The following is an 88,043-nucleotide window of genomic DNA, read 5'->3' as shown; positions in this document are numbered from 1 at the left end:
GGCCGTGACGGCCGTCGACATCACCGTGGTCGACGTACTGCAGCCATGGCCACCCCACAGCCCAGAACCACCCACAGCCGGTGACACGTCATGACCACCACCGAAACGGCCTCACTCCTCAGCGTCGCGGCCGAGGCGGCCCTCGCGGTTCCAGGTGTGGCCGGCCTGCAACCCCGTCTCGTCCACCGCCTCGCGGCAGCGGCCGCGCCCGCCCACCCGGTCACCACACCCCACCCCACGCCGCCCGAGGCGGGCATCCGCGCCGACCGGGCTCCGGACGGTTCGGGATGGCACATCGAGGTGCGCTGCGTCCTGGCCGAGAGCCATCGCGCCCTGGACACCGCCAGGCATGTCCACGACCGGGTACGCACCGCCGTCACCTCCCACCTCGCCACCCACGGCGTCGCGGAGCCGGTCACCACCACGGTCACGGTGACTCGTATCTTCGGCCGGCACGGCACCGCAAAAACGCTCTGAGCACACCGACGATGCCGCCGCCCACCTGGCGGCCGACCGCGTGGTCGACGCATGCGTCCGGGACGAGGTGCCGCAGGTGGGTTCGAGCACGCAGGAGCCACTTCCCCAGCGCCAGGTCCGGCCCGTCCTTCAGGTAGTCGGTTGTCGCCCAAAGTGACGTCGCGGGGGTGTCCAGGTTGTCGTCCCGCATGACCTCGCCCTGGCGTGCAGACCACAGACGGCTCCGATGAGCACCTACGGCGTCACTCAGAGGTCGCCCATTCCTCGCGGAGCATCCCGAAAAGAACACGGTCGTAGCGCTTTCCGTCCACCAGCACGGCCGACCGGCGGCGGCCCTCCTCGCGGAAGCCCAGCCTGGTGAAGGCGCGCACGGCGCGCTCGTTGCCGCTCCAGGTGTCCAGTTCCAGCCGGCTCAGGCAATACGCGCCGAACAGATGGTCCACGAGCAGCCGCAGTGCCTCACTGCCGTGCCCGCGGCCCCAGAACTCCCGCTCGCCGATGGTGATTCCCAGCGTGGCCACTCCGGCGTACGGATCCAGGTCCCGGTAGTCGGCCATGCCGATGACCCTTCCGCCTGCCAGTTCCTCGACCGTGAACACGGCCGACTCCCTCGGGCTCAGGCGCAGCATGGTGTCGAAGCCGCGACCGATCGCCTCTGCCGTGACCGGACCGAAGCACGGATCACCGGCCGCGGCCCAGCGCACCACCTTCGGGTCGTTGCGCCACCGCAAGTGATGCTCCACGTCTTCTGAGCGCAGCGCACGCAGCCTTACTGACTTTCCTTCGAACATCACGCAACTCTATTGGATCGTAGGTAGAACCGTTCAAGGCTGGAGGTTCACCCACTGGCGCCCTCAAGGCGTCTGCGTCAACCGGTAGGCGATAGTTGGGGTGGCTGGCATCAACCGTTGTGCCGGGGTGGTTCCGGATTCGCCGGTGATCTCCTTGTAGGTGGCGCCGGGGAAGTCGACGAGTTCGTCGATGGTGTAACCGCCCCGGCGGGCGGTGGCCTGCGGTGGGGACGATAGTGGGCTGGGTCAGCGCCGACACCGGTGTCGAAGAGGAGCAGTCCCTCGTCGCGCTGCACGAGATGAGCGAGGACGGGTCAACTCGCGCCTGCGGGCCACCGGTTTCCGATGCCGGCCGGACGAAGTAGTCCAGGTCAAGTCGACGTACTGGCGTCTGCTTGCTCATCGCGTCACGCTGGCAGGCCGCCGTGTTCTTCTTGGGGCTTTTGCCGACAGCGGACTGAGCTCAACCTGCCAGCGAGTTATCAGCTTCCCGGATCAGTGATCGTAGGCGGTCAGCGAGCGCAGGACCGACCGGCTGGTGTGCCCGTTGTGCCAGATCGCGGCGGTCAGCGCGAGGATGCCGTCTTCAGGACGCGGACGACCACACCGCTGGGGGTGCGCCCGCGGTGGTGTTCGAGGTCGAGCTGATTCTTGAAGCTCTCGTTGACCGACTCGATGACCCGCCGCAACAGCTTGAACAGCCGGGCCTCGAAGCCCCTGCCGGGTAGTGCTTGGCGCCGATCAGCGTCTGCCCGGGCCGGCTGGCGAGGAGGCTCGGTTCGGCCGCGAACAGCTCCAGCAGGGTCTCCCCTCGTCGGCCTTCGATCTGGTCAGGGCGAAGGAGACAGGCAGGCCCTGAAGGGTGCACACCAAGTGCAGCCGAAGGTCCCAGACGAAGCGGCTGCGGATGGCGCAGTACCCATAATCAACCCATCCGGCCAGGGAGCACGGGCGTGACGGAGCCGCCGAGCTCGGATTGGAATCGATCATCTAGAGCGTGTCTCTTGGAAGTGCGGTGCGCATGCTGCTGCATGCCGGATCGAAATCCTGTGGCAGCAGCGCTCGCCCCGCAGCGGCTGATCGAGCGGGGTCGTGGGCCTCGACGAGGCGGCAGCACTGCCGTCTGGCTCCGACCGGGCCTCCCCCGGCCGGGATGACGATGATCGATCCGCTCCACGGCCCAATCCACGGCGGACGCGGCCAGGGCGAGGGCGTGGCGTGGCGTCGGGATTTGTGCGGGTTGTCGGGTGATGATGGCGCAGTGCGACTTGATCACGTGTCCTATGCGGTGGCCCGCGACAGCTTCGTCTCGACTGTGCAGTGGATCGGATCGGCCCTCGGCGCCGGGTTCATCGACGGGGGCGTTCACCCGAGATTCGGCACCCGCAATTTCATTCTCCCGCTGAGCGGCGGCACCTACGTCGAGGTCGTCACCACACTCGACCATCCCGCCGCCGACCGCGCACCTTTCGGCCAGGCGGTCGCGCGCCGCGCCGCCGAGGGCGGCGGCTGGCTCGGCTGGGTGGTCTCCGTCGACGACATCGCCCCGGTCGAGGCCCGCCTCGGCCGCACCTCGGCCGCGGGCCACCGTGTCCGCCCCGACGGATTCGACCTGAGGTGGAAGCAGATCGGTCTGCTGGAACTGCTGGAGGACCCGCAACTGCCTTACTTCCTGCAGTGGTTGGTCCCCATCGAGGAGCGCCCGAGCGCCGACCCGCGCACCTCCACCACCATCCACGGGGTCTCCATCGCCGGCGACGCCTCCTCCATCGCCGAATTCCTCGGCGAACCGGCCGACCACCCCCTCGACCAGATCGACGTCACCTGGGTCGATGATGAGGAACCGGGCCTGGTCTCGGTCGAGTTCGCCACCGCCCACGGCCCGGTCACGATCTGACCAGAGCCCGGCTGCCACGCGGGCGCGGCCCGGCTGGGGTCTCCTGGCTAGCGCGTGTCTCTTTGACGGGTCGGTCAGTTGATCGGACGTGTCGGCCCGATTAGTGATCACTGATGCGATGTGGGGCCGGAACGAGCCGCTGATGCCGGCAGATCCTGGTCCGTGGACGGCGGTGGGCTGATCACCGCCGAACGCTCGAATCCATCGCTCGCGCTGGCGGGAGCTACCCGAGGAGCTCGACCCGTTCCAGGCAACCCACAGAGATACGCGGGACTGCCCAACCCGATGTTCCACAGCCTTGACCGCGTTGTCAGGGACCGCCTGCTTGCTGCGCGGCCCGGACGCGGTCGGCTTCCCTGCGACAAGAAGCACATCGTCCGAACTGCGGTCCTGCCCTATTCACCCGTGGTTGCGGATCTCGCTCGAAACCAGGAGGTTGCGCAGTCAACGACAGCGTCGCCGCTGGCCACCGGGGCTTTGCTCAGCGGCAGCACGATCTGGGAGGCGGCCGAATTCGGCAGGCGTCAGCCACCCCTCCTGCCCAGCTGCCCGCACCCCGCTGCACACGCCCTGCACACTGACCACGCGATGCACCTAGGCTTGAAGGGCACGACGCAGGACCACGGGGGAACACATCGCGCTCCGTACAGCGCGGAAGGAGGCAGAAGGAGAGAGCTTCTTCCCTCCTCCAGAAGGCAGGCCACATCATGGCTAAGCAAGAGAAACCGTCCCAGCCCCGACATGGCGAAGGCCCGAGCCCGCACAAGGGCACCAAACAGCATGGCTGGTCTCCCGACGTCGACGAGACCCGCCAGCAGGACAATCCCAGCGCCCACCGCTCCTTCCACCCCGACCAGTACGCCCCCGCCAAGGGCGCCGGCCGCGAGGTTTCCAAAGAAGAAGCCGGAAATCCGCATGGCAGACCCACGAAAAGCATGAGCCGCCGTGGGGAGGACCAAAGCAAGGCCGGCAGCGACCAGGACGGCATGCACGACACAGGCCCCAGGGGCCACTCCAAACGCCCCAGCGGAACCAGGGACGCATCCGCCGTTACTGGCATCGACCCGCAGGATCCGCCTGCAACCCGCAAGGCCAGGTGATCGTCCAGGCTTTCGCATAGCCCCTCGGCCCGCCCCTGCCGACGCCGCTTGAACGGCTTCTCGACCGCAGCACGATCCCGTCCACAGGTGCCTCCTAGGCTGCGCCGTGCTGGGCGCCGCGGCCGGCCGCCCCGACGGCGCACACCCGGTGCACGGGCGTCCCGCTCGTACGGGACCGGCGGTTGTCCCGTATCGGTGAGGCGTCTACGCCGTCCGCCCGCGCGGCGGCGGAGCCGCCAGGGGGCGCGGCAAGACCACCAGGGACGGGCCCCGGGCCCGGGGGCTGAGAAGCAGGGCGGCCGTCCAACGGACGGCCGCTCCGGGCGAGGTACGGCGCCCCGTCGATAGAGTTGTTCGTACGAGCTCTGCCGGGAGGGCAGGCTTCCGCGTGAGGGGCAGACGTTGAACCGGTTCGCGCGCCTGGCCACCCGTCTGCTGGGCACGCCCAGGGCGCTGGTGTGGGTGGCCGCCGAGGGTTCCGCCGTGGTCGAGAGCTGGCCGGTGGGCTCCGTCGACGCCGAGGCCTCGGCGCTGTGCCGTCGCGTGGCGGAGCTCGGCGCGCCCTTGGCCCTGGCGGGGGACGCCGGCGGTGTGCTCGCCTTCGCGGGTGTCCCCCTGGTCGGCCCCTCAGGAGAGCTCCTCGGCGTACTGGCCGCCACCGACACCGGGCCGCGCGCGTGGAGCGAGGAGGACCTACGGGATCTCGGCGACCTCGGCGCGGCGTGCAGCGCCCAGATGCGGCTACGCCTGCGCTCGGACGAGGTGCAGCGCGCCGGAGAGGCGGCGGGCGAGGCAGCCTCGCTCGCGGAGGCCGAGGCGGACCGGATGGAGACCCTGCTCAGCCGTGCGCAGTTGCTGCTGCGGGCCGCGGAGGATCTCGGTGACACCAGTGGGCTGAAGGAGGTCTGGGCCCGGGTGAGCGGGCTGGCGGGAGGGGAACTGAAGCCTTCCCATGTAGGCCTGGACCTGATGGGTGAGGACGGCTTGCTGCGACAGGTGGCCGGCGCCGAGGCGGGACAGGCGCCCTGGACCGGGCCGGGAGAGGGGTACGGGGCCGATTCGGGCTGGCCCGGCGCCCGCGCGGTACGCGAGGGGCGGACGGTGGTCGTCACCGACCGGCAGAAGCTGACGCGCGGGTACACGTCCGAGGCCGTGGCGGGCTTCGACGCGCTGGGGCTGCACACCCTGGCGTGCGTGCCGTTGTCCGGCGCCGAGGGCGTGTTTGGCGTGCTGGCGCTCGGCTGGGACGTTCCGCACGTGGTGGATTCGGCCGAGCGCGCGGTGCTCGTCGTCTTGGCCGACTACACCGCCCGCGCCGTGGAGCGTGCCGCCTACCTGGACGAGCGCGTCTCCGTCGCCCTGCGGCTGCAGCAGGCCATGCTCACCGATCTCGTGCCGGTACCGGGACTGGAGACCGCCGCCTTGTACCGGCCGGCCGCACGGCAGGACATGGTCGGCGGCGACTGGTACGACCTCCACCCACTGCTCGGACCGCACGGTGCGTGGGCCGTGACGGTCGGGGACATCACCGGGCACGACCTGGGCGCCGCGACCCTGATGGGGCAGGTCCGCAGCATGCTCCGGCAGGCCGACATCGATCATCCGGACAGGCCCCCGCACCAGGCTGTCGAGGCACTCGTCCGGGCATGTCAGACGCTGGGCCTCCCGGCCGGCGGCACCCTGGTCCACGCCCACCTCACCCCCCGGCCCGCCGGCCACTGGCAGTTCGCGTGGACGAACGCGGGCCACCCTCCCCCACTGCTCACCCACCCCGGCGTACCGGGCGAGCCCGCCGAAGAGCTCGGGGCCCACGACATCCTCATACATCCCGGCCTGCCGCCCGGACCTCGAACGACCCATACCCGCCTCCTGGCCCCGGGCAGCACGCTGTTGCTCTACACCGACGGACTCGTCGAACACCGCGAGCAGGACCTCGACGCCGCCACGGGTGAGGCTGCACGCCGCCTGGCCGCGGCGAGCACCGACACCCCCTTGGGTGATGTCCTGGAGCACCTTGCCGGTACCGTCGCCCCCGCCCACCCGGAGGACGACATGGTGCTCCTCGCCATCCGCATCGCACCTCACAACCCGTCGGCCTGTTGACGGCTGGGGGCGCCGTAGTCACGTCGACCCCGTCTCCCGGCGTCCTCGGGCGGATGGCTGGTATCGGTCGACTCGACCGCCGTCCGGGCCCATCGGCCTGCGGCCGGGCCCGGAAAAGGAGCTCCGGAGTCAGGATTCCCCGGCTCATGGTGCGGGTTCTGTTTCCGTCATCCGCTTCATGGCGGGGCCCCGAGGTCAGTGACCTCGGAGGTAGTGGATTTGACTACGAACTGCCGCCACGCCCATCCCGCAAGGTTCGCGAGATCGCCTGACTGGCGGCACATCTCCATGTGCGGGGGTTGAATTTAATTGGGTAAGTGTGCGGTATTGCCTCTTGCGAGTTAATCGAGCTCTACCCATTCGGAGGAATGTCGGGATGATCGACAATGCGAGTTCGATACCTTAATCGTAAATTCGACCACGGAATGTGTTTGTATTAATCCCCCTCCGCGCCTTATTCATGATTGCCGCGTGAAAATTCCTGCGTAATATGCGGCGGCGACACACCAAGGCTTTCCGGGCGAACGGCAGGACCCGGGAGGCCACCGCATCCACAGGAAATGGCCTCTTGATGAAGCTGAAGTTCCAAGCGGCTCAGCGTCGCACCCTCTCCGGCTGGCTGGCCACGGCCGTCGCCGGAACGGTTGTCGCTGTGATGGTCGCCGGATTGCCCACCCCGGCACTGGCCATCGCGACACCCGTGCCGCTGGCCACAGCCGCCAGCTATTCCGTTCTGGCAGGTCAGGGGGTGACCAACACCGGACCCTCCGTGATCGGTCACGACCTCGGGACGCACCCGAACCCGGCCATCTCCGGATTCCCGCCCGGCTTGGTGCTCGGCGCCGTGCACGCCGCGGACGCCGTGGCGCTTCAGGCCAAGTCCGACCTGGTCCAGGCGTACAACAACGCTGCTGGCCAGGCCACGGACTTCGCGCTTCCGGCGGGAATCGGCGCCGGCCAGACACTGCTTCCGGGCGTCCACACCGCTGTCGCCGGTGTCGGACTCACCGGCGACCTGATCCTGGACGCCGGAGGAGACCCCAACGCCGTCTGGGTGTTCCAGATCCCTGAAGCCCTGACGACGGCGTCCAACAGCCGGGTGCTCCTCACGAACGGCGCTTCGGCGTGCAACGTGTACTGGCAGATCGGGAGTTCGGCCACCCTCGGCACCACCTCCACCTTCGTGGGCACCATCATGGCTCTGACCTCGATCAGCGTCACCACGGGGACGAACATCGAGGGTCGGGCGTTGGCCCGCAACGGTGCAGTGTCGCTCGACACCAACAGGATCTTCCTCGGCGGGTGCGCCACCGGCGGAACGACGGCCGGCACGACCACCGGCACGACCACGGGCACCACCACGGGCACGACGACCGGCACGACCACGGGCACCACCGGAACTCCGACCGCCGGCACGACGACCGGCACGACGACCGGCACGACCGTGGGTCTGATCGGTGGTGGCCTCCTGGGCGGACCGGTCGTTGGCCTCGTGTCCGGCGGCACCTCGGGCAACATCGCCGGAAACACCTCCGGTAACACCTCGGGCAACACGGCCGGGAACAGCACCGGTGGCAACACGACCGGTGGTAACACGACCGGCGGGACCATCACCGGGGGCAACGTCACCGGCGGTCACGGTGGTTACCCCGGCGGCCCGGACAATGGCGGCCCGGACCACGGAGGCCAGGAGCACCACGGGCTGGAGCACGGCGGGCCGGACCACGGGCACGACGAGGGACCCGGTAAGCCGGACCACGACCACGGCCACGACGGGAAGCCCGGCGACCACTTCGGCTACGGCAACAAGCCCGCGGGCCACGAGGGTCACGAAAGCCACGAAGATCACGAAGGCCACGAGGGCTAGGCAGCAGGCGGCACGAAGCCCGTTCATCGGATGACGGCGCGCGGCGGAATCCTCATCGGATCCGCCGCGCGCCGCGGGTGCGGGTCGCGGAGACCCCAGGCGAACAGCAGACATGAGAAAGACCGGGTGGGAAGTGTCGAGCGGAATTGAATCTGCGGACGTGAAGGAATTTCAGGCGTCCGATTCCGGTCCGGCCCCCCGGGAGTGCCCCGATGACGTGGTCAGACCGGGTAAGCCGCCCATGGGTGTCCGTACGCTGAAGGCAGGGCTGTACATCGCTGTAGCCCTCTGTCTGGTGACGGCCCTGGTCCACGTCGTCCTGGTGTTCCTTCATGTGGCCCCCGCCAATCCTGTGTCGAAGCGGTACAGCTCACAGGTCAACGGATGGGTGTACCCGCTCTTCGAACAGAACTGGCGGCTCTTCGCCCCGGACCCCGACTCCTTCAACCGGAACATCCTGGCCAGAACCGCACACACCGACCCCAAGGGATCGGTGCAGGTGACCCCCTGGTTCGACCTGGCTGCCGTGGACCATTCCGCGGTCGACCACAATGTATTCCCGAGCCATACGTCCCAGAACCTCCTGCGCCGTGCCTGGACCTCCTACGTCGAGACACACGGAGGAAGCGACACGGCACGATCGGAACGGGCCGTGATGTTGCAGACGTACCTGCGGAACATCGCCGCGGACCGCATCGCCGCTCACAACAAGGGCCGCGCTTTCGAGTTCATTCAGCTCCGGGTCATCACGCTGCCCGTCGCTGCGCCCGGCACAGCGGCCGGGACCCGCCAGCCGGCACCCACCGAGGACCGGCTCCTGCCCTGGTGGAAGGTGACCTCCCATGGCAAATGAGCAGCTCCCCCAGCCCCCGTCCACGGCAGCCACGCCTCACCGACCCGTGGTCCAGGAGGCTTCGATCGCCGACATGGCCCACCGGTGGCTCCACGACCTGATCGGCACCCTTTGGTCGCTTCTGACCGACCGCCCGGTCTCCCTGTACGCCGCGTCGGTTCTGCGCATCGGCTACGGGCTGCTCTATCTGGTCTTTCTCGTGCGCGAGTTCCCGCACCGTGACGAGATCTGGGGCCCCGGCTCCCCCTGGACCCCGGCGCTGGCGCAGCAGCTCTTCGACCAGACGGGCTGGAACAGCATCCTGCTCCTGTCCGACAGCCGCGCCTACTTCGAACTCTGCTACGTGATGGCCCTCCTCACGTCCGCGCTGTTCATGCTGGGCTGGCGGACCCGCGCCATGTCGGTCCTCTTCGCCGTCGTGGTGACCTCGTTCCATGCCAGATCGATCTTCATGACGGACGGGGGCGACAACCTGATCCTGCTGATGACCCTCTACCTCGTCCTCACCGCGTGCGGTCGGCGCTGGTCCCTGGACGCACGCCGAGAGCGGCTCAGAACGGCTCGCGCGGACAACGCGCCGGTTCCGGTGCGGAGCTTCTACGCACAGCAACTCCAGGACGCCCGCATCACCTTGACCACGGTGGTGCACAACTGCGGCATCCTCGTCATCGCGGCACAGGTCTGCTTCCTCTACGGATCGGCCGGCCTGTACAAGATCCAGGGCCCGACCTGGGGCGGCGGCACCGCTCTCCACTACGCGCTGAACCTCGAACTGTTCCAGCCCTGGCCCGCGCTCTCCCACCTCGTGGACGAGTACCCGATGGTGATCGCGATCGCCGGCTACCTGACGGTGCTCTTGCAGGTCGCCTTCCCCTTCGTACTCTTCGGCAGGCTCAAGTACCCCGTACTGACCGTGCTGCTGGGCATGCACATCGGCATCGCGGTACTTCTGGGACTGCCACTCTTCTCCGGCGCAATGATCGTCGCGGACGCCGTGTTCCTTCCCGACCGCTTCTACGCCTTCCTGCCTCACCTGTGGCGACGCGCAACCCGGCGCACGGGAATGCGGCGCCCGGCACCTGCCCGAGCAGTGGGCTCCGCATCCGTACCTCCGCAGGGCAGGCCCGTCGAACCTGGCTCGAAGCATCGAGCCCCGGCAGGGCAGCAGGGCACTGCGCCGGGCTGACCAGCAAGCCCGGCACGACCAGTGGCGGGCATCAGAAGGCGTACCGGATACGCAGCCACGGTGCGTGGCGGGCCACGAGCGTGCGCATCGTCTCGACGGCCCCGGACTTCACCCCGCTCCGGTAACGGACGTTCCAGCTGCCGTTCTCGGAGCGCTTGGGCTCCTGGAGGGCGGGGCGCCAGAGGGCTTCCTCCGCGCGCGGATGCCAGCCGAGGTTGAGTTCGTGCAGGTCCTCGTTGTGCGTCAGCATGATCACCTCCGCGGCAGCCTGGTCCTTCACCGCAGTCGGCAGGACATCGTCCATCTGCCGCAGGAGGAGGGCCCAGTCCGATTCCCAGCCCGGGCGCAGTACGACGGGCGAGAGGTTGAAGTGGACCTCGTAGCCCGCTTCCAGGAAGTCCCCGGCGGCGGCGATCCGGCTCTCCACGGGGCTGGTGCGGATGTCGAGCAGCTTGGAGTCCTCCTGCGGCATCACGGAGAAGCGCACACGGGTCCGTCCGCGCGGGTCCAGTAGGAGGAGGTCCGGGTTGACGAACTTGGTGGCGAACGAGGCCTTGGCGGAAGGCCACCGGGCGAAGGCCCGGACGATGTCGGCGACGTTGTCGCTGATCAGCGCATCGACGGAGCAGTCGCTGTTCTCTCCGACGTCGTACACCCACGCGGTCGGGTCGCACTGGTTGGCCACGGTCTTGGAGCCGAGGCGAGCGACGTGCCGTGAGATGTGGGCGATGATGCGCTCGATGTTGGTGAAGACGGTGATCGGGTTGGCGTACCCCTTGCGGCGCGGTACATAGCAGTAGGCGCAAGCCATCGCGCAGCCGTTCGCGGGGCCGGGCGCGATCCAGTCCGCGGAGCGCCCGTTGGGACGGGTGGTGAGCGTCTTCTTCTCGCCCAGGACCAGGACCTCGCTCTTGATGCGCACCCATCGGTCGACGTTCCCCGCGTTGCCGTGCAGGTCCGGGATCCCCCAGTGCGAGTCCACGGGGACGATCTCGGCGTCCGGGAAGCGGGCAAGGACCTGCCTGCCGCGCGGGGAGGCCGCAGCGGCGGGCTCGGCACGGATCTCCCGTACGGAAAGCAGCCGACGGGCGGCCGGGGAGTCGCGGAACAGCGGGCCGGCGTCCGCCGGGACGTGCGCTCCTTGCCCCGTGTCGATGTCCTCGAAGCCGAAGAGGGCGTCCGCGTGTGCGTCGTCCGGTCGGCCTCGGCGGGGCTGGGCGCCCATGTGCGGCTCCTGCGATATCTCGGCCCCTGAAGGGCTGTGCCGTGAGGGGGAAAGCCCGGGCGCAGCGCTTCCCGACCTTAACTCTAGGCGGCGGCTCGTCTGTGCGCCGGTGCGGCACCACCCGCTCGGTGCGGCCCGCCCTGCTGCCGAGCAGGGCTCTGAGAGGTGCGGGGCCGTCGCCGTGACCTGCCGTGCCGGGCGAACCCCGGTGACCGTGCGGCGCGGGACGAGCGCCCCCGAGCGGCCGGCCTTCCTGGCCCGCCGCCTCAAGGCCCGACCGTCATCTCCGCGCACCTGGTGACGATGGCCGCCAGGGTCTGCCCCTCGGCGTGCAAGCCGCGCTGGATGCGCGCGCCGTTGCCTCGCTCGTGCAGGTGGGCGATGGCCTCCCGGACCCGCTCGTCGTCGCCGTGGTCGTTCAGCGCCTCACGCACGTGCTGGTACAGGGCTTCGACCGCCTGCTCGGCGGATGTCTCCCGCATGGTCCCGGGGTGCAGCAGAGGTCCGTCCAGGCCCGAGCGGCCCGCGCGCCAGGAGGCCAGTCGCAGCAGACTCGTGCCGATCCTGGCCGGGGGCTGCCCGTCCTGCCAGGCGCGTGCCGCGGTCTCGACCAGGCCGCGGCTGAGAGCGGCGAGCAGGACGGGCGTGGCGGCGTCGAGGCAGACGTCGGCCACCCGGACCTCCACCGTGGGATAGGTGGCCGACAGCCGGGCGTCGAAGTAGATCATCCCCTCGTCGCGCAGCACCCCGGTGTCGATCATGGTGCGGACCTGCTCGTGGTAGCGGTCGGCGGAGCCGAAGACCTCGACCGGACCGGCGGAGGGCCACCGGTTCCACACCCGGCTCCGGTAGCTTCCGTACCCACTGTCCTCGCCCTGCCAAAAGGGCGAGTTCGCGCTCAGCGCCATCAGCACGGCCAGCCAGGGCCTGATGCGGTCAAGAACCGCGACGCCCTCCTCGTCGGAGGCGACCGACACGTGAACGTGACAGCCGCACGTCAGCTGCTCCTGCGCCGTCAGCCCGAACTGCTCCCCCATCCAGCGGTAGCGCGGGCTCACGTTCAGCGACGGCTGCACCGGCAGCGGCGACGTCGCCACCGCGGCCACCACGGCGCCCGCGCTCGCCGCGTGACGGGCCGCCCCGCCGCGGATGCGGACGATCTCCTGCTGGAGCTCACCCATCTCCGTGACCGGTTTGGTGGCGAACTCCAACTGCTCCTTCTGGAGTTCCTTCTCGAACTCGTGGTCCGGCAGGCCGATCGCACCCGGGCGCTGCCAGGCCGAACGGTCCGCAGCCGCCAGGACCGCCCCCGAGACGGCCAGCGGGGCACCGCTTCGCGCGTCCACGAGCAGCAGCTCTTCCTCCACGCCTACGCTTCGCATGTCGCCGCCTGTGGATCGAACCATCAGATGCCCCGCATCTGCCCCGCCCGCCCCCGACCATGTCGCAGCAGGCCCCGCACGTTTGTACTCGCCGTACGGGGCAGGGGGACCCGGGAAGGTAATGCGTCGTTCCGAGGCGGCCCAGCGCACCGGGGGGAACACCGGGACGAGCGACGTCGGCGGCCGTGCGGGCCGTCGCGTACGCGTACGCGTGGCGCGGCGTGCGGCCCCGGGCGGCTCGCGCGCCAGGGCGCGCTCTGCGGACTCGCCGCACGCCTCCTGGCCGATCGCCGCGCGGGCCGACAGGATCTCAGCGACGACATGGCTCCACCCGGCTCTTCGCCGCCTGCGAGCACTCCTACGATGACGGGATCGCGTGATGTCACGAGACTCTCCGCCGGAACACACCTCGGACGGACACTACGTCGTCATCGACGGCAGGCGCTGGCGGGCCACCGACCCGGACCTTCCCGCCGATGCCGCCGCGCGCCTGCGCACGCACCTGATGGCGGCCCGGCGCGCCGTCGGTGCTGCCTTGCGGGCGCACGACGAGGAGGGAGAACGCGAAGCCCGGCGCCGTGTGCACACGGCGAAGGTCGCCCTCGGCGAACGCGGCGCCCCGTGGTGGGACCAGACCGATGCGGAACGCCGGGCACGCTGGCTGGACGGACTCGCGACGCTGGACGGGGAACTCTGACGCGGAGCGGCGGCTACGTCGATGCCGTGGATCGGTGCCTCCGCCGCGGCGGGCGGCGCGGTCGAACAGGTCCCGGACGAACGGCTCGGCCGGAAGAGATCAAAGTCGGGCATCAGCGCACTCCTCATGACACGAAGCCGCCATCCCGAGAGCCACCGAAACGTATCTCCTGAAGGCACTCCCGGGAAATGCAAAGCAAACCCCTTGCCACCTGGAATGACTAGAGCGCGATAAACGTAGACAGGCGGGCAATAGAGGCGCCACGTCACGCATATCCTGTGTGCCGCGAGGCCCTGAGCAGGGCAGTCGGGCGCCGGCGGGCTGCTCCGGCTATCCGCGCGCATGGAATGTCGTACAGGCAGACAAATTCTCGCAACCGCGCTGATCCCCTGAGGGTACGCGCGTCTGCCGAATCCGTTGCCGTCTGGTGGCGATTCAGGACCTGAACGCCAGTTCGGCAAGATTGTTCAGAATAGGACATGAAATGATTACCGAACACTCCGATACGCCTCTGGCGGCACTGCCGGCCAACGACGACTACCGGTTGGGTACCGGCGCCTACAGCGACGAGCAGCGGATCGCGGTCCTCGCCAAGCTGGAGGGGTACCTCGGCGAGCGGAGCGGGCGCCTGCTCGGGTACCAGGTCAACCTGTCGCTCGACGGTCACGCCGCCCTCGGGCGTTTCCTCGGCTACCACATCAACAACATCGGGGACCCGTTCGTCGACAGCAACTACAGCCTGCACTCGCGGTGGCTGGAGCGCGCCGTCCTGGAGCACTACGCCCGCCTGTGGCACGCCCCCCTGCCCCACGACCCGGCTGACCCCGCGAACGAGGACGGGTGGGGGTACGTGCTGTCCATGGGCAGCACCGAGGGCAACCTGTACGCGATGTGGAACGCGCGTGACTACCTCGACGGCAATGCCCTGGTGCGTGACGAGGTCTCCGGCGAGGCCAGCTGCCGGACCAGCTACCTGCGGGCCAAGCACCCCGACGACAACCCCAACGCCTACTCCCCGGTGGCGTTCTTCTCGCAGGAGACGCACTACTCGCACATCAAGGCGATGCGGGTGCTGGACATCCCGACCTTCTACGACCTGGGCGGAAGCCTCTACCCGGGCGAGTGCCCCATCGACGTGGCCGGTACCGGCACGCAGACCTACAACGGCTGGCCGCTCGGCGGAGTTCCGACCAACGGCGGCGACGAGGGGCCCGGCACGGTCGACGTCAACGCCCTGGTCGCCCTGGTGGACTTCTTCGCCGCCAAGGGCCACCCGGTCCTGGTGAACTTCAACGTCGGCAGCGTCTTCAAGGGCGCCTACGACGACGTCCAGACCGCCTGCGAGCGACTGCGACCGGTCTTCGAGAAGCACGGCCTCGTCGACCGCGCCGTGCGCTTCGACCCCGACGACCCGGAGCGGGTCAGCGTCCGCAACGGCTACTGGATCCACGTCGACGGAGCCCTCGGCGGCGCCTACGCCCCGTACCTGGAGAAGGCCCGCGACAACGGGCTCATCGACAGCGCGCCCCCGGTGTTCGACTTCCGGATCCCCGAGGTGTCCTCGATCGTCACCAGCGGCCACAAGTACCCCGGTGCGCCCGTCCCCACCGGGATCTACATGTCCCGTGCGGGATCCAAGCTGCGGCCGCCGTCCGACCCCGCGGTGGTCTCCTCCCCGGACAGCACGTTCGCCGGCTCCCGCAGCGGATTCGCCTCCCTGGCCATGTGGAACCATCTCGCGCAGTTCAGTGAGGAGCAGCAGGTACGGCAGGCCGCCGAGGTCCTGCGGATCGCCGAGTACACGGCGGAACGCCTCAGGAACCTCAGCGTGCGGTTGCGGGAACGCGGCGAGCCCTGGGCCGAGGACGGCATCGAGGTCGGCCACGGCGAGCACGCGCTCAGCGTCTGGTTCCAGCAGCCCCGTGCCGAGATCGCGCGGAAGTACTCGCTCGCCTGCGTACCGCTCAACCTCGGTGGCCGCCGGCACGACTACAGCCACGTCTACGTGATGCCGCACGTCACGCAGGAGCTCATCGACGAGCTCCTTGACGACCTCTCCCGCCCCGGAGCATTCGACCGCTCCGCCGAACAGGACGCCGAACGACCCCCGCTCCCCCGCCAGCGCTGACCCGAGGGCGGGCAGCCGGACCGCGACCGGCCGCCCGCCTCCTGGCTCTTTTGCCCCGCGCACCCCCGCACACGGGTCGCCCGTCCGCCGTCAGGCGACCAGCTCGTAGATGCTCCGCGCCATCAGCCACAGGCCGACGAGGAGCGACAAGGTGATGATCAGCTGCTCCTGATGCTGCCCGAGCCAGGTCCGCAGGGCGTTCAATTTGGCGCCTGCGGCCGCCGGTGCCCAAACGCCGTACATCTCCATGACGATGAGGCTGAGCGTGGCCAGTAGGCAGTAGCCGGCCAGCGAGAGCCAGTCGGCGAGTGAGGAGAGGTTCGCGGCGACGACCGTCGCGGCGCCGGCACCGACGAGCGCCCAAGGCTGTAGCAGCCAAGCGAGCCCGGCGGCCGTGACCAAGGAGGCGTCGTCCACGCGGGCGGCCCAGCGCGGGGGGCCGTGCGGGCGCGGCGGCCGCCGACGCCGGTGCGCACCGTAGAGCACCAGCCCCGCGCCAAGGGCGAGCTTCACACACGCCACGCCGGTCGACGGCGCCGTGTGGCGGGCCGGGGACTCGCCGCCGGTCAGCAGGAGTACGCAAGCGATCACCGCGACCAGGTTGGCGAGCCACGACAGGAGGAAGGCCAGTCCCTTGCGTACGCCGCGTGGCGCGGAGAGAAGCAGGATGAAGGCACTGTTGTGCAGGGGCCCCAGGGTGATGGCCGTACCGATCACGACCAGGTCGAGGAGCATCAGCGCAGTCACTCCTGGAGGTCGAGGCCGTCTGTCGTCTGGGTGGGTGAACAGGTGCGGCGGCGCTGTTACGGCGCCGCGTCCCGACTCTGCGGGCGACGGCCTGACCGGTCAAGGAAGCCACGCGCACCCACCCGAAAGCAGCACGCCATCGTGGGGAATCCACCGCCAATGTGGTGCCCCACACCTCCCCAGTCAGTCAGCAAAAGCCGGGGCTGGCCCGCGGCGTGCCACGCGGATCCCACCGCGCGTGGTATCGCGTGGCGGCGTCGATGTTGGGGTTGGTGTCGACATCGAACCGTCGGCGAGCCCCTCAGCGACTCGGCCACCTCACCACGCGCAGAGGAAACGGTCCAAGTCCCGCGCCGTGTATGAAGATTTCATGAATGAAACAACCACGTCCGCAGTCTGATCATCCTCTCGGCTGAGTCCGTCACCACCCCCGAAGTGACGGCTCTCGATCGAGGAGGTCCGCATCCTCTATGAGGCTGCCCCGCAAACGCCGTGCGGACCGCACCGGCAATACGGACGACACCTGTGGCCCGGAGCAACGGGAAGGAGGCGAGCGCAGACGGCGCGCTACAGGCCGAGCAATGAGCCGCAAGAGAGCCGGCAGGAGAGTCGACAGGAAGGCGCGTCGCCGCCTCATCGACTTTCCCCGGCGCGGCCGGCGGGGCTGGCGGCGCTGGACGCCCTCCTGGAAGCTGATCTCCGGCCTGTTCCTGCTCTTCGCCGGCTCCCTCGCCGGCCTCTTCACCGCCGTCTACATGCGGGTTGAGATCCCGAATCCGCACGACTCCGCGAGCCGGCAGGCGACCGTCTACTACTGGGCGGACGGCAGCCGGATGGTGAGCGTCGGCGATGTGAACCGGCAGGACGTGGCGCTCTCCCAGGTGCCCGACTCCGTCCAGCGAGCGGTCGTCGCGGCGGAGAACGCCGACTTCTACAGCGACTCGGGCGTCTCGGTGACGGGCATCGGCCGCGCCGCCGTGAACATCGTCAAGGGCAAGGAGACCCAGGGCGGCTCGACGATCACTCAGCAGTACGTGAAGAACACCTACCTGAGCCAGGACCAGACCGTCGAGCGCAAGATCAAGGAACTCTTCCTCTCCCTGAAGGTCAGCAGGCAGCAGCCCAAGACGGAGATTCTTGAGGGCTACCTCAACACCTCGTGGTTCGGCCGTGACGCGTACGGCGTCCAGGCGGCCTCGTACGCGTACTACGGCATCCCCGCCAAGGAGCTGAACCCCAGTCAGGGCGCCCTGCTGGCGGCCGTGCTCAAAGGCGCGGAGAGCTTCGACCCGTCCCTCAGCGCCGACAACCACCAACGCGCGGAGGACCGCTGGAGCTGGATTCTCGACCGCCAGGTCGACACGGGCTCGATGAGCGCCGAGGAACGCGCGAAGTACACGAAGTTCCCCGAGCCGAAGCCTCCCGTCAAGCCGACCAGCCAGGCCGGGCAGACCGGCTACCTCGTCGACATCGCCAACAAGTACCTCAAGAGCCGCAGCGGGATCACGGACAAGGATCTGGCCGGTGGGGGCTACAGCGTCCACACCACCTTCGAGAAGGACAAGGTGCTCGCGCTGTCCAAGGCCGTCGAGAAGGTACGCGCGGAGCGGCTCGACCCGGAAAAGCGCACGGAGGACCAATACGTTGAAGTCGGCGCTGCCTCGATACGCCCCAAGGACGGAGCGATCGTCGCGGTCTACGGCGGCTCAGACGCGATCGAGCACTTCGCCAACAACGCGGACACCTCCGGCGTGCCTGCGGCCTCGGCGTTCAAACCCTTCGTCTACGCCGCCGCTCTGGAGGAGGAGCTCGAAGGCAAGGAACGCTTCGCCGAGGACTCTGACCCCGACCCCCGGAAGCCCAAGGCGACAAAGCCCCCGATGGCGCCCATGGACCTCCAGTCGGCTCTGGTGAATTCCGACCACACGCCCTTCGTGGAAACCGGCAAGAAGATCGGGCTGAAGAAGGTCAAGGATCTCGCGGTCGCGTCGGGACTGCGCGAGGAGAGCATGGCCAAGCTGGAGCCGACGTTCTCCATCGGCACCTCCACCCCCAGCGCCGTCCGGCTGGCCAGCGCCTATACGGCCTTCGTCAACGAGGGCCGGGCCACCGAACCGTACTCGGTGGCCAAGCTCGAACGGAACGGCGTCGCGGTAAGTGGCTTCGGCCCGGCCAAACCGCGGCGGGCAATGAGCGCGGAGGCGGCATCGACCGTCGGCGCGGCGCTGAGCCAGGTGAGCTGGGGCGCCGTTGGACCACCGAAGGGCCAGACGACCTACTCTCCGTACCGGGCAGGCAAGACCGGGCCGAACGACCGTATGAACTCGGCCTGGTACATCGGCGTGACGCAGGAACTGAGCACCTCGGTCGCGATGTTCCGTACGAAGCCCGACGTCCCGCCACTGCTGCCCATGCAGGGTGTGGGCGGCCCCGATTCCGAGCGGGGCAGCGCCTTCCCGCCGCTGATCTGGAAGGCCTACAACGAGGTGGCGACCCGCCCGTAACGGTCTTGAGGCGCGGCGCGTTTCCCGCGCGCCGGCCCGGGGCGCGATCGCGATCGCGCCCCGGGCCCCGGGCCGGACGGGACACCGGACATCTGCTAGAAATCGGCCGGGTGGAGCGGCTGGTCAATCCTGAAGCATGCGGACTGAAGCTCGTCGGGGGTCACCACCGGCTCGGCGAAGAGTTCGAAGTTCCTGTGCCGGATGAGTCGATCCGGAAACTTCACGGAGCGGAACGAGGCCTGGTTCGGGTCGATTTCCGCCTGTTCTAGGACGTAGGTCGACTCTTCGATCACCTGGGCCTTGACCTGGGGATCCGTGATGCCGGTGAAGAATTTGCTGTGTATCCGGAAGTTGTCGAACGTCGCGATGAGCAGACAGAACCCCGGCGGGGCAACTGCCCGTACCAGCATTCCCCTTTCGCCAAAGTTCAGGCTGGGGCCGGTCCACTGGAACGTGGCGTTACGACGGTCCTCTTCGGTTTCGATCTTGGCGATGTCGGCAAGCCCGCCGTGATCGATGATGAAGAAGTCAGGAAGATTGTTCGAAAAGAGTGAAAGCTTGAGCACGGCCACAGCGTCCCTCCTTCCGTGTTGTGCCCACTTGTTGAGCGGTGGAGTAGTGGACTACTCGCTTCGGCATCAACCACGCCGACTGTTGGGGACGGGCGCGAGAGCCGCGAAGGCTGTCGCTCTCCAGCGTCCATGCGGGTGGGAGCACTACTTCCAGCATGCGCCGCCCTGGGCCTGAACGCCAGCGTTGCACACCGTGCCAGAGGCGTGGCTGATCCCCTTGTCCCGAACCGGCGTCGCGTTCCCGTGGCGGCCAAACCCAGCCGTCGTCGCCTGGGGTACGAGCAGGCGCGTCACCCCTCGCCAGAGCCGGGCGCGGCGTCGACACCAGCTCGCAGCCGCACCTCCGTCCCGGCCGGCATGCTGCCTGCCGGCACGGCGCCGCCCGGATCAAGCATCCGGTAGCCGGGGTCGCCCGGTATCCGGTACTCCCAAGCCACCTCGCGCGTCACCACACCCGTGACCGCATGGTCTCGGTAGAACCGCACCCAATCCGCCCACAGCCAGGTCCGCGCCTCGCCGGCCAGCGCGCCCAGCCGCCGTCGCTCCTCCGCGACGGCCTTGCCGATGTCCTGTGCGTAGCGCCGGACCAGGTCCACGCTGTCGGCCCGCATCGGCGTCTTGTACCCGGTCGGGGAACGGAACGGGGCCACCGTGCGGGTGAGGTGTTTCCCGTCGGACCAGTCGACGGTGACCTGCCCGGTGGCGTGCAGGGTGATAACCGCGTCCACCGAGGCGTTCCACCACAGCACCCCGCTCCCGATCCAGCCGACGGTCAGCGTCCCGTCCCGCTCCAGCCCGTGCCGCGGCACGGTGCGCTCGGCCTGTTCGTGCGCGGGGACATCACGCCGCGCCGCGGCCTTCTTCACGGCCTTCACCAGCGCCGTCCGCGAGTGCACGGCTCGGGTGACGTCGTAGTGCAGGGCCCACAGTTCCTCCATCACGTCCGGGCCGGGCAGATCACCGAGCGCGTTGAAGGCGGCGCCCGCGATGTTGTCGTCCACACGGTGGTACGTGGGCATGGCCTGAGCGTTCTTGCGGGCAACGGCTGCGAGGTCGGCGCTGAGCCCGTCCGCGTCCCGGCGGAGCCAGCCGGCGGCGAGGAGGAAGCCGATCGCGAGACTGCGTGCCCGGGACACAGGCCTCGTCCCGAGTTCACGGATCGCCCGCTCGGGGTCGTCGACGTCGTGGAACGAGCCGCCCCGAGCCAGCTCCCGCACCGCGTACCGCACCAGCTCGTCGGCGCCGCCCGCCTCGAGCAGCGCCTGCGCCCGGCGCTTCCAGGCGGTGTCGACCTTGTACCGCCAGGTCCAGAACCCGTCGGACGCCCCCAGGTGCGCGACCAGCTCGCCCAACTCGGGCGTCAGCGCGGTGAACCGCTCGCGCGTACGAGTACTCCAGCCGTTGCCGGGATCGAACAGGTCTGCCGCCACAAGATCACTCATACCGTGATCCTGCCAAACGCCACTGACACCAGCCGCCGGCCGCTGTACCGCTTCTGGGTCAGCTCGCTCGTACGGAGGCCCAGAGGCTGACGCTCCACACGTCCCCGTGCCCCACCTGGTAGTCCCTTTCCTCCTCTTCGTCCACGACGATTACGGAGACGCAGGACTTCTCCGCCCGGTACTCCAGGAAGCCGCCCTGGTCGCTGACGGTGAACTCCGGGACCTGAGGGGTCTTGGAGAGAGCCTCCCGTACCTCGACCCACGCGGTGTACGGGTCGAACTCGACGCCCGTGCCCGCGGCCCACCGGGCCGCCAGTTCGGGGGCGTTCGCGAGACGGTGCAGCTCGATCGAGCCGCCGGACATCACCCACTCCTCCCCCGGGTTGAAGTAGAACTCGACGAACCCGTAGTCGCGGCGCAGCGAGACGCCGCCCCCGCCGACGACATCCACGCAGCGGTGCGGCAGGGCCCGGTCGACCTCGGCGAGGGTGGAGCCGATGCCGATGCCGTGCAGGCGCCCGGTCGTGATGAAGGAGGTGAGGAATTCGACGCCGGTCACGGCCAGTTCTCCAGTCTGTCGATCAGGACCCGCATCTCCGCGGCCTGCTGGACTCTTTTGTCCCCATAGCAACAGCCAGCCCCCTGTGGGGACCCGATCGGGTCCCCACAGGGGGCTCACTGCCGTAGGCCGGTCGGCCGGGTCAGGCCGTGGTGGGCTCTGCCGCCTCGGAGGTCTCGGCGAGGGCCGGGGCCCCGGTTCCGGCGTCAGGGTGGGGAATGCGGTGCAGTCCCCTGCGGTCGTAGACGCGGGTGACGGCGAAGCCGAAGACCAGCGCGGCGACGAAGGCGACGCCCATCGAGGCCCATGCCCGGGCCAGGCCCGCGTCGGCCTGGGCGCCGTAGTAGAGCAGGGAGCGCAGCCCCTCGGTGAGCTGGCGCAGCGGCTCGAACTCGGCGAGGGCGCGGAAGAACCCGGGCAGTGCCTGCACGGGAACGGTGGCTCCGGAGGAGGGGACGGCCATGGCGACGAAGACGATCGTGGCCAGCAGCATGCCGGGGGTGCCGAAGGCGGCGAAGAGGGCCAGGCTGCCGATGCCGACGACGGCGATGGTGGCGACCGAGTAGAGCCACAGCAGGCCGAGGTGGGAGGCGTCCATGTCGAGGATGCCGACCGTGGCGACCTCGACCAGGGTGCCCATGACCAGGGACAGGCCGAGCATGAGCGCCATGCCGATGGCCAGGGTGCGGACGCGGCTGGTGTGCTGGACGGGCTCGCGCTTGCGGATGGGGCCGTAGTCGGTGTGCAGGTAGCCGAGCGCGGTGTCGACCTGGGAGTTGACCACGTTGGCGCCGAGCATGCCGCAGACGACCAGGACCAGCGCGTAGTAGAAGGCGCTCAGGCCCATGGCACTGCGGGAGCCGAGGGGGTGACCGTCGGCGACGTTCACGGTGACCGGGTCGGCCAGCTTGAGCTGGGCGGCCGTCGGCAGCGGGGTCTTCTGGGCGCCGGCCTGCTTGAGGAGTTCCTGCCCGAGCTGGGCGGAGGCGGCGTGGGCGGCCTTCTGGGCGGCCTGGGAGGACATGGAAGAGCCGATGCTGCCGGCTGCCTGGTTGGTCAGCACGGTCAGGGTCGGCGGGGTGGCCTTGCCCTGCGCCGCGGGCTGCGGGGCGGTGAGCCCGGTCACCGTGGCGGAGAAGTCCTTGGGTATGACGAGGGCACCGAAGACCTTGCCGCGGCCGAGGCGCTTGTCGGCCTCCTCGCGGCTGACGAGCTGCCAGTCGATGCTCTTGTCGCCCTTGGCCGCCTTCTGGATGCCCGAAACGATCTGCTCGCCCAGGTTGACGTGGCGGCCGCCCGCGTCGGCGCCGCTGTCGGCGTTGACCAGGGCCACGGGCAGGTCGCGCAGGTTGCCCTTGGGGTTGACGTTGCCCCCGACATAGAGCAGGGCGAACAGGATCGACACCACTGCGGCGATGAGGCCCGTTGCGATCCACAACCGGGGTCGGCGGAGCACGGAGGGGGGCGTGGGTTGAGGCATCGATTCTCCGGGGCGGCTGGGTTGTCCAGTACTGGATACTTGAGGTATCCAGTACTGGATAGTGGCAGTATCTTGTTGAGGTGTCCAATCGCCGATGCCTGATGCGAGTCGGACGCGAGACCAGCAGGGAAGCCGTATGAAGATCTCGGAGCTCAGCCGGCGGACCGGCGTGCCGGTCGCCAGCATCAAGTACTTCCTGCGGCAGGAGCTGCTCCCCGCAGGACGGGCGACCGCCGCGACCCTTGCCGAGTACGGGGACGAGCACGTGCAGCGGCTGCGGCTGATCAAGGCGCTGACCGCGCTCGGCGGGCTGTCCATCGCCGCCACCCGCAACGTGCTGGCGGCCATCGACCAGGCCGACAGCTCGGAGGGCGCCCTGGGAGCGGTCAGCTACGCCCTCCCGGTGCCGATGGCGGCCCAGAGCGCCGCGGGCGACGAGGAGGAAGCCGAGGCCGACGCGACCGCCGGGGCCGAGGTGGCGGAGCTGCTCGCGGCCCTGAACTGGCAGGCGCCGGGCACGTCACCGCACGTGCAGGGGCTGACGTCGGCGCTGAAGGAACTGCGGAGGCTGGACGCGCGCTACGCCCCGGGCGAGCTCGCCGCGTACGCGAGGCTGGCCGAGTCGGTGGCCCGGCTGGACCTGGAGCGTGCCGCCGGCGTCGACGACCCGGTGGCGCTGGCCGAGCGGGCGGTCATCGTCTTCGCGATCTGCGCGCCGGTGTTCGAGCTGCTGCGGCGTCTCGCCCAGGAGGACCAGGTCCGGCGCCGGGCAGCGGGCGACGGCGCCGAGGCCGCGTCGCCCCGGTAGCGCCCGCGGGGAGGACAGCGGGGACCGGGGCCGGGCACCGCACGGCCCGCCTGCCCGGCGGTAGGGGCCGGCTTCCGCGGTCCTTCCCGCAGGGTGTTCCTCCAGGCGGCAACGCGCGGTCCGTCCCAGTCGCTCGACACGAGGGTGGGAGACGGCGGCGTGCAGGTGTGCGGGGCGTCCACAGGACCGCGGCGGCATTGCGTACCAGGCTGAGCGCGCCGAGCCGGCCCCCGCCCAGGGACCCGACCGAACCGGGCACCGGATGTCGGGTACGGCACCCTGGACCCTCCGTAGCGTGGCGCTCGTAAGGGAAGGAGATCGGGGATGCTGGAGGGTCTGAACCAGGCCATGGAGCACATCGAGGCGCACCTCGATCAGCCGCTGGACGTGGCCGACCTCGCGCGCATCGCGATGACGTCCGAGTACCACCTGCGTCGGCTGTTCTCGGCGCTGGCGGGGCTGCCGCTGTCGGAGTACGTCCGGCGCAGGCGGCTGACCGTCGCGGGCGCCGAAGTCCTGGCCGGTGAGCGGACCCTGCTGGACATCGCGACCCGCTATGGCTACGGATCGGGCGAGGCCTTCGCCCGCGCGTTCCGCGTCGTGCACGGCGTCGGGCCGGGTGAGGCGCGGCGGAGCGGCGCCGTGCTCAGCTCCCAGCCCCGGATGTCCTTCCGACTCGTCGTCGAAGGGAGCAGCAGCATGCGGTACCGCATCACGGACAAAGAGGAGTTCCGGGTGGCCGGGAAAAAGGCCCGTGTCCCCCTCGTGCATGAGGGGCCCAACCCGGCCATCGCGGCTTTCATCCGGAGCATCGGCCCGGAGACGCTGCGGCGCGTACAGGCACTGTCCGACCAGGAGCCCGCAGGGATCGTCGCGGTGAGCGACCAGCTCGACCCGAGCCGGGCGGAGGGTACCGAACTCGACTACTACCACGCTGCGGTGACGGGGGCCGAGGTCCCGCCGGACCTGGATGTCCTCACCGTCCCGGCGGGGAGCTGGGCCGTCTTCGAGAGCTCGGGGCCGTTCCCGCAGACGCTCCAGTTCCTGTGGCGGGACGTGTTCACGCAGTGGTTCCCGTCGAACCCGTACCTGAGCAGGCCCGGACCGGAGATCCTGCGGGTAGGCCTGTCACCGGACGGCGCGTCGGCGGACGCCGAGCTGTGGATCCCGGTGGAGCGCGCTGCCGGGTGAGGGTGGCACCAAGCCGAATCTCACATGCCGCTGATTGCCCTGCCTGCCGGCCGGTAGCGTGTCGGTCCCAGCAGCACCGCATCGACGGGGGCAGGCATGGAGTACACGCAGATCTTCGCCGACGGCGAGGTGAGGGAGGAGTTCCTCGACCGCTTCGAGGAGATCAGGAACGCGGTCGCGGCGTCGGGGGGTCTGGAGAGCGTCGGGGCCCTGGAAGGCCTGCTGGACGTCGACCGGGCCGCCGACGGCGTCAAGGCGATGGCCGAGGGGACCTGGCAGGGCGATGAGAGCGGCTTGGAGGCCATCGTCAGGCAGTTCGGCAGGCCCGTCTACCTGGTGCGGCGCAACACCTTCGCCACCGCGGCCGACGCCCCCGACAACGACGCCGAGAGCCTCGTGGTCGCCGCCAGGGTGAAGGCCGCTCGTCGACTCCTTGAGGGCGTCATTCCCAGCGTGGGACGGGTCGATCTGCGCAACCACGACCTGGAGTGGGTGGGAACCGCGTGGGTGGTGGCCGAAGGTCTCGCCGTCACCAACCGCCACGTGGCACAGAACTTCGCGACGAGGGGTCGCGGCGGCTTCAGGTTCCGCGCGAACCCCCTGGCCCAGGTGCACGCCTACATCGACTGGCGCCATGAGCACGGCAGGACGCAGGAATCACGGTTCAAGGTGACGGAGGTGGTATGGATCGAGCCAGACTCCTCTCCCTGTGATGCCGCGTTGCTCAGGCTCGCCCCGACCAGTGAGAGCGGTGAGTCCCTGCCGCCGCCGATCGAGCTGGCGAAGGGCAAGGAGGGTCTCACCGTGGGCCGTTGGGTGGGGGTGATCGGCTACCCCTACATCGGGCAGCACGACGACCCGGAGGACCGCAAGCGCATCTTCAACAACATCTTCGAGTGCAAGCGGCTCGCTCCGGGGCAGGTCATCTCCTTCGACGGCAACCAGTGGATCCATCACGACGCGACGACACTCGGCGGCAACTCCGGTTCCGTCGTCGTGGACCTGGACACCGGCCGGGCGCTCGGCCTCCATTTCCAGGGCCTGGCGGGGAAACGCAACTACGCCGTACCCGCCGCGGACGTAGCCCGTCTCGTCCGGCAGCGCGCCTCGTGACGACGCAGGCTCCGGATCCGGGTTCCGCGCTTCAGGCGGTCACCAGCGCCCGCGCCGGAATGCACTCGACCCAGGACGTCAGGGCGAGGGTCGCCGAGGCCGAGTCGCGGGTCGCCCGTCTGGAGCGCGGCGGCAGCCAGGTGGCCACCGGTTTCCTGGTCGGGCCGGCCCTGCTGCTCACCGCAGGTCACGCCGTCCGGTTGGCACTCGGCGCGTCCGGTGTCGGACCGGTGGCCGGGATGGTGGCCGTGTTCCCCTCCCACCACGACCCGGGGCATGCCGCCGCGCAGGACGCCGTACGGATTCCCCTCACCGAGCTCCTCGACTCCAGCCCACCCTCCCCGGACGACCCGGTGCCTCGCGGCATGCAGACCGCCGAGGACGGCCTGGACTTCGCCCTCGTCCGCCTCGCCGGCCACCCGCCCGCTCTGGTGGAGCCGAACGGCCTCCTGCGTCCCAGGGGTTACTACAAGCCGTTCGAGGAGGACTACGCCTTCGGCAGCGGGCCGCTGAGCCTCTTCCACTACCCCCTGCGGCTCCTGCTGGACTACAGCAAGACCGAGAAGGTCCTGCGCTCCGGCGAGAGCCGTGTCCGCTACCGGGGCGCGAACACCTTGGACGGCTCGTCGGGCGGCCCCCTCGTCACCGAGGACGGCTCTGTGGTGGCGATGCACCACGGCCATCGCGACGGCATGAACCAGGGCATCCCCACCTCTCTCATCGTCTCCCGAATCCTGGCGGGACCCCACACCGAGCTGATGCGCGACGCCCTTGCCCGCCCGCTCCCGCCCGCCCGGACTCGGGAGGGTTCGGGGGTGACGCGGCGGAGCGGGGACGCCGAGACGCCGGGCGACGGCGCACGGGCCATCGGAGCGGCCATGAGCGCCCTGCTCGGCTCCCGTCCCCCTGGTGCCACGGTGCTGGGCCCGGACGGTCAGCCCTTCAGGGTGACCAACGCCCGGCAGGTGGCCGAATGCTTCCGGACCGCCGACCCCCGAGCGGTCCCCGGCATCGACCCGGTCGTCGAGGCCGCCCGCGCGATGGACGCGGCATCCGGGGACGGAGCCCTGACCGCGGCGGTCCTCGCCGCAGCCCTGATCGGGGAGGCGGCCGACCAGCGCTCCGGGGGTAGCGGATCCCGAGAGCTGCTCCGGGAATCCGGCGAGGCGCTGGACCTCGCTCGCGCCGCCCTGGCCGATCTGGCGGCTCCGTGTTCCCGTCCGGACGCGGTCGCCCGCGGTGCGACGGCCGACCCGGAGGTGGCCGAAGCGGTCTCGGCCGCGGCACTGCTCGCGGGCCCGTACGGCGTCCTGATCTGCGAACGCGGCGCGACCCGGGCCATCGAGGGGCCGACCGTATGCCAAGGCCTTCGCGTGCCCGCCGGGCACGCCTTCCCGTACGCCGCCGACGCCCCCGGAACCGACGCCTGGACCCGCCGGATCCGGCTCGTGGAGCCTTACGTGCTGCTGCTCGACTCGGTGACGGGCGACGGCGAGGCCTTCCGCAGACTGCGCGGCCGTCTCGGCGCGGAGGGCAGCCCCCTCCTGGTCCTCACCACCGCGGACGACTGCGATCCACGGGGCGGCCTGCTGCGGGCCCTGTGCGATCCGGCGGACGGACCGGTGCCGACGGTGGTACGTGTCCCCGCCGGGTGGCAAGGGCACCAGCGGCTGCGGTCCTTGGCCCTGCTGACCGGCGCCACGGCGCTGACGGAGAGCTCCGGTGTGCTCCCGGGCACCGCCTGGTTCGACGTCCTGGGCCGCGTCGGCCTGGCGGTCGTCTCCGCGTCGGAGACGGTACTGGTGGGCGGCGATCACGATCCGCGCATGCTGGACCGGTGGATCGCCTCCGCCGGCGCGCTGTTGGAGCTGGCGGACTCTGACGACGAACGATCGGCGTTGGAGGAACAGGTCGCCTGGTTGACCTCCCGCGCCGTGTACCTGACCGTCGGCGCGGAAACGGAAGCGGCGATCGCCGCCCGCACCGAGTCAGCCGAACGGGCCGCGCACACGGCGCAGGCCGCGTTGCGGTCCGGCACCGTGCCCGGCGGCGGTCTCGCACTGCTCCGTGCCCGGGCCGCCCTCTCGGACGGCGCCGGGGGTCCCGGGACCCATGTGGTGCGCACGGCGCTGGCCGCGCCGTTCCGCGCGCTGGCGTCGACGGCGGGACTGACTCCGGACGACGTCGAGCGGTGGTGTGCCGCCGGCGATCCGGACGCGCTCGACCGTGGGCCGTCGACCAACCTGTTCGCGGAACTGCCCGAGGATGCCGCCGAGATCGTGCTGCTCGCGCTCGACACGGCGAAGGCCGCGCTGACCGGCTTCCTCACAGGCTCCTGACGCCCAGACGGCTAAAACCGCGTACTCGTGTCGGCGGGTGACCCGCTCAGGTACTCCTGCACGTCTTTGTGGCGGAACTGGTAGACGCCGCCCACCTGCCGCAACGCCGACACCTTGTGGGCGTGTTCCAGGAACCCCATGAGGTCGTGCGGAAGATCGCCGCGGAGCCACAGCCAGGATCGCGCCACGACGTACCGCGGCCAGGGCCGGACGGCGATGGGCCCCCACAGGGCCAGGACGATGAGGAGCACGCTGGCCTCGGCGACCTGCCCGCGGCCGGTCGAGGAGTTCGCCATGATCCAGGCCATGGCGAGCCCGGCCAGCCCGGCAATCATCAGGGTCCACCCGGCGACCAGCCTCCGGTCGCCGCGCAGCAGGACCCGCGGGGACGTGGAGTCGTCCGCCGGCGCGGGTGTCTGAAGCCAGCGCAGGAAACCTGACAGCATCCCCAGGACCATGCCGACAAGGGCGAACAGGAGGGCGGCGGCCAGCGCGTAGCTGGGCCGGTCCATCTGCTCGGCGTCGGCCCAGGGAACGCTGCGCTGGGCCCACCAGATGAGAAGCCCCAGGGCCGCCCCGGCGGCGAACCCCACGCCCGCTCCGCCTGCGACGCGACGCAGGAAGCCGGTGCCGCGGCGGAACCAGCGCGGTCCCCGTACCGGGCCGCCCGCACCGAGGAGACCGGCGGGAATGCCGAACAGCAGGCCGCCCAAGATCCCGATGAGCAGCCCGACGGCGGGGCCGTTCGGGAGCGCACCGAGAAATCCCATGATTCCCCCCATGGGCAGCCCGACAGCGAGAGCGGTCGACGTCCGGCCGAGGCGCGGGTCCCCCGCGCGGCTGCCCGACGGTGCCTCCGTCTCCGGGTTCTCCCGGAGCGGTCGACGCGCCGCGGACCTCCGGAGCAGGAACTCGTCCAGCCACGAGGCCACTCGGTCCGGCCCCCACCACGACACGAGCATCCCGGTGCCCAGTGCCGCCGAACCCAGCTGCAACGCCGCCAACGCGCCTTGCCCCCCGTCGACCGCGGATGCCGTGGTGATGCCGCCGGCCACGGCCGCGAGCAGTCCCAGCAGGCCGCCGTAGAGGCCGTGGTGCAGCGCACCGCTCAGCTCCCACCAGGCGAGGTCGGTTCGGTCGATGCGCTCCAGGTGGCGGGCCAGGAAGGACAGGTGGCGCCGCGCGTCAGGCCAGTCGTCCGGGTTCAGACGGTGGTCGAAGAGGACGCGCACCGCGTTCTCCAGGATCGCGGCCCGGACCGCGTCGGGGGCGGCACGCGCCAGACGCTGGAACGGCGTCTGGTCGCTGGCGTCCGCGTAGCCGTACAGATCGGCGAAGAGGCTTGCCGTCAGGGGCGAAGTCAGTGCCGCGCCGAGGGCCGCGAGCAGTTGGGGGGTCACCTCGTGTGCCGGGCCGCCGCGGGCTGCCACCGCTTCCGCCTGAACCATCCACCGCTGGACCAGCCATGAGTCCTCGGACCGACCGCCGGCCGGTGCCAGCGAGGACCAACTCGGCGGGGACATCGGCGCACCACGCCTGCGTGCCGCGGCCACCTCGTCTTCCAGCGCTCCCCAGCCGTGTTCGAGGCGGCCGAACAGATCCGCCCATTCCTTGTGGCTGGGGCCGCCTTCTCCGAGACTGTCACGCAGGTACTGCATCACGTGCGGGAAGGCCAGCTCGCGTGCCTCGGTGACCGAGGCGCCGTGCAGCACCGGTCCCAGGGCCAGGGCCCGCTCGTACTCCTCCGTGCGGCATGCGAGGATCACCGGTCGTGCGGTGGCGAACTCCCTGCGGATGCGGTCCAGCACCCTGACAACGCGCTGCTTGGGGATTTCGTCGAGCCCGTCGAGACAAGGCAGTACGTCGCCCCGGTGGAGAAGGTCCCTCGCGGAAGCCGCCGACCCCACCTCGGGGTACTCGGCCGCCAGCCGCCCGGCCAGCCAGTCCAGCAGCCCGTGGCGCCTTGGATCGTAGGAACTGAGGGAGAACAGGACGGGCACGGGAGGCGGGGTGCCTGCGCCCTGTGCCCGAGGATCCCGTTCGGCCAGGTCGATCTCGCGTGTCCGGCACAGTTCGAGCAGGAACAGCAGGAGCAGGGTCGACTTGCCCGAACCGGCCGGGCCGATGATCACAAGCCGCTGTGGCACGAGCGCGGTGAAGGACTCGACGAGCCCGGACATGTCCGCGGTGGTGCCGGTGAGGCCGCGCGTGCGGCCGTCGGTCAGCCCCGGTGGCGCGGGCGCCCACTGCGTGTGGAGCAGCCTCGGTCGCAGGAGGTTCGGGGTGAGGCCGCGCTTGTCGGCCTCCTCGGACCAGCCGCGCCGCACGGACGCCTGGAGCCGGTCCAGGGCCTGCGCCCGCTGGGGCCCGGCGAGCAGATCGTCCTTACCCGGGCGCAGTCTGCGTAGAAGCAGCACGCAGCCGACGGCGACAACCGGCAGGACGATCCAAACTTCCATGTCTGCCGGCGCCTCCCGCTCCACCCCTGCGGCCTGGTCCGCACGAGCGCGTCCCGCACCCTACTGGCGCAATTGCGTTGCTGTCCGTCCCTCTGATCTCCGCAGGGCTACCCGGTACGGCAGTTGCATGACGCGTGGTACGACAACTCGGCCAGGGCCACCGGTCAGCTGTCCTCGGAGGGCGTTTCATCTTGCCGTCTCACCCCGGGTCGAAGGCCCGGTGGGAGCGGATGACGGCCCGGTGCTGGAGGAAGCTGAGGACCAAGAAGACCGGCAGGACGCTGCCGATGGCCTCCGCCCAGTCCCGGTGTTCCGCCCCGAGGAGCAGCGAGACGACCAGGCCGACCGGCAGCAGCACCGAAAGGGCCAGCCAGATCACGACGAGGCCGAACACGCCGAGCCGGGCGGCGACTTCGAACACGGCGTACTGGCCGACCGAGAAGCAGCCGAAGCCCGCCGTCGCGGCCAGCGCCAGCACCGCGCTCACCCCGGTGGCCACAGAGGCGAAGAGGGCGAGCGGTCCGCCCCACAGCTGCGCGGCGACCGTCGCCGCCACCAGCGCGGCGGTGAACGCCGCGTGGCCGCGGGCCGCCGCGTGCCACCGGACGTCGTCGTACGGGTCGTGCGGGCGGCGGTCCGGATCGGGGATGCCCAGCCAGGCCCGGCGGGCGCCGTACGCGGCCGCCGCGGCGGAGGCCGGGTCACCCGCCTTCCGGAAGGCGGCGCAGGCGCGCAGGTACGCCCGTCTGGCCGCGCGCCCGCGCCCCAGCTTCTCCAGGGTCTGCCCCAGGTTGCCCCGGGCGGTGCCCAGGTCGTGCAGGTGGCCGGATTCCTCGGCGGCGGCGATGTCCTGGCGGTGCACGGTGAGGGCTTCGTCGTACCGGCCCGCACCACGAAGGGCTTGGGCCAGCGGGCCCAGGGCGAGGCTTTCGGCCCTGGGCTTGCCGATCCGCCGGGCGGTGGCCACCGACTCGGTGAGGACGTCCACTGCCTCCGCGAAGCGGCGCGCGGCGACCAGCGCGGAGCCGAGGTTGGACATCCCGATGGCGAGGAAGTGCTCGTCCCCGACCCTCCGGAAGTGGGCGACGACCAGGTGCTGGGTCTCGATCGCCTCCTCCGCACGCCCGAGCGCCTGCAGCGTCACGCCGAGGTCGGTCAGGGCCAGGTGCTCGTCGTGATGCTCCCCGGCCAGGCGGAGCAGCTCGGCTGCCCGGGTGAGCACCTCGACGGCCTCCGCGAGTTCACGCGTCTGCTGGAGGGCGTTGCCGAGGTTGAGCAGCGTCGCGCCCTCCAGTCCGGCGTCGCTGCCGCCACGGCGGAGCTCCGCCGCGCGCCGGAGGGCCTCGGCGGCCCCGTCGAACCGCCGGGTGATGAAGAGCAACTCGCCCAGCTCGGCCAGGGCGGCGCTCTCCCCCGGCCCGTCCCCGGTAGCCCGACACAGCCCGGCGGATTCGCGGAACGCTGCCTCGGCCCGGTCCGACCGGCCCAGCGCGAGCTGCTCCCGGCCGGCCTGCAGCCGGTCGGCGCCTTCGGTGTCACTGCCGGTGCCCGCCCGCCTGTCCGCTGACTGGTCCTTCCCGGCCTCGCTGTCGTCCATCCCGGCCCCCCGGTGGCGTTGCCCGCTGGACTGACACCCTACTGAGCAGAATGAATAACTGACGGCGAATCAGGCGAAGTCGATGTGCGGCCGGACACCGGTCCGGGCGCCCAGGCAGACCGGGACTGGGCGAGGACCTGCGAGCCCCCTGCAGGGGCAGCCGTCCGTCTACATCCGGATCTCGGGCCGGTAGACGTCCAGCCAGATCGCGGTGTCCAGGGAGCGCTCCAGGCCGTTGCGGGCGGCCGGGGTCAGGCTCTCGGGGTCGGCGGTCACGGTCTCGGCCAGCCAGTCCTTGCTGACGATCTGGAAAACGGGGCCGTCTTCGCCCAGCAGGTCCTTGGCGCTCCGCTGGAGCGCCTCGGCGTAGCGCCAGTCCTGGATGACCGGGTAGGGGCTCTTGCGCCGTTCGATCACGGACTGCGGCAGTAGCTGCTTCGTGGCGCCGCGCAGCAGGCTCTTCTCATGGCCGTCGTACGTCTTCATCGCCCAGGGCGTGTTGTAGACGTACTCCACGAGGCGGTGGTCGCAGAAGGGCACGCGGACCTCCAGGCCGACGGCCATGCTCATACGGTCCTTGCGGTCGAGCATCATCCGCAGGAAGCGGGTCAGGTGCAGGTACGACATGACGCGCATCCGCCGCTCTTCCGGGCTCTCGGAGTCGACGCGGCCGACCTCGGCGACGGCGGTCGCGTAGTTCTCGGCGACGGCCTCCATCGGGTTGAGCGCGATCAGCGTGTCGAGGTCGTACATCTCCACGGGCTGGGTGTTGGGGGTTGCTCCGATCAGGCCCGCGGTGATCCAGGGGAAGGTGTCCCGCGCCTGGACGACGGGGTTGTGGAGCCAGCCGTAGCCCCCGAAGACCTCGTCGGCGGCCTCACCGGACAGGGCGACGGTGGACCGTTCCCGGATCGCCTTGAACAGCAGGTAGAGGGAGACGTCCATGTCGCCGAGGCCCGCCGGGCTGTCCCGGGCGATGACGACCTGACGGCGGATCTCGGGGTCTGCGACGGCGGCGGGGCCGAGCACGATGTCGGTGTGCTCGGTGCCGGCATGGCGAGCCATCGCGACGGCGAAGTCGCCGTCGCGGCTGTTGTGCACGCCGGTGGGTACGAAGTGGGTGGACTCGCCGGTGAAGTCCACGGCGAAGGTGTGCAGCGGCAGGCCCTCGGCGGCGCGGCGCCGGGCGGCGAGTCCGGTGATGGCGCTGGAGTCGAGGCCGCCGGAGAGCAGTACGCAGGTGGGGACGTCCGCGACGAGTTGGCGGCCGACGGTGTCGTCGAGGAGGTCGTGCACCCGCTCGACGGTGGTGTCGAGGTCATTGGTGTGCTCGTGGCTCTCCAGTCTCCAGTAGGTGTGGCTACGGATGCCGCCCCGGCCGACGGTGACGACGGTGCCGGGGACGACCTCGGCCACGCCGTCCCAAATGGTCTCGCCGGGCGGCCGGTTGAAGGCGACGAACTCGCGCAGACCACGGGCGCTGACCACCGGCTTGGCAAGCGGATGGGCGAAGAGCGCCTTGGGTTCGGAGGCGAAGAGCACGCCGTCTGCGGTGGGGTGGTAGAAGAGCGGCTTGACACCCATCCGGTCGCGGATCATGACCAGTTGGCGTATGCGGGCATCCCAGACGGCGAAGGCGTACATGCCGTTGAGCCGGGGCGCCATCGCCTCGCCCCACTCCAGGTAGGCGTTGAGTACGACCTCGGTGTCGCTGGAGGTGCGGAAGTGGTGCCCGCGTCCGCGCAACTCCTCACGCAGTTCGACGTAGTTGTACACCTCGCCGCTGTAGGTCAGCGCGACCCGGCCGTCCGGGGTGCTGGCCTGCATCGGCTGGACCCCGCCGGCCAGGTCGATCACGGCGAGCCTGCGGTGGCCGAGAGCGGCGGGCCCGTCGATCCACCGGCCTCCGGAGTCGGGCCCCCGCCCGGTCAGCGTCCGAACCATGCGGTCCAGGGTGGTGACCTCCTGCGTGAGGTCCCGGTCGTAGGCGATCCAGCCGGCGATGCCGCACATTCGATGCTCCTCTTGCTCGCGCGCTTCCTGGGGGCTTGATGCGTACGACCCGTACGGCTCCCCGCCCGCTCGGGCACGGCTTCCGACACCCGGCGGGGACTTCGACGCCCGGCGGGTGTGCTTGTCGGCTCCGACGCTAGTTCCGGCCATCGACGGCCACACCCCTTAGAACCCCCTATCGCAAAGAAGGGGTCAGGTGATGGCAAAGGAAAGGTAAGGTCAGGCGGGTCTTGATAATGAAAAGCTAAAGACAAGGCCGGTGATCCGCCAAGACGGTAGGGGAATCCAAAAGCAGAGGGGCGGCCGCTGAGGGTGCCTTGTCGGCCAGGGCGGACCAGCCAGCCGGCCACCCCCGGGGCCCGCGCGGCGAGATCGTGAGGACCAGGGGGCTGGGCTCCTGAGCCGAGGCGGGTCCGTGGCGGGGTGCCGGCGAGTACCCGGCTGCCGCTGACCGTCCTCGTCGCCGCGGATAGCAGCTAGGCCAACGTCGGCCTCATGCAAGTGCTTTGCAGCATCGCCACCGATCGCCTGGACGTGGCAGCCGATGAGTTGAAATGATCTCGGTCCTCACCTCTCCCATTTGCGTAAGGGCCAGAGCATGTTGACGTCACATCAAGCACCGTTGTCCCGGCGCGCCGGCTGGGTCGCCGCGCTCGCGGCAGCGGTCCTCGCCATACCCCTGCTCGATACCCCTGCGGGTGCGGCGACGCCTGGCGACCCGGCCACCGCGTCTTCCTTCAACCTCAAGTCCGGGCCGAGTCTGAGCAGTCAAGTGGCCGACCTTAAGGCCGCCCTGCCCACGCAGGGCGTCCAGGACCTGCTCGACCAGGGCAACCGATTCGCGAAGACCGGCACCTCCTGCGCCGCGGACCCGTTCGGCAGCGGCGACAACGGTGCCGTACTGGCTCCGGACAAGAAGCTCTGCTGGGACGCGGGCGACGCCGACACCGAGGAGTGGATCCCCCAGGGCATCACGGGCGTGTCGGATGCCCAGGCCGACGAACTCTGGGGCACGCGCAAGCCCCTGGTCACCGCCTGGTACGACAAGGCGAGCACGAGCCTGTGCTCGGCGGACCCCGGCACCTGCTCCGACAAGGGCGTCCGGCTGTCGTTCCTCGACCCGCAGACGCCGGTGGCCGGTAGCCCCGATCAGCGCCGGTACCGTCACGTGCTGCTCGTGGAGCCGTACTACAACTCGAACGGGAACGCCTCCTACAAGGCGGTCGACCTCCACGCCGGAGGCATCGCCTGGTACAAGAACTACCTCTACGTCGCGGACACGATGAACGGTCTGCGGGTCTTCGACATGCGCTCCATCCTGGATCTCAACCCGGACCAGAACGCCGCGGTGGACGACACCACACTCAACGGCCTGAAGAGCAACGTCAGGGACGAGAGCAAGATCGGCCGGCAGAGCAACGTCTACTACAGCCACACCTACCGGTACGTGATGCCGCAGGTCGCCTCGTACAAGTTCGTCGCCGCACAGGGCAACTCCTCGGCGGGGACCTGCGTTGCCACCGGGGCGCCCAAGGCGTCCTACATCTCCATCGACCGCAGCAACACCGCGTCCCCCGCTCTGATCATGGGCGAGTACTGCGACTCCGACGACACGCACCCCGAGAAGGGGCGGGTCGGGGCCCTTCCCATCGACGACACCACAGGCTTGCTGCAGGCGACGGGCGGGGTGGTCACCGCGACATCCGCGTACTACCTGCCGCGCGACCTCACCCAGGGCGCCGCCCGCTACAACGGCACGTACTACTTCAACCGCAGCTGGCTCGACCACAGCGGAAGCCTGCGCCGGGCCACGGTCACCGGCGGCCGCCTGGTGGACTACGGCGGCAACATCACCAACGCCGTGGGGCCCGAGGACCTGTACATCGAGCACGGCCAGAGCCTGCCCGGTGGCGGCACCCAGTACCTCTGGTCGCTGACGGAGCACCGCGCGGACGGCACGGCCGGCTGCACCGACGCCGGCTCCCCGTGCGGCCGGGTGATCTACGCGCACCGGCTGAGCGACGTCCTGGCCCGTCCGTAACCGCCCTCAAGCGCCCGTAAGCGCCCCTTCCGGTCGCCGGGCAGGCAGAAGGCCGCCATCCACAGTTCGGGACGGCGGCCTTCCGGGCCGGGCAGGGCTACTCCAGCAGCCTCCGGCCGATCAGCTCCATCACTTCAGCGCGGCTGCGCTTGCCGTTGTCGGCTGCGTTGAAGTGGTTGCCGATGCGCACCGAGACGGCGAGCAGGCTGCGGACCTCGACCTCGTCCTCGTCGGGACAGAAGGCGGAGAACAGGGAACGCAGGTAGTCCATACGGCGGTTGTCGACGCGGCGCAGGCGCTCGGCGACGGCAGCGTCGCGGCGGGCCCAGTCGCGGATCGCGATGTCGGCGGTGGTGCCTCGCACCGGGCCGTCGGTACCGGCGGCGACGATGTCGAACAGCCGCTTCAGCCTGGCCCTCGCCTCTCCCCCGCCGCTTTCCACCTGTTCGATGACACCTTCCGCGACCTCGTACTCCCAGGTGTCGAGCATCTCGGTGAGCAGCGCGTCCCGGTTGCGGAAGTAGCCGTAGAAGCCGCCTTTGCTGACACCGAGCGCCTGTGCCAGCGCCTCGATCCGCACGGCTTCGGGACCGCCGGCGACGAGGGCCCGCAGGCCTTCCTCGATCCACTTTCCCCGGGGTGTGCGGGTCGCGCCCATCTTGTGTGCCTCCTCACGTCATGCCGAGTATACGGGGGCGTATAGATATGCCTACACTCGTTCTATACGCCACCGTATAGACAGGGGTGCGGCCATGCGACTTCCCCGGACCGACCACACCGACCGCCCATGGCGGATCCACGAGATCGCCGACGACTTCACCGTCGAGGACGTGTGGGCGCTGCCCACTCCCGGCGGGCCCGATGACCTCGCGCTGCTGGTGGGCCAGTTCGCCGAGGGCATCAAGGGCGGGGTGGAGGGAAACGGCGTCGTCTCCCGACTGCTCTTCTCCGTCCGCCGGAAGCTCGGGGCGGTGTTCGGCTGGGACAAGCCGGACCCCGACACCGCTGTCCGGCGGCCTTGCCTGCGCGACCACTTGCCGGCGGACCTTCGCGACGGCCCACGGGGCCCCGACCTCGGCTCGTCCCAGTTCACCTCGCTCTACCAGCTGAAGGAGGAATGGGCCGCCGAAACGGCCAACAAGACCGTGCAGGCGGTGATGCACATCGGCTGGGTACCGGACGGGTCCGGCGGCTACCGCGGCCAGATGGCCGTCCTGGTGAAGCCGAACGGACTGTTCGGCTCCCTCTACATGGCCGCCATCAAGCCCTTCCGGTACCTCGCGGTGTACCCGGCGCTGATCCGCTCGATCGGCCGCGAGTGGGAGGCGAACGCCGCTCGACGGAGCGTGAGCTGACCCGAGGGCCGGGCCGGGCGCCTTGCCGGTGACGAGCGCCCCTGCGGGAACAACGCGGCGATTCAGCGGAAGGAGTCGGCGTTCTCGGAAGCCCACTGCCGGAACGGGCGGGCCGGCGTTCCGGTGATCCATGAAACCGTGTCACGCACCATCAGCAGCTCGTCGTTCACGTCTCCGCCCGTGACATCGAGCACCGCGTCCGCGGCCTCCGCCCCGAAGACCCCGGCCATCCGTGCGCGGGCCTGACCGCGGCTGATCTCGGCGAAGGGAACCTCCCGGCCCAGTGCTGCCGCGATGGCCTCGACCTGCTGCCGGGCGGTCACCGGCTCCGGACCGGTCAAGGCGTACGTGCGTCCCTGGTGGCCGGGCTCGGTCAGTGCCACCCGCGCCACCGATGCGATGTCCGCAGGGTGGATGGTGGGCAGCGCGGTCTCGGCGTACGGCGCGCGGACGGTCTCGTGCTCACGGATGGAAGCCGCCCACATCAGGGTGTTCGAGGCGAACTGCGTCGGCCGCAGGATCGTCCAGGCCATGCCGCTCGCCTTGAGCAGTCGCTCCACCGCCAGGTTCTCGCCGGCGGGGCCGAGGTGCGGATGGGTCTGGACGGTGATGGACGACACCAGCACGACGTGCTCCACACCCGCCTGCCGGGCGGCTTGGAGGACGCCGGCGTCCGAACCCAGACGCGATACGAGAAACAGCGAGCGCACCCCTTCCAGCGCGGGCCTCAGCGACGTCGGCTCGACGAGGTCGCCCTCCACGGCCTCGACCCCTTCGGGGAAGACGGCCCGCGCGGCATCACGGGTGAGCCCCCGCAGCGGCCCGACACCGTGTGCGTGCAGCTCCTTCAGCAGAGCGCTGCCTATGTTTCCGGTGGCTCCGGTCACGAGGATCATGGGCGTCTTCCCGTCGTCAGATGATCAAGTAGGCGACACGCTAGAACCTCAATCAATATTCAGGTCAAGGAAGCACCTGGCCGTTCCAGCGGGACCCGTCGGCCCGAGGGGCCGATGTGCGCCTCCCCCGCACATCGGCCGATGATGGGAGTACGGCCGAACACGCGGAGCTGACCATGACGGGTTGGCGTGTCAGGGACTACACCCAGGACGATCTCGAAGCGGTGATCCGAGTCGACGCGGAGAGCGGCACGGCCGAGGAGCCGCCCCTCTTCCCCCTCTCGGACGCCGTGGCCGCCCTTCAGGCTCTGAACCCGGCGGTGGTGGCCACAGCTGACGAGGTGGTGGTCGGCGCCGCGGTGAGCCGGGTGGAGGGCGACAGGGCGTGGATCCTTCGCATCAGCATGGCGCCTGCCTGGCGGCACCAAGGGCTGGGCAGCGACCTGATCACGGCCCTGGAGCACCGGCTGTTCGCCGGTGGTGTCCGCGCGGTGCACGCGGTCCTGCCCGCCAGCGAGACCGGCGCCACCGCCCTGCACAACTGCGGCTTCGGCGCCCGTCCGGGCCTGGTCTTCTTCGAGAAGCGCGGGCAAGTGACCCCTCAGGCGGTCAGCATGCTCGCGTCGCTGGGAGCGGAGCTACCGCCGGGTGGACTGTGGCAGAAGGTCGCGGGCATGCAGAGGGAGAAGGAGCTCATCGAGCGGCGCCTGGTCCTGCCGCTGGCCCATCCCGAAATGGCCGCCCAGCACGGAGTGGAGCTGCCGCGGGCGGTCATGCTGTTCGGTCCGCCCGGGACGGGGAAGAGCACGTTCGCGCACGCGATCGCCAGCCGTCTGGGATGGCCCTTCCTCGAACTGTTCCCCGCCCGGCTGGCCGCCGAGTACGGACTGGCGAGCGGGCTGAACCGGCGCTTCGACGAGATCGCCCGGCTGGACCACGTCCTGGTCTTCATCGACGAGGTCGAGGAGATCGCGGGGACCCGGAGCGGCGCGGACGCGACCGCGGTCGGTGTCGTCAACGAACTGCTCAAGGCGGTCGTCCGGTTCCGGGGCCAGGACGGACGGCTGCTCATCTGCGCCACGAACGACGTGACGTCGCTCGACTCCGCGTTCCTGCGGCACGGCCGTTTCGACTACGTGCTGCCGATCGGCCCGCCCGACCACCGCGCGAGGACCGCGTTGTGGGAGAGCTACCTGGCCCGAGCGGGTGCGGAGGCCGACAGTGCGGCGCTGGCGACCGCCAGCGAGGGGTTCACCCCCGCCGACGTCGCCCATGTGGCGCGTACCGTCTCCCAGGTCCAGTTCGAGCGCACCTTCGACACCGGAGCCCGGGCCCGCCCCACGACCGATGACTATCTGGGCACCATCGGGGACACGAAGCCCACGGTCAGCGCGGCCATGGCCCAGGAGTTCGCCCACCAGACCGAGAGATTCGCCCGCGTCTAGGCCATGCGTCCCGGGAACCGTGCCCCTGAAGCCGTGCTGTCGGATCAGGGTCGTGCCTTTGGATCAGGCCGGGCCCGTGGCTGCCTTTTCCTCCTCGGCCTCCATGCGCCGGATTCCCTCATGGGTGAGGGTGGCCATCGCCGGGGTGTTGCCGGGTTCCCAGTCGACGGTGATCAGGCCCTCGCCCGCCAGGTAGGTGCAGGCGGCGGCGAGGTCCTGTTCAGGTACGTGGAGGTCGCGTCGCAGCTGTGCTCCGGTGATGCCGAGGAGGCGGTTGCCTTCGACGGCTTCGTACAGGACCCGGAGCACCTGGTCGCGGTAAGTCTTGCGTTCGCGCAGTGTGGCCATGACCGCGTCCTTTCGTATGGGGAGGGGGCTCCGGGGCTCTTCGGGGCTCTCAGATCTCGTCGGAGTGGGCGCCGGTACCGACGGGGGTCCGGGTGGCGGCCAGCCAGGAGCGGGCGGGGCCGGCGGGTGTTGCCGTGTCCACGGTGAGGTGGAGGCGGGTGCCGCCGTCAAGGCCGGGGTAGCTGCGCTGTTCCGTGCCCGCGAAGCAGTGGCGCAGCGCTTCCGCGACCGCTCGGGCGGCTTCGGGGGTCTGCGCGATGATCCGTACCTCGGCGTGTCCTAGCGACGGCAGTACATGGGTGTCGATGTATTTCACGTGGGCGTGTTCCCTTTCGGAGTGTGCGAGAAGCCGACGGGCCGGGGCGCCGTGGCGCCCCGGCCGCTGCCCCCGGTCAGAGGAAGGTCTGTTTCCTCACCGGTCGGCACCATGGCGGTGGGCTCGACGACCGGTGTCGTCCGGCAGGCCGGGAGGTCTCGGCAGGGGGTCGCTGAAGTGGTAGGCCGCGATCCGAGCGTCGTGCTGGGCGTTCAGCAGGTGGATCCAGCGCATTCCGATACCGGTCGCCAGAATGATCAGGGCTATGAGGACGATGGTCTCCATGTCGCTCACCTCCAGCCGCTTGCGGGCTGAGAGAGGTTCCCGAAGGGGGACATGCAGGCCCCGCCTTCGCTCTCCCAGGTGGCTTCCCGGCGTCGAGCGTCGCGGACGCCGCGCCCGATGGCGGCTTCGTTGGCCATCAGGACGCCGGCGGTCAGGACGCTGCCCGGGATCGCGGCGGCGGCCATGAGGCGGGCCGCGGCTGCGGGTTCGGTCTCGGGAGGGATGACGAGGAGGTCCCAGCGGCCGACGGTGTGGGAGAGCAGGATCAGCTTGTCGGGGTCCTGTTCGGTGAACCAGCCCACGTGCATTACGCGTCCGGCCATGGGAACCGTGTGCGGGATGACGCGCCAGCGGATGGGGTTCACGGTGACGCGGGTGATGCGCCCCCAGGGTTCGTCCAGGGCGGCAGCCAAGGCAGGGAGTTCGTCTTCGAGGTCGCGGGAGCGGGGCCACCAGGCACCGTCCAGCTGACCTGCGAGGGTGGTCTTCGGGGTGAGGGACAAGCGTGCCGGGAGCTCTGCGGCGAGTTCGCGGGGCGCGGTCCGGTCGATGGTGCTGGTCATGATGCGGACCTGCCCCCGGACTGCCCGTCGGCAGTCCGGCTTTTAGGCGATCGCCGGAAATGACACCTGCGTGAAAGCGAGTGCTCGAAGTACTTCCGGTGCTTTCACTGTACGCCTGTTCGATGAGTTATGGCTGGTGTGGCCAGGTATTTTCCCCGGCCATTTGGCACGGCGTGCCTGCGAGGGCGCATGGGATCCGACGCACACAATGCCCCTAAATATCAGAGTCATAAGAAAAATCCATGCCGAGTTCATGACACAGGAGTGCGTGCCCATGGATCTGGAGCTCACCGACAAAGTCGCTGTTGTCACCGGTGCCAGCAAGGGCATCGGCCTGGCCATCACCGAGTCGTTCTTGCGCGAGGGCGGGCGTGTGGTCGCCGGCAGCCGTTCCGAGACCCGTGAGCTGGCCGCGTTGCGCGAAACGTATGACGTGACCTTCGTCGCCGGCGATCTGGCTGCCGTCGAAGGCGTGGATGCACTGATCCAGGCGGCGATGGAACGCCATGGCAGGATCGACGTCCTGGTCAACAACGTCGGAGCCACCGAACCCCGCACCGATTTCCTCACCATCGACGACGCACAGTGGCAGCGGGGCTTCGAGCTGAATTTCTTCAGCGCCGTCCGCGCCAGCCGCGCCGCGCTGCCGCACCTCCTCGCGGACGGCGGAGGCGCGGTCGTCAACATCAGTTCCCTCAACGCCCGGCTGCCCTTCCCCTCGGTGGTGGACTACTCGGCGGCCAAGGCCGCGCTGACCAGCCTCACCAAGGCGCTGTCGGAGGAGTTCGCGCCGCGCGGCGTACGGGTGAACGCCATCGCTCCGGGACCGGTCCGCACCCCGTTCTGGACCGCCCCCGGCGGCTTCGCCGAGACCGTGGCGGCCGGCGCGGGCACCACTGCCCAAGAGGCCATGGACGTGGTGGTGCCCCAGCAGATGGGCATCAGCACGGGACGGTTCACCGAGCCTCAGGAGGTCGCCGACCTCGCGCTCTTCCTGGCCTCGCCCCGCGCCGCGAACATCACGGGCGCCGAATTCCTCATCGACGGCGGCCAGACCAAGACGACCTGAGCCCTGGCGCGGCCAGGCTCCAGGCGCCAGCGGATGCCCTTCCCGCCCCAGCGAACCTCTGCGGCCACGGCGCTAGCATGAAAGGCAAGGCTTCATTCCAGGCCAGGCCCGGCCCCGCAGCAGCAGGGAGGCCCGTATGGCGTTCGACACGACTGGTTTCGGGCAGGCGGACGGCGGTCGTTACGTCCCGATCTCCGAGCACGGCCTGATCGGCGATCTCCGTACGACCGCCCTGGTCGGCACGAACGGCACCATCGACTGGTACTGCTGCCCGCGCTTCGATGCGCCGAGCGTCTTCGGGTCCATCCTCGACGCCGACCGGGGCGGGTCGTTCGCGTTGGCCGCCGAGGTCCCGACCCGCACCAGGCAGTTCTACTTCCCCGACACGAACGTGCTGATCACGCGGTTCTTCGCCGCGGACGGGGTGGCGGAGATCCAGGACTTCATGCCGGTGGTCGACGAGTCGCGCGAGGCGGACCGGCACCGGCTGATCCGGCGCGTGATATGTGTCCGCGGAACCCTCCCGTTCGGGGCGCGGATCGCTCCCCGCTTCGGCTACGGCACGCAATCGCACACCACGCACCTCGAAGGCCACACGGCGGTGTTCCGCTCCCCGTCACTGACGCTCGCGCTGACCGCCACCGCACCCCTGGAAACCGACGGCCAGGACGTGTGGTCGCACTTCAAGCTCCTGGAGGGCGAGTCCCACGTGTTCGCCCTCGACCAGATCGGCGACGACGTACCGCCCCGGGCCTGCCCGCGCGCCGAGGCGCAGGAACAGGCCGACGCGACCGTCCGGTTCTGGCGCCACTGGCTGGCCGGGTCGCGCTACCACGGGCGGTGGCGGGAGATGGTGAACCGCTCGGCGCTGCTGCTGAAGCTGCTCACCTACGCGCCGACCGGTGCGATCGTCGCCGCCCCCACCACGAGCCTGCCCGAGCAGATCGGCGGCGAGCGCAACTGGGACTACCGCTACGTCTGGGTCCGCGACGCCGCCTTCTGCGTCTACGCGATGCTGCGCCTGGGGTTCACCTCGGAGGCCGAGGCGTTCATGGGGTTCATCTCCGAGCGGGGCATCCTGCGGGGCATGGGCGAGAGCGGCCCGTTGCAGATCATGTACGGCATCGACGGGCGTACCGAGCTGCCCGAATACGAGCTCCCGCACCTGGAGGGGTACCTCGGCTCCGGGCCGGTCCGGGTCGGCAACGCCGCCACCGGCCAGCTCCAGCTGGACATCTACGGTGCGCTGATCGACTCGATCTACCTCTACGACAAGTGGGGGCAGCCGATCAGCAGCGACCGCTGGGACGAGGTCGGTGCCGTCGTGGACTGGCTGTGCGAGCACTGGGACCAGCCCGACGAGGGCGTGTGGGAGACCAGGGCGGGCCGGCGGGACTTCGTGTACTCGCGGCTGATGTGCTGGGTGGCGCTGGAGCGCGCGATGCGCATGGCGAACCGCCGCGGTCTGCCGGCGGACCTGCCCCGCTGGCGGGAGTCCCGGGACGCGATCTACCGGCAGATCATGCGGCGCGGCTGGTCGGCCGAGCGAGGGGCGTTCGTTCAGGCACTGGACGGCCACGTGCTGGACGCCTCGCTGCTGATGATGCCGATGGCGAAGTTCATCTCTCCCACCGACCCCAAGTGGCTCGCCACCCTGGACGCGCTCACCACGGACCTGGTCTCCGACTCGCTGGTGTACCGCTACGACCCGACCGCCAGCCCGGACGGTCTGCACGGGCCCGAGGGCACCTTCTCGATCTGCTCCTTCTGGTACGTGGAGGCGCTGGCCCGCGCGGGCCGGCTGGAGGAGGCCAGGCTCGCCTTCGAGAAGATGCTCACCTACGCCAACCACCTCGGTCTCTTCGCGGAGGAGATCGGCCCGACCGGAGAACAACTGGGCAACTTCCCCCAGGCCTTCACCCACCTCTCGCTGATCAGCGCCGCCTTCAACCTCGACCGCGCGCTGGGCTGACGCGGCGTCACCAGCCGTCTGCCTGAGCCGCGCCGCCTTCAGTCGAGAACCGCGAGGTGGTCGGCGGCGCCGCCGCGCCATTCGATCATGAAGAGGGTGGCGTCGTCGCTGGTGTGCCCGCCCCGTTCCCTCTTCAGCGTGTGGGAGAGCCGGCGCAGATCTGCCCGCATCCCCTCCGACGGTCCTTCCCCGAGGTGGTTGACGCAGCGGACGAGGCGTTCCTCGCCGAACAACTCCCCGCCGGCGATGTGCTCTTCGATGATGCCGTCGGTGTAGCACAGCACGCGGTCGCCTCGCTGGAGCGTGTGCTCCCTGATCCGGGGCTCCTCGCCGCCGAAGCCGACGGGCAGCGTCGTCGCGCTCTCCAGCTGCCGTACGACCTTGCCGTCTCGGATCAGCAGCGGCGCGGGGTGGCCCGCGTTGACCAGCTCCAGCTCACCGGTGGTGAGGTTCAGGTGCATCAGCTGGGCGGTGACGAAGTGGTCGGGACCGAACTGCCGGGAGATGGCGTCGTCCATGTACGTGTACTTCTCGGCCAGGCTGACGAACACGCGCCGGGCATGCCGGTAGGCGCCGATGGCCACGGTCGCCATCACGGCGGCGTCCAGGCCGTGGCCCATCGCGTCGATCACGGCCATGTGCAGGATGTTGTCGTTCAGGGCGTAGTCGAAGCTGTCTCCGGCGACGCGGTAGGCCGGCTCCAGGATGCCGGCCACCGCGACCTGCGGCACTGTCATCGTCAGCGGCGGCAGCAGGCCCCACTGGATCTCCGCGGACACGCTCATCGGTTCCCGGCGCCGGGCCAGGAAGAACTGGTCGGTGTAGGCGTTCTTGGTGACCAGCAGGTCGGCGACCAGGCCGGCGAGCCGGCGCAGCAGGCGCCGGTCGTCCTCGCCGACGTCGTCCAGGGTGAGGACCATCACGCCCACCGTGTCACTGCCGTCCAGCAGCGGCAGGTACATCCGGACGCCGCCGCGGGCCAGCGGCAGCTCGACGACCTCCCCACGCAGGAAGGCCCGGCCGGCAGCGGAGTCGATCACCGGCTCGGGCTGACTGACGTGCAGCTTCTTGCCCGGCAGCGGTACCAGCAGCTCCTGCGCGTAGTCCTGGAGCAGGATGGAGACGTCACGGCCCCCGACCCTGCCCACCTCCTCCGCGATCAGCGGGGCGATCAGCTGCGGCGGCAAATGCGGTGCCCGGTCCAGCAGCAGGCCGAGCAGCCGCTCACCGAAACCTTCCGACCGGTCCACGCTCTCCTCGTCCATGACCCGGTTCGCCCTCGTTCCTGCCCGCCCACGCCGATTACCGCCTCCGCACAAAGTGACCTGGGAAGCCGCCGGAGCGGCCCATTGCGCCATACGCAGCATGTCGGCCCACGCTGAGGATTGCCGGTAGCGTGATCGTCTGCTGCATGGAGTGTCCATGCGTCCGGCGGAGAGCGATGGGTCTGACCGCGATGAGCGAACTGACGAAGCCCGAGATCGATGTTCCAGAGGGTGACGCGCCCACCGAGCTGACGACGCGGGACCTCGTGATCGGGGACGGGGACGAAGCGAAGCCGGGCCGGGTCGTCCAGGTTCACTACGTCGGGGTCACGTTCGAGACCGGGAGGGAGTTCGACTCCTCCTGGGACCGGGACCAGCCGTACAAGTTCGCTGTGGGCGGGGGCAAGGTCATCAAGGGCTGGGACCGGGGCGTGAGGGGAATGAAGGTCGGCGGCCGGCGCGAGATCACCATTCCCCCGCGTCTCGCCTACGGGAAGCAGTCCCCCTCCCCCTTGATCCCGGCGGGCTCGACGCTGATCTTCGTCGTGGACCTGCTCACCGTCTGGGGCGGGCCCACCAGTAGGACGCCCGGATCGACTCGTTCGGTCTGACCGAACCCCGGTCCGCGGAGCCGCTGACCTTTCGCCGTCGCAAGTACCGGCGGTCAGGTCCCTGTCGCGGACTCGGCGTCGGGGTGGAGCGGGAAGATCTGGTCCAGTCCGACGACGCGCAGGACGCGCAGCGTACTGGCCGGGACCGCGGCGAGTGCGACGTCGGCTCCGGCCGACTGGGCGTGGTTGCGGGCGACGATCAGGGTGCTGATGCCGCTGGAGTCACAGAACTCCATGCGGGCGAGGTCGAGAACGAGGCGCTGGCCCGGCTTGAGGGGGAGGGCGGCGAGGAGGTCGCGCAGGTCTGCGGAGGTGTCGTAGTCGAGTTCCCCCTTGACTTCCACTACCGGGCCGGTCGGGGCGTCTCGGACGGCAAGGTTCAGCGGGCTCATGTGGGTGTCCCGGTCGTGGGGCGGGCGGCGGGAACGCCGAGGGCGAGAAGGGCGGTGTCGTCGTCGAGGCCGTCACCGAAGCCGTCCAGCAGGCCGGTCAGCGCCTCCATGACCGCGCTCGGGGGCCGGCCGGCGTGGTCGGTGGCGAAGGCGCGCAGGGCTTCGTCTCCGTACAGGGCGCTGCGGCCTTCGCCGGTGCGGGCTTCGGTGAGGCCGTCGGTGTAGAGCAGGAGGGTGTCGCCGGGGCCCAAGGTGGTGGTGGCGGGGGCGAAGGGTGCGTTGGGCAGGATGCCGATGAGGAGTCCGCCGGGGGTGGGCAGGAAGTCGGCCGTGCCGTCGGCGCGCAGGACCAGGGCCGGCGGATGGCCGCCCGACGCGAGGCGGACCGTGACCTGCCCGGTGCCCGGGTCGGGTTCGAGGGTGCCGAAGATGGCGGTGCAGTACCGCGGGTCGCCGCCGCTGTAGCGCTCGTGAACGGCTCTGTTCAGGGTGGAGAGGGCGGAGACGGGGTCGGGGTCGTGGAGGGCGGCGGCGCGCAGGGTGTAGCGGGTCAGCGAGGTGACCGCGGCGGCTTGCGGGCCCTTGCCGCACACGTCGCCTAGGAAGAAGGCGAAGCGAGTGGCGTCGATGGGGAAGACGTCGTAGAAGTCCCCGCCGAGCCGGTCGGGCGAGGCGGTGCGGTAGTGGGCGGCGGTCTCCATGCCGGGTATGCGAGGCAGGATGTCGGGCAGCAGCGATGACTGGAGTACGGCGAGGGCGTCCTGGAGGCGGGCCCGGTCGGCTTCGGCCTGCCGGTGTGCTTCCTCGGCGGCTTTGCGGGCCCGTAGGAGTTCCTCTTCGTAGGCGCGGCGGTCGCGGGCGTCGAAGAAGGTGGTGCGGATCAGCAGCGGCTCGCCCGTTGCCCCGTGCTTGACCACGGAGGAGACGAGCACCGGCATCCGGACGCCGTCGGCCTTTCTGATCTCCAGGGCGACGCCGCCGAGCTCGCCCTGCATCCGCAGCAGCGGCGCGAAGTGCGTCTCGTGGTAGAGCTTGCCGCCCATGGTCAGCAGGTCGGTGAACCGCATCCGGCCCACCACCGCTTCACGTTCCAGGCCCAGCCAGTCCAGCAGCGTCTTGTTGATCTTCGCGATGGTGCCGTCCATCAGCGTGGACAGGTACCCGCACGGAGCGCACTCGTACAGCTCCTCCGTGCTGTCCTCCAGCAGGGCGGCGAACGCCGCATCCGAGGTCTTCTCCCCGCCGGCGTCGTGCGGGTCGGACTGCTGGCCGGTGCGGCACATCAACGCAGGCCGGCCAGGAAGCCGGTGATCGCATCGTTGGTGGCTTCGGGTGCGGACATGTGCGGGCAGTGCCCGGTCGCGTCCAGGGTGAGCAGTGTCGAGCCGGGGATGGACTGGTGGACGAAGGCGCCGACCTCGCGCGGGGCGATGGCGTCCTGGGTGCAGTCCAGCACCAGCGTGGGCACGCTGACCGCCTTGAGTTCCTCCCGCGAGTCGGACAGGAAGGTGGTGCGGGCGAAGACGCGTGCCATCGCGGGGTCGGTGGCGCAGAAGCTGTTCGTCAGCTCCTCACCGAGCTCGGGCCGCTCCGCGTTCCCCATGATCACCGGCGCCATCGCCGCCGACCAGCCCAGATAGTTCGACTCCAGCGAATCGAGCAGCTCATCGATGTCCTCGGCGGTGAAGCCGCCCCGGTAGCCCTCGTCGTCGATGTACCGGGGAGAGGGCGCCACCATCACGAGCGCCCCGATCCGCTCCGGAGCCATCCCGGCGGCCAGCACACCGATCATCGAGGAGACCGAATGGCCCACGAACACCGCGCCTCGAAGATCGAGCGCTTCGCACACGTCCACCACGTCCTGGGCGTAGCCGCTCAGGGACGCGTAGCGGGCCTCGGAGAAGGCGGAGAGATCCGACCGGCCCGAACCCACGTAGTCGAACAGCACCACCCGGTAGTCCTCGACCAGGGCGGGGACGGTGAGGCGCCACATGTTCTGGTCACAGCCGAACCCGTGCGCAAGGACCACCGTCCGGCCGTGGGGGTTCCCTGTGACCGTGACATTGTTTCTGCGCTCGATTTCCATACCGAGCAGTCTCTCAGGCTCCACCCACCACTCCGGCACCCCGGGGCACATCGAACACCGCGCTCAGTGGCCGGGTCAGGCGGGGGCGGGCTCCGGCCGGCGCAGTTCGGCCTGGCCGAAGAGGAGGGCGTAGCCGTCGGGGAGTCGGCGCAGGATGCGGGCGAGGAGGTCGGGTCCGGCGAGGCGGGCGACGGTGGCGAGGACGGCGCCGGTGTCCCATCGGGCGGTGGCGGGGGTGGCGCCGGTGCGTGCGGCCAGGTCCTTGACGAAGCCCCAGCCGGTGAGGTGTCGGGTGTCGGGGATCTGTGCGGTCAGGGTGAGGGCCGCCTCGACGGGCAGGCACTGGGCGAGGTCGGCTCGTTCGTCTCCGGTGAGCTGGCGGCCGAGGGCGGCCAGGACGTGGTGGACGGCTTCCGCGGCGCGTTCGCGGGTGGGGTAGGCGCCTTCGTAGCGCACGCGTTCCAGCATCCGGTCGAACGTCATGGCCGTCGTGGACGCGTTCGCGCGAGGCTGGTCGTACATGGCTGCGGTTGCCCTTTCTCTGCGAGGGATCCGGTTTTCGGGCTTGGTGGTCAGGTGGGCTGGGGGTGGCCGAAGAGGAGGTCGTAGCCGTGCGGGAGTTGGAGGAGGACCTCGCTGGTGAGGGCATCGCCCGCGGCGGCGGCCACGGTCGAGAGCACCGCGCCGATGTCCCACAGGGCCGTCTTCTCGGTGGCGCCCTCGATCCAGGCCGCGGCCGCGCGGACGAACCGGTCCGGCGAGAGCGGCTCCGCGGCCTGCAACGGGTTCAGGAGGATGAGGGCGTACGTCTCGGGGAGGCGGCCGGCGAGCTCGGCCCGCACGCTGCCGACCAGATGTGCGCCCAGCAGGGCGAGGACGACGCGGGCAACGCGATCGGCCTCTTCCCTGGTCTCGTACTCGCCGCGTTCCTGGACGTGGGCAAGGAACGACTCCCTGCGCATCGACATCACGTCACCTCCGGAGAGAGAAGGGGTGCGGAGGGCGGGGCGCCGGAGGGGGGTCGGCTCGTGCCGCCCTCCGCGGCCGGCTGGTGCGGGAGGACTCAGCCGGAGATCTGCTTGCGGCCGCCGGTGCTGCCGATGCTGATCTTGCGGGGCTTGGCGCGCTCGGCGATCGGGATCCGCAGGGTCAGGACACCCGCTTCGTAGTCGGCTTCGATGCGTTCGGTGTCGAGGGTGTCGGCCAGCATGACCTGGCGGGAGAAGACACCGAGGGGCCGCTCGGAAAGCTCCATCTGCACGGTGTCGTTCTTCGCCGCAGGGCGCCGCTCCGCCTTCACGGTCAGCATGTTCCGCTCGACGTCGATGTCGATCGCCTCCGGCGTCACGCCGGGGAGATCGAAGGCGATCACGTACTCCTCGCCCTCGCGATAGGCGTCCATCGGCATGACGGACGGCTTCGACCAGGTCCCGGACGTACCCGACAGCTGCTGGACGATCCGGTCCATCTCGCGAAACGGGTCAGTGCGCATCAACATCGCGAAACACCTCCAGTTGGCTCAGGCAGAAACTGCCAATGCGCTTCAACGTGCATCCGTTGTAGCATGTCATCGAAACGATGACAACCACGATGTCACCTAAACGCTGACATGGGAGATGTCATCCGGAACATGACACAGCCCAGACACCGCCCTTACCGCCGCCGCAGCGGCTCTGGAGGCTCTCCGTGAACGCCTGAACGAGGCCGCGCTCGCGGCCCTGCTGTGCCTACGACAGACCCGTGAGGAGCCCTCGGGCTGGGAGAGCGGCCTGATCGAAACCGCCCGGGATGCCGCGGCGAGCTGGGCCGACCGCGACCAACGCGGCACCTGACGTCTTGACCTCAGCCTTGAGTCAGGATCGGTCCGACTGTTCGCGGCCGGCGGCGGCATCCTGGGTCCCGCCGTCCCGGAGCTGGCGCCAGTGCGTCCGGTACAGCACGACGTACATGGCCCCGAACAGAGCGCACACTTGCATGCCGATGCCGAACCACAGGAAGGTCTTCTCGCTCGCCAAGTGGTTGCTGAGGTAGGTGAAGTTCATGCCGAAGAAGCCCGTCAGGAACGACAGCGGCAAGAAGATGACGGAGGCGACCGCGAGTTTGTTGATCACGAGGTTCTGCTGCTCGGCGACGAGGGAGGAGTAGGTGTCGGCGGCCCGTCTGGTCTCGTCCCGCAGGGAGTTGATTTCCATCATCACCAGCTGCACGGTGCTCTCGTGTGTACGGTTCAGCACCCGCCGTTCCTCCGAGATGCCGGGGTTCGCCATCCTGCGGTGGGTGAGGAACTCCTGCGCGACCGCGGCGTAGGGAAGGAACGCACGGTGCAGCTGGGACGCGCGCCGTCGCAGGTGGGCCAGTTGTTGGACGTGCTGCGATGTCCGCCCCTCGAACATCGCCTCCTCAACCTCCCCCACGTCCAGGAGCGCTTGGGCGGTGGCCCTGCGAAAGGCCTCCAATACACCGTGCAGAAAGAGGAAGACCGCCGTCGTCCCGTCGGAGGGCATGTCCTCAGGCAGCCGTCCGATGAAGTCCTCGATCAGCCCGACGGGCCCGTGGTGGATCGTGACGAGGTGGCGTTCGCTGGCGTAGACGTGGATGTGTTTGATGTGACTGCCGTCGATCACCGGCACGACACACCCGACAGCTCCCGCGTGGTAGTCGGCCCGTACCGGCTCGTACTGCCTGCCGAGCCAATCCCACGTCTTGTCATCCAGTCCCAGCAGACGGGCGAGCGGTTGCTCGTCGGACGGGGGGTCGTCTCCTTCGTCGATGTCCACGATCACGAAGTCGGGGGCTGCTAGACGCTCCCTGGCCTCGGGCAACGCTGCCCGAGCGACGACACCCTCCGGCATCGACACCACCGATACGATCATCGCCCCTCACCCAAGATGACAGTGCTACCCGGAAGGCGGGCCACCACGGCTTCCCGCTTGCCGCCCGGGCCGAGTTACGCGGGCAACGCAATGCGGCTCAACCGCTGCGACGTCTGCAAGCAGCCCACCGGCCGCACGCTACCGTTCGATGCCGCGTAGGCAGTGGTCCTGGCCGCCAGGCTCGCGGGCACACGGGCGAAGTCACCCAGTTCCCCTACCTCAGGCCGGTCGGGGCGCCGCAGCAGGTCACCCCTCGGTCTGTCCCCCGCCCGGCAGCGGCTTGACGATCGTGTGGGTGATGACCTGCCCCTTGATGGTCTTCTTGCCGAGAGTCTGGTGGCCCTGCCGGCCCGCCTTGGCGGCTGCCTGCTGGGTGTCGGCCTCGTCGACGGTGGGCTCGGTGGGCTGGTCGTCGGACACGAGGGTCTCCTTCTGTCGTGCTCGGATCGGGCGTAGTCGATCTTCCCCACCGACGACCAGGAGTAACCAATCGATTACCGGCCAGGGCCCCGGCGGTGTCCCCGAGCTGGTGTCCCCGGAGGGACGAGCGGGAATACTCCATGTAGGCGACGCGGTGGTACCAGCGGCGGCGGGATCGAGACGGTCGAGCGAGAAGACGACAAGGCGGCCTCGAAGAGACCCGGCAGGCCGGTCACGGAGTCTGCCTGACAGTCGAGGAGAAGGACCATGGCAGCGAAACGGACCGTCTACCACGTCTCACCGTCCAGCGAGCACGCGGCGGCCGCGGGCGTGAAGTGGCAGGTCGAGGGCAGAGAAGGACGTCGGCTCCTGCACGAGCCGCACCGGACGCAGAAGGATGCGATCGACGGCGCACGACGCCACGCCAAGGAGCACCAGCCCGCGCAGGTCATCGTCCACGCCCGCGACGGGCACATCCGCAGCGCGTACACCTACGGAGCCACCCCCGCGGCGCCCCCCGACGAGCGTGGCCGCAAGGCAGGGGAACCCGGAGGGGTCTTCTAGAACGGGTGGCCTGCGCGATCAGCGGCGACGGCGCCACGGCCGATGCCTCGCAGGCCAGGACCACGCCCGCGGTGATGCCGGGAAGGATCAGGAACATGCCGCCGTGCGCGGCCCCACCTATGCCGACCGTACGGAACGCCAACCCCGCAGCGGCGACCGCCGTACGCAGGAGGGGGGCCGCGGACGACGGGAGCGCCCCCGGGAACGTCACGACCTGAGGCTTCGACACCTCCCCGGGCAACGACCGACTACCGCATCCCGAGGGCGATCATCGGGCCGACCAGGAGGCGGAACGGCAGGGACAACCAGCCGTAGAGCGGCCCGAGTTCGACGTCCCCATGCATTCGCGCCCCCCACGTGGCGCGCCATCCGCCGCGCGCGCAACGGCGAATCCGGGCTGCTCACCAGCATCATTCCACTTCAGGCAATGATTCCGTGCCGAAGTTTCCATTGTGGCAGCACTGGGTTCCTCCGCAGGATGAGGGCGTACCGACCAGCACGACCTGCGAGGTTTTCGTGATCGTCATTACCGCTCCCACGGGGAACATCGGCCGTTCCCTGCTCTCCCGGCTCCTCAAGTCCGCCCCCGCCGCGGGCGAGGAACTGCGCGTGATCGTGCGCGACCCGGCCCGGCTGCCGGAGGCGGCGCGCGGACGCGTCGAGGTGATCACCGGCTCACACGGCGACGCCGAGGTCCTCGACCGGGCCTTCGAGGGTGCCGACGCCGTCTTCTGGCTCGTCCCCCCGGACGCCTCGCTGCCCCCGGAGGACGCCTTCAGCGGTTTCACCCGTCCCGCCGCAAAGGCGTGCGCCGCCCACGGCGTCGGCCATGTCGTCGGCGTCTCCGCGCTCGGCCGCGGCACCCCGCTCGCCGACCGCGCCGGCCTGGTCAGCGCCTCCCTCGCCATGGACGACCTCATCGCCGCTTCCGGCGTCGCCTACCGGGCCCTGGCCAACCCGTCCTTCTTCGAGAACCTCCTGGAGGAAGCCGACTCGATCCGCGACAAGGGCGTCTTCACCGACGTAGTCGACGCCGACCGCAAGGCCCCCCTCGTCGCCGTCGCCGACATCGCGGCCATCGCCGCCGGCCTGCTGCTGGACCGCTCGTGGACCGGCATCGACGACGTCCCGGTCCTCGGGCCTCGGGACGTGTCCCCCAACGACCTGGCACGCATCATGACCGAGCAGTTCGGCCGCCCGGTCCGCTACGAACGCCAGCCGTTCGACGAGATGTACACCACCCTCGTCGGCTACGGCCTCAACGAGGCTTTCGTCCAGGGAATCGTCGACATGAAGCGCGCCAAAGACCAGGGCCTGGACGCCGGCGTCGCCCGCACCCCGGACACCGCCTCCCCCACCGGCTTCGAGCAGTGGTGCGCCGAGACCCTCAAGCCCGCCGTCCTCTCCTGAAGCGCACCATCCGCCGCCGGAACGCACAGCGGTCCGGCGCACCAAAACCACCTGCCAGTTTGGAGACACCCTGATGTCCGCTGAACACACCACACCTCCGGTCACGGCGTTCATACTCGTCAAGACCACGCCCGAGTGGCTCGCCATGACCGTCCAACAGCGCGTCGACGCCTTCACCACCCAGGTCCTGCCCGCCATCGAGGCCAAGACCACCGGCGTCCGGTCGCGCTTCTACGACACCGAGTTCTACTCCGCGCGCGTCACCGACGTCTGGGTGTGGGAGGCCGACGACCACCGGGCCTACCAGCTCCTCATCGACGCACTGCGCGAAACCCCTTTCTGGGACCGCTACTTCGAGGTCGTCGACCTCATCGTCGGCACCGAGAACGGCTACGCCCGCACCTACGGCCTCGAACCCGTCGCCACCATCACCACCTGACACACCTCTCCCCCGAGCGACCGGTCAGATGTCCCCCGGCCACAACCGGCCGGAGGGCATCTGAGCCGGACAGCCCTGGGCAAGCCCCTCGCACAGCCGCCCGGGCGTTGGGCGGGGCCTCTGGGCGACACAACCGCTTCGGGGCACTCCTCCACGTATTGGGCATGGCCGCGTGCTAGGTATAGCAGGCAAGGATGCCCGAAATAGGAGGTATGTAACGATGAGCACAACTCTTCGTCGCGTGACGGCCGCGCTCGGTGCCGCGGGGCTGCTGGCTGTCTGCGGCGCCACCGCGGCCAGCGCCCACGACATGGGGCCGGGCCCGTCCGTGGGCAGCTCGGGCTTCGGGAACTCGGGCGTCGGCAACGCGGGCGCGCTCAACGACGGAGTCGGCAACGCGGGCGCCCTGAACGACGGCATCGGCAACGCGGGCGTGCTCAACGACGGCGTCGGCAACGCGGGCATCGCCAACTGGGGTCTGGGCAACGCGGGCATCGCGAACACGGGCATCGGCAGCCACGGCATCGGAAACTCCGGCATCGGCAGCTCCGGTATCGGCAACTGAGGCGAGCTCACCGCCCCGCACCACCGAGTCGCACGACATACCCGGCTGACGTCGGCCGGTCCACCCGGGTCACCCGCTCCACGAGCGGCAGGCCCGGGTTTCTGGCGTGGAGCAGCCGGCCCGGACCGCAAGAGCGGAATCGGCCTCCGCGGGACGCGCGGGTTCGCGAAGGATTCGGGACCGGGCCGTTTCGGTGTGCGCGGGTCAGGCGAGGGCGAGGAAGAGCTTTTCGAGTTCTTCCTCGGTCATGGGCGCCTGGTTCTCGTCGGCGTTGGCCATGCACTGACGCATGCCGCTGGCCACGATCTTGAAGCCGGCGCGGTCCAGGGCTTTGGAGACGGCGGCGAGCTGGGTGACGACGTCCTTGCAGTCGCGTCCGGCTTCGATCATGGCGATGACGCCCGCGAGCTGCCCCTGGGCGCGGCGCAGGCGGTTGAGGACTGACTTGACTGCGTCGTCGTCGACTTTCACTGCTGCCTCCTGGCCTCGTCCGCGGTCACCCTCATGGTACCCCAGGGGGTATCTGATCGGCGCGGGTCAGTGGCCGCGGAGGGCGGCGAGGGTGGCTTCGAGGTCGCCTTGGCGGGGGCGGTTGTGCGGGAGTCTGGCGAGGAGGGGCGCCATACCGCAGGTGTTGGCGAGCGCGGAGAAGACCAGCCCGCCGGCGATGCCCGCCGAGGCGAGACGGAAGGCGGGGCGCAGGCGGCCGAGGGCGAGGCCGGTCAGGACCACGGCGCCGGCGGTGAAGCGGACCTGGCGCTCCATGCTCCAGGTGGTGGGGCGGTGGTGGTCGGGGTGGTGGAGGGCGTGGCCGCCGTCGGTCCAGGCTCCGGTGCCTCCGGCGAGGGCGGCGGTGGTGATGCCGTGGTCGGCGAGGGTTGTGCAGGCGGCCTCGGAGCGGGTGCCGGAGGCGCAGACGACGAGGATGTCGCCTCGGGCGGCGGCCTCGCGGATGTCGGGCAGGGCGCGGGTGAGGTGGTCGAGGGGGACGTTGAGGGCGCCGGGGAGGTGTCCGGTCGCGTATTCGGCGGGGGTGCGGACGTCCAGGACGATCAGTTCGTGCAGGCGGCTGTGGACCTGGCGGGCGTCGAGGGTGTGGGGGTAGGGGTGGGTCATGGTGCTGTGTTCCGTCCTTGTGGGAGGGGATCCGCTGCACGGGATCCCTGGGTGTGGGGTGGAGGGGGTCAGTGGAGGGCGTCGGTGACCATGAGGGCGGCGACGGCCAACAGGACGCTCGCGAAGGCCCGTTGGAGGGCGGGGCCGGAGATTTTGGCGGCGAGGCGTTTGCCGTCCCAGGCTCCCAGGATCGCCGCGCCGGTGAAGGGGGCGATGACCGCCCAGTTCAGGGGGGTGTGGGTGCCGGCGCGGGCGACGAGCGCGGCGAGGGAGTTGACGGTGATGACCAGGAGGCTGGTGCCGACCGCAGCGCGCATGCGCAGGCCCAGCACGGAGACCAGGGCGGGGACGGCGAGGAAGCCGCCGCCGACGCCGAGGAAGCCGGTGACCGCGCCGAGTCCTACGCCCGCTCCCGCCGCCCGCGCGGGCCGGACGGCTCTGGGTTGCCGGTCGGGGGTCGGGGCCTTGAACAGGGCGAGCGCGGCGAGGAGGGCGATGGCGGCGAACGCGGCGGTCAGCAGCGCCTCGGGCACGCGGCTGGCGAGCGCGGCTGCGGCGATGGCGGGTGGGATGCCGACAGCGGCGAACAGGGCGCCGGTCTTCCAGCGGACGTTGCCGGAGGTGGCGTGGGCGTAGAGGGCGGTGGCCGAGGTGGCGGTGACGATGATCAGGGATGCGGTGGTCGCGGCGGCCGGTGTGAAGCCGAGGAGGTAGATCAGGGCGGGGACGGCCAAGACGCTGCCGCCGCCGCCCAACGCCCCGAGGGCCAGTCCGATGACGGCGCCGGCGGCCAGGGCGAGGATGAGCGTGCTCACGCTATCCGGCCGCTGCTTCCGCGTTCATCGACGACCGGCAGCCCGGCCGTCACCCAGGCGTTCATACCGCCCTTGACGTCGACTGCCTCGGCTCCGCGGCCGGTCAGGAGCCCCGCGGCCCGCTGGGAGCGGTGCCCGGAACGGCAGATCACCACGAGCGGCCGGTCCTGCGCGGCCGTGGGCAGGGCAGTGCCGATGAGGAGGCGGGACAGCGGGGCGTGGACGGCGCCGGGAGCGTGTCCGGCGCTCCACTCGGCGAGCTCGCGCACGTCGAGGAGGACGGCGTCACCGTCGGTGGTGCGCTGGCGGGCCTGGGCGGGGGTGACGCGGGCTGCGCCGCGACGGAAGAGGAACATCGGGCTTCCTTCCAGTTCTTCGGGGAGGGGGGTGGTCAGCTGCCGTCGGTGAGGGGCAGGCCGGCCCGGGAGGCGGCGTCGAAGGAGTCGTCGACGGCGACCACGTCACGTCCGGCGGCGTCCAGGAGGGAGGCGGCGATGCCCGCGCGCATTCCTCCGGCGCAGTGCACCCACACCGTTCCGGGCGGAACCTCGGCCAGGCGCCGGTGCAGGTCGTGGACGGGTATGTGGACGGAGCCGGTGATCCAGCCCTTGGCGCGCTCGGAGTTCCGGCGTACGTCCAACACCACCGCTTCGGAGCCGGATGCCCGTGCGGCGAGGTCGGCGAAGGTGGCGCGGGGGAAGGAGCGCGGGGCGTGGCCGTCGGCCAGCCAGTCGCGGGGGGTGCCGGTGGCCGCGGCGGCTGGGCGGTCGATGCCGACGCGGACCAGTTCGCGCTGGGCGGCGGCGAGCTGGGCGGGTGAGTCGGCGAGGAGGGTGAGGGGCTTGCCCCGGGGGATCATCCAGGCGAGGTAGGTGGCGATCTTCCCGTCGGCCTCGAAGTTGAAGGAACCCGCGACGTGTCCGTCGGCGAACGCGATCCGGTTGCGCAGGTCGACCACCCACTCCCCGGCGGCCAGCCGCTCGGCGATGTCGGCCGCGTCGGTCAGGGGTGGTGCGCCGAGGTCCACCGGGGCGGGGCCGGCGGCGTTGGCCGGGCCCATGTGGGCGTAGTAGGCGGGCACGTCCTCCAGGCCGGCCAGCAGTCCGGCGACGAAGGAGTCGACGTCCTTGGTCAAAGCGTCGTTGACGTTCTTCTCCTTGCCGATGGTGGTGGCGTCACCCTCGGACTGGGAGGAGGAGCAGAAGCTGCCGAAACCGTGGGTGGGCAGCACCGGTGTCTCGTCGGGGAGCTCGGCGGCCAGGCGGTGGGCAGAGGCGTACTGGGCGCGGGCCAGCTCCTCGGTCAGGCGCGGCTCGACCAGGTCGGGGCGGCCCACCGAGCCGATCAGCAGCGATCCGCCGGTGAAGACCGCCGCCACCCGGGCGCCTTCCTCCAGGACGTAGGAGGTGTGGTGGGGGGTGTGGCCTGGGGTGGCCAGCGCCCGCAGCGTGATGCCGTCGTCGACGGCCACCGTGTCGCCGTCGGCCACCGGAGTCCGGGCGAAGGAGACCCGGGCGGCGGCCGGCACCAGGTAGGCGGCGCCGGTCAGGCGGGCCAGGTCCGGGCCGCCGGTGACGTAGTCGTTGTGGATGTGGGTCTCCACCACGTGGGAGATCCGCACCCCGCGTACGGCTGCCGCCGCGAGGACCCGGTCGATGTCGCGGGGCGGGTCGAGCGCCACCGCGGCAGCGGCGCCGCCCGCCAGGTAGCTGCGGTTTCCCAGGCCCTCGGTCTCGATGGTGTCAATGAAGAACACGCACTTGCTCCTTTCGACTGGCATTTACCCCCGGGGGTATATTTCGAGCGTAGCACGGGTACCCCCGGGGGTATTTTTGGCGGCACGGAGCGGTCACGCGGCATCAATGTCAAGGAATTCTTGACAAGTCGGCAGTGTCAAGGTTTTCTTGACGCATGTCGATCTTGAACTTGAAGGCCCGGCACCGGGACGCCCCTCTCCCCGCCGACGCATCCTTGGCCGCCGTGCTGCCGCTCGCCGTGAGCCTGCCGGCCGTGACCGTGATGTTCGGCGGCCGGTTCGGAACCCTCGCCACCGTCGCCCTGATCGTCGTGAGCCTCGCGCTCATCGCATGCACGGCCGCTCTGGCCGCCCGGGCGGCCCGCGGATCCGCCGCTCAGGCGCTCCGCGACGAGGCGGTCCTCGACGCCCTCGAACCGCTTGTCGGACTGCGCCGATGAGCGACGGACCGCTGCTCCACCCGGTGGAGATGGACCGGATCCGGGAAGGCATCGCCGCAGCCGTCCTCGGCTCCCCCGACGGGCTGGCCGAGTCGCTGGAGCATGACGCCCATGGGTACCTGCGCCTGCTGGACGCCTCGCGCGTCGGCGCCGAGGAGGCGAGCCGGCTGCTGCGCGAAGCCGTACAGGGGGCCAGGGCCGCCGGCCACAGCTGGGACACGGTGGGCCGCGTCCTGGGAGTGAGCCGCCAGGCCGCCCAGCAGCGCTTCGCGGACAAGACCGCAGGAGCGGGTTCGGCGGCACCGCTCGCCGGGGGGCCGGACGCCCCGAAGCGCCGCACCCTCGGCGGACTGACCGCGTTCAACGAGATGGCCGCGTTGGAGGAAGCCGGCCGCGACGGCTGGCACGTGGTCGGCTACGGCCCCTTCTTCCACGAGGTCGAGGCCTCCGACCACCCCTGGGAGCACTGCCGGATCGCACTCCCCTCCGGCCCGCGCCACCGACGGATGGAATCGGAAGGGTGGATCCCGGTCGGCGCCGGATGGTTCCCGTGGCGGTACTACAAACGGCCCGTCAACCCCGGCGCCTAGCTCCTTGCTGGGGGCCTGCGGGACCAGGGGCCGGGCGGCATCGAGCGCGGCTGCCCGGCCGTCATCAACTCCCTTTGCTGCATGGTGTGGTGCCGACTCCGGTGAGTGCGTCGAGGAGTTGGCCCACGCGAGCAGGGGTGGTCGCCGTGGTCGAGGCGATACGGCAACAGATGGTCGTCAGCCACCGGTGGGATTTGCGGACACTCTGCCCCGGGGCGGCAGGTGAGCCGCCATCGCCGCCCCGGTCGCCGCCCTCGGCCCCCGGACATACGCTGGCCGTAGGGGAAGCGGCCCTGCGCCGCCCCGACCAGAACACCGCGTTGCCGATGGTTCAAGTCACCCATCGCGCCCGCCGGCCGTGTCACCCGTCCCATGACGGTTGACGGTCGTGAAACGCGCCGGTTCTCACCGCTGTTTCCGTGCGACCGGGAGTCGCAATGAGAAATACTTCTCGCACACGCCGTCGGACCGTGGCCATCGCGGCAACGCTGATGGTCGGAGGACTCGTGTGGGGGGCGGGCCCATCGGCCTTCGCCGACGTCTCCGCCGGCCTCCCAGCCGAGGTCAGTCCCGCCGACCAGGCGGCACTGCTCGGCGACACCAATGCGATACGCCAGAAGGAAGGCGCGCCGCCCATCTCCTGGGACGAGGGTCTCGCCTCCGGCTCGCAGTCGTGGGCCGACAACCCCGGTTCCCACGCCGGTGGCCTCAAGCACGACTTGGGCTTCAACGACGGCGCCGAGAACATGTCGAGCGCCGGGCCTTCCCAGTCCGTGTCTCAATGGGCCGGAGAAAAGGCCGCCTACGACGCGGCCGGCCCGAACTGGAACACGGACGACCCCAGCTACAGGTACTGGGGCCACTACTGGAACATGGTCCAGAAGAACTACACGAGGATGGGATGCGGTGCCGCGGACGGCGTCACGGTCTGCCGCTACGCCTGACGGAGCGACACCGACCCGCCCATTACGCCCCTGCCTGCGCTGAGGTGGGGACGTTGCCCAGCGTTCCGCTTGGGGGTGGGGCTGGTTCCCGCCCGGCGCAGTTGGTCTCCTCACGTTGGATGACCCTGGCGGTGTGGGCCGGTGGGCGGGCAGGATCGGCGCCATGAACGTGACCTTGGCGCCTTCCCGGATGATGGTTCCCGCCGCGTTATCGGTGGGTGTGGTGGTCGGAGTGATGGGCCCGCTGTTGACCCGGCAGGCGGCGGACGGGGGCCGGGAGACCGTCGGTGGGCCGGTCGGGCACGTCGTTCACCTGATATCGAGTGCCGGCTGGTCCTGGGCGGCGCTCGCGTTCGCCGTCGGTTGGGTGTGCCGGTCCGGGCGTCGGGCGGTGTGGCTGGCGCCGGCGACGCTGATGGTGGCCGTCGCCGCGTACTACCTCGTCAAACTCGGCCAGGGTGGGTTCCGTGCGTACCCCCTCGACCCGCGCGACTTCGGCGACGGGGCGGCTCCCCTGCCGATCGACTGGGGCAGCATGGCGGGCAGCATGACCGTGTGGTGGATCGGAGCCCTGGTCTTCGGCCCCCTCCTCGGCTTGGCCGGTGCCCACGCCCGTGATCCCCGACCGTACGGCTGGCTGCTCCACCTGCTGGTACCGGCGATCGCGATCGCCGACATGAGCCTGCGCCTGCCCGGGAACCCCGAACTGGACGGACAACTCACGCTCGACACCTGGAACGTCGTACGCGTCGCCGCCCTGCTCGCCGCGGCCGCCGTGACGGTCCTCGCGGCCCGGGCCGCGCTCATCTCCCGGCGTACCTGACCGGCGCAGAACATCCCGGCCGAGCGACGTCGGTGCCCGGCTCGTCCACCCCTCGCCCTCGCCCTGAACTGCCCGGCGGGTTACCCGGGGTCGACGCCGGTCAGGTCGCGGCTGGCGTCCCACAGGCGCGCCGCGACGGAGCCGTCGGCGAGGTGGTCCCACACCGGTTCGCGTCGCGGCTCGCCGCGCAGGCCGAAGGCGCGCGGGCCCCACAGCTGGCCGCCGCGTACGGACGGGTCGAGCACCGCACGTACGGCGGGCCACGCGCCGGCGTGCTTGCCCTGGAGGAGGAGGCCGGCGGGTGCCGCGCTCAGCCGCGCGCCGGTCGTCCGTACATGGACCGGCGGCCGTGACGGGGTGAGGGAGTCCAGCGCGCCGCCAGGGTGTGCCACCACGCTCGCCACCGAGCTGCCGGCCGCCCGCAGACGACGGTCGAGTTCGACGCCGAAGTACATCTGCGCCAGCTTGGAGCGCCCGTAGGCGCGCTTGGGCCGGTAGTCCTGCAAGGACTGGAGGTCGTCGAGGTCGAGCCGCTCCGACTTCGCCGCGAAGCTGCCCGTGGTCACCACGCGCGCCGCCGGAGCGGCCGCCAGCAGCGGCATCAGCCACCCGGTCAGCGCGAAGTGCCCGAGGTGGTTCGTGCCGAACATCAGCTCGTGACCGCCCCCGGTCTCCTCGCGCGGCGGGTCGTCGAGAGCGACGCCGGCGTTGTGGACCACCGCATCGAGGCGTTCCACCTCCAGGGATTCGGCAACCGTCCGCAGCGACGGGAGATCGGCGAGGTCCAGTCGTACGGCCCGCACCCGCGCCCCCGCGACATGTGCTCGTATCGAGGTGGCGGCGGCCTCGGCCTTCGCGGGGTTGCGGCTGCCGAGCACGACGGTCGCCGACAGCTGCTCGGCGACGAAGTACCCGATGCCAGCGTTTGCGCCGGTGACCAGGAAGACGCGTCCATCGGCGCGCGGCAGTCGGTGGACGCTCCACGGCGGGGTGGGGGGTGCGGACGACATCGTGACGGGGCTCCCTTGCCGGCGATGAGGGCTACGGCCGTTCGCCGGGCACCTCATCGGCCACGGTGCCAACGGCCACCGACACATCGCCCACAGACCACCGACAGCCCTGCCGGACGTTGCCTGACGTCGCCCGGCAGTCGTCCGGCCGGCGGGCCGTTCGCCGATGACGTCGGCCGGTGTGTGCCCGGCCCGCCTGCACCGGAGGCCATTACGGTCCCGCTTCCGGAGGGAGACGAGTTCATCTACCGGTTGGTGACCGTCGGCTCGTGGTCCGCGCCGGAGGACCCGATTGCCCTCTACAACGACACGGGCCCCGTGCCCCAGCCGCCTCTGTCGGAGCTTGAGAAGTCCTGGCTCAGTCGCCGTGCCGCTCGGCGGGCTGAATCCGTCGAGGTGTCGCGCCCGCAGCCAGCCGGCTCGTGACGCCGCAGTCACGGCGCCCAGGAAGACGTCTAGTCGCCGTCGCCGTCGCCCCCGGAGGTGCCGCGGAGGCCGCGGCGGCGGCGTTTTTGGGCACCGCGGATCAGGTCGGCCGCGGCGAGGGTGGCGGTGGCCACGGCGCGGGACCAGGGGGGACCACCGCGGGACGCCCACACCACGCACGCGCAGCCGCCGATGGCGAGTGCCAGGACTCCGAGCAGCAGGGCCAAGACCACTTCCGCGCCTCCTTGTTCGTCCCCGTCCCCCGATTCTCGCAGGGCGCCTGGGAACACGGGCGTTTGCCGTCGGAATGGCGCCAGCCGTGCGGGAGTTGGCCGAAGAGGGCCGCCGGAGCTCCGCTCGGGCAGCACTGAACCACGTAACGCGTCGGGAGCCTGCCTCTCGTGTGCGCGAGACCGGCCGGCGCGTCTGGTGGTGCGATCAAGGCGGAACGGAGGTGCGATGGAACAGCCCCCGCAGGTCATCCTCCCGGAAAGTGGCGGTGATCCTCGTGACCGTACGCGCCCTGGCCGAAGGACGGCGCAGCGACCGCCGCCCGCGCGATGTGAGGTGGAGGGTAGCGGCCGCTGCCGCTGTCTGTGCGCTCTGCGTCGCCTTCGCCCCGCCGGCGCGGGCCGGCCTCGCCCCGGCCGAGCCGTGCCCCTCCGGCTGGGTGTGCGGCTGGACCGGCCCCGACTACACGGGGGTGGCGAGCTTCGTCTCGCAGGACATGCCGAGCTATCCGGAAACGACCGCGTACGTCGGCTTCAACGGTGGCGCATCGGTGTGGAGCAGCGCCGGAACCTGGCGCCGCGACGGCCGGCTGTGGGGTCGGTGCGTCACCGTGTACAGCGGTACGGAGTACCGGGGGCAGAGTCGGACCATCCGCCCTGACCAGGGCATCGCCCGGCTCCCCGCGTCGTTCGGGAACGTCCGCTCCAACCGGTTCCACACGTGCCGGCTGTCCTGACGTCCCCGCCCCGCCCCGAAGCACGGATCAGTCGCTCAGGCGGCCTGTGTGGCGTTCGTGGGCGCCGAGGGCGGGGTAGTCGGTGTAGCCCTCCGCGCCGTGTACGTGCATCAGGAACTCCGGACGGACCTCGCCCAGCGGCGCGCCCGTACGCAGCCGCTCCACGAAGTCGGGGTTGGCGAGGAAGCCCCGGCCGAGCGCCACGAGATCGGCGCCCTCGGACAGCAGGCGCTCGCCCCGCCGCTTGCCGCCGTCGGCCGCGACCTCCTCGCGGGAGAGGGCCGGGTTGGCGATCAGGGTGCCGGGCCAGTCCCGGCGGATCTGCGCGTAGGCGGGCTGGTCGGGGTCGGCGTGGACCTGGTGCAGGTAGACCGGCGCGAGGTCTGCCAGGGCCTTGACCAGCGCCGGGTAGATGTCCTCGGTGTCGCCCTCCTCGATCCCGTTGACGTCCCGTCCGGGCGAGATGCGTACGCCGACCCGCTCCGGGCCGATGGCTTCGGCGACGGCCCGGACCACCTCGACGGGGAACCGGATGCGGTTCAGGGCGGAGCCGCCCCACTCGTCGGTACGGCGGTTGGTGTTGCGGGCCAGGAACTGGTGCAGCAGGTGGCCGTTGGCGGAGTGCACCTCCACTCCGGCGAACCCCGCCTCGACGGCGCCGCGGGCGGCGCTCGCGAAGTCGGCCACCGTGGTCCGTATGTCCTCGGCGGTCATCGCGCGCGGTACGACGCCGTCCCGGAGGCCGCCGGGGGTGTGCAGCCGCTCGGGGAACCTGACCGCGGACGGGGCGAGCGGCACCTGCCCGCTGGTCTCGGGGTGGCCGACCCGGCCGCCGTGCTGGAGCTGAAGGAACATCCCCCCGCCGCCGGCGGCCCGCACGGCCTCGGTGACCCGGTGCCAGCCTGCGATCTGCGCCGGTGTGTGGATGCCGGGGATGTGGGGGTAGCTCTGCCCGACGGCGTTCGGGGTGCTGGCTTCGGCGATGATCAGGCCGGCCGAGGCGCGCTGCGCGTAGTACTTGGCCATGAGTTCGCCGGGGACGCCGTCGGCCCCGGCGCGGTTGCGCGTCAGCGGGGCCATCACCAGGCGGTTGGGCAGGTCCAGGCTGCCGAGGCGGGCGGGTTCGAAGAGGCGGGAGGCGGCGGGAGCGTGCTGTGTCTGCGTCATGCCGGTACCGTAGAAGTTGACACCGGTGTCAGGTTCAAGAGCTGGGGTGGGGCATGCGGATCGGTGAACTGGCGGCGCGCACCGGGGTCGGTCAGCGTTCGCTGCGCTACTACGAGCAGCAGGGCCTGCTCGTGTCGGACCGGACGCCCGGCGGCCACCGGGACTTCCCCGAGCGGGCGGTCGACCGGGTCATCCGGATCCAAGAGCTCTATGCGGCCGGCCTCAACAGCACGAAGATCGCGCAGATCCTGCCCTGTATGCGGGACGAGGACGGCGGCCCGTCGGTGCGCGCCACTCCGGCGCTGGTGGCCGAACTGGCCGCGGAGCGGGGGCGGATCGACCGGATGATCGGCGATCTGGTGCGCTCCCGCGAGGTGCTGGACGAGGTCATCGAGGCGGCGGCGGGCCGTACGACGGCCGCTTGAGCGAGTACGGGAGTCGTTCGCAGGCGGCTCCGGGCCGCGCCTCACCGCTCCCCCGCCGTGGTCAATGCGGGTCCGGGCCCCGCAGGGCGCTGGTCAGCGGGGCCAGTACCCGCCATCCTGTCGTCTCGTACAGGGCGCGGCCCTCTGGTGTCGCGCCCAGTACGCCTGCCGTGGCCCCCTGCGCCGCGGCGGCCTCGGTGAGCCCGTGCATCACCAGGCGCCCCAGGCCGCGGCGCTGGTGGGCCCGGTCGGTCTCCACCTGGTCGACGACGGCGCTGTGGCCGGTGACGGCGATCTGGCCGCGCGCGGCGAAGGCGCCGTCGGTGGTGCGCACCAGGGCGCGGGTGACGCCGTCACGCGTCCAGGTGTCCATCCGGTAGCCCTCGGGGACGGAGCCCGGGGCCCGGGTGGTGGCGACGGGCAGGGGGGCGGACATCAGGTAGCCGGCTCCGCCGGCGAGGTGCCAGCCAGGGGCGAGCCAGGGTTCGAGCGTTTCCGGTGGAAGGAAGGCCTTCAGCCAGACGCCGGGCGCGGTGGTGTGCTCGGTGATCTTGCGGACGGTCGCCTCGTCCGCAGCGTGCAGGACGTGGCGCATGACGTGTCCGGACAGGCCCACGTCGATGGTGAACCCCCAGGCGGAAGGTGCGGGTTCGGCTGCGCCGCGCGAAGCGGACCAACCGTGGACCCATGCGTGTACGGCCTCGGCCGTGTGCGCGAAAGGCAAGACTTCTCCCTCGTGGGTAATGGGTGAACTCATGCAGCGATTATTACATCAGGAGTCGCGGCGGATCACGGAGGACGCCCGGCCCCGGCAGACCCCCGCCTGGCGGCGGCCGCCACCACCAGCCCTGGTGCCGGTGAGCCGGTGATCACCGGGATAGTCTCCGGGAGCTGTCGCGCGGCCCCGTCGGGCCCGAGCGGGGTGGTCCGTACACGGGAAGTCGGGGGTGGGTCGTGCGGGGGCGGTACGCGGAGCGGGAGCGGATCGAGCGGTTGCTCGCGGATGCCCGCCGGGGGGCGAGTGGTGTCCTGCTGGTGCACGGTGAGGCCGGGATCGGGAAGACCGCGCTGCTCGACCATGCCGCGCAGCAGGCGCACGGCGTGCGGGTGTTGCGGGTCGAGGGCATCGAGTCCGAGATGGAGATGGCCTTCGGTGGGCTGCACCAGCTCTTCCTGCCGGTGATGGACCTGGTCGACGCGTTGCCGGAGCCCCAGGCGGCTGCGTTGCGGTCGGCGTTCGGCCTGAGCGGTGAAGGCGTGCGCGATCGCTTCAGCGTCGGGCTCGCGGTTCTCACGCTCCTGTCGGAGGCCGCGGCCGACGGCCCGCTGCTGTGCCTGGTCGACGATGCCCAGTGGCTCGACCAGCCTTCGGTGGACATGCTGGCCTTCGCCGCGCGCCGGCTCCGGGCCGAGGGCGTGGTGATGCTCTTCGCGGTCCGCGACGGGGCGCCCGGCGCCGCCGTGAAGGGGCTGCCCCGGCTGCTGGTAGAGGGGCTGGACCGGGGGGATGCGGCCGAGTTGGTGGCGGGCCTGCCGCCGTACGTCGTGGACCGCGTCATCGAGGAGGCCCGCGGCAACCCGCTGGCCCTGATCGAACTGTCGGCGGCGCTCACCCCGGCCCAGCGCGCCGGGCGGCTCGGGCCGTCCGTACTGCCCGACGCGGCGGCCGGGTTGCCGAGCCGGCTCCAGGACGGCTTCCTGGAACAGATCCGCCGGCTTCCCGAAGCCGCCCAGCTGGTGCTGCTGGTGGCCGCCGCCGACGACACGGGCGACCTCACCGTGGTGCTGCGCGCGGCGGGCGGGCTCGGCGCGGCGGTCGAGGACCTGGAGCCGGCCGAGCGCGCCGGGTTCGTCCTGCTCTCCGGTGAGGCCCTGCGGTTCCGGCACCCGCTGGTGCGGTACGCCGCGTACCAGGGCGCCCCGCTCGCCCGGCGGATCGCCGCGCACCGGGCGCTGGCCGGGGCGCTGGGTGAGGCCGGTCAGGCGCACCGGCGGGCCTGGCACCTGGCCGCCGCGTCGACGGGACCGGACGAGACGGTCGCCGAGGAACTGGAACGCGTCGCCGAGTGGGCGGACAGCCGGCAGGCGATGGCGTCGGCGTCCGCCGCGTACGAGCGTGCCGCCCGGCTCACCGCGGATCCGCGGTCGCGGGCGCGGCGGCTGGTGTCGGCGGCGCAGCGGGCCGCGGATGCCGGACAGGACGAGCGGTGCGGCGCGCTGGCCGACCAGGTGCCGCTGCCGCTGGAGGACGCGGGCGTCGCGGCGAGCTTCGCGCGCGCCCGGGCCGTGGTCGAGCTGGGGTACCGCAGGCCGCGGGCGGCGGCTCGGATCCTGGTCGACAGCGCGGACCTGACGGGCGTCGAGCGGCCGGACATGACGGCCTCGCTGCTGACCGATGCGGTCCACGCGGCGTTCTGCGCCGGGGACGCCGCGCTGATCGGGGAGATCGCGCTCCGCTCCCCCGCCCTGCCGGTGCTGGCCGTACCGGCCGGGCTGTTCGGCGGTGACGTGCCCGGCGGGCTGGAGGCACTGCGTGCACTCGCGAATGCCCCGGCCGATGGCGTGATGGATCGTCTGATGACCGGGATCTACTTGCAGTTGACGGGCGATCACCCGGCGGCCCGGGATGCCGCCGCCGCGGTCGTCGCGCACTGCCGCGACCAGGGCGTCAGCGGCTGGCTGCCCACCGCGCTGCATCTGCTGGTCCAGACGGAGCTGTCTCTGGGCCACCATGAGGAGGCGTCGGCGCGGGCCGCCGAGGCGCTCCAGCTGGCCGAGTACTACGACCTGGCTCACCGGGCCGCTCATCTGCGTGCCGCCCTGGCGATGCCGGCCGCCGTCCGGGGCGAGGAGGAGCGGGTCCGTACGCTCACCGGCGAAGCGTTGGAGTACACCCGGCCGCGCGGGGTGGGCCGGGGCACGGCGGACGCCCTGTGGGCGCTGGGCGTGCTCGAACTCGGCCTGGGACGGGCGGATACGGCTCTGGAGCGGTTGGAGGCGGCGGCTGAGGAGGTGGGCCACCCGCTGCTCCGTCTGCTCCTGCTGCCGGATGTGGTCGAGGCCGCGGTACGGGCCGGCCGCCCTGAGCGGGCGTCGGAGGCGGCCCGGGCGCTCGGGGAGTGGGCGACCGCGCTGGGACAGGACGCCCTCGCCGCCTCGGCACGCCGCTGCCTGGCGCTGACCGGCCCGGACGGTGAGGCCGAGGGGCACTTCATCGCGGCGCTGGCCCTGCACGAGGGCGGCAGCGACTACGACCGGGCCCGTACGGCGCTGCTGTACGGGGAGTGGCTGCGTCGCCTGCGCCGCCAGATCGATGCCCGGGACCAGTTGCGCGCCGCTCTTGACGCTTTCGAACGGCTGGGGGCGCGGCCCTGGGCCGACCGGGCCCGGACGGAACTCGGCGCCGCGGGTGGGGAGACGGGGCTGACCGTGCACGAGGACGGGCCGATCAGTCTGCTGAGCCCGCAGGAGCGCGAGGTGGTTCGGCTGGCGGCGGCCGGTGCCAGCAACCGGGAGATCGGTGCCCAGCTGTTCCTGAGCCCGCGCACGGTCGGGCACCACCTCTACCGCGCCTTCCCGAAGCTGGGCGTCACTTCCCGCACCGAGCTCGCCGACCTGCTGGCCTCGTGAGGCGGGCGGCTTCATGAGGCACACGGCTTCATGGAGCGGCCGGCCTCATGAAGCGGGGCCCGGCTCCGGCGCCGACCAGATCAGCCGGGTCTGGGTGGTCCGGTAGCCGGCCCGGGCGAACGCCGCGGCCATCGGCGCGTTGTCGGTGTCGGTGGTGGCGGTGATCAGCTCGGCCCCCGCCTCCACCTGCACCCGGGTGATCTCGGCGAGCACGTCGTCGACGTATCCCTGTCCGCGCAGTTCGGGGACGACGCCCAGGTAGCCGACGTTGCGGGAGTACGGCGTCGCCGAGGGCAGGGCCAGCCCGGCGACCTTCCCGTCGGGGGTGCGGGCAAGGCGCCACCACGACCGCTCCCCCGGGCAGCTGAGGTAGAAGTCCACTTCCTCGCGGGCGGTGGCTTCCGCGCCCATCTCCACCAGGTTTCGGCGGGTCTCCCCGTCCAGGCTGCCCACGGCGATCCGCCGGAAGACGTCCAGGAACTCCTCGTCCGTGCCCTCGGTGAAGACGAGGCGCCCCCTGGATGCGGGGAGCCCGGCCTCGGGCGTCCATTCCAGGCGCAGCCGCTCGACCACGTCGGTCAGTCCGGCTCCCAGCGCGGCGTCCCGCCGCCAGTCGGCGGCCGCGACGGTGGCGGGGTCCTCGCGCCAGCCGTTGGGCAGGGTCAGGTTGTAGAGCGGGAGCTTGGCCGCGCCCTGCTCGGCGAAGGCCCGCAGGCCCGCGCTGATCAGCCTGGACCCGAGGGCGGCGCGGTCGGCGACCGAGGGGTCGACGTACAGGCAGTCCAGCGCGACCGGGTGCTCGCTGGTCGCCCGGCCCCACCACAGGGCCCGGGCCACGACCCGGCCGTCCTGCTCGGCGATCCAGGTCCACTCGGGGCGGTACATGCCCTCCTTGAGTTCCTCCAGGTACCGGTCGGCGGGGATCCAGCCGACCGGTTCATCGACCGTCACGGCGGTGACACGGTCGAGGTCGGCCTCGGTCGTGGGGCGGAGCAGTATCGGGATGCTCGTCTCCTTCGCGTAGGTGGTGATGGCGGCGCCGGTGTTGAAGACCCGGGAGTCGGTCAGCTTGAAGCCGGCCGGACGGAACGGTGCGTCGAAGAGCGGTATGCCGGAGCCGATGACGACGGGGTAGCGCTTGATGATCAACTCGTCGATCTCCTCCAGTAGTTGTCCGGCCAGATTCGCCCCGCCACACAGCCAGATGCCCTCCCCGTCCTGCTTCTTGAGGTCGCGGACGAACGCCACCGGGTCGGTGGGGACGACCTCCACGGCGGGGTCGAGCTGAGCCAGGGTGCGGGAGAAGACGTACTGCTTCAGGTGGGGGTAGGGGCTGGTGACCCCGGCCGCGAGACCCGGCTCGTAGGTGACACGGCCCATCAGCACCGTGTCGAAACGCTTGTTGGCGACCCCGTCGAGGCCCAGCGGCCCCCGGCCGTGGGCGGGGATCGTCTCGGGATACTCCGCCAGCAGCGCGGCGGCGAGATCGCCCTCGAAGGGGAAGAAGTCGAACTGACCGTCGGGGCCCGCGATGAATCCGTCGAGGGTGGTGCCGACGTAGTAGGTGAGCTTGCGCACGCGTCCTGCTTTCGTTGTCCGGCGCCTGGTGATGTCACTGACGCTAAGGCGCCGGCCTTGCCGCAGGCATCAGTCACCTCGACGTAACGTGGCCAGTCGCCCAGGCGCCAAGGACGGTCACCCTCGACGGGCACCGCCGACGTGAACCGGATGGCCCTTCGGGCTCGCCTCCCCAGGCCGTTGAAGTAAACATACGGTCGTGCGTACACTCATCTCGCCGGGCCGTCATGTCCAGCACGGAGCGGAAAGACGAGAAGGGGACGCGTTCGTGACGAATGCCGAAGCAGAAGCCGTCGCTGCGGGGCCGCAAGCCGCTCCCGCGGTGCCATGGCCCGCCGTGTCGGTCGTGATGGTGGGCATGTTCATGGCCATCCTCGACTCGTTCATCGTCGTGGTCGCGGGCCCCGCCATCCAGGCCGACCTGGACGCTTCCGTCGGCCAGTTGCAGTGGATCCTCGCCGGCTACCAGCTGAGCTACGCCGTGTTCATGATCACCGGCGGACGCCTCGCGGACCTGTACGGCCGCAAGCGGGTGTTCATCACCGGCACCGCCGTCTTCACCCTGGCCTCACTGGCCTGCGCTCTCGCCCAGGACCCGGGCGCCCTCATCGGGGCCCGCATCGTCCAGGGCGTGGGCGCGGCCCTGATGGTGCCCCAGGTCTTCGCCGTCATCACCCTCATCGTCCCCGAGAACGCGCGGCACCGGGTGTTCGGCACCCTGGGCATCGTGATCGGCCTGGCGACCATGGGCGGACAGCTCGTCGGCGGTCTGCTGATCGGCGCCGACCTGTTCGGCACCGGCTGGCGGTCGGTGTTCTGGGTCAACGTCCCGATCGGCGTCGTGACGATCGTCTGCGCGGCGAGGTGCGTACCGGAGTCCCGGGCGCCGGGCACCCGCAAGCTCGACGTGCCGGGCGTACTCGCCCTGAGCTCCGCCCTCCTGCTGCTCACGTTCCCGCTCATCCAGGGGCGCGAGGCGGGCTGGCCCTGGTGGACCTGGGCCTGCTTCGCCGCGAGCCTCGCCGCCTTCGCGCTGTTCGTGGCACTGGAGCGCGGGATCGACCGGCGCGGCGGGGACCCGCTGATGAGGCTGAGCCTGTTCTCGCAGCGTTCGTTCTCGCTCGGCATCGTCCTGGTGCTGGCCGTGTACGCGCTGCTGACCTCCTACTACCTGGCCCTGTCCATCTCGCTGCAGGAGGGACTCGGAATGTCGGCGCTCGGCGCGGGACTGGTGTACACCCCGGCCGCGGTGACCTTCTTCGTCTTCAGCAAGGCCGCGGGCCGGCTGGTGCCGAAGTACGGCCGGCGCGTGCTGGAGGTCGGTGCGGTGGTGCTCGCGGCCGGGTACCTGGCCACCGCGGTCGTCCTGCTCTCCGGGCCGCGGCTGACGCCCCTGCTGGTCATCCCCACCCTGATGTTCCAGAGCGTCGGCGGCGGACTGCTGATCACGCCGCTGCTGAACACGGTCCTGAGCCGGATCGCCCCCGAGACGGTGGGCATGGCGTCCGGGGTGCTGTCGACCGCGCAGCAGATCGGTGGCGCGCTGGGCGTCGCCGTGATCGGAGCGGTCTTCTTCGACTCCTTCCACCCCGAAGCCGACGGCAGGGCCGAGGCCGCGGGCCACGCCTTCGCGATGTCGTCGCTGACCACCTGCTCCATCGCGGTACTGGCGGCCGTACTCGTCTTCCTGCTCCCGGCCAGGAAGACCCCGGCGGCCGGCTGAGGGCCGCGCCGGGAGGGGTCCACTCCGGCGCCGGCGAGTTGACATCCTCGGCGCGTGCGAATTAACTTCAAATGCTTGATGACATAAACCATCTACACCATGAAGTATCCGTGCGGCCCGAGACGGCATCACCGGAGGAAGGGCACATCCAATGAACCCCGCCCAGCACGGAGCGGCCGTCGCGGCCGAGACGGCCGAATTCGTCGCCACGGTCACGGCGGCCGATCTCTCCACCCCGGTGCCGACCTGCCCCGGCTGGTCTCTCGCGGACCTCACACGGCACGTCGGCAGCGTGCACCGCTGGTTCACCGAGCTGCTCCGCCAGCGCATCCAGCACCCGCCGACCAGCCGTGTCGTGGACCTGCGGCTGCCGGAGCACACCGACGCCCTCCCGGACTGGCTGGCCATGAGCGCAGCGGAGGCCGCAGAGGTGTTCGCCGCCACCGACCTGGACGCACCGATGTGGGCCTGGGGAGTCGACCAACACGCCCGGTTCTGGGTCCGGCGCATGCTCTTCGAGACCCTCGTCCACCGGGTCGACGCCCAACTCGCACTCGGGCTGTCCCCTCGGATCGACCGCGCACTGGCGGTCGACGGCATCGACGAGTTCCTCACCAACCTTCCGCATGCCGCCTCGTTCGCACCGCTGACCGCCCAGCTGCGCGCCCCCGACCGGACCGTTCGCTTCAGCTGCACGGACGCGGACGCGGACGGCGACTGGCTGGTCGAGCTGCTCCCCGACGGCTTCGCCCTGGTGGCCGAGGCGGCCGACCACTGCGAGCCCCGCCCGGCGGACGCCACGGTCCGGGGAACCGCCGCCGACCTCCTGTTGCTCCTCTACGGGCGCCTGGACCACCGGAGCGACGCCTTCCAGCTGCTCGGCGACACGAGCCTGCTCGCCCACTGGTTCAGCCACTCGGCCTTCTAGGGGCTCGGGCTTCTAGGGGCTCGGGTCACCAACACGTCGAGGCCGCGCCCCGGCCGCGCTCACTCCGGGGGCGGCGCGGCGGTGACCCGGCGGGTGGCGGAGCGCAGCGCGAAGGCCATCACCACTTCGAACACGCCGAGCAGGACGAGCCACAGTCCCAACAGCCGCGTCAGGGCCACGGCGGAGTCGACCGGGAAGCAGAGCACGATGATTCCGGCGACGGCGCCGAGGACGCCCAGGCCGAAGTGCAGGCCTCGATGCACGAGCGCGCGGTCGGCGATCGAGACGTACGCCGTGAGCACTCCGGTCAGCAGCCAGAAGACTCCGACGATCAGGGACAGCGCTCCGATCGTCTGCATGGGGTGGCGCAGCACCAGCACGCCGGCCAGGAACGCGAGCACGGCGATGAGGACGCCCGCCAGCCTGCTGCCGCCGCGGTCGCTGCTGTGCGAGAAGGCCCTGACGAAGCCGAAGCCGCCCGCCACCAGGAGTTGCAGGCCGATGATCACGGCCAGGATGTGCAGCGTCTCGTCGGGCCATACGAGGATCAGGATGCCTGGGATCAGGGTCACGAGGCCGAGGCCGAGGCCCCAGCGCCATGAGCTTCCGAGCTTGTTGAGTACGTCCTCTGGGTCGGTGTCCGCGTACTGCGCTGCTACGTCACGGGTCATCACGCCTCCTGGGCCAGCCGAGCGGCCCGCGGGGGCACCTCGAAGCCGCCGGACATGCCTCATTTGTCCTTCGGGCTCATTTTAGGCCGCAGTGGTGCCGCCCGCTGATCCGCCGGGTGCGCCCGCCCACCCGTGGGTCACTGCTGCGGCTGTCGCCGGGCGCCGTCGTGCGCTTACCTCGCACCCGCCGACACCGCCCCGGCCGGAGCCGGCTCGGTCGTGACGGGCGGTGCCGCGCTCGCGGGGGCGAGCCGGGCCTCCATGTCGTCGAGGGCGCTGCGCACCGCCGCGATCCTCAGGAGGAGGTCGTCGGCGTCCTGCGTCGCGACCCGCCCCGGGTCCGGGGCGGCCGGCCGGGCATCCGGAGCGGCCCGCTCGGCCCGATGGGCTTCCTTCTCCATCTCGCGCGCCTCCTCCAGAGCGTTGAGGACGACGCCGATCAGTACGTTGACCAGGACGAAGGAGGCGAGGAGCACGTAGGAGGCGTAGTAGATGATGCTGAACGGGGAGACCGCGAGTCCGGCATGGACGGCGTCGCCCAATCCTTCCAGCGTCATCAGCAGGAACAGGGTCAGTCCGGCCCGGCCGAGGGAGCCGTAGTGCGCCGGGTCGTGGTCGGCGAAGGAGATCCAGCCGATCACCGCGTACACGTAGAGGATCAGGGCGCCGACGAACAGGAAACTGACCGTTCCGGGCAGGGATCGGCCGACGGCGACGAGCAGGACCCGCAGCTGCGGCATGAACCGCGCGGTGCGCAGGACGCGCGCCAGGCGCAGCAGCCGTAGCAGGGTGGCGTTCTCCCTCAGGAGCGGGATGAAGGCCGAAGAGACCACCAGCAGGTCGAACACGTTCCACGGATCACGGAAGAAGGCCTTCGGCCGGTCGGCGTGCGCGCCGAGGCGGATCAGCATCTCCACGCTGAAGGCCGCGACGCAGAACCGTTCGGCCGCATGCAGGGGGACGGCGTACGCGAGCGAGAGTCCGCTGTAGGTCTCGACACCCAGCAGTACGGCATTGAGGAGGATCACCGAGATGACGGCCACCGAAAACACGGGCGCCTCGCATACGCCTCGGCAGCGCGCGGCGAGTCTCGCGCGGCCGCTGTGCGTCTCGATGAGGTCTGACATTCAAGCTCCCTTGCCGGCCGCCGGCACCCCGGTCGCACGCTGGTCGCGCCCCGACCGGATGCCGACACTTTGATCAAGCTCCAGTCGTGTAACGCCGCACGGCCGAATTCGAGACGCCTGGGCCCGGCACATCGCCCGATCGAGGAGCGACATCGGCCGGTCACATGGGAGTACAAACGCCCTGCGTCCGGTGGAGGTCGAGATGGCCCTCTCCCGGGAAACGGCGAGCGGCCGCCCACCTCATCCCTGGGGGCGGCCGCTGCCTCAACGAGTCGTCAGTTCCGTATCAGGGCCGCCTTCCGTTCGTGATGCGATTTCGATGACCGGTGCGCTTGGACATCGCATTCGGTCCTGGTCCGTGGACCCCCGGGAACGGAACCTTCCTGTCGATTGGCGCCCGGGGAAGAATTTTCAGGCGGCTGCCGCAGTCTCCAGTCGACCGCCGGTCATCCAGATGCGCGACATCACATCGGCCAGGGCGGGATATCGGGCGGCCTCGCAAATCATTTCCGAGAGCACGAGCATTCCGTGTGCGGTGCACTTCGGATCGCGGTTGCGGTGCAGCCAGGTGACCGCGATGCCCAGAGGCCGGCGCCCCAGGAAGATCCCCAAGCGCCGCACGGCGGCTGCTGATTCCAGGTCGGAGCGGCTTCCGCCGAACGGCAGGACTTCGGTTCGGCGGATCCCCGGTGGCGCGATGGAGTCCTGCACGTGGCGGACGCACTCTTCCGACGGGGCCTCTCCGCTCTCGAAGGCGTTGCGAAATCCGACGATACGCATTCCCGCGTCCTGGAGGCGGAGCTCGATGTAGAGCTCGATGGACAGATCCCGCACCTGGACTTGCAGGGGGAGGTAGGCCATTTCCCCCGGCTGTCGAGATTCCCCGCCGAAAAAGCCCTGGGCATCCTCTGCTCTCGACCGGATGGTCGCCGTCAGCAGCTGGTAGTCGTCCGCGGATGCGTGCACGGGGGAAAAAGACACCGGATTCAGCATGGCCGCCCCCATCAGGAGAAGCCTCCGTAAAACGACCTTCCTTGCAGTAATCTCACGGCGATCGGTTCGATCCTGCTGTATTCACGCATGCGCAGCCACCGCCTTCGACATCATCCCATCGCAGGGTTCGGATCGGTCCGATCCTTTGTAGTCGCGATGGTGACGGCCGGGCGAATAGTTGGCCTCTGATGCTAAGAAATCGGCGGGTAGCCCCGGACATGAACCGGTCGACCCCCGATTCGGTGCGACGACGAGTCCGGCGGCGTCGAAACTCGACGGCCCGGCCCCCGCAAGCCGGTGCTCGCGGGGGCCGGGCCGTCGCCGGGGACCGTCAGCCGTTGGCCTTGGCGGCCGCCGGAGCGAAGTGGAGGGGGTGGGACACCGAGTGCGGGCCGCGGACCCGCGTCCCGAGCACGACCACCTCGCAGCCCGGCGCGACGCGGCAGTCGACCGCGCGCCCGTCGCCGGTGGTGAAGGTCGCCGACAGCTCGACCGTCTCGTCCAGCCACCCCTTGTCGGTGGTGGCGGGCGGGCGGCTCCGGGAGCGGCAGCCGGTGGCCTCCGTGGAGCCCGCGACGCACTCCAGGACCACCGGGTGGTACTGCGGCTCGTATCCGCGCCCGGTGACGTGCACGGACTGACCGTCCACCAGTTCCTCGGACGGATCCACCCGTACGGTGGGAGCCGCTTCCAGCGCACCGCGCGGCTGGAAGCGCAGCGGGACGGTGTCGAGGACGGCGCCGGTGTTGTCCGTCAGGGCCAGCCGGCACGGGTGCGCCGCGGTGGCGGTACGGCAGTCGAAGGTGCCCGCGCCGGTGGCGAGTTGCGCGTAGAGCTTCTTCGGCGACAGCGGCAAGGTGCCGTCCGGCAGTACGCGGAACTGTCGCCCGGTGTCCTCGTCACAGGCCGCCGCCACCGTGTCCGGGGCGCACACCTCGACCCACACGTACGCCTTGGGCGGCCCGCCCTTGACCGAGAACTGCGTTATGTCCCCGTCGAGCAGCCCACTGGTCCGCTTCACCACCAACTGCGGAGCAACGGACCCCGCTTCGGCCGCCCCGCCCGCGGCCAGCCCGGCCCCGGCCAGGGCCACCACGAGCCCGGCTCTCCCGAGAACCCCCCACAACCCCATCACTGCCACCTCTCCGTCGCGTCTGTCCGGTCGAAGGGATCCTCCTGTCCCCCGGCCGCCCCCACAAGGACGCGATCAGGCCGCACCCAAAGAGCCACTGTGCGGATCGCAAGACGCTCGGTTCCGCCGGTGTGCCGGTGCGCCGGTTCGCCGGTTCGCCGGTGGAGGGGGGCTCGCCCCCGGTCACGTCACGGACCGGGGGCGAGCGGGAGTCAGTTGTCGAAGTTCCAGCCGGCACCGTTGTCGATACGGGGGCCGAACTTGCCGTCTCCGGTGCCCGGGTAGACGTACAGCCTTCCGTCGTTCTGGCGGGCCACGATGTCGTTCTTGCCGTCCCCCGTGTAGTCGCCGGACCCGCTGACGCTGGACATCACGCCCCAGCCGGTGCCCGCCTCGATGCGCGCTCCGAGCTTCCCGTCGCCCAGGCCCGGATAGACCAGGAGCTTCCCGGATTCCTCCTCGACCGCCACGACGTCGTTGCGCCCGTCGCCGGTCAGGTCGCCCGCGCCGACGGCCACGCTCATCGAGTCCCAGTTGGTTCCGATCTGGACGCGCTCACCGAAGTGGCCGTTGGACAGGCCCGGATAGAGGTACAGGTTCCCGGTCTCGGTCTCCATCGCCAGCAGGTCGCCCTTGCCGTCGCCGTTCAGGTCCTGCGCACCGGAGATGCGCATGCTGTTCCAGCCGACCCCGTTGTCGACACGGGCGCCCAGGTGGCCGTCGGTCTGCCCGGGGTACACCCACAACTTGCCGGAGGACTTCTCCACGGCGAGGACGTCGGATCGGCCGTCGCCGGTGATGTCACCCACGCCGGACACCTGGTTGATGGATCCCCATCCACCGTTGTCGATCCGGTCGCCGAACTTGCCGTTGCCCAGCCCCGGGTAGAGCCACAGGGTCTTGGCCCCGGTGCTCGCACGGGCCAGCAGGTCGGGCTTGCCGTCGCCGGTCAGGTCGCCGACCGAGGAGACGGGGGCGGGCGAAGCGGGCTCGGGGGAACCGCAGTTGTTGCTGGTGATGTTGCGGTCGGAATAGGAGTACGCCGTCCCGTCGAAGACCGCGGGCTGCCCGACGCCGTTCAGCGTCTGCTCGAAGTGCAGGTGCGAGCCCGTGGAGTTCCCGGTGTTGCCGACCCGGCCGATCATCTGGCCCGCTGCGACGGTGGCGCCGGGGGTCACCGCCGTGCTGGACAGGTGGGCGTAGTGGGTGGTCCAGCCACCGCCGTGGTCTATGCGGACGTGCGTGCCCGCCCAGCCTCCGGCTGAGTCCGCGACGGTCACGGTGCCCGCCGCGCTCGCCACGACCGGACGGCCGGTGTCCTCCGGGTAGTAGTTCAGGTCCACCGAGTAGGCCGGTTGGTGCTTCGGGTACGTGCTGGCGCCCCAGGTCTCGCCGCACGGGGCGGGCAGCTGGAAGTCGGGCCGGCCGGCGGCCTGTGCGGTCGGAAGACAGACCACGGAGGCGACGACGGCGGCAGCCGCGGCAACGGTGGCGAAGGGAAGGGTGCGCTTGGGCATGGCGGAGTTCCTTGGGAGTCTGCGACGGGAAGGTCAGGGGCGGCAGGCCGCATGCCGGTGATGGTCCGGGCAGGGGCGTGCGGTGGATCGGCTCGCGTGGACGGCTGCCCTGCAGGAACAGCGGTCGGACGGTGGGGCCTTGGGGCGGTGCGAACCAGTGCTGTGACAGGGCCGGCCTCGTGGAGCCGGGTGGGACCGCCCCGCCGGTCAGGCGGGTCGTGGCGCGCCGCTGGGCGCGGAGGTCACGGTGTGCGGGGCCGGCGTCCTGCCGAGGCCGCCCGGGTGGCGGTGCCGTGGTTTGTTCAGGACCAGCGCGTGGTGTCCTCGGCGGCGATGACAGGAGCCCCGATGGGCACCGCCGAGGCGGCCGGGGCCGGGATGGCGGCGCGGGCGTGGGCGAGACGGATGCGAGACATGAACGCGTGCCCTTTCCTGACGTGCGGTTGGTGTCCTTGGCTTGTCCTCAGCCGGCCTGCGCCCCACATCGGGGCCGCCCGGTTCCTCGTCCGCCGGGCAGTTCTCCCTGCGGACAAGAACCACTCTCTCCGCTGGTCAGGTGGGGTGGAAGGGCAGACACCTGGACGCAACTGGCCTTGTCCGCTTCCGTCCGCGGGCACCTGGAGGCGGCCACACCTCAGGAGGCCGCCGGGCTCGTCGCCGCGCACCTCCCGAGTGACTGCGCGCGCAGTAGGAGAGGCGGCGCTCCTGGCTCGATGCCGCCCAGCGTGGTGGCGACCTCTTCGTGGACGGGCCATCAGCTCCCTCGCAGCCCCTGTCCCCGAGGCTAGGTCGGCTGCCCACTGGGTAACCACCAGGCACGGCGGAACCCAACGCACCACCCGCCACCCGCCACACACCGCAGGGAGACCTCATGACCGTGTCCGACCGCTACCGCACCGCTTGGGACGGCTTCTGGGAGCAGAGCTCCGGCGAACCGGGCGAAGCCTTCTGGGACGCGGACCCGGCCCTGACGGCGCGGCGCGACCTCGATCACCTCGCCCCGTACGCCGATCACTCCCTCCCGGTCGCCGACCTCGGGTGCGGCAACGGCACCCAGACCCGCTTCCTCGCCACCCGCTTCACCCGCGCCGTCGGCGTCGACCTCTCGGCCGCCGCCGTCGCCCACGCCCGCCGCGCCGACCCGGACGGCGCCGCCGCGTACGAACAGCTCAACCTCGCCGACCCGGTCCAGGCCGGCGCCCTGCACGAGCGCCTCGGCGATACGAACGTCTACATGCGGGCCGTCCTCCACCAGAGCGACCCCGAGGACCGCCCCGCGGTGGCCGCCGCAGTCGCCCGGCTGGTCGGCGCGCACGGTCGCGCGCTCGTCCTGGAACCGACCGGCGAGGCCAAGGAGGTCATCGCCGCCATCGCCGCGCAGCCCGGCGGCCCCTCCCCCAAGCTGCGCCGCGTCAAGGAACACGACCTGCGCCCCGGCGAAGTCGCCGAGGGGGAAGTCGCCGCCCTGCTGCGCGCGGCCGGCCTCACCGTCCTCGACGAGGGCACGACCGCCCTCGCCATGAGCGAGACCCGCCCCGACGGCTCCCCGGTGGAACTCCCGGCCCGCTGGTTCGTCGCCGGCCGCCCCTGACCCGATGGCCGAGTCCTGGTGGAGACGGGCTCCTGCGGGTCGGTGAATCGCGCCCCGGCCCCCGAGAGGGGGCAGGGGCTCCCCAACCGCACCTGGGCGGGACGACGTAACGGATCATGCGCAAGAGGTCCACGAGGCGGGTCAGGCCGGCCGGATCGAGACCGAGTGCCCGGGCCGCGCGGTCACGTCGCGCATCGAGATCGGGCACGTCCTCCCGGTACTCGTCGGCGACCGCCCGCAGTTCCTCGGCCGTTCACCCGCGAGCCTCCCGCCACCACAGGGCCACCAGACACAGCCGCACGACCTCCGCCAGCCCCGGCCCGGCCTCGCCGTCCAGGCTCACGTACACCACCGGCCGTTCCTCTCCGCCCCCTCCGACGAAGCAGAGCGCATCACTGCTCCAGCCGTGCCCCGGAGGCGAGGCGGACCCCGCCGTCCAGCTCGGGGGAGGACGGGGCCGTCGCGTCGAGCTCCGCCGAGCGCCTGCCGGATCACTTCCCCGACGGGGTCGCTGGCAGCCAATCGGCAAACGCGGCCGCCAGTCGGTCGCGCGCCCCGACGCTGGCGGCGAAGACGTCCGCACCGCCGTCGTAGGGGTGGAAGATCCATGCACAGGTCGCGTCGGTCAGGATGACGCCGTCCGTCATGTCATCGGCCACGCACAACAGGAGCTGGTCGAGCGCGGGATCGTCCAGATGGGTGCGGGAGACGTAGTGGTGCTGCCACGAGTGGAAGCCGGGATCCGTCGCGAGGTCGTCACTTCGCCAGTGCACCGCTTCGGAGACGGCGGCGGTGACCGCCGTGTCCCGCGGTGTCGGTGACGGGGTAGCGGACCAGGCGCAGGTGATCGCCTTCAGCGTTCGGTCCGCTGACGGGCGGTCGTCGAGCAGGGCCGCCAGGAGCGCACGGTGGCGGCGCAGGATCTCCGCGTGTTCGGCCGGTGAGGTGGCGTAGCGTTTGGCCCCCGGGAGGCTGTGGAAGCGGACCCACCGCTCTGCGTATCGGCGGCGAACCAGGTTCGCGACGGGTGGGCAGTCCGGCCATGAACTGCCCCAGGCCCCTTCGAATACCGCGATGTCCACGGGCTGTTTCACACCTCTCATGGCATCGCAACGTAGTCGATCTTGGTCTTGGCGAAAACCGCAATACTCGGCTCGTCGCCTGCCCTCCGCCCCTGCGGGCATCAGACCGATGAAGGTGTCTCTGTTCCGGCTGCCGGTGACGTCGGTTCCGCGGCGGCCTCTCGGTGCGGCTCGGAGTCGCTCGCAGCCGAGGACGGGCCGGTGGCGCGGACCCGTTGCCGCCTGAAGGCCGGGACGCCCAGCAACCCGAAGCCAAGGGCCGCTGCCACGAGATGGCCGATCGTGATGAAGTCCGGCAGCGGCCCGTTCCACTCGACACCGCCGAGGGGCCAGGCGAGGACGAAGGCGGCCCAGGGGAGGCGGCCCCGGCGCGGCAGGGCGAGCGTGCCGAGAGCCAGCACGGTCTGGGCTCCGTAGCTGACCCCGTAGTCCAAGGCGTGCCGCACGGCCGCCGGATACCAGCCGTGCCGCAGCGCGACGGTGATGACGACAGCGGTGAGCAGGGTGGCCACGACATGCCCGCCGAGGAACACGGCGGCGGCACGCCGCTTCCCCCACCGGCGCTCCGCCCAAGCGAGGAAGCAGCAGACACCGAGGCCCAGGGTGATCAAGGTACCCACGAACTCGACCGAGGTGACGTCCGTGAGCGTGCCGTCGAAGAACAGCACGCTTCCGAGCAGCGCGGACAACGGATGGTCGTGGAGGTTGTCCAGGTTGGTGCTGAGGTACCCCAGCACGTCGGCCGCCCGATCGGCGGAGAGGCCGTGGCCGACCCAGGCGTGGCTGACCAGGAGCAGGCAGACATAGGCGAGGGTCAGCGGCGACCGGCGCGGGTAGTCCCGCACGGCGCGGAACGATCTGTCCAAAGGAGCCCACAGCGAAGGAGAGTTCATAGCCTGGCATTCTCCCGGTCGACCCGACGGCGGGGACGGCCGGGCCTGGTGTCGAGGTCGCCGCGGAACTAGGCGAGGACCCGAGCGACGGGCGTTGGCATGGCTGGCCAGTGATGCGGACCACAGGCAACGCGGTCACTCGGTGCGAACGGCAGTCCGCTGTGGAACGCAGTCTGATGGCAGCCAGCTACGATCACGCCCGGACGCGCCACAACCACTGCGCAGCCCCTTCGAGGCGTCCCGACATCAGGTCCTCCTCAGGTCGTTTGGCCGCGGGGTCCCAATGGTGCGCCAGCATCACTGCCGGCCAGGCCGGGGCGGTAACGGGGCCTCGGGGCCCCATCTGTTCGAAGTAGGGCGAGATCGTAGGTCGGGGTTCCATTCACAGCGTCGAGGTCGGTGACGTGCAGGTCCCTGTCGTCGACTCTGAGCAGCCGGGGAAACGCCAGTCAGCGAGATCTAACTGGCCGCAGAAGGTCACTCTGGGCTGACACTCACCGGGCAGGCGGGACGCGTACGGAGCCAGTACGAATAGGCCCCTATGGTCAGGGCGATGCCGTAGACGGCGAAGGCGACCATCCCGATCCATCCGACCAGCAGCGCGTCGCCCGAGGAGTCGAAGTCGCCGCGCCGGATCGTGACCACGCCTGCTGTGGCCAGGGTCAGGTATCCGCCCCCCACGACGCCGTACGGGGCGAGCGTGGCGGCGCCGAGCAGGGCCGGGGCGAGCGGCAGCCAGCGTGGCACCCGGCGGCCGCGCAGGAACAGCGTCCAGCGCGGGAAGACCTGCCCCCATGGGCGTACCAGGCCCCACAGCAGGAAGACGCCGAGCGCGGCCAGCAGCGCGGTGGGGTCCAGGCCCCAGGACTCCAGAGCGAGGAAGATCCCAGAGGCGCCGTTCCGCTCCGAGGCCGCGAGCATCTCCTGGCCCGTGATCCCCGCGAACGTGCCGCCAGACGCCCAGACCAGCTTCATCGCCGCGTATGGGACAAAGGCCAGCGTCCCTGTCCAGGCGGCGCGCTGGACGAGCCGTGGAGCAGCGGACGGCTCGCGTACGGCAGTCCCGCCGGGCCGGCGGTCGGAGCGGGCCGTGGCCGCGAGCAGGACCGCCCCGACCGCCGCCAGGGCCTTGTTCACAGCAGAAGCCCAACTGTCCACCCCCTGGCCGAGCGTCAGCGTGATCACATCCATCAGCAGACTGAACGCGGTGATCGCCGCCAGCCCACAGACCGCCCAGAGCAGTACCCGTAGCGCCGGCGGCAGCCCGTACTGGACCACCGCTGCGCTGACCACCATCGCCAGCGCACCCACCGCCACGACTGCCCAACCCAGCCCGGAGGCACCTGAGTCACCACCCTGGTAGAGCAAGGAAGTCCCACTCAGCGCACACACCAGGCCGAAGCCGGCATACAACACCGCCCACAGCACCGCTGCCCGGGCCACCCAGCACGGCCATCGCCGCCACCAGGCACTCCAGCGCGCCTCCATCGTCCGTTCAACACCGGTCATGCCCTGAACGTCGCATCGACCGCGACCGGACGGCATCGGCCGCCGAAACGATCCCCCTCCCCCAACCGGGTGAGTGACCCCTGAGGCCAAGGTATGAGGCACAGAGAATGACGTCTCAACTGGCCGTCCATGGGGACTCTGGACTGGCCGCTGTCACTCGGCATGCGGGATCAGCCGGCTGGGCAGCAGTGTGCAGGGCGTGTTGCTTTCTGGGGCCCGGGGCAGCGTGCCTCGTACCCGCGCCGGAATCGTCAGGCCAGGACGGTGCCCGCAGGCTCCGCCGCCTCCGGAGAGGGAAAGAGGCTGTAGTGATCACCACGGACGTCCAGCACTGCGGTCGCTCGGTTTTGTTCAGTGCCAACGGGCAACTCGACGGGAACTCGGGGCGCACGCTAGAGCAGGTGATGGATGACCTCAGCGCCGACGTGCGGGGCCTGATGGTCGTCGTCGGCTGGCAGCTCCAGACCCAGCGGTTCATGGCCGAGGTCGCCGGCATCCCCGGGCCCGGCTCGGCCACCGGGGAGCGGTGCGCGCTGGTGGGCTTTCGCCGGCTGATCGGGCAACGTGCTCAGGCTGCCCGTGACCTCGCGGATTTCGATGCCGACTGGCTGCCTCGCGTCTAGCGCGGACGTGAGCCGCCGCTCCGCCTCCTCCTGGCTGCCGGTACGGTCGAGTGCCCGTGACGAGGGCCGTCACCGTCCAAGGTTGGTCTCTCCTCGCTCGGCTGACTGCGGAGTCGAAAGCGGGGCAGGCGCAAAAGAAGGACGGCCGGCAACACCCTCGCTGGCGCCGCCGGCCGTCTCCGCCCCAGCCCGTGCGCAAGGAGAGCCGTCATGCACAACGCCCCACCAGAGCCTGAACTTCCGGCACGCGTGCCGGAGAAGCGCGACGCCCATACCCCTGACCTGCCGCCACTTGGCCCGGACGCACCCGACATCCCGGGCTCCGCAGTCGAACAGCCCCGGCCCGAGGGCACAGCGAAGAGCGGAAGCAAGGAGGGCGAGCAGCCCGCAACCGGCCCGGGCAACGCCAAACCCCAGGAGCCGACCGACTGATCAGCGCCCGATATGCACCCGCCGAGCCGCCCCGGCACCGGCACCGGTGCCGGCACCGGCACCTGACTGTCCTGCGAGTCCTGGACCGATGCGGAGGGTGCGCCCCGCAAAGGACAACGTCTCCTCAGCCCGCCTGCACCGCCGCCTGCATCGCCACGACCCTCAGCCGGTCGCAGCCTCGCCACCCCAGCGGTCTGGCCATGGGATTGAGGCCCCTGTGGATTATCCGACCCCCGCCATAGAAGCGGCCAGTACTACTGCCCGCCTGCACCGATAAGAAACACCTAAATTCCATGCGCATGTTCGGAACACGGTCGGGCAGATGATGCTTCGGAGGTTGATAACTATGGTTCCCCTGCTTCTCGTTCTTCTACTGGCTCTGATCCTTTTCGGCGCGGGTTTCGCGGTGAAAATTCTTTGGTGGGTCGCTATCGCGGTCCTGGTTCTGTGGCTCATCGGATTCGTCGCCCGCCCGAAGGGCGGGAGCGGCCGCTGGTACCGCTGGTAGACAGCCGGACCTGACACAGCTCAGGCACGGTCCGACGGTGGCCTGCCACCCCCGGTCGAGGGGGGTGGCAGGCCACCGTCATGTTGCATTTTCCGGGTGGAATCGGCGGCCGTCCCGGCCCTAATCTGATCTCGGCTGTGTAGCGGCATGAATGTGGGGCATGCGAAGGTCAGAACGGAACGCAAGTTCCGCCTTGCATGCAATACGGAAAAAGGGAAGGCCGGCGGGGGGATTCAATTCCCTTCTGCATTCCTGTTTACCGAAGGAGTTGTTTCGCATGACTGCAAATGTGTGGGGTTACCGTGAGACGTCCGGCCATCTGGCCGGTGCGGATCTGACCGGGTACAAGGTCGAGGCGACAGACGGCTCCATCGGCAAGGTCGACAAGCACTCCGACGACGTCGGCTCCGCGTACATCGTGGTCGACACCGGCCCGTGGATCTTCGGCAAGGAAGTACTCCTGCCGGCCGGCACGGTCAGCCGCGTCGACCCCGACGACAAAAAGATCTTCGTGGACCGGACGAAGGAGCAGATCAAGAACGCTCCCGAGTTCGACAAGGACAAGCACCTCGGCAACGCCGAATACCACAACCAGGTCGGCGGCTACTACGGCGGCCAGCACCGCGCCTGAACACACGCGGACAACAGCACCCCGGGGCGGGCCGGCAGCCACATGGCTGTCGGCCCGCCCCCGTTGCTGTGTCCTTGAGCTGGCCTTCGCCGTTCGTCCTGCGGGAAGTTCCCGGGCGTGCTCCGGCGGGCCCGGCCGGTCAGCAGCGCGGTACATCGACGCCGCCGCCCTCCCGCTCCGTGCGGAGGGCCACGAGATCCGCGACGAGGACGTGGCCCGGCTGTCCCCGCTCAAGCACCGCAACCTCAACGTCTTGAGCCGTTACAACTTCACCGCCACCCAGCCGGTCGAGGGCTTGCGGGCCCGGGCGACGTGGGGACCGATGTGGGCTTCGTGGAGGTGCCCCGGGATGGCGCGGTCACCTTCGACGCCCATGGCAGGCAGGCCGATGAGATGGGAAGGGCACTCAGCCCGGATAGGGGTCGTAGCAGTCCTCGACGGGGTAGTAGAGGGCGTTCCACGTGTTGGGGCCGATGATGCCGTCCTTGGTGAGGCCGTGACAGCCCTGGATCCACTTGATCTTCGTGAGGGTGTTCGAACCGAAGATGCCGTCCACGGTGAGCTTGGGGATGCCACCCCAGACGTTGGTCAGGCACTGGGCCTGCTTGACGGCGGCGCCGGTGGAGCCGTGGCTCAGCACCGGCCTGTAGCTGGAGGAGGCGTAGGAGCAGCCGCCCGGGACGGCTGCGGCAGCACCCTGAGGCGCGACAAAGCCAGCCAGGCTCAGCGCGAGGGTGGCGGCCAGAGTGGCGGCGGCAGTTCGACGCCTCACGGGGGAATCCTTTCGTCGGCGGGCCACGACAACCTGTCGTTGAACATGTAGACGGAACCTTAGGGATCGCACTCTTCCCGGGGCAGGGCGCACAGGGAGCGCTGACCGGCGCGCAGGGCGTCGCCGGCCCGGAGAGGCTGGCCGACTTGGGCTCCTCTCCTCGCGTGCACAGGGCCATTCAGTGGCCCAACGCCCGCTCTAGCTCTGCCTTGTCCATTTTCGAACGGCGCCCGATGCCCTTCTGTTTCGCCTCGTTGTACAACTGCTCCTTCCGTGGGGCCTTGAGGCTCGCTGCCTCCGGGGGCGTAGGCGACGGCCGGACACAATGACGGTCATGGCGGCCTCCCCACGTTCTGGGGCTATTGCTGCTTCCTAGCAGCATCGTCGGCACCCGCATGACCTACGGCAACAGAAACGCGAAAAACAGGACGTATATACAAAGTGGAGGCAAACTGGAGACACGGGCTGAGCCCAGAGTCACGGCGGAGCGTCCCTCAGGTGTCGGTGGGCGTCGGCGTGTGGTCTGGGTGATGGCTGGTTCGGCGGGCCGTCTTGAGTGTGGCCTCCAAGAGGTGGTCGCGTCCATCGGCCAGCTCGTCGACGATGTCGCGCTCCATCGCGGCGAAGGGCCGGTAATAGGTGTCGTTGTAGGCCTCGATGATCTGGAAGGTCCAGTGGCCCGGGATGACGTTGCGGCCCACGATCGCGTGCTCCACCCGCGCTGCCTGCTCCTCGTGCCCGGCTTCGCGCAGCAGCCGGACGGCGTCACCGAGCTCGAA

82 protein-coding genes and 5 pseudogenes are annotated in these 88,043 nt (G+C 70.5%); 38 read left to right on the top strand and 49 right to left on the bottom strand.

Going from position 1 to position 88,043, the window contains the following annotated elements; all coding sequences use genetic code 11:
• Positions 1 to 90: 90 nt before the first annotated feature.
• Entirely contained in the window at positions 91 to 477 is a 387-nt protein-coding gene (locus IE248_RS35435) for a hypothetical protein (RefSeq protein ID WP_190032922.1), read from the top strand.
• Positions 478 to 719: 242 nt separating this feature from the next.
• Here the strand turns inward: IE248_RS35435 and IE248_RS35430 are convergent, their stop codons facing one another.
• From IE248_RS35430 to IE248_RS38725, 3 genes and pseudogenes are all read right to left on the bottom strand, one after another.
• Entirely contained in the window at positions 720 to 1,268 is a 549-nt protein-coding gene (locus IE248_RS35430) for a GNAT family N-acetyltransferase (RefSeq protein ID WP_190032921.1), read from the bottom strand.
• 105 nt (positions 1,269 to 1,373) lie between these two features.
• Positions 1,374 to 1,671 (bottom strand): annotated as a pseudogene (locus tag IE248_RS37985) (N-acyl homoserine lactonase family protein); the annotation flags it as partial.
• 92 nt (positions 1,672 to 1,763) lie between these two features.
• Positions 1,764 to 2,258 (bottom strand): annotated as a pseudogene (locus IE248_RS38725) (transposase family protein); the annotation flags it as partial.
• Between the two features lie 271 nt (positions 2,259 to 2,529).
• Here IE248_RS38725 and IE248_RS35420 point away from each other — a divergent pair.
• From IE248_RS35420 to IE248_RS35390, 7 genes and pseudogenes are all read left to right on the top strand, one after another.
• Positions 2,530 to 3,165 (top strand): VOC family protein, encoded by a 636-nt coding sequence (locus tag IE248_RS35420; protein WP_190032919.1) that lies wholly within the window; start codon positions 2,530 to 2,532, stop codon positions 3,163 to 3,165.
• An 88-nt stretch (positions 3,166 to 3,253) separates the two neighbouring features.
• Positions 3,254 to 3,427, top strand: a pseudogene (locus IE248_RS35415) (transposase); the annotation flags it as partial.
• A gap of 445 nt (positions 3,428 to 3,872) precedes the next feature.
• A complete protein-coding gene (locus tag IE248_RS35410) occupies positions 3,873 to 4,265 on the top strand; it encodes a hypothetical protein (RefSeq protein ID WP_190032918.1) in 393 nt (130 codons plus the stop codon).
• Between the two features lie 402 nt (positions 4,266 to 4,667).
• Positions 4,668 to 6,368, top strand: a complete 1,701-nt coding sequence (locus IE248_RS35405; protein ID WP_190032917.1) for a SpoIIE family protein phosphatase — start codon at positions 4,668 to 4,670, stop codon at positions 6,366 to 6,368.
• Between the two features lie 571 nt (positions 6,369 to 6,939).
• Positions 6,940 to 8,235, top strand: coding sequence for an ice-binding family protein (locus IE248_RS35400; RefSeq protein WP_190032916.1), 1,296 nt, complete (start codon positions 6,940 to 6,942; stop codon positions 8,233 to 8,235).
• 112 nt (positions 8,236 to 8,347) lie between these two features.
• Complete coding sequence (locus IE248_RS35395; RefSeq protein ID WP_190032915.1) at positions 8,348 to 9,088, top strand: DUF5819 family protein; 741 nt, start codon at positions 8,348 to 8,350, stop codon at positions 9,086 to 9,088.
• Positions 9,078 to 10,274 (top strand): HTTM domain-containing protein, encoded by a 1,197-nt coding sequence (locus IE248_RS35390; protein ID WP_190032914.1) that lies wholly within the window; start codon positions 9,078 to 9,080, stop codon positions 10,272 to 10,274. The genes IE248_RS35395 and IE248_RS35390 overlap by 11 nt, the downstream gene beginning before the upstream one ends.
• Before the next feature lie 31 nt (positions 10,275 to 10,305).
• Here IE248_RS35390 and IE248_RS35385 read toward each other — a convergent pair whose 3' ends face one another.
• Positions 10,306 to 11,499, bottom strand: a complete 1,194-nt coding sequence (locus IE248_RS35385) for a spore photoproduct lyase family protein (RefSeq protein WP_190032913.1) — start codon at positions 11,497 to 11,499, stop codon at positions 10,306 to 10,308.
• A gap of 266 nt (positions 11,500 to 11,765) precedes the next feature.
• Positions 11,766 to 12,881 (bottom strand): glutamate--cysteine ligase, encoded by a 1,116-nt coding sequence (locus IE248_RS35380; RefSeq protein WP_190032912.1) that lies wholly within the window; start codon positions 12,879 to 12,881, stop codon positions 11,766 to 11,768.
• 379 nt (positions 12,882 to 13,260) lie between these two features.
• Here IE248_RS35380 and IE248_RS35375 point away from each other — a divergent pair, with 379 nt between their 5' ends.
• Both IE248_RS35375 and IE248_RS35370 read left to right on the top strand, forming a co-directional pair.
• Positions 13,261 to 13,578 (top strand): hypothetical protein, encoded by a 318-nt coding sequence (locus tag IE248_RS35375; protein ID WP_190032911.1) that lies wholly within the window; start codon positions 13,261 to 13,263, stop codon positions 13,576 to 13,578.
• A gap of 484 nt (positions 13,579 to 14,062) precedes the next feature.
• Complete coding sequence (locus tag IE248_RS35370) at positions 14,063 to 15,706, top strand: PLP-dependent aminotransferase family protein (protein WP_229895761.1); 1,644 nt, start codon at positions 14,063 to 14,065, stop codon at positions 15,704 to 15,706.
• A 90-nt stretch (positions 15,707 to 15,796) separates the two neighbouring features.
• Here IE248_RS35370 and IE248_RS35365 read toward each other — a convergent pair whose 3' ends face one another.
• Positions 15,797 to 16,441 (bottom strand): GAP family protein, encoded by a 645-nt coding sequence (locus IE248_RS35365; protein ID WP_190032910.1) that lies wholly within the window; start codon positions 16,439 to 16,441, stop codon positions 15,797 to 15,799.
• Positions 16,442 to 17,034: 593 nt separating this feature from the next.
• On the opposite strand from IE248_RS35365, the gene IE248_RS35360 reads away from it, so the two are divergent.
• Positions 17,035 to 18,957 (top strand): transglycosylase domain-containing protein, encoded by a 1,923-nt coding sequence (locus IE248_RS35360; protein ID WP_229895760.1) that lies wholly within the window; start codon positions 17,035 to 17,037, stop codon positions 18,955 to 18,957.
• 95 nt (positions 18,958 to 19,052) lie between these two features.
• Here IE248_RS35360 and IE248_RS35355 read toward each other — a convergent pair whose 3' ends face one another.
• The 4 genes from IE248_RS35355 to IE248_RS35340 all read right to left on the bottom strand — a co-directional run bounded on the left by IE248_RS35355 (position 19,053) and on the right by IE248_RS35340 (position 23,010).
• Positions 19,053 to 19,529, bottom strand: coding sequence for an AbfB domain-containing protein (locus IE248_RS35355; protein ID WP_190032908.1), 477 nt, complete (start codon positions 19,527 to 19,529; stop codon positions 19,053 to 19,055).
• A gap of 290 nt (positions 19,530 to 19,819) precedes the next feature.
• Positions 19,820 to 20,971: a DUF4132 domain-containing protein gene (locus IE248_RS35350; protein ID WP_190032907.1), complete on the bottom strand. Its 1,152-nt coding sequence runs from the start codon at positions 20,969 to 20,971 to the stop codon at positions 19,820 to 19,822.
• A gap of 58 nt (positions 20,972 to 21,029) precedes the next feature.
• The gene (locus IE248_RS35345) at positions 21,030 to 21,530 is read right to left on the bottom strand and encodes a hypothetical protein (RefSeq protein WP_190032906.1); all 501 of its coding nucleotides are present in this window, start codon (positions 21,528 to 21,530) and stop codon (positions 21,030 to 21,032) included.
• Between the two features lie 142 nt (positions 21,531 to 21,672).
• Positions 21,673 to 23,010 carry a YhgE/Pip family protein gene (locus tag IE248_RS35340; RefSeq protein ID WP_190032905.1) on the bottom strand — a complete coding sequence of 446 codons (1,338 nt, stop codon included), beginning with the start codon at positions 23,008 to 23,010 and terminating at the stop codon, positions 21,673 to 21,675.
• 136 nt (positions 23,011 to 23,146) lie between these two features.
• Here IE248_RS35340 and IE248_RS35335 point away from each other — a divergent pair, with 136 nt between their 5' ends.
• The 4 genes from IE248_RS35335 (at position 23,147) to IE248_RS35320 (ending at position 28,461) form a co-directional block, all read left to right on the top strand.
• On the top strand, positions 23,147 to 23,818 hold the full coding sequence (locus IE248_RS35335; RefSeq protein WP_190032904.1) for a MerR family transcriptional regulator: 672 nt from the start codon (positions 23,147 to 23,149) through the stop codon (positions 23,816 to 23,818).
• A gap of 324 nt (positions 23,819 to 24,142) precedes the next feature.
• Positions 24,143 to 25,009 carry an AraC family transcriptional regulator gene (locus IE248_RS35330; RefSeq protein ID WP_008735288.1) on the top strand — a complete coding sequence of 289 codons (867 nt, stop codon included), beginning with the start codon at positions 24,143 to 24,145 and terminating at the stop codon, positions 25,007 to 25,009.
• Between the two features lie 96 nt (positions 25,010 to 25,105).
• Entirely contained in the window at positions 25,106 to 26,122 is a 1,017-nt protein-coding gene (locus IE248_RS35325; protein WP_190032903.1) for a trypsin-like serine peptidase, read from the top strand.
• Positions 26,119 to 28,461: a trypsin-like peptidase domain-containing protein gene (locus IE248_RS35320; RefSeq protein ID WP_190032902.1), complete on the top strand. Its 2,343-nt coding sequence runs from the start codon at positions 26,119 to 26,121 to the stop codon at positions 28,459 to 28,461. Before IE248_RS35325 ends, IE248_RS35320 begins: the two co-directional genes overlap by 4 nt.
• Before the next feature lie 11 nt (positions 28,462 to 28,472).
• Here the strand turns inward: IE248_RS35320 and IE248_RS35315 are convergent, their stop codons facing one another.
• The 3 genes from IE248_RS35315 to asnB form a co-directional block, all read right to left on the bottom strand.
• Positions 28,473 to 30,920 carry an NACHT domain-containing protein gene (locus IE248_RS35315; RefSeq protein WP_190032901.1) on the bottom strand — a complete coding sequence of 816 codons (2,448 nt, stop codon included), beginning with the start codon at positions 30,918 to 30,920 and terminating at the stop codon, positions 28,473 to 28,475.
• 199 nt (positions 30,921 to 31,119) lie between these two features.
• Entirely contained in the window at positions 31,120 to 32,517 is a 1,398-nt protein-coding gene (locus IE248_RS35310) for a tetratricopeptide repeat protein (RefSeq protein WP_190032900.1), read from the bottom strand.
• Positions 32,518 to 32,685: 168 nt separating this feature from the next.
• Positions 32,686 to 34,530 carry an asparagine synthase (glutamine-hydrolyzing) gene (gene asnB, locus IE248_RS35305; RefSeq protein ID WP_190032899.1) on the bottom strand — a complete coding sequence of 615 codons (1,845 nt, stop codon included), beginning with the start codon at positions 34,528 to 34,530 and terminating at the stop codon, positions 32,686 to 32,688.
• Positions 34,531 to 35,302: 772 nt separating this feature from the next.
• Between asnB and IE248_RS35300 the strand changes: the two genes are divergently transcribed.
• The gene (locus IE248_RS35300) at positions 35,303 to 36,571 is read left to right on the top strand and encodes a hypothetical protein (RefSeq protein WP_190032898.1); all 1,269 of its coding nucleotides are present in this window, start codon (positions 35,303 to 35,305) and stop codon (positions 36,569 to 36,571) included.
• Between the two features lie 97 nt (positions 36,572 to 36,668).
• On the opposite strand, the gene IE248_RS35295 is transcribed toward IE248_RS35300, so the two are convergent.
• Positions 36,669 to 37,229 (bottom strand): TetR/AcrR family transcriptional regulator, encoded by a 561-nt coding sequence (locus IE248_RS35295; protein ID WP_190032897.1) that lies wholly within the window; start codon positions 37,227 to 37,229, stop codon positions 36,669 to 36,671.
• Between the two features lie 94 nt (positions 37,230 to 37,323).
• Between IE248_RS35295 and IE248_RS35290 the strand changes: the two genes are divergently transcribed.
• Positions 37,324 to 37,926: a DUF2867 domain-containing protein gene (locus IE248_RS35290; protein WP_190032896.1), complete on the top strand. Its 603-nt coding sequence runs from the start codon at positions 37,324 to 37,326 to the stop codon at positions 37,924 to 37,926.
• Between the two features lie 62 nt (positions 37,927 to 37,988).
• On the opposite strand, the gene IE248_RS35285 is transcribed toward IE248_RS35290, so the two are convergent.
• A complete protein-coding gene (locus tag IE248_RS35285; protein ID WP_190032895.1) occupies positions 37,989 to 38,822 on the bottom strand; it encodes an NAD(P)H-binding protein in 834 nt (277 codons plus the stop codon).
• 176 nt (positions 38,823 to 38,998) lie between these two features.
• Between IE248_RS35285 and IE248_RS35280 the strand changes: the two genes are divergently transcribed.
• Positions 38,999 to 40,267: an ATP-binding protein gene (locus IE248_RS35280; protein ID WP_190032894.1), complete on the top strand. Its 1,269-nt coding sequence runs from the start codon at positions 38,999 to 39,001 to the stop codon at positions 40,265 to 40,267.
• A gap of 63 nt (positions 40,268 to 40,330) precedes the next feature.
• Here IE248_RS35280 and IE248_RS35275 read toward each other — a convergent pair whose 3' ends face one another.
• The 4 genes from IE248_RS35275 to IE248_RS35260 form a co-directional block, all read right to left on the bottom strand.
• Positions 40,331 to 40,615: a hypothetical protein gene (locus IE248_RS35275; protein WP_190032893.1), complete on the bottom strand. Its 285-nt coding sequence runs from the start codon at positions 40,613 to 40,615 to the stop codon at positions 40,331 to 40,333.
• Positions 40,616 to 40,664: 49 nt separating this feature from the next.
• Positions 40,665 to 40,931: a hypothetical protein gene (locus IE248_RS35270; RefSeq protein WP_190032892.1), complete on the bottom strand. Its 267-nt coding sequence runs from the start codon at positions 40,929 to 40,931 to the stop codon at positions 40,665 to 40,667.
• Between the two features lie 96 nt (positions 40,932 to 41,027).
• On the bottom strand, positions 41,028 to 41,216 hold the full coding sequence (locus IE248_RS35265; protein WP_190032891.1) for a hypothetical protein: 189 nt from the start codon (positions 41,214 to 41,216) through the stop codon (positions 41,028 to 41,030).
• A gap of 5 nt (positions 41,217 to 41,221) precedes the next feature.
• Positions 41,222 to 41,779 (bottom strand): DUF5994 family protein, encoded by a 558-nt coding sequence (locus IE248_RS35260; RefSeq protein ID WP_190032890.1) that lies wholly within the window; start codon positions 41,777 to 41,779, stop codon positions 41,222 to 41,224.
• A 274-nt stretch (positions 41,780 to 42,053) separates the two neighbouring features.
• Here IE248_RS35260 and IE248_RS35255 point away from each other — a divergent pair, with 274 nt between their 5' ends.
• Together IE248_RS35255 and IE248_RS35250 are read left to right on the top strand one after the other, a co-directional pair.
• On the top strand, positions 42,054 to 42,848 hold the full coding sequence (locus IE248_RS35255; protein ID WP_190032889.1) for an oxidoreductase: 795 nt from the start codon (positions 42,054 to 42,056) through the stop codon (positions 42,846 to 42,848).
• Positions 42,849 to 42,984: 136 nt separating this feature from the next.
• Entirely contained in the window at positions 42,985 to 44,820 is a 1,836-nt protein-coding gene (locus IE248_RS35250) for a glycoside hydrolase family 15 protein (protein WP_190032888.1), read from the top strand.
• Positions 44,821 to 44,858: 38 nt separating this feature from the next.
• Here IE248_RS35250 and IE248_RS35245 read toward each other — a convergent pair whose 3' ends face one another.
• On the bottom strand, positions 44,859 to 46,085 hold the full coding sequence (locus tag IE248_RS35245) for a PP2C family protein-serine/threonine phosphatase (protein ID WP_190032887.1): 1,227 nt from the start codon (positions 46,083 to 46,085) through the stop codon (positions 44,859 to 44,861).
• A 191-nt stretch (positions 46,086 to 46,276) separates the two neighbouring features.
• Between IE248_RS35245 and IE248_RS35240 the strand changes: the two genes are divergently transcribed.
• Positions 46,277 to 46,696: an FKBP-type peptidyl-prolyl cis-trans isomerase gene (locus tag IE248_RS35240; RefSeq protein WP_190032886.1), complete on the top strand. Its 420-nt coding sequence runs from the start codon at positions 46,277 to 46,279 to the stop codon at positions 46,694 to 46,696.
• Between the two features lie 53 nt (positions 46,697 to 46,749).
• Here the strand turns inward: IE248_RS35240 and IE248_RS35235 are convergent, their stop codons facing one another.
• The 8 genes from IE248_RS35235 to IE248_RS35200 form a co-directional block, all read right to left on the bottom strand.
• Positions 46,750 to 47,088 carry an STAS domain-containing protein gene (locus IE248_RS35235; RefSeq protein WP_190032885.1) on the bottom strand — a complete coding sequence of 113 codons (339 nt, stop codon included), beginning with the start codon at positions 47,086 to 47,088 and terminating at the stop codon, positions 46,750 to 46,752.
• A complete protein-coding gene (locus IE248_RS35230; protein ID WP_190032884.1) occupies positions 47,085 to 48,371 on the bottom strand; it encodes a PP2C family protein-serine/threonine phosphatase in 1,287 nt (428 codons plus the stop codon). The genes IE248_RS35235 and IE248_RS35230 overlap by 4 nt, the downstream gene beginning before the upstream one ends.
• Positions 48,371 to 49,174 carry an alpha/beta fold hydrolase gene (locus tag IE248_RS35225; protein ID WP_190032883.1) on the bottom strand — a complete coding sequence of 268 codons (804 nt, stop codon included), beginning with the start codon at positions 49,172 to 49,174 and terminating at the stop codon, positions 48,371 to 48,373. The genes IE248_RS35230 and IE248_RS35225 overlap by 1 nt, the downstream gene beginning before the upstream one ends.
• A gap of 75 nt (positions 49,175 to 49,249) precedes the next feature.
• Positions 49,250 to 49,696 carry a DUF2267 domain-containing protein gene (locus tag IE248_RS35220; protein ID WP_190032882.1) on the bottom strand — a complete coding sequence of 149 codons (447 nt, stop codon included), beginning with the start codon at positions 49,694 to 49,696 and terminating at the stop codon, positions 49,250 to 49,252.
• Positions 49,697 to 49,746: 50 nt separating this feature from the next.
• A complete protein-coding gene (locus IE248_RS35215) occupies positions 49,747 to 50,142 on the bottom strand; it encodes a DUF2267 domain-containing protein (protein ID WP_190032881.1) in 396 nt (131 codons plus the stop codon).
• 95 nt (positions 50,143 to 50,237) lie between these two features.
• The gene (locus IE248_RS35210) at positions 50,238 to 50,672 is read right to left on the bottom strand and encodes an Hsp20/alpha crystallin family protein (protein WP_190032880.1); all 435 of its coding nucleotides are present in this window, start codon (positions 50,670 to 50,672) and stop codon (positions 50,238 to 50,240) included.
• 355 nt (positions 50,673 to 51,027) lie between these two features.
• A complete protein-coding gene (locus IE248_RS35205) occupies positions 51,028 to 52,047 on the bottom strand; it encodes a magnesium transporter CorA family protein (protein WP_229895759.1) in 1,020 nt (339 codons plus the stop codon).
• Between the two features lie 246 nt (positions 52,048 to 52,293).
• A complete protein-coding gene (locus IE248_RS35200; protein ID WP_190032879.1) occupies positions 52,294 to 52,467 on the bottom strand; it encodes a hypothetical protein in 174 nt (57 codons plus the stop codon).
• 267 nt (positions 52,468 to 52,734) lie between these two features.
• Here IE248_RS35200 and IE248_RS35195 point away from each other — a divergent pair, with 267 nt between their 5' ends.
• The 4 genes from IE248_RS35195 to IE248_RS35180 all read left to right on the top strand — a co-directional run bounded on the left by IE248_RS35195 (position 52,735) and on the right by IE248_RS35180 (position 55,445).
• A complete protein-coding gene (locus IE248_RS35195; protein WP_008735328.1) occupies positions 52,735 to 53,031 on the top strand; it encodes a DUF2188 domain-containing protein in 297 nt (98 codons plus the stop codon).
• A gap of 516 nt (positions 53,032 to 53,547) precedes the next feature.
• Complete coding sequence (locus IE248_RS35190) at positions 53,548 to 54,441, top strand: NAD(P)H-binding protein (protein ID WP_190032878.1); 894 nt, start codon at positions 53,548 to 53,550, stop codon at positions 54,439 to 54,441.
• A gap of 73 nt (positions 54,442 to 54,514) precedes the next feature.
• Positions 54,515 to 54,880, top strand: coding sequence for a darcynin family protein (locus IE248_RS35185; protein WP_190032877.1), 366 nt, complete (start codon positions 54,515 to 54,517; stop codon positions 54,878 to 54,880).
• Between the two features lie 220 nt (positions 54,881 to 55,100).
• Entirely contained in the window at positions 55,101 to 55,445 is a 345-nt protein-coding gene (locus IE248_RS35180; protein WP_073795507.1) for a hypothetical protein, read from the top strand.
• 204 nt (positions 55,446 to 55,649) lie between these two features.
• Here the strand turns inward: IE248_RS35180 and IE248_RS35175 are convergent, their stop codons facing one another.
• From IE248_RS35175 to IE248_RS35155, 5 genes are all read right to left on the bottom strand, one after another.
• Positions 55,650 to 55,916: a metal-sensitive transcriptional regulator gene (locus tag IE248_RS35175; RefSeq protein WP_008735333.1), complete on the bottom strand. Its 267-nt coding sequence runs from the start codon at positions 55,914 to 55,916 to the stop codon at positions 55,650 to 55,652.
• A gap of 66 nt (positions 55,917 to 55,982) precedes the next feature.
• The gene (locus IE248_RS35170; protein WP_190032876.1) at positions 55,983 to 56,561 is read right to left on the bottom strand and encodes a rhodanese-like domain-containing protein; all 579 of its coding nucleotides are present in this window, start codon (positions 56,559 to 56,561) and stop codon (positions 55,983 to 55,985) included.
• A 68-nt stretch (positions 56,562 to 56,629) separates the two neighbouring features.
• Positions 56,630 to 57,376 carry a sulfite exporter TauE/SafE family protein gene (locus tag IE248_RS35165; protein WP_190032875.1) on the bottom strand — a complete coding sequence of 249 codons (747 nt, stop codon included), beginning with the start codon at positions 57,374 to 57,376 and terminating at the stop codon, positions 56,630 to 56,632.
• A complete protein-coding gene (locus tag IE248_RS35160; protein WP_190032874.1) occupies positions 57,373 to 57,732 on the bottom strand; it encodes a rhodanese-like domain-containing protein in 360 nt (119 codons plus the stop codon). Before IE248_RS35160 ends, IE248_RS35165 begins: the two co-directional genes overlap by 4 nt.
• Before the next feature lie 35 nt (positions 57,733 to 57,767).
• Positions 57,768 to 59,132: an MBL fold metallo-hydrolase gene (locus IE248_RS35155; protein WP_190032873.1), complete on the bottom strand. Its 1,365-nt coding sequence runs from the start codon at positions 59,130 to 59,132 to the stop codon at positions 57,768 to 57,770.
• 155 nt (positions 59,133 to 59,287) lie between these two features.
• Between IE248_RS35155 and IE248_RS35150 the strand changes: the two genes are divergently transcribed.
• The 4 genes from IE248_RS35150 to IE248_RS35135 all read left to right on the top strand — a co-directional run bounded on the left by IE248_RS35150 (position 59,288) and on the right by IE248_RS35135 (position 61,929).
• Complete coding sequence (locus IE248_RS35150) at positions 59,288 to 59,572, top strand: hypothetical protein (RefSeq protein ID WP_190032872.1); 285 nt, start codon at positions 59,288 to 59,290, stop codon at positions 59,570 to 59,572.
• Positions 59,569 to 60,162 (top strand): hypothetical protein, encoded by a 594-nt coding sequence (locus IE248_RS35145; protein WP_190032871.1) that lies wholly within the window; start codon positions 59,569 to 59,571, stop codon positions 60,160 to 60,162. The genes IE248_RS35150 and IE248_RS35145 overlap by 4 nt, the downstream gene beginning before the upstream one ends.
• Before the next feature lie 470 nt (positions 60,163 to 60,632).
• Entirely contained in the window at positions 60,633 to 61,106 is a 474-nt protein-coding gene (locus IE248_RS35140) for a CAP domain-containing protein (RefSeq protein ID WP_190032870.1), read from the top strand.
• 163 nt (positions 61,107 to 61,269) lie between these two features.
• Positions 61,270 to 61,929 (top strand): hypothetical protein, encoded by a 660-nt coding sequence (locus tag IE248_RS35135; protein WP_159032014.1) that lies wholly within the window; start codon positions 61,270 to 61,272, stop codon positions 61,927 to 61,929.
• Between the two features lie 80 nt (positions 61,930 to 62,009).
• On the opposite strand, the gene IE248_RS35130 is transcribed toward IE248_RS35135, so the two are convergent.
• Both IE248_RS35130 and IE248_RS35125 read right to left on the bottom strand, forming a co-directional pair.
• The gene (locus IE248_RS35130; protein ID WP_190032869.1) at positions 62,010 to 62,939 is read right to left on the bottom strand and encodes an SDR family NAD(P)-dependent oxidoreductase; all 930 of its coding nucleotides are present in this window, start codon (positions 62,937 to 62,939) and stop codon (positions 62,010 to 62,012) included.
• Between the two features lie 455 nt (positions 62,940 to 63,394).
• Positions 63,395 to 63,598, bottom strand: a complete 204-nt coding sequence (locus IE248_RS35125) for a hypothetical protein (protein ID WP_124289690.1) — start codon at positions 63,596 to 63,598, stop codon at positions 63,395 to 63,397.
• A 260-nt stretch (positions 63,599 to 63,858) separates the two neighbouring features.
• Between IE248_RS35125 and IE248_RS35120 the strand changes: the two genes are divergently transcribed.
• Positions 63,859 to 64,332 (top strand): peptidase inhibitor family I36 protein, encoded by a 474-nt coding sequence (locus IE248_RS35120; protein ID WP_100581636.1) that lies wholly within the window; start codon positions 63,859 to 63,861, stop codon positions 64,330 to 64,332.
• 27 nt (positions 64,333 to 64,359) lie between these two features.
• Here the strand turns inward: IE248_RS35120 and IE248_RS35115 are convergent, their stop codons facing one another.
• Entirely contained in the window at positions 64,360 to 65,499 is a 1,140-nt protein-coding gene (locus tag IE248_RS35115; RefSeq protein ID WP_190032868.1) for an alkene reductase, read from the bottom strand.
• A gap of 53 nt (positions 65,500 to 65,552) precedes the next feature.
• Here IE248_RS35115 and IE248_RS35110 point away from each other — a divergent pair, with 53 nt between their 5' ends.
• The gene (locus IE248_RS35110; RefSeq protein ID WP_073795487.1) at positions 65,553 to 65,924 is read left to right on the top strand and encodes a MerR family transcriptional regulator; all 372 of its coding nucleotides are present in this window, start codon (positions 65,553 to 65,555) and stop codon (positions 65,922 to 65,924) included.
• Positions 65,925 to 65,985: 61 nt separating this feature from the next.
• Here the strand turns inward: IE248_RS35110 and IE248_RS35105 are convergent, their stop codons facing one another.
• Complete coding sequence (locus IE248_RS35105; RefSeq protein ID WP_190032867.1) at positions 65,986 to 66,681, bottom strand: GNAT family N-acetyltransferase; 696 nt, start codon at positions 66,679 to 66,681, stop codon at positions 65,986 to 65,988.
• Between the two features lie 197 nt (positions 66,682 to 66,878).
• On the opposite strand from IE248_RS35105, the gene IE248_RS38355 reads away from it, so the two are divergent.
• Complete coding sequence (locus IE248_RS38355; protein WP_190032866.1) at positions 66,879 to 69,554, top strand: ATP-binding protein; 2,676 nt, start codon at positions 66,879 to 66,881, stop codon at positions 69,552 to 69,554.
• Between the two features lie 45 nt (positions 69,555 to 69,599).
• Here the strand turns inward: IE248_RS38355 and IE248_RS38500 are convergent, their stop codons facing one another.
• Positions 69,600 to 71,132, bottom strand: a complete 1,533-nt coding sequence (locus IE248_RS38500; RefSeq protein WP_308438209.1) for a dihydrofolate reductase family protein — start codon at positions 71,130 to 71,132, stop codon at positions 69,600 to 69,602.
• A gap of 268 nt (positions 71,133 to 71,400) precedes the next feature.
• On the opposite strand from IE248_RS38500, the gene IE248_RS35085 reads away from it, so the two are divergent.
• Together IE248_RS35085 and IE248_RS35080 are read left to right on the top strand one after the other, a co-directional pair.
• Positions 71,401 to 72,855 carry an MFS transporter gene (locus IE248_RS35085; RefSeq protein ID WP_190032865.1) on the top strand — a complete coding sequence of 485 codons (1,455 nt, stop codon included), beginning with the start codon at positions 71,401 to 71,403 and terminating at the stop codon, positions 72,853 to 72,855.
• Positions 72,856 to 73,006: 151 nt separating this feature from the next.
• A complete protein-coding gene (locus IE248_RS35080; protein WP_190032864.1) occupies positions 73,007 to 73,783 on the top strand; it encodes a maleylpyruvate isomerase family mycothiol-dependent enzyme in 777 nt (258 codons plus the stop codon).
• 59 nt (positions 73,784 to 73,842) lie between these two features.
• On the opposite strand, the gene IE248_RS35075 is transcribed toward IE248_RS35080, so the two are convergent.
• From IE248_RS35075 to IE248_RS38350, 5 genes are all read right to left on the bottom strand, one after another.
• A complete protein-coding gene (locus IE248_RS35075) occupies positions 73,843 to 74,454 on the bottom strand; it encodes an HdeD family acid-resistance protein (protein WP_229895758.1) in 612 nt (203 codons plus the stop codon).
• Between the two features lie 173 nt (positions 74,455 to 74,627).
• Positions 74,628 to 75,581, bottom strand: a complete 954-nt coding sequence (locus tag IE248_RS35070; RefSeq protein ID WP_073795477.1) for an ion transporter — start codon at positions 75,579 to 75,581, stop codon at positions 74,628 to 74,630.
• A 411-nt stretch (positions 75,582 to 75,992) separates the two neighbouring features.
• Positions 75,993 to 76,574, bottom strand: coding sequence for a ribosome-inactivating family protein (locus tag IE248_RS35065; RefSeq protein ID WP_229895757.1), 582 nt, complete (start codon positions 76,572 to 76,574; stop codon positions 75,993 to 75,995).
• A gap of 331 nt (positions 76,575 to 76,905) precedes the next feature.
• On the bottom strand, positions 76,906 to 77,670 hold the full coding sequence (locus IE248_RS35060; RefSeq protein WP_190032862.1) for a neocarzinostatin apoprotein domain-containing protein: 765 nt from the start codon (positions 77,668 to 77,670) through the stop codon (positions 76,906 to 76,908).
• A gap of 248 nt (positions 77,671 to 77,918) precedes the next feature.
• A complete protein-coding gene (locus IE248_RS38350; RefSeq protein ID WP_190032861.1) occupies positions 77,919 to 79,223 on the bottom strand; it encodes a VCBS repeat domain-containing M23 family metallopeptidase in 1,305 nt (434 codons plus the stop codon).
• 871 nt (positions 79,224 to 80,094) lie between these two features.
• Between IE248_RS38350 and IE248_RS35050 the strand changes: the two genes are divergently transcribed.
• Positions 80,095 to 80,814 carry a methyltransferase domain-containing protein gene (locus IE248_RS35050; protein WP_190032860.1) on the top strand — a complete coding sequence of 240 codons (720 nt, stop codon included), beginning with the start codon at positions 80,095 to 80,097 and terminating at the stop codon, positions 80,812 to 80,814.
• Between the two features lie 491 nt (positions 80,815 to 81,305).
• On the opposite strand, the gene IE248_RS35040 is transcribed toward IE248_RS35050, so the two are convergent.
• From IE248_RS35040 to IE248_RS35030, 4 genes and pseudogenes are all read right to left on the bottom strand, one after another.
• Positions 81,306 to 81,896, bottom strand: a complete 591-nt coding sequence (locus IE248_RS35040; protein WP_190032859.1) for a DUF3885 domain-containing protein — start codon at positions 81,894 to 81,896, stop codon at positions 81,306 to 81,308.
• 101 nt (positions 81,897 to 81,997) lie between these two features.
• The gene (locus tag IE248_RS35035; protein WP_229895756.1) at positions 81,998 to 82,789 is read right to left on the bottom strand and encodes a rhomboid-like protein; all 792 of its coding nucleotides are present in this window, start codon (positions 82,787 to 82,789) and stop codon (positions 81,998 to 82,000) included.
• Between the two features lie 193 nt (positions 82,790 to 82,982).
• Positions 82,983 to 83,238 (bottom strand): annotated as a pseudogene (locus tag IE248_RS37955) (hypothetical protein); the annotation flags it as partial.
• A gap of 28 nt (positions 83,239 to 83,266) precedes the next feature.
• The gene (locus IE248_RS35030) at positions 83,267 to 84,085 is read right to left on the bottom strand and encodes a hypothetical protein (protein WP_229895755.1); all 819 of its coding nucleotides are present in this window, start codon (positions 84,083 to 84,085) and stop codon (positions 83,267 to 83,269) included.
• Between the two features lie 521 nt (positions 84,086 to 84,606).
• Here IE248_RS35030 and IE248_RS35025 point away from each other — a divergent pair.
• The 3 genes from IE248_RS35025 (at position 84,607) to IE248_RS35020 (ending at position 86,492) form a co-directional block, all read left to right on the top strand.
• On the top strand, positions 84,607 to 84,921 hold the full coding sequence (locus tag IE248_RS35025; protein WP_190032858.1) for a hypothetical protein: 315 nt from the start codon (positions 84,607 to 84,609) through the stop codon (positions 84,919 to 84,921).
• Between the two features lie 754 nt (positions 84,922 to 85,675).
• Complete coding sequence (locus IE248_RS37950; protein WP_229895754.1) at positions 85,676 to 85,861, top strand: hydrophobic protein; 186 nt, start codon at positions 85,676 to 85,678, stop codon at positions 85,859 to 85,861.
• Positions 85,862 to 86,138: 277 nt separating this feature from the next.
• Positions 86,139 to 86,492 (top strand): PRC-barrel domain-containing protein, encoded by a 354-nt coding sequence (locus tag IE248_RS35020; protein ID WP_073795300.1) that lies wholly within the window; start codon positions 86,139 to 86,141, stop codon positions 86,490 to 86,492.
• A gap of 406 nt (positions 86,493 to 86,898) precedes the next feature.
• Here the strand turns inward: IE248_RS35020 and IE248_RS35015 are convergent, their stop codons facing one another.
• The gene (locus IE248_RS35015; protein ID WP_190032857.1) at positions 86,899 to 87,264 is read right to left on the bottom strand and encodes a peptidoglycan-binding domain-containing protein; all 366 of its coding nucleotides are present in this window, start codon (positions 87,262 to 87,264) and stop codon (positions 86,899 to 86,901) included.
• A 494-nt stretch (positions 87,265 to 87,758) separates the two neighbouring features.
• A pseudogene (locus IE248_RS35010) lies at positions 87,759 to 88,043 on the bottom strand (hypothetical protein); the annotation flags it as partial.

Source organism: Streptomyces goshikiensis (genome assembly GCF_014650555.1).
In the GTDB taxonomy this organism is placed as follows: domain Bacteria; phylum Actinomycetota; class Actinomycetes; order Streptomycetales; family Streptomycetaceae; genus Streptomyces; species Streptomyces goshikiensis.
Note: the sequence above shows the minus strand (reverse complement) of the source record. Positions and strands in the feature narration are given on the sequence as shown.

Bases quoted from the DNA above. Each gene is read 5' to 3' on its own strand.
- IE248_RS35435 (WP_190032922.1), top strand. From the start codon at position 91: ATGACCACCACCGAAACGGCCTCACTCCTCAGCGTCGCGGCCGAGGCG.
- IE248_RS35430 (WP_190032921.1), bottom strand. From the start codon at position 1,268: ATGTTCGAAGGAAAGTCAGTAAGGCTGCGTGCGCTGCGCTCAGAAGAC.
- IE248_RS35410 (WP_190032918.1), top strand. From the start codon at position 3,873: ATGGCTAAGCAAGAGAAACCGTCCCAGCCCCGACATGGCGAAGGCCCG.
- IE248_RS35400 (WP_190032916.1), top strand. From the start codon at position 6,940: ATGAAGCTGAAGTTCCAAGCGGCTCAGCGTCGCACCCTCTCCGGCTGG.
- IE248_RS35395 (WP_190032915.1), top strand. From the start codon at position 8,348: ATGAGAAAGACCGGGTGGGAAGTGTCGAGCGGAATTGAATCTGCGGAC.
- IE248_RS35390 (WP_190032914.1), top strand. From the start codon at position 9,078: ATGGCAAATGAGCAGCTCCCCCAGCCCCCGTCCACGGCAGCCACGCCT.
- IE248_RS35385 (WP_190032913.1), bottom strand. From the start codon at position 11,499: ATGGGCGCCCAGCCCCGCCGAGGCCGACCGGACGACGCACACGCGGAC.
- IE248_RS35380 (WP_190032912.1), bottom strand. From the start codon at position 12,881: ATGCGAAGCGTAGGCGTGGAGGAAGAGCTGCTGCTCGTGGACGCGCGA.
- IE248_RS35375 (WP_190032911.1), top strand. From the start codon at position 13,261: ATGTCACGAGACTCTCCGCCGGAACACACCTCGGACGGACACTACGTC.
- IE248_RS35370 (WP_229895761.1), top strand. From the start codon at position 14,063: ATGATTACCGAACACTCCGATACGCCTCTGGCGGCACTGCCGGCCAAC.
- IE248_RS35365 (WP_190032910.1), bottom strand. From the start codon at position 16,441: ATGCTCCTCGACCTGGTCGTGATCGGTACGGCCATCACCCTGGGGCCC.
- IE248_RS35360 (WP_229895760.1), top strand. From the start codon at position 17,035: ATGAGCCGCAAGAGAGCCGGCAGGAGAGTCGACAGGAAGGCGCGTCGC.
- IE248_RS35350 (WP_190032907.1), bottom strand. From the start codon at position 20,971: ATGAGTGATCTTGTGGCGGCAGACCTGTTCGATCCCGGCAACGGCTGG.
- IE248_RS35340 (WP_190032905.1), bottom strand. From the start codon at position 23,010: ATGCCTCAACCCACGCCCCCCTCCGTGCTCCGCCGACCCCGGTTGTGG.
- IE248_RS35335 (WP_190032904.1), top strand. From the start codon at position 23,147: ATGAAGATCTCGGAGCTCAGCCGGCGGACCGGCGTGCCGGTCGCCAGC.
- IE248_RS35330 (WP_008735288.1), top strand. From the start codon at position 24,143: ATGCTGGAGGGTCTGAACCAGGCCATGGAGCACATCGAGGCGCACCTC.
- IE248_RS35325 (WP_190032903.1), top strand. From the start codon at position 25,106: ATGGAGTACACGCAGATCTTCGCCGACGGCGAGGTGAGGGAGGAGTTC.
- IE248_RS35315 (WP_190032901.1), bottom strand. From the start codon at position 30,920: ATGGAAGTTTGGATCGTCCTGCCGGTTGTCGCCGTCGGCTGCGTGCTG.
- IE248_RS35310 (WP_190032900.1), bottom strand. From the start codon at position 32,517: ATGGACGACAGCGAGGCCGGGAAGGACCAGTCAGCGGACAGGCGGGCG.
- asnB (WP_190032899.1), bottom strand. From the start codon at position 34,530: ATGTGCGGCATCGCCGGCTGGATCGCCTACGACCGGGACCTCACGCAG.
- IE248_RS35295 (WP_190032897.1), bottom strand. From the start codon at position 37,229: ATGGGCGCGACCCGCACACCCCGGGGAAAGTGGATCGAGGAAGGCCTG.
- IE248_RS35290 (WP_190032896.1), top strand. From the start codon at position 37,324: ATGCGACTTCCCCGGACCGACCACACCGACCGCCCATGGCGGATCCAC.
- IE248_RS35285 (WP_190032895.1), bottom strand. From the start codon at position 38,822: ATGATCCTCGTGACCGGAGCCACCGGAAACATAGGCAGCGCTCTGCTG.
- IE248_RS35280 (WP_190032894.1), top strand. From the start codon at position 38,999: ATGACGGGTTGGCGTGTCAGGGACTACACCCAGGACGATCTCGAAGCG.
- IE248_RS35275 (WP_190032893.1), bottom strand. From the start codon at position 40,615: ATGGCCACACTGCGCGAACGCAAGACTTACCGCGACCAGGTGCTCCGG.
- IE248_RS35265 (WP_190032891.1), bottom strand. From the start codon at position 41,216: ATGGAGACCATCGTCCTCATAGCCCTGATCATTCTGGCGACCGGTATC.
- IE248_RS35260 (WP_190032890.1), bottom strand. From the start codon at position 41,779: ATGACCAGCACCATCGACCGGACCGCGCCCCGCGAACTCGCCGCAGAG.
- IE248_RS35255 (WP_190032889.1), top strand. From the start codon at position 42,054: ATGGATCTGGAGCTCACCGACAAAGTCGCTGTTGTCACCGGTGCCAGC.
- IE248_RS35250 (WP_190032888.1), top strand. From the start codon at position 42,985: ATGGCGTTCGACACGACTGGTTTCGGGCAGGCGGACGGCGGTCGTTAC.
- IE248_RS35245 (WP_190032887.1), bottom strand. From the start codon at position 46,085: ATGGACGAGGAGAGCGTGGACCGGTCGGAAGGTTTCGGTGAGCGGCTG.
- IE248_RS35240 (WP_190032886.1), top strand. From the start codon at position 46,277: ATGAGCGAACTGACGAAGCCCGAGATCGATGTTCCAGAGGGTGACGCG.
- IE248_RS35235 (WP_190032885.1), bottom strand. From the start codon at position 47,088: ATGAGCCCGCTGAACCTTGCCGTCCGAGACGCCCCGACCGGCCCGGTA.
- IE248_RS35230 (WP_190032884.1), bottom strand. From the start codon at position 48,371: ATGTGCCGCACCGGCCAGCAGTCCGACCCGCACGACGCCGGCGGGGAG.
- IE248_RS35225 (WP_190032883.1), bottom strand. From the start codon at position 49,174: ATGGAAATCGAGCGCAGAAACAATGTCACGGTCACAGGGAACCCCCAC.
- IE248_RS35220 (WP_190032882.1), bottom strand. From the start codon at position 49,696: ATGTACGACCAGCCTCGCGCGAACGCGTCCACGACGGCCATGACGTTC.
- IE248_RS35215 (WP_190032881.1), bottom strand. From the start codon at position 50,142: ATGTCGATGCGCAGGGAGTCGTTCCTTGCCCACGTCCAGGAACGCGGC.
- IE248_RS35210 (WP_190032880.1), bottom strand. From the start codon at position 50,672: ATGTTGATGCGCACTGACCCGTTTCGCGAGATGGACCGGATCGTCCAG.
- IE248_RS35205 (WP_229895759.1), bottom strand. From the start codon at position 52,047: ATGATCGTATCGGTGGTGTCGATGCCGGAGGGTGTCGTCGCTCGGGCA.
- IE248_RS35195 (WP_008735328.1), top strand. From the start codon at position 52,735: ATGGCAGCGAAACGGACCGTCTACCACGTCTCACCGTCCAGCGAGCAC.
- IE248_RS35185 (WP_190032877.1), top strand. From the start codon at position 54,515: ATGTCCGCTGAACACACCACACCTCCGGTCACGGCGTTCATACTCGTC.
- IE248_RS35180 (WP_073795507.1), top strand. From the start codon at position 55,101: ATGAGCACAACTCTTCGTCGCGTGACGGCCGCGCTCGGTGCCGCGGGG.
- IE248_RS35170 (WP_190032876.1), bottom strand. From the start codon at position 56,561: ATGACCCACCCCTACCCCCACACCCTCGACGCCCGCCAGGTCCACAGC.
- IE248_RS35160 (WP_190032874.1), bottom strand. From the start codon at position 57,732: ATGTTCCTCTTCCGTCGCGGCGCAGCCCGCGTCACCCCCGCCCAGGCC.
- IE248_RS35150 (WP_190032872.1), top strand. From the start codon at position 59,288: ATGTCGATCTTGAACTTGAAGGCCCGGCACCGGGACGCCCCTCTCCCC.
- IE248_RS35145 (WP_190032871.1), top strand. From the start codon at position 59,569: ATGAGCGACGGACCGCTGCTCCACCCGGTGGAGATGGACCGGATCCGG.
- IE248_RS35135 (WP_159032014.1), top strand. From the start codon at position 61,270: ATGAACGTGACCTTGGCGCCTTCCCGGATGATGGTTCCCGCCGCGTTA.
- IE248_RS35130 (WP_190032869.1), bottom strand. From the start codon at position 62,939: ATGTCGTCCGCACCCCCCACCCCGCCGTGGAGCGTCCACCGACTGCCG.
- IE248_RS35115 (WP_190032868.1), bottom strand. From the start codon at position 65,499: ATGACGCAGACACAGCACGCTCCCGCCGCCTCCCGCCTCTTCGAACCC.
- IE248_RS35110 (WP_073795487.1), top strand. From the start codon at position 65,553: ATGCGGATCGGTGAACTGGCGGCGCGCACCGGGGTCGGTCAGCGTTCG.
- IE248_RS35105 (WP_190032867.1), bottom strand. From the start codon at position 66,681: ATGAGTTCACCCATTACCCACGAGGGAGAAGTCTTGCCTTTCGCGCAC.
- IE248_RS35080 (WP_190032864.1), top strand. From the start codon at position 73,007: ATGAACCCCGCCCAGCACGGAGCGGCCGTCGCGGCCGAGACGGCCGAA.
- IE248_RS35075 (WP_229895758.1), bottom strand. From the start codon at position 74,454: ATGACCCGTGACGTAGCAGCGCAGTACGCGGACACCGACCCAGAGGAC.
- IE248_RS35070 (WP_073795477.1), bottom strand. From the start codon at position 75,581: ATGTCAGACCTCATCGAGACGCACAGCGGCCGCGCGAGACTCGCCGCG.
- IE248_RS35065 (WP_229895757.1), bottom strand. From the start codon at position 76,574: ATGCTGAATCCGGTGTCTTTTTCCCCCGTGCACGCATCCGCGGACGAC.
- IE248_RS38350 (WP_190032861.1), bottom strand. From the start codon at position 79,223: ATGCCCAAGCGCACCCTTCCCTTCGCCACCGTTGCCGCGGCTGCCGCC.
- IE248_RS35050 (WP_190032860.1), top strand. From the start codon at position 80,095: ATGACCGTGTCCGACCGCTACCGCACCGCTTGGGACGGCTTCTGGGAG.
- IE248_RS35035 (WP_229895756.1), bottom strand. From the start codon at position 82,789: ATGAACTCTCCTTCGCTGTGGGCTCCTTTGGACAGATCGTTCCGCGCC.
- IE248_RS35030 (WP_229895755.1), bottom strand. From the start codon at position 84,085: ATGGTGGTCAGCGCAGCGGTGGTCCAGTACGGGCTGCCGCCGGCGCTA.
- IE248_RS37950 (WP_229895754.1), top strand. From the start codon at position 85,676: ATGATGCTTCGGAGGTTGATAACTATGGTTCCCCTGCTTCTCGTTCTT.
- IE248_RS35020 (WP_073795300.1), top strand. From the start codon at position 86,139: ATGACTGCAAATGTGTGGGGTTACCGTGAGACGTCCGGCCATCTGGCC.